Annotated in this window: 108 protein-coding genes and 1 other annotated feature (2 of these 109 running past the window's edge); of the genes, 59 read left to right on the top strand and 49 right to left on the bottom strand. The window is 57.3% G+C overall.

Annotated features, from left to right (window positions below; translation table 11 throughout):
- A protein-coding gene (locus tag ACEQFP_RS05195) for an MATE family efflux transporter (RefSeq protein WP_370546787.1) crosses the window boundary here: on the bottom strand, positions 1-511 show its 5' portion. It extends 863 nt beyond the left edge of the window; only the first 511 of its 1,374 coding nucleotides appear in the window; the start codon lies at positions 509-511; its stop codon lies off the left edge, out of view.
- A gap of 259 nt (positions 512-770) precedes the next feature.
- On the opposite strand from ACEQFP_RS05195, the gene ACEQFP_RS05190 reads away from it, so the two are divergent.
- On the top strand, positions 771-1,406 hold the full coding sequence (locus tag ACEQFP_RS05190; protein WP_098143251.1) for a riboflavin synthase subunit alpha: 636 nt from the start codon (positions 771-773) through the stop codon (positions 1,404-1,406).
- Positions 1,407-1,414: 8 nt separating this feature from the next.
- Here ACEQFP_RS05190 and ACEQFP_RS05185 read toward each other — a convergent pair whose 3' ends face one another.
- Entirely contained in the window at positions 1,415-2,803 is a 1,389-nt protein-coding gene (locus ACEQFP_RS05185; RefSeq protein ID WP_370546786.1) for an MFS transporter, read from the bottom strand.
- A 203-nt stretch (positions 2,804-3,006) separates the two neighbouring features.
- Between ACEQFP_RS05185 and kdgR the strand changes: the two genes are divergently transcribed.
- Positions 3,007-3,795, top strand: coding sequence for a DNA-binding transcriptional regulator KdgR (gene kdgR, locus ACEQFP_RS05180; protein WP_005285393.1), 789 nt, complete (start codon positions 3,007-3,009; stop codon positions 3,793-3,795).
- A 70-nt stretch (positions 3,796-3,865) separates the two neighbouring features.
- On the opposite strand, the gene ACEQFP_RS05175 is transcribed toward kdgR, so the two are convergent.
- The 3 genes from ACEQFP_RS05175 to hxpB all read right to left on the bottom strand — a co-directional run bounded on the left by ACEQFP_RS05175 (position 3,866) and on the right by hxpB (position 7,042).
- Positions 3,866-5,254 carry an L-cystine transporter gene (locus ACEQFP_RS05175; protein WP_005285395.1) on the bottom strand — a complete coding sequence of 463 codons (1,389 nt, stop codon included), beginning with the start codon at positions 5,252-5,254 and terminating at the stop codon, positions 3,866-3,868.
- Between the two features lie 419 nt (positions 5,255-5,673).
- Complete coding sequence (locus ACEQFP_RS05170) at positions 5,674-6,222, bottom strand: metal-dependent hydrolase (protein ID WP_005285403.1); 549 nt, start codon at positions 6,220-6,222, stop codon at positions 5,674-5,676.
- Between the two features lie 160 nt (positions 6,223-6,382).
- A complete protein-coding gene (gene hxpB, locus ACEQFP_RS05165) occupies positions 6,383-7,042 on the bottom strand; it encodes a hexitol phosphatase HxpB (protein WP_005285404.1) in 660 nt (219 codons plus the stop codon).
- Between the two features lie 185 nt (positions 7,043-7,227).
- On the opposite strand from hxpB, the gene ACEQFP_RS05160 reads away from it, so the two are divergent.
- On the top strand, positions 7,228-7,773 hold the full coding sequence (locus ACEQFP_RS05160; protein WP_005285406.1) for a YniB family protein: 546 nt from the start codon (positions 7,228-7,230) through the stop codon (positions 7,771-7,773).
- A gap of 45 nt (positions 7,774-7,818) precedes the next feature.
- Here the strand turns inward: ACEQFP_RS05160 and ACEQFP_RS05155 are convergent, their stop codons facing one another.
- Positions 7,819-8,691, bottom strand: coding sequence for a fructosamine kinase family protein (locus ACEQFP_RS05155; RefSeq protein WP_005285408.1), 873 nt, complete (start codon positions 8,689-8,691; stop codon positions 7,819-7,821).
- An 87-nt stretch (positions 8,692-8,778) separates the two neighbouring features.
- Entirely contained in the window at positions 8,779-9,108 is a 330-nt protein-coding gene (gene ghoS / locus ACEQFP_RS05150; RefSeq protein WP_005285410.1) for a type V toxin-antitoxin system endoribonuclease antitoxin GhoS, read from the bottom strand.
- A 164-nt stretch (positions 9,109-9,272) separates the two neighbouring features.
- Here ghoS and ACEQFP_RS05145 point away from each other — a divergent pair, with 164 nt between their 5' ends.
- Together ACEQFP_RS05145 and ACEQFP_RS05140 are read left to right on the top strand one after the other, a co-directional pair.
- On the top strand, positions 9,273-9,929 hold the full coding sequence (locus ACEQFP_RS05145) for a transglycosylase SLT domain-containing protein (protein ID WP_005293401.1): 657 nt from the start codon (positions 9,273-9,275) through the stop codon (positions 9,927-9,929).
- A gap of 400 nt (positions 9,930-10,329) precedes the next feature.
- On the top strand, positions 10,330-11,613 hold the full coding sequence (locus tag ACEQFP_RS05140) for a hypothetical protein (protein WP_005285414.1): 1,284 nt from the start codon (positions 10,330-10,332) through the stop codon (positions 11,611-11,613).
- A gap of 98 nt (positions 11,614-11,711) precedes the next feature.
- On the opposite strand, the gene ACEQFP_RS05135 is transcribed toward ACEQFP_RS05140, so the two are convergent.
- Genes ACEQFP_RS05135 through ACEQFP_RS05115 form a run of 5 tightly spaced genes read right to left on the bottom strand, consistent with a single transcriptional unit; the run spans position 11,712 to position 16,476 of the window.
- The gene (locus tag ACEQFP_RS05135; RefSeq protein ID WP_279509487.1) at positions 11,712-12,332 is read right to left on the bottom strand and encodes an ATP-binding cassette domain-containing protein; all 621 of its coding nucleotides are present in this window, start codon (positions 12,330-12,332) and stop codon (positions 11,712-11,714) included.
- A complete protein-coding gene (locus ACEQFP_RS05130) occupies positions 12,326-13,120 on the bottom strand; it encodes an ATP-binding cassette domain-containing protein (protein ID WP_005285417.1) in 795 nt (264 codons plus the stop codon). The genes ACEQFP_RS05135 and ACEQFP_RS05130 overlap by 7 nt, the downstream gene beginning before the upstream one ends.
- Positions 13,114-13,926 (bottom strand): ABC transporter permease, encoded by an 813-nt coding sequence (locus tag ACEQFP_RS05125; RefSeq protein WP_005285419.1) that lies wholly within the window; start codon positions 13,924-13,926, stop codon positions 13,114-13,116. Before ACEQFP_RS05125 ends, ACEQFP_RS05130 begins: the two co-directional genes overlap by 7 nt.
- A complete protein-coding gene (locus ACEQFP_RS05120) occupies positions 13,916-14,890 on the bottom strand; it encodes an ABC transporter permease (RefSeq protein WP_005285421.1) in 975 nt (324 codons plus the stop codon). The genes ACEQFP_RS05125 and ACEQFP_RS05120 overlap by 11 nt, the downstream gene beginning before the upstream one ends.
- On the bottom strand, positions 14,890-16,476 hold the full coding sequence (locus ACEQFP_RS05115) for an ABC transporter substrate-binding protein (RefSeq protein WP_047059987.1): 1,587 nt from the start codon (positions 16,474-16,476) through the stop codon (positions 14,890-14,892). Before ACEQFP_RS05115 ends, ACEQFP_RS05120 begins: the two co-directional genes overlap by 1 nt.
- Positions 16,477-16,816: 340 nt before the next feature.
- Between ACEQFP_RS05115 and ACEQFP_RS05110 the strand changes: the two genes are divergently transcribed.
- Both ACEQFP_RS05110 and mrdA read left to right on the top strand, forming a co-directional pair.
- Positions 16,817-17,182 (top strand): DUF805 domain-containing protein, encoded by a 366-nt coding sequence (locus ACEQFP_RS05110; protein ID WP_370547553.1) that lies wholly within the window; start codon positions 16,817-16,819, stop codon positions 17,180-17,182.
- Between the two features lie 215 nt (positions 17,183-17,397).
- Complete coding sequence (gene mrdA, locus ACEQFP_RS05105; protein WP_035600611.1) at positions 17,398-19,431, top strand: penicillin-binding protein 2; 2,034 nt, start codon at positions 17,398-17,400, stop codon at positions 19,429-19,431.
- Here the strand turns inward: mrdA and ACEQFP_RS05100 are convergent.
- Positions 19,372-19,554 (bottom strand): GhoT/OrtT family toxin, encoded by a 183-nt coding sequence (locus ACEQFP_RS05100; protein ID WP_370546781.1) that lies wholly within the window; start codon positions 19,552-19,554, stop codon positions 19,372-19,374. The genes mrdA and ACEQFP_RS05100 overlap by 60 nt on opposite strands.
- Before the next feature lie 209 nt (positions 19,555-19,763).
- Complete coding sequence (locus ACEQFP_RS05095) at positions 19,764-20,198, bottom strand: universal stress protein (protein WP_005285437.1); 435 nt, start codon at positions 20,196-20,198, stop codon at positions 19,764-19,766.
- 260 nt (positions 20,199-20,458) lie between these two features.
- Here ACEQFP_RS05095 and ACEQFP_RS05090 point away from each other — a divergent pair, with 260 nt between their 5' ends.
- Entirely contained in the window at positions 20,459-20,659 is a 201-nt protein-coding gene (locus ACEQFP_RS05090; protein WP_005285439.1) for a DUF2767 family protein, read from the top strand.
- A gap of 59 nt (positions 20,660-20,718) precedes the next feature.
- Here ACEQFP_RS05090 and ACEQFP_RS05085 read toward each other — a convergent pair whose 3' ends face one another.
- On the bottom strand, positions 20,719-21,069 hold the full coding sequence (locus tag ACEQFP_RS05085) for a hypothetical protein (RefSeq protein ID WP_005285441.1): 351 nt from the start codon (positions 21,067-21,069) through the stop codon (positions 20,719-20,721).
- Between the two features lie 228 nt (positions 21,070-21,297).
- Here ACEQFP_RS05085 and ACEQFP_RS05080 point away from each other — a divergent pair, with 228 nt between their 5' ends.
- Positions 21,298-21,990 carry an aspartate/glutamate racemase family protein gene (locus tag ACEQFP_RS05080; protein WP_005293417.1) on the top strand — a complete coding sequence of 231 codons (693 nt, stop codon included), beginning with the start codon at positions 21,298-21,300 and terminating at the stop codon, positions 21,988-21,990.
- 40 nt (positions 21,991-22,030) lie between these two features.
- On the opposite strand, the gene ACEQFP_RS05075 is transcribed toward ACEQFP_RS05080, so the two are convergent.
- The 5 genes from ACEQFP_RS05075 to kduI all read right to left on the bottom strand — a co-directional run bounded on the left by ACEQFP_RS05075 (position 22,031) and on the right by kduI (position 27,326).
- Positions 22,031-22,549 (bottom strand): NUDIX hydrolase, encoded by a 519-nt coding sequence (locus tag ACEQFP_RS05075; protein WP_279509490.1) that lies wholly within the window; start codon positions 22,547-22,549, stop codon positions 22,031-22,033.
- A 751-nt stretch (positions 22,550-23,300) separates the two neighbouring features.
- Complete coding sequence (locus tag ACEQFP_RS05070) at positions 23,301-24,470, bottom strand: YadA C-terminal domain-containing protein (protein WP_005285449.1); 1,170 nt, start codon at positions 24,468-24,470, stop codon at positions 23,301-23,303.
- Positions 24,471-25,081: 611 nt separating this feature from the next.
- Positions 25,082-25,333 carry a hypothetical protein gene (locus tag ACEQFP_RS05065; protein ID WP_005285451.1) on the bottom strand — a complete coding sequence of 84 codons (252 nt, stop codon included), beginning with the start codon at positions 25,331-25,333 and terminating at the stop codon, positions 25,082-25,084.
- A 329-nt stretch (positions 25,334-25,662) separates the two neighbouring features.
- Positions 25,663-26,424, bottom strand: a complete 762-nt coding sequence (gene kduD, locus ACEQFP_RS05060) for a 2-dehydro-3-deoxy-D-gluconate 5-dehydrogenase KduD (RefSeq protein ID WP_005285454.1) — start codon at positions 26,422-26,424, stop codon at positions 25,663-25,665.
- Positions 26,425-26,489: 65 nt separating this feature from the next.
- Positions 26,490-27,326: a 5-dehydro-4-deoxy-D-glucuronate isomerase gene (gene kduI, locus ACEQFP_RS05055; protein WP_035600602.1), complete on the bottom strand. Its 837-nt coding sequence runs from the start codon at positions 27,324-27,326 to the stop codon at positions 26,490-26,492.
- A gap of 422 nt (positions 27,327-27,748) precedes the next feature.
- Between kduI and ACEQFP_RS05050 the strand changes: the two genes are divergently transcribed.
- From ACEQFP_RS05050 to ycfP, 8 genes are all read left to right on the top strand, one after another.
- On the top strand, positions 27,749-28,252 hold the full coding sequence (locus tag ACEQFP_RS05050) for a Spy/CpxP family protein refolding chaperone (protein ID WP_005285458.1): 504 nt from the start codon (positions 27,749-27,751) through the stop codon (positions 28,250-28,252).
- A 769-nt stretch (positions 28,253-29,021) separates the two neighbouring features.
- A complete protein-coding gene (locus tag ACEQFP_RS05045) occupies positions 29,022-29,561 on the top strand; it encodes a Spy/CpxP family protein refolding chaperone (protein WP_005285463.1) in 540 nt (179 codons plus the stop codon).
- Between the two features lie 425 nt (positions 29,562-29,986).
- Entirely contained in the window at positions 29,987-30,337 is a 351-nt protein-coding gene (gene hinT, locus ACEQFP_RS05040) for a purine nucleoside phosphoramidase (RefSeq protein ID WP_005285467.1), read from the top strand.
- Between the two features lie 51 nt (positions 30,338-30,388).
- Positions 30,389-30,760: a YcfL family protein gene (locus tag ACEQFP_RS05035; protein WP_005293429.1), complete on the top strand. Its 372-nt coding sequence runs from the start codon at positions 30,389-30,391 to the stop codon at positions 30,758-30,760.
- A 21-nt stretch (positions 30,761-30,781) separates the two neighbouring features.
- Positions 30,782-31,372: a penicillin-binding protein activator LpoB gene (gene lpoB / locus ACEQFP_RS05030; RefSeq protein WP_005285470.1), complete on the top strand. Its 591-nt coding sequence runs from the start codon at positions 30,782-30,784 to the stop codon at positions 31,370-31,372.
- Entirely contained in the window at positions 31,362-32,216 is an 855-nt protein-coding gene (locus ACEQFP_RS05025) for a phosphotransferase (protein WP_035598595.1), read from the top strand. Before lpoB ends, ACEQFP_RS05025 begins: the two co-directional genes overlap by 11 nt.
- A gap of 39 nt (positions 32,217-32,255) precedes the next feature.
- Positions 32,256-33,290, top strand: a complete 1,035-nt coding sequence (gene nagZ / locus ACEQFP_RS05020) for a beta-N-acetylhexosaminidase (protein WP_005293432.1) — start codon at positions 32,256-32,258, stop codon at positions 33,288-33,290.
- A 118-nt stretch (positions 33,291-33,408) separates the two neighbouring features.
- Positions 33,409-33,951, top strand: coding sequence for an alpha/beta hydrolase YcfP (gene ycfP, locus ACEQFP_RS05015; protein WP_370546780.1), 543 nt, complete (start codon positions 33,409-33,411; stop codon positions 33,949-33,951).
- 45 nt (positions 33,952-33,996) lie between these two features.
- On the opposite strand, the gene potD is transcribed toward ycfP, so the two are convergent.
- The 5 genes from potD to potA form a co-directional block, all read right to left on the bottom strand.
- A complete protein-coding gene (gene potD / locus ACEQFP_RS05010; protein WP_005285480.1) occupies positions 33,997-35,055 on the bottom strand; it encodes a spermidine/putrescine ABC transporter substrate-binding protein PotD in 1,059 nt (352 codons plus the stop codon).
- A 188-nt stretch (positions 35,056-35,243) separates the two neighbouring features.
- Positions 35,244-36,575 carry a cadaverine/lysine antiporter gene (cadB, locus tag ACEQFP_RS05005; RefSeq protein WP_005293439.1) on the bottom strand — a complete coding sequence of 444 codons (1,332 nt, stop codon included), beginning with the start codon at positions 36,573-36,575 and terminating at the stop codon, positions 35,244-35,246.
- A 430-nt stretch (positions 36,576-37,005) separates the two neighbouring features.
- Positions 37,006-37,782: a spermidine/putrescine ABC transporter permease PotC gene (potC, locus tag ACEQFP_RS05000; RefSeq protein WP_005285484.1), complete on the bottom strand. Its 777-nt coding sequence runs from the start codon at positions 37,780-37,782 to the stop codon at positions 37,006-37,008.
- A 168-nt stretch (positions 37,783-37,950) separates the two neighbouring features.
- Positions 37,951-38,817 carry a spermidine/putrescine ABC transporter permease PotB gene (gene potB, locus ACEQFP_RS04995; RefSeq protein ID WP_005285485.1) on the bottom strand — a complete coding sequence of 289 codons (867 nt, stop codon included), beginning with the start codon at positions 38,815-38,817 and terminating at the stop codon, positions 37,951-37,953.
- Positions 38,801-39,934, bottom strand: a complete 1,134-nt coding sequence (gene potA, locus ACEQFP_RS04990; RefSeq protein WP_005285486.1) for a spermidine/putrescine ABC transporter ATP-binding protein PotA — start codon at positions 39,932-39,934, stop codon at positions 38,801-38,803. The genes potB and potA overlap by 17 nt, the downstream gene beginning before the upstream one ends.
- Positions 39,935-40,624: 690 nt before the next feature.
- Between potA and pepT the strand changes: the two genes are divergently transcribed.
- Entirely contained in the window at positions 40,625-41,860 is a 1,236-nt protein-coding gene (gene pepT, locus ACEQFP_RS04985) for a peptidase T (protein ID WP_005285491.1), read from the top strand.
- A 71-nt stretch (positions 41,861-41,931) separates the two neighbouring features.
- On the opposite strand, the gene ACEQFP_RS04980 is transcribed toward pepT, so the two are convergent.
- Entirely contained in the window at positions 41,932-42,522 is a 591-nt protein-coding gene (locus ACEQFP_RS04980; RefSeq protein ID WP_035606754.1) for an NAD(P)H-dependent oxidoreductase, read from the bottom strand.
- A gap of 633 nt (positions 42,523-43,155) precedes the next feature.
- Between ACEQFP_RS04980 and ACEQFP_RS04975 the strand changes: the two genes are divergently transcribed.
- Entirely contained in the window at positions 43,156-44,460 is a 1,305-nt protein-coding gene (locus ACEQFP_RS04975) for an amino acid permease (protein WP_005293448.1), read from the top strand.
- A gap of 79 nt (positions 44,461-44,539) precedes the next feature.
- Here the strand turns inward: ACEQFP_RS04975 and ACEQFP_RS04970 are convergent, their stop codons facing one another.
- Positions 44,540-46,483 (bottom strand): exoribonuclease II, encoded by a 1,944-nt coding sequence (locus ACEQFP_RS04970; RefSeq protein WP_005293451.1) that lies wholly within the window; start codon positions 46,481-46,483, stop codon positions 44,540-44,542.
- Positions 46,484-46,618: 135 nt separating this feature from the next.
- The gene (locus tag ACEQFP_RS04965; RefSeq protein ID WP_035598584.1) at positions 46,619-48,079 is read right to left on the bottom strand and encodes an AMP nucleosidase; all 1,461 of its coding nucleotides are present in this window, start codon (positions 48,077-48,079) and stop codon (positions 46,619-46,621) included.
- A 197-nt stretch (positions 48,080-48,276) separates the two neighbouring features.
- On the opposite strand from ACEQFP_RS04965, the gene fabV reads away from it, so the two are divergent.
- The 3 genes from fabV (at position 48,277) to ACEQFP_RS04950 (ending at position 50,610) form a co-directional block, all read left to right on the top strand.
- Positions 48,277-49,470, top strand: a complete 1,194-nt coding sequence (gene fabV / locus ACEQFP_RS04960; RefSeq protein ID WP_005285502.1) for an enoyl-ACP reductase FabV — start codon at positions 48,277-48,279, stop codon at positions 49,468-49,470.
- 272 nt (positions 49,471-49,742) lie between these two features.
- Positions 49,743-50,108: a hypothetical protein gene (locus ACEQFP_RS04955; RefSeq protein ID WP_370546779.1), complete on the top strand. Its 366-nt coding sequence runs from the start codon at positions 49,743-49,745 to the stop codon at positions 50,106-50,108.
- A gap of 163 nt (positions 50,109-50,271) precedes the next feature.
- Entirely contained in the window at positions 50,272-50,610 is a 339-nt protein-coding gene (locus ACEQFP_RS04950; protein ID WP_005285504.1) for an outer membrane protein assembly factor BamE, read from the top strand.
- Between the two features lie 31 nt (positions 50,611-50,641).
- On the opposite strand, the gene ACEQFP_RS04945 is transcribed toward ACEQFP_RS04950, so the two are convergent.
- The 7 genes from ACEQFP_RS04945 to pspF all read right to left on the bottom strand — a co-directional run bounded on the left by ACEQFP_RS04945 (position 50,642) and on the right by pspF (position 58,449).
- On the bottom strand, positions 50,642-51,613 hold the full coding sequence (locus ACEQFP_RS04945; protein WP_005293456.1) for a mechanosensitive ion channel family protein: 972 nt from the start codon (positions 51,611-51,613) through the stop codon (positions 50,642-50,644).
- Positions 51,614-51,692: 79 nt separating this feature from the next.
- On the bottom strand, positions 51,693-52,508 hold the full coding sequence (sapF, locus tag ACEQFP_RS04940; protein ID WP_005285511.1) for a putrescine export ABC transporter ATP-binding protein SapF: 816 nt from the start codon (positions 52,506-52,508) through the stop codon (positions 51,693-51,695).
- Complete coding sequence (gene sapD, locus ACEQFP_RS04935; RefSeq protein ID WP_005285514.1) at positions 52,508-53,500, bottom strand: putrescine export ABC transporter ATP-binding protein SapD; 993 nt, start codon at positions 53,498-53,500, stop codon at positions 52,508-52,510. The genes sapF and sapD overlap by 1 nt, the downstream gene beginning before the upstream one ends.
- Positions 53,500-54,390 carry a putrescine export ABC transporter permease SapC gene (gene sapC, locus ACEQFP_RS04930; protein ID WP_005293460.1) on the bottom strand — a complete coding sequence of 297 codons (891 nt, stop codon included), beginning with the start codon at positions 54,388-54,390 and terminating at the stop codon, positions 53,500-53,502. Before sapC ends, sapD begins: the two co-directional genes overlap by 1 nt.
- Positions 54,377-55,342 carry a putrescine export ABC transporter permease SapB gene (sapB, locus tag ACEQFP_RS04925; protein WP_005285520.1) on the bottom strand — a complete coding sequence of 322 codons (966 nt, stop codon included), beginning with the start codon at positions 55,340-55,342 and terminating at the stop codon, positions 54,377-54,379. Before sapB ends, sapC begins: the two co-directional genes overlap by 14 nt.
- Entirely contained in the window at positions 55,339-57,033 is a 1,695-nt protein-coding gene (gene sapA / locus ACEQFP_RS04920; RefSeq protein WP_370546778.1) for an ABC transporter substrate-binding protein SapA, read from the bottom strand. The genes sapB and sapA overlap by 4 nt, the downstream gene beginning before the upstream one ends.
- Before the next feature lie 375 nt (positions 57,034-57,408).
- Positions 57,409-58,449 (bottom strand): phage shock protein operon transcriptional activator, encoded by a 1,041-nt coding sequence (pspF, locus tag ACEQFP_RS04915; protein ID WP_035598580.1) that lies wholly within the window; start codon positions 58,447-58,449, stop codon positions 57,409-57,411.
- A gap of 208 nt (positions 58,450-58,657) precedes the next feature.
- Here pspF and pspA point away from each other — a divergent pair, with 208 nt between their 5' ends.
- Genes pspA through ACEQFP_RS04885 form a run of 6 tightly spaced genes read left to right on the top strand, consistent with a single transcriptional unit; the run spans position 58,658 to position 62,705 of the window.
- Complete coding sequence (gene pspA, locus ACEQFP_RS04910) at positions 58,658-59,323, top strand: phage shock protein PspA (protein ID WP_370546777.1); 666 nt, start codon at positions 58,658-58,660, stop codon at positions 59,321-59,323.
- Positions 59,324-59,370: 47 nt separating this feature from the next.
- Positions 59,371-59,598, top strand: coding sequence for an envelope stress response membrane protein PspB (gene pspB, locus ACEQFP_RS04905; protein WP_005293469.1), 228 nt, complete (start codon positions 59,371-59,373; stop codon positions 59,596-59,598).
- Positions 59,598-59,951, top strand: a complete 354-nt coding sequence (gene pspC / locus ACEQFP_RS04900; RefSeq protein WP_005293472.1) for an envelope stress response membrane protein PspC — start codon at positions 59,598-59,600, stop codon at positions 59,949-59,951. Before pspB ends, pspC begins: the two co-directional genes overlap by 1 nt.
- Positions 59,952-59,978: 27 nt before the next feature.
- Positions 59,979-60,263, top strand: coding sequence for a beta-glucosidase (locus ACEQFP_RS04895; RefSeq protein WP_370554397.1), 285 nt, complete (start codon positions 59,979-59,981; stop codon positions 60,261-60,263).
- Positions 60,244-61,641: a YcjX family protein gene (locus ACEQFP_RS04890; protein ID WP_035598577.1), complete on the top strand. Its 1,398-nt coding sequence runs from the start codon at positions 60,244-60,246 to the stop codon at positions 61,639-61,641. Before ACEQFP_RS04895 ends, ACEQFP_RS04890 begins: the two co-directional genes overlap by 20 nt.
- The gene (locus ACEQFP_RS04885) at positions 61,638-62,705 is read left to right on the top strand and encodes a TIGR01620 family protein (protein ID WP_047059960.1); all 1,068 of its coding nucleotides are present in this window, start codon (positions 61,638-61,640) and stop codon (positions 62,703-62,705) included. Before ACEQFP_RS04890 ends, ACEQFP_RS04885 begins: the two co-directional genes overlap by 4 nt.
- A gap of 61 nt (positions 62,706-62,766) precedes the next feature.
- Here ACEQFP_RS04885 and sseA read toward each other — a convergent pair whose 3' ends face one another.
- Positions 62,767-63,612, bottom strand: a complete 846-nt coding sequence (gene sseA / locus ACEQFP_RS04880; RefSeq protein WP_035606788.1) for a 3-mercaptopyruvate sulfurtransferase — start codon at positions 63,610-63,612, stop codon at positions 62,767-62,769.
- A gap of 393 nt (positions 63,613-64,005) precedes the next feature.
- Here sseA and tyrR point away from each other — a divergent pair, with 393 nt between their 5' ends.
- The gene (gene tyrR / locus ACEQFP_RS04875; RefSeq protein ID WP_005285535.1) at positions 64,006-65,598 is read left to right on the top strand and encodes a transcriptional regulator TyrR; all 1,593 of its coding nucleotides are present in this window, start codon (positions 64,006-64,008) and stop codon (positions 65,596-65,598) included.
- A gap of 57 nt (positions 65,599-65,655) precedes the next feature.
- Here the strand turns inward: tyrR and tpx are convergent, their stop codons facing one another.
- On the bottom strand, positions 65,656-66,159 hold the full coding sequence (tpx, locus tag ACEQFP_RS04870) for a thiol peroxidase (RefSeq protein ID WP_005285536.1): 504 nt from the start codon (positions 66,157-66,159) through the stop codon (positions 65,656-65,658).
- 235 nt (positions 66,160-66,394) lie between these two features.
- Here tpx and ACEQFP_RS04865 point away from each other — a divergent pair, with 235 nt between their 5' ends.
- Positions 66,395-68,017 carry an ABC transporter substrate-binding protein gene (locus ACEQFP_RS04865; RefSeq protein ID WP_098143245.1) on the top strand — a complete coding sequence of 541 codons (1,623 nt, stop codon included), beginning with the start codon at positions 66,395-66,397 and terminating at the stop codon, positions 68,015-68,017.
- Between the two features lie 577 nt (positions 68,018-68,594).
- A complete protein-coding gene (locus ACEQFP_RS04860; protein ID WP_005285545.1) occupies positions 68,595-69,608 on the top strand; it encodes a L,D-transpeptidase family protein in 1,014 nt (337 codons plus the stop codon).
- A 155-nt stretch (positions 69,609-69,763) separates the two neighbouring features.
- Here the strand turns inward: ACEQFP_RS04860 and ACEQFP_RS04855 are convergent, their stop codons facing one another.
- From ACEQFP_RS04855 to cobD, 3 genes are all read right to left on the bottom strand, one after another.
- Complete coding sequence (locus ACEQFP_RS04855) at positions 69,764-70,000, bottom strand: major outer membrane lipoprotein (protein WP_005285548.1); 237 nt, start codon at positions 69,998-70,000, stop codon at positions 69,764-69,766.
- A gap of 300 nt (positions 70,001-70,300) precedes the next feature.
- The gene (gene pykF / locus ACEQFP_RS04850; RefSeq protein ID WP_005293485.1) at positions 70,301-71,713 is read right to left on the bottom strand and encodes a pyruvate kinase PykF; all 1,413 of its coding nucleotides are present in this window, start codon (positions 71,711-71,713) and stop codon (positions 70,301-70,303) included.
- A 424-nt stretch (positions 71,714-72,137) separates the two neighbouring features.
- A complete protein-coding gene (gene cobD / locus ACEQFP_RS04845; RefSeq protein WP_370546774.1) occupies positions 72,138-73,211 on the bottom strand; it encodes a threonine-phosphate decarboxylase CobD in 1,074 nt (357 codons plus the stop codon).
- Positions 73,212-73,634: 423 nt separating this feature from the next.
- Here cobD and ACEQFP_RS04840 point away from each other — a divergent pair, with 423 nt between their 5' ends.
- Genes ACEQFP_RS04840 through cobT form a run of 3 tightly spaced genes read left to right on the top strand, consistent with a single transcriptional unit; the run spans position 73,635 to position 76,795 of the window.
- Positions 73,635-75,179, top strand: coding sequence for a cobyric acid synthase (locus ACEQFP_RS04840; RefSeq protein WP_370546773.1), 1,545 nt, complete (start codon positions 73,635-73,637; stop codon positions 75,177-75,179).
- On the top strand, positions 75,167-75,718 hold the full coding sequence (gene cobU / locus ACEQFP_RS04835) for a bifunctional adenosylcobinamide kinase/adenosylcobinamide-phosphate guanylyltransferase (protein ID WP_370546772.1): 552 nt from the start codon (positions 75,167-75,169) through the stop codon (positions 75,716-75,718). The genes ACEQFP_RS04840 and cobU overlap by 13 nt, the downstream gene beginning before the upstream one ends.
- Positions 75,719-75,730: 12 nt before the next feature.
- Positions 75,731-76,795 carry a nicotinate-nucleotide--dimethylbenzimidazole phosphoribosyltransferase gene (gene cobT, locus ACEQFP_RS04830; RefSeq protein WP_047059950.1) on the top strand — a complete coding sequence of 355 codons (1,065 nt, stop codon included), beginning with the start codon at positions 75,731-75,733 and terminating at the stop codon, positions 76,793-76,795.
- Positions 76,796-76,844: 49 nt separating this feature from the next.
- Here the strand turns inward: cobT and ACEQFP_RS04825 are convergent, their stop codons facing one another.
- Complete coding sequence (locus ACEQFP_RS04825; RefSeq protein ID WP_109579096.1) at positions 76,845-78,233, bottom strand: sodium:alanine symporter family protein; 1,389 nt, start codon at positions 78,231-78,233, stop codon at positions 76,845-76,847.
- A 1,612-nt stretch (positions 78,234-79,845) separates the two neighbouring features.
- Here ACEQFP_RS04825 and phsA point away from each other — a divergent pair.
- From phsA to phsC, 3 genes are read left to right on the top strand one after another with little or no spacing between them, the layout of a single operon-like run.
- Positions 79,846-82,125, top strand: coding sequence for a thiosulfate reductase PhsA (gene phsA, locus ACEQFP_RS04820; RefSeq protein ID WP_396463948.1), 2,280 nt, complete (start codon positions 79,846-79,848; stop codon positions 82,123-82,125).
- 13 nt (positions 82,126-82,138) lie between these two features.
- Positions 82,139-82,711, top strand: coding sequence for a 4Fe-4S dicluster domain-containing protein (locus ACEQFP_RS04815; RefSeq protein ID WP_005285739.1), 573 nt, complete (start codon positions 82,139-82,141; stop codon positions 82,709-82,711).
- On the top strand, positions 82,708-83,481 hold the full coding sequence (phsC, locus tag ACEQFP_RS04810) for a thiosulfate reductase cytochrome B subunit (RefSeq protein WP_035600326.1): 774 nt from the start codon (positions 82,708-82,710) through the stop codon (positions 83,479-83,481). The genes ACEQFP_RS04815 and phsC overlap by 4 nt, the downstream gene beginning before the upstream one ends.
- Before the next feature lie 74 nt (positions 83,482-83,555).
- Here phsC and ACEQFP_RS04805 read toward each other — a convergent pair whose 3' ends face one another.
- The 3 genes from ACEQFP_RS04805 to pabB form a co-directional block, all read right to left on the bottom strand.
- Positions 83,556-84,923: an L-serine ammonia-lyase gene (locus ACEQFP_RS04805; protein WP_005293598.1), complete on the bottom strand. Its 1,368-nt coding sequence runs from the start codon at positions 84,921-84,923 to the stop codon at positions 83,556-83,558.
- A gap of 511 nt (positions 84,924-85,434) precedes the next feature.
- Positions 85,435-86,007, bottom strand: a complete 573-nt coding sequence (locus tag ACEQFP_RS04800; protein ID WP_035596664.1) for a CoA pyrophosphatase — start codon at positions 86,005-86,007, stop codon at positions 85,435-85,437.
- Positions 85,998-87,383 (bottom strand): aminodeoxychorismate synthase component 1, encoded by a 1,386-nt coding sequence (gene pabB, locus ACEQFP_RS04795; protein ID WP_396463945.1) that lies wholly within the window; start codon positions 87,381-87,383, stop codon positions 85,998-86,000. The genes ACEQFP_RS04800 and pabB overlap by 10 nt, the downstream gene beginning before the upstream one ends.
- Before the next feature lie 139 nt (positions 87,384-87,522).
- Here pabB and ACEQFP_RS04790 point away from each other — a divergent pair, with 139 nt between their 5' ends.
- The gene (locus ACEQFP_RS04790) at positions 87,523-87,726 is read left to right on the top strand and encodes a YoaH family protein (protein ID WP_005293602.1); all 204 of its coding nucleotides are present in this window, start codon (positions 87,523-87,525) and stop codon (positions 87,724-87,726) included.
- A gap of 30 nt (positions 87,727-87,756) precedes the next feature.
- On the opposite strand, the gene purT is transcribed toward ACEQFP_RS04790, so the two are convergent.
- The gene (gene purT / locus ACEQFP_RS04785; RefSeq protein WP_005285755.1) at positions 87,757-88,935 is read right to left on the bottom strand and encodes a formate-dependent phosphoribosylglycinamide formyltransferase; all 1,179 of its coding nucleotides are present in this window, start codon (positions 88,933-88,935) and stop codon (positions 87,757-87,759) included.
- Between the two features lie 424 nt (positions 88,936-89,359).
- On the opposite strand from purT, the gene cfa reads away from it, so the two are divergent.
- From cfa to ACEQFP_RS04750, 7 genes are all read left to right on the top strand, one after another.
- A complete protein-coding gene (gene cfa, locus ACEQFP_RS04780) occupies positions 89,360-90,514 on the top strand; it encodes a cyclopropane fatty acyl phospholipid synthase (RefSeq protein WP_005293605.1) in 1,155 nt (384 codons plus the stop codon).
- A 494-nt stretch (positions 90,515-91,008) separates the two neighbouring features.
- Complete coding sequence (gene cspE / locus ACEQFP_RS04775; RefSeq protein WP_005293608.1) at positions 91,009-91,218, top strand: transcription antiterminator/RNA stability regulator CspE; 210 nt, start codon at positions 91,009-91,011, stop codon at positions 91,216-91,218.
- Between the two features lie 298 nt (positions 91,219-91,516).
- Positions 91,517-91,825 carry a YebG family protein gene (locus ACEQFP_RS04770; RefSeq protein ID WP_005285761.1) on the top strand — a complete coding sequence of 103 codons (309 nt, stop codon included), beginning with the start codon at positions 91,517-91,519 and terminating at the stop codon, positions 91,823-91,825.
- Between the two features lie 143 nt (positions 91,826-91,968).
- A complete protein-coding gene (gene yqfB / locus ACEQFP_RS04765; RefSeq protein ID WP_035596677.1) occupies positions 91,969-92,289 on the top strand; it encodes a N(4)-acetylcytidine aminohydrolase in 321 nt (106 codons plus the stop codon).
- A 544-nt stretch (positions 92,290-92,833) separates the two neighbouring features.
- The gene (locus ACEQFP_RS04760) at positions 92,834-93,688 is read left to right on the top strand and encodes an EAL domain-containing protein (RefSeq protein ID WP_047059941.1); all 855 of its coding nucleotides are present in this window, start codon (positions 92,834-92,836) and stop codon (positions 93,686-93,688) included.
- 110 nt (positions 93,689-93,798) lie between these two features.
- Positions 93,799-95,856 carry a S9 family peptidase gene (locus tag ACEQFP_RS04755; RefSeq protein WP_035596669.1) on the top strand — a complete coding sequence of 686 codons (2,058 nt, stop codon included), beginning with the start codon at positions 93,799-93,801 and terminating at the stop codon, positions 95,854-95,856.
- Between the two features lie 23 nt (positions 95,857-95,879).
- Positions 95,880-96,689, top strand: a complete 810-nt coding sequence (locus ACEQFP_RS04750) for an alpha/beta fold hydrolase (protein WP_047059938.1) — start codon at positions 95,880-95,882, stop codon at positions 96,687-96,689.
- A 97-nt stretch (positions 96,690-96,786) separates the two neighbouring features.
- Here ACEQFP_RS04750 and ompC read toward each other — a convergent pair whose 3' ends face one another.
- Positions 96,787-97,932, bottom strand: a complete 1,146-nt coding sequence (gene ompC, locus ACEQFP_RS04745; RefSeq protein ID WP_005285780.1) for a porin OmpC — start codon at positions 97,930-97,932, stop codon at positions 96,787-96,789.
- Between the two features lie 1,297 nt (positions 97,933-99,229).
- Positions 99,230-99,472 carry a DUF4060 family protein gene (locus ACEQFP_RS04740; RefSeq protein WP_005293625.1) on the bottom strand — a complete coding sequence of 81 codons (243 nt, stop codon included), beginning with the start codon at positions 99,470-99,472 and terminating at the stop codon, positions 99,230-99,232.
- Positions 99,473-99,701: 229 nt separating this feature from the next.
- Between ACEQFP_RS04740 and pfkB the strand changes: the two genes are divergently transcribed.
- Positions 99,702-100,655: a 6-phosphofructokinase II gene (gene pfkB, locus ACEQFP_RS04735; protein WP_005285788.1), complete on the top strand. Its 954-nt coding sequence runs from the start codon at positions 99,702-99,704 to the stop codon at positions 100,653-100,655.
- A gap of 70 nt (positions 100,656-100,725) precedes the next feature.
- Here pfkB and dps read toward each other — a convergent pair whose 3' ends face one another.
- Both dps and ACEQFP_RS04725 read right to left on the bottom strand, forming a co-directional pair.
- Positions 100,726-101,235, bottom strand: coding sequence for a DNA starvation/stationary phase protection protein Dps (gene dps / locus ACEQFP_RS04730; RefSeq protein ID WP_035606853.1), 510 nt, complete (start codon positions 101,233-101,235; stop codon positions 100,726-100,728).
- Between the two features lie 182 nt (positions 101,236-101,417).
- Positions 101,418-101,657 carry a YobH family protein gene (locus ACEQFP_RS04725; RefSeq protein WP_005293629.1) on the bottom strand — a complete coding sequence of 80 codons (240 nt, stop codon included), beginning with the start codon at positions 101,655-101,657 and terminating at the stop codon, positions 101,418-101,420.
- Positions 101,658-102,686: 1,029 nt separating this feature from the next.
- On the opposite strand from ACEQFP_RS04725, the gene ACEQFP_RS04720 reads away from it, so the two are divergent.
- From ACEQFP_RS04720 to btuD, 13 genes are all read left to right on the top strand, one after another.
- Positions 102,687-103,181 carry a hypothetical protein gene (locus tag ACEQFP_RS04720; protein ID WP_005293631.1) on the top strand — a complete coding sequence of 165 codons (495 nt, stop codon included), beginning with the start codon at positions 102,687-102,689 and terminating at the stop codon, positions 103,179-103,181.
- Positions 103,182-103,875: 694 nt separating this feature from the next.
- Positions 103,876-105,870: a choline BCCT transporter BetT gene (locus ACEQFP_RS04715; protein WP_005293634.1), complete on the top strand. Its 1,995-nt coding sequence runs from the start codon at positions 103,876-103,878 to the stop codon at positions 105,868-105,870.
- A 246-nt stretch (positions 105,871-106,116) separates the two neighbouring features.
- Positions 106,117-108,045, top strand: coding sequence for a threonine--tRNA ligase (gene thrS, locus ACEQFP_RS04710; RefSeq protein ID WP_005293637.1), 1,929 nt, complete (start codon positions 106,117-106,119; stop codon positions 108,043-108,045).
- A gap of 3 nt (positions 108,046-108,048) precedes the next feature.
- The gene (gene infC / locus ACEQFP_RS04705; RefSeq protein ID WP_071523971.1) at positions 108,049-108,591 is read left to right on the top strand and encodes a translation initiation factor IF-3; all 543 of its coding nucleotides are present in this window, start codon (positions 108,049-108,051) and stop codon (positions 108,589-108,591) included.
- A 96-nt stretch (positions 108,592-108,687) separates the two neighbouring features.
- On the top strand, positions 108,688-108,885 hold the full coding sequence (rpmI, locus tag ACEQFP_RS04700) for a 50S ribosomal protein L35 (RefSeq protein ID WP_005293643.1): 198 nt from the start codon (positions 108,688-108,690) through the stop codon (positions 108,883-108,885).
- Between the two features lie 43 nt (positions 108,886-108,928).
- The gene (rplT, locus tag ACEQFP_RS04695) at positions 108,929-109,285 is read left to right on the top strand and encodes a 50S ribosomal protein L20 (RefSeq protein WP_005285808.1); all 357 of its coding nucleotides are present in this window, start codon (positions 108,929-108,931) and stop codon (positions 109,283-109,285) included.
- A gap of 163 nt (positions 109,286-109,448) precedes the next feature.
- Positions 109,449-109,574 (top strand) — a sequence feature (Phe leader region).
- A complete protein-coding gene (gene pheM, locus ACEQFP_RS04690; RefSeq protein ID WP_106120997.1) occupies positions 109,454-109,498 on the top strand; it encodes a pheST operon leader peptide PheM in 45 nt (14 codons plus the stop codon). It overlaps the preceding feature by 45 nt.
- A gap of 111 nt (positions 109,575-109,685) precedes the next feature.
- Entirely contained in the window at positions 109,686-110,669 is a 984-nt protein-coding gene (pheS, locus tag ACEQFP_RS04685; protein WP_005293646.1) for a phenylalanine--tRNA ligase subunit alpha, read from the top strand.
- A gap of 14 nt (positions 110,670-110,683) precedes the next feature.
- On the top strand, positions 110,684-113,071 hold the full coding sequence (gene pheT / locus ACEQFP_RS04680) for a phenylalanine--tRNA ligase subunit beta (RefSeq protein WP_370547533.1): 2,388 nt from the start codon (positions 110,684-110,686) through the stop codon (positions 113,069-113,071).
- Between the two features lie 4 nt (positions 113,072-113,075).
- Positions 113,076-113,372 (top strand): integration host factor subunit alpha, encoded by a 297-nt coding sequence (ihfA, locus tag ACEQFP_RS04675; RefSeq protein ID WP_005285818.1) that lies wholly within the window; start codon positions 113,076-113,078, stop codon positions 113,370-113,372.
- An 89-nt stretch (positions 113,373-113,461) separates the two neighbouring features.
- Complete coding sequence (gene dsrB / locus ACEQFP_RS04670) at positions 113,462-113,665, top strand: protein DsrB (protein WP_035597723.1); 204 nt, start codon at positions 113,462-113,464, stop codon at positions 113,663-113,665.
- The gene (gene btuC, locus ACEQFP_RS04665) at positions 113,652-114,677 is read left to right on the top strand and encodes a vitamin B12 ABC transporter permease BtuC (RefSeq protein WP_097364732.1); all 1,026 of its coding nucleotides are present in this window, start codon (positions 113,652-113,654) and stop codon (positions 114,675-114,677) included. The genes dsrB and btuC overlap by 14 nt, the downstream gene beginning before the upstream one ends.
- Positions 114,670-114,953, top strand: the beginning of a protein-coding gene (gene btuD, locus ACEQFP_RS04660) for a vitamin B12 ABC transporter ATP-binding protein BtuD (RefSeq protein ID WP_005293654.1). 484 nt of this gene lie beyond the right edge of the window; only the first 284 of its 768 coding nucleotides appear in the window; the start codon lies at positions 114,670-114,672; the stop codon falls past the right edge of the window. The genes btuC and btuD overlap by 8 nt, the downstream gene beginning before the upstream one ends.

The raw sequence follows: 114,953 nt of genomic DNA, 5'->3' as shown, positions 1-114,953 counted from the left end.
TGACTAACAAGCCGATAAAGCCGATGACCATCCCCGGCTTGGTCTTCGACAACCCCTCACACAATCCGCGCAATACCTGAAAGCAGAGATAACCCGGCGCCCCCCACATAATGGCATGCAGATAGCCGATGGCTTTCTCGGCCAGCAGCGGATCGATATTATCCATCATGTCGATGATATACCCGGCGTTATACAGCACGACGATGATCAGCACGGAGAGGCCGGCGACGAGCCAGAATCCCTGCGTCACCTGATGCGGAATGTTGGCACGCTTGCCGGCTCCGTTCAGTTGTGCGATGACGGGGGTCAGCGCCAGCAATAAGCCGTGACCGAACAGAATGGTGGGCAGCCAAATCGAGGTCCCTACCGCCACCGCCGCCATATCGGTGGCACTGACGCTACCGGCCATGACGGTATCGACAACCCCCATCGCCGTTTGGGCAATCTGAGCGATGATGACGGGGATAGCCAGGGCCAATAAACTACGCGCTTCGCGCCAATACTTCTGCACGGATACACCTTTGTGATTGTTGTCAGACGAAAGAGGGATGCACCTATCCCCACGGCACACCGTGAATGAAGCCACATAGAGGGGGGACGAACGCACTATTCTACCGACTTGCCCGCTAGATGGAAACTGATTGCGATGGAATGTTACTGCTGAGCCGCATATGGCGGGCTTTTACGGCGTAATGCTTTGGTTTGCGAATAATTTAGGGCACACTCATCAGCATTAATCCTAGACGGAATAGCGAATAGAGGAAGGCATTATGTTTACCGGAATTGTTCAGGGCACCGGCTCGGTGTTGGCGATCGATGAAAAACCCAATTTTCGTACCCATGTGGTACAGCTGCCGCCGGAGATGTTGGCCGGATTAGCGTTGGGCGCATCGGTGGCGAATAACGGCGTCTGCCTGACCGTCACCGGGATCGAGGGCGACCGTATCAGTTTCGACCTGATGAAGGAGACGCTACGCGTCACCAACCTGGGCGGATTGCAGGTGGGCGATCGCGTCAACCTGGAGCGGGCGGCCAAGTTTAACGATGAAATCGGTGGCCATCTGATGTCTGGCCATGTGATGGGCATGGCGGAGATCGTCAAGATCCTCAGTTCTGAGCACAACCGCCAGATCTGGTTCCGCGTCAACGACAGCGAGATGATGAAGTATGTGCTGCATAAGGGCTTCATCGGTATCGATGGCATCAGCCTGACGCTCGGCGAGGTGAGCAAGAATCGCTTCTGCGTTCATCTGATCCCAGAGACGTTGCAACGTACCACGTTGGGCGCCAAGCGCCTGGGTGACTGGGTGAATATCGAGATCGATCCGCAGACTCAGGCGGTGGTTGATACCGTCGAGCGTGTGTTAGCCAGTCGCGCCATCGCGGAGGGTGGACCGGCGGCGTAACCCTCTCCTCAGCGCGCCTGGGCGATGCCTGGGGTGCGCAGCAGGCTGACGGCGGCGGCGGCGAGGGCACAGGCCGCGCCCAGGAGTAGGGCGCCGTGTGTGCCGTGATCGTCACCTAACCAGTTAAACATCAGGGCGACCAAGGCGGCCCCCAACGTTTGGCCGAATAGCCGCGCGGTGCCCAGCATGCCGCTGGCACCGCCGCTACGTTGACGCGGCGCCGAGGCGATCATGGTGTGGTTATTGGGCGATTGGAATAGGCCGAAGCCGGCACCGCAGAGCGCCATGCGCCAGATGAGCGCGACATCATCCGGCTGCGTCGGCAGCCAGGCCAGGGACAAGAGGCCGACACCGGTCAGCGCCATACCCAGGCTGCCGAGTACGCCGGCGTTGACGCGCTCGACCAGGCGGCCAGCGATTGGCGCAACGATCATGGTCGCCAGCGGCCAAGGGGTGAGGAGCAGTCCGGTCGCAACCTCACCGTAGCCGAGGGTGCGTTGCAGGAAGAAGGGCAGCGAAACCAGGGCCAGCATCTGGGCGCAGAACGAACAGATGGAGGTGGCGATGGACAGGGCGAACACCGGGATGCGCATCAGATCGATCGGCAGCAATGGCTGTGGCTGTTGGCGCTCACGTCGGATCAGTAGCGTCGCGCAGATCAGCAATGCGACGCCCTCCAGCCAGAGTACGCTAGGTGATTGGCGTTGCGCTACGCCGCTGATCAGCGACAGCAGTAAACCGAACGTCAACGCGTTGAGCAATGCACTCAGACGATCGAAAGGCGCATGAGTGGGGGTCGCGGGATTGGCCGGTAGGCTGCCTCGCCCGATCAGATAGGCCAGTAGGCCAAAGGGGATGTTGATGGCGAATAGCCACGGCCAGTCACCCAATGACAGCACGGCGGCGGCGATGGTCGGGCCGGCGGCGGAGGAGACTGCGACCACGAGGGCGTTGAGCCCCATGCCCCGTCCCAGTTGGCTTGCCGGGTAGATCAGGCGGATCAGCGCGGTGTTGACGCTCATCAAGGCCGCGGCGGCGAAGCCTTGTAACACCCGCGATAGGGTCAGGGTCAGCAACGAGTCGGAGAGGGCGCAGGTCAGCGAGGTGAGACTGAACAGCAGACAGCCCGCGAGGAAGATACGTCGGTAACCGATGCGTTCCCCGATCGCCGCCAGCGACAGCAGCGAGATGGTCACCGCCAGTTGATAGGCATTGACGATCCAGATGGCATCGGCCGGGCTGGCGCGTAGATCATGGGCGATACTCGGCAAGGCCACGTTAGCGATGGCGCCGTCGAGTACGGCGATGGCGATGCCTAAGGCGATGGCCAGCATGGCGCCATAGCGCTGGCGTAAGGGCGGACCATCGAGGCTGTGGGGGGGACTGATCGCCACCATGACTCCTTATCAACACGCGTAACGTATTAGCATGCGTGATTAGTTGTGACCGTTATCACTTTGCACGTAAATCAGCGTGCTGGCAATCATCTTATCTTGCCGTAGCGCCTGCATTGTCGGTGGGTTGATGGCTGTCATTCCCCTCCTGTTCCGACTATAATGAAACACAGGTTCGTTTTTTTTGATAAGGTTGAGCTGACCCTATGACACTAGAAATCGATAAACAGCCCGATGCCGTTTCCTCTGTCCTGAAAGTCTTTGGCATTCTGCAAGCGTTGAGTGAAGAGCGGGAGATCGGTATCACCGAGCTCTCGCAGCGGGTGTTGATGTCCAAGAGTACCGTCTACCGCTTCTTGCAGACCATGAAGTCGCTGGGTTATGTGGCCCAGGATAGCGAGACGGAGAAGTATACCCTGACCTTGAAGCTGTTCGAGCTCGGCGCCCATGCGCTGCAAAATGTTGACCTGATCCGTCTGGCGGATGTGGAAATGCGTGAGCTATCGCGTTTGACGCGCGAGACCATTCATCTGGGGGCGCTGGATGAGGATGGTATCGTTTATATCCATAAGATCGACTCGATGTACAACCTGCGCATGTACTCCCGTATCGGGCGCCGCAATCCGCTGCACAGTACCGCCATCGGCAAGGTCTTACTGGCCTGGCGCGACGCGGCGGAAGTCGATGAGATTTGCCAGCAGATCGTCTTTACGCGCAGTACCACACACACTATCGGCAGTGTGGCCGAGCTGAAGCAGGCGCTGGCACAGGTGCATGCCCAGGGCTACGGTGAGGATAATGAAGAGCAGGAAGAGGGATTGCGTTGCATCGCCGTGCCGGTCTTTGATCGTTTTGGCGTCGTGGTGGCCGGACTGAGCATCTCTTTCCCGACCTTACGTTTTTCCGAGGAGGCCAAGCAGGAGTATGTGGCCATGTTGCACCGGGCGGCGCGCCGCATTTCCGAGCAGATGGGCTGCCACAGTTATCCGTTCTGATCCGCAGTGAGTCTTGATGCAGACGGGGGCCGAGTGGCCCCCGTTGTCGTTGCGTGTAGCGCTAAGCGGGTTAGTGTTGCAGTTCGGCGTCTTGGTCGGCGTCGAATACCTGGCGATCGGTCTGGCGCAGCAGCTGGCTGGTGACCGCACCGGCAGTCATTGCGCCGTTCACATTGAGGGCGGTCCGCCCCATGTCGATCAACGGTTCCACAGAGATCAGGAGCGCGACCAGGGTAACCGGGAGTCCCATTGCCGGTAGCACGATCAGCGCGGCGAAGGTGGCGCCGCCGCCGACGCCGGCAACCCCGGCCGAGCTGACGGTCACCACGCCGACCAGGGTCGCGATCCAGATCGGATCGAAGGGGTTGATGCCGACGGTCGGCGCGACCATGACCGCCAGCATCGCCGGGTAGAGGCCGGCACAACCGTTCTGACCGATGGTGGCGCCGAAGGAGGCGGAGAAGCTGGCGATCGACTCGGGGATGCCGATGCGGCGCGTCTGCGCCTCGACATTCAGCGGAATGCTGGCGGCGCTGGAGCGACTGGTGAAGGCGAAGGTCAGCACCGGCCACACCTTGCGGAAGAAGCGCAGCGGATTGATGCCGACCAGCGACAGGATCAGGGCATGCACCACGAACATGATCGCCAGGCCGAGGTAGGAGGCGACGACGAACCCGCCCAACTTAATAATGTCGTGAATATTCGAGCTGGCGACCACCTTGGTCATCAGCGCGAACACCCCGTAAGGCGTTAACTTCATCACCTGGCGTACTAACTTCATCACCAACGCCTGCAGAGTATCGATACCCTGCAGCACACGAGGTCCACGTTCGCCATCATCTTTCAGTAACTGCAACGCCGCGCTGCCGAGGATGGCGGCGAAGATCACCACGCTGATGATCGACGTCGGGCTGGCGCCGGTTAATTCGGCGAACGGATTCTTCGGAATGAAGGAGAGGATGAGCTGCGGCACGCTGAGATCGGCGACCTTACCGGCGTAACTGCCTTCGATCATCTGCAGGCGCGCGCTCTCCTGACTGCCCTGCACTAAGCCGTCGGCAGTGAGGCCGAACAGATCGGTGACGGCGACACCGACCAGTGCGGCGATCAGGGTGGTGAACAGCAGGGTGCCGATCGCTAACAGGCTGATCTTGCCCAGGGAAGCGGCATTATGCAGTTTGACCACGGCGCTGAGGATCGAGACGAAGACCAGCGGCATGACGATCATTTGCAGCAGTTGGACGTAACCGTTGCCGACGATATTGAACCAGGCGATGGAGTGCTTGAGCACCGGATGGTCGGCACCGTAGATCAGTTGCAGCACCAGACCAAACAGGACGCCGAGTAGCAGACCGGCCAAGACTTTCTTCGCCAGGCTCCAATGAGTATGGCGCGCGCGCGCCAGTAGCAGTAGTAGCGCGACAAACGCCACGATATTACCGATAAGCGGTAGGTTCATCCCAAAGTCCTCTCAACCAAGATGCCGTTGTCATTGTTATGGCCGATCATTCGATCGGCATTGTGGGCGACAGATTATCAGTACTCCCGCTGCCCGTTTTAGAACGAAATGGAATTAAATATAACGATAAGAGCGAGATTGTCGCAAATTCAGCCAGCAGAGTGTGAGTCAGCGCGCGTTACCCGTAGTGTGCTCGCTTGGCCGCCGGGGGATCGCGCCGCGAGTCGGCGCTAGGACGTGCCGTACTGGATCGGGCTCCCGGGTGGGGCGATGGCAGCATGCAGGGTGCACGCAACGGACAGTCCGCAGCAGTCAGCAGATTGCCGACGACGGCCGCTATCATCGGCTTGGCAGGCCGCCCCGTTCGTCTCGGAGAGGCAAGGCGGCTTAAAACGTGTGGTGAGGATAGGGCGTGAGGGTTACCAGTAGTGGCCAGTATAGTGCTGGATCAAGGTCATCAGCGGCATCAGATTGCCTTGCCAGTAGAGGGAGAAGCCGACCAAGGCCAGGCAGAGTACACGCTCTAGCTGATTGCCCTGGCGAGTGACCAGTAGCGGCAGACGAAAGCGCCAACGGATTGGCCAGAGCAAGGGGACCCCGGCGGGCGTCAACATGTCGGCCAGCAGGTGGCTGAGGTAACCGATGATCATCGCCTGGAGGGCATCGGCGGGGATCCCCCAGGTGGTACTGGGCCATTCGTGGTTGAGCAGATAGAGCGCCCCCCCGATGGCCAGCAGACTATGGGTAAAACCACGATGGCCAAAGGCACGGGCGATAGGCACCGAGATCCAGCGTAGCCGTTGACCGAGTAAGGAGCGCGGGTGATCGATGTCCGGTAACAGGCTGGTCAGCAACGCGCCGGGGATCATATGCCACCAGTCACCGTGCGCCAGTACCGGCGTCACCTCGGCCTTCTTCGCCAGGATGATGCAGGCTACCGAGAAGAGGAGATGGCCTTCCGCCGTCATGAGAGTGCCTAATCTAAATACTGTGAATTTATCCAGAGTATCGTAGTCAGACGATTCTGCAATAGGTGACAGCGTCACTGATGGCTGTTTGCTGTATAAATATACAGAAAAGGGGCCTTTTTGTGCGACCCCGGGTGCGTGGCTCCCCGCTGAGGGGGCGTCAGGGCTGGAGATCGCGCGCGCGCAACTGCTCTAGCGATGCCAGCTTGACCTCGGCCAAGGCCCAGCGCGGGTCGTCGAAGGCGCTGGCGGCGGGCACCACGATCGAACGCATGCGCGCCGCTTTGGTGGCGATCATGCCGTTGAAGGAGTCCTCCAGCGTGACGCAGGACAGGGGATCGCTGCCGAGCGCCTCGGCGGCCCCCAGATAGACCTCCGGATGTGGCTTGCTATGGGGCAGATGCTCGGCGGAGGCCACGTGATCGAAGTACTCTTCCAGGGCGAACATTTTCAGCACTTCCTGCAGCATGGGTAACGGCGAGGCCGAGGCTAAACCGATGCGCAGATCCTGCTGGCGGCATAGGCGTAGCGCCGCCTCCACGCCGGGCAATAGCGGGCGTGTCTCTCGCACCTGCTCCAGTACCCGATCCAGGATGCGTTGACACACCGCCTGTTGGCTCAGGCCGCGCCAGGGTTGGCGTTGATACCACAGGCGAACCACTTGATCGATGCGCAGGCCCAGCGTCTCTGGCACATCATCGTGTATGTTGAGCCCTAACTCAGCGAAGATCTCCAGCTCGCTGCTTTGCCATAATGGTTCTGAGTCTATCAATAACCCATCCATATCGAAGAGGGCGGTGGTGATGCGTCCAGTACTCATGATGCTCCTTGCGTGGGCAGAAAGTCAGTGCGCTTACTGTATCATTCACTATGCTTTTGTTTAAGCAGATGATGTGCAAGTCCCCCCGCAGCGTGTGGCGGGCGCCTCCTGCCGATTGCGTCGCCGCGCATAGCCACGTAGACTGCGCGGCATCAATTTAAGGATTAAGTAACTGAGGGGTGAGTATGACCTATCAACAGGCCGGTTGGATGGCGATCGCCAAGCGTATCTTGGGCTGGATAGTGTTCATTCCTGCGCTATTGTCGACGTTGATTTCGTTGTTGGGTTTCCTCTACCAACACAGTGAAAAGCAGCAGGGTATCAACGCGGTGATGCTGGATTTCGTTCATGTGATGATCGACATGGTGCGTTTCAATACACCGTTTCTGGATCTGTTTTGGCAACATTCGCCGCTTCCGGTGTGGGGTGAGGGGATCACCGCCGCTAATGTGCTGTTTTTCGTGATCTATTGGTTCATCTTTGTCGGCATGGCACTCTGCACCTCCGGGGCGCGTATGACGCGCCAGGTACGCCACATTCGTGAGGGACTGGAGGATTATCTGATCCTCGAGCAAGCCAAAGGTGAGACCGGGCAGACGCGCGCGCAGCTGGAGCAGCGTGTCGTCATCCCTCATCACACCATCCTGCTGCAAATCTTCCCACTTTATCTGTTGCCGCTGATCCTGTTGGCGCTGGGCTACCTGGTGCTCCGCCTGCTGGGGATGATATAAGCGCGGCCAGGCATGAGCGCCTGACCGTCGCGGGGGATGCGCGGATTAGCTCGCGTCGCTGTGCATAAGCGTATCGATGGCTTTGCCCGCCAGCGCCAGGTGAGGACCGGCGAACAGATTGCAGTGGTTGAGGCGGTGATAGAGCTGGTAGAGCGGCTGGCGCGCAATAAAGTCTTTCGGGAGTGGCCAGACGCTCTGATAACCGTCGTAGATCTGTGCGGGGAGTTGCGGATAGAGGGGTAACAGCGCCAGATCGCATTCGCGATCGCCCCAATAACAGGCGGGATCGAAGATCACCGGGCCCGCCGGGCTGAGCCCCATGTTGTCTGGCCACAGGTCGCCGTGCAGCAACGCCGGTTGTGGCTGATGCTCTTGCAGGCCGCTTCGTACGCGCTCGACGATCTGGTCGATGTCACCAAAGGTGATGCCCTTTTCCGCCGCCAACTGTAGCTGCCAGCCGATGCGCTGTTCGGCGAAGAAGGTCGACCAGCGCCGTTGCCAGGTATTGGGTTGCGGGGAGGTGGCCAGCAAGTTGTCGGTGTCGAAACCAAACTGTGGCTGTTCACCCCAACGGTGTAGCCGTGCCAGCTGTTGGCCGAGCAGGTAAGCATGATGCGCATCCAACGGACGCACCGGCAAGTATTCCAACAGTAAGAAGCTGGCGTCTCGGGTGCTGCCGACGCCATATACCTGGGGGGTACGCACCGTCGCGCTCCGCGCCAGCAGCGCCAACTGATCGGCCTCTGCCTGGAAGCTGTGTAAGAAGTCGGGGGTGTCGCATTTGATGAAGACGTTGCGCTGCCCATCGCTGATCCGCCAGGCACGGTGTACCGTCCCGCCGGGGAGCTCAAGACGCTCTTGCAGGGTGAAGGTCTCGTTGAAATGGCTGCTTAATAGACGGCTTACGGCTTGCCACATGGTTTACCCCCTCGACGTTGGCGGAGAGACGAAACGACCGCGCCGCCTGTCGGCACGGCCTTGGAAACCGGATGCTGTGTCGCGTACTTAGTCGTGTTGGGGAGCGTTGCGTGCCTCGGCGCGCGCTAAGCGCCGAGCGGTGAAATACTCATCACGCGGTAATGCCTCGACGGTGAGGCATTGCCCCAGCGCCTGTTGCCCCAGGGCCTGGGCCAGGCGTTCGACATCGGACTGCGCCTGCACGCTGGTCAAGGCGTAAGTATCGGCCGCCAGGCGATGGGGGATGCCATCGGCATCGGCGACGGTCGTGGCGAAACCGGCCTGCTGCAATGCCTGCCGTAAGCCGGCGCGGGCCGCCTCGTCGTCGGGCAAACCCATTAATCTGACGATATAGCAGGCAAAATTGGATTGGCTCATGGTATACCTCAGCAGATCGGCGAATCTTCACAAGAATAGACTAAAAATGTGTGTAAAAAGGTGAAAGGCGCAACAAAGCGTAAAAATCAGCTAGCCATGCCCCTTTTTTTTCTGGCACCATTCACCAACCTAATTATTAACCCTGTATAAGAGGTGCCGTAACGGTGAAGATTCGACTCGGTTGTCTGTTGGCGGTATTGCTGCTGGCGGGATGCGCCAAGCAGCACACGTCAACACCAGCCAAGGTAACGCTTAATCAGCATAGCGGTGGATTTTTACGGGATTCGGCCGATATGGATCTGGCAGACGACAGCGAGTTTGCCAGCTATATTCGCAGCGCGGCCAATACCTATAACGTGGATGAAACCTTGATCAAGGCGATTATCCAGGTAGAGTCGGGCGGGAATCCCCGCGCGGTGAGTCGCTCCAATGCCATCGGCCTGATGCAGTTGAAGGCCTCGACCGCCGGTCGCGACGCTTACCGTAAGAAAGGGCGCTATGGACAGCCGACCACCCGTGAACTGAAAGATCCGGCGGTGAATATCGATCTGGGTACCGCCTATTTGAATATCCTGAAGAACCAGCAATTGGCCGGGATCACCAATCCCGAAACCATGCGTTATGCGATGATTGTCGCGTATGCCAACGGGGCGGGCGCCATGTTGCGTACCTTCGCCCGTGACCGGGATGTGGCGATCGCCAAGATCAACCGCATGACGCCGGAGCAGTTCTGCCAGTATATTCGTAAGAAGCATCCGGCCGCCCAGGCGCCGCGTTACCTCTGGAAGGTCAACAACGCCTATCTGGCGATGGCGCGTTGATTCAGGCTTGGTCCTGACTGTGGTTAGCCCCGGTTTGGTTGTAGGCTAACCACAGTCATCTCTCCTCCCTCGCTGCTCGCAGGCGATGCGCTGCTCACGCCCCCTCTGAGACTGTCCTGGCGATCCCCAGAGGAACCTCGTTTATAGCGATGATTGTCGGTTTTTTATGCTATAAAAAAGGCTTTTTGTGACTTTTAGCGCAAAATTTTATATCATTGCCACCGTAGTTATTCTGCCACCCTTTGCTCACCGCTGTATGACCTCCGCATTTGCCACGTCAGTGCCGCTAGGATGACACCGCATCCACCGGATGGTCGCGCGTGGGCGGGAGGCAGTGTTTCGGGCAGAACTGGATGTCTGCATGAGCCTATCGTCCGTATAACCAAGGTATGAAGAATTAATGACCGTACTTGCTACTGATGCCGGGCAGAACGCCACTCCGCGGCTGTCCCGCTGGAATAAAACCGATACCGTCTGGATGTTCGGACTGTATGCCACCGCCGTTGGCGCGGGGACGCTGTTCCTGCCGATCAATGCCGGTCTGAACGGACCGCTGGTATTGATCCTGATGGCGCTGCTGGCCTACCCCTTGACCTACTTACCGCACCGGGCGCTGTGCCGCCTAGTCCTCTCCGGCAGCCGACGCGACGGTGATATCACCGATGTGGCGGAAGAGCACTTTGGTACCCTGGCAGGCAAGGGGATCATGGTGTTGTATCTGTTGGCCTTCTTTCCCATCGTGTTGGTCTATAGCATCTCCATCGCGAACGCCTTGGAAAGCTTCCTGATCCACCAGTTTCATGTGACACCGCCGCCGCGCCTGTGGCTCAGCTTCGGCGTCGTGGCGTTGTTGGCGCTGATCCTGAGTACCGGACGGGAGGCCATCGTGGCTGCCATGGGGGTGTTGGTGTTTCCCCTGATCATTTTCCTGTTGGGGATCTCGCTGTATCTGATCCCTTACTGGCAGCCGGGGCGTTTCTTTGCCGGTCTCGGGCAGACCGATCTGGCCGACCCCACGCTATGGCGTTCGCTGTGGCTGGCGGTACCGGTGATGGTGTTCTCCTTTAGCCATGCGCCGATCATCTCCTCCTTCGCCTCCAGTCAGCGTCAGCTGTATGGTGAGCAGGCGGAGCGCCGTTGCGCGCGCATCATGCGTTACAGCTACATCATGATCTGTGTCAGCATTCTGTTCTTCGTGTTCAGCTGTGTGATGAGCCTGTCCCATGCGGATATGTTGGCGGCCCGCCAGCAGAATATTACGGTGCTCTCCAGCCTGGCGAACCGTTTCTCCAACCCACTGATCGCCTATCTGGGACCGGTGATCGCCATCCTGGCGATGTCCAAATCTTATCTGGGCACGTCGCTGGGCGTGACGGAGGGGGCGACCAGTTTGATCGATGGCCTGTTCCGGGGAGTCGGGCGTCCGGTCTCCGCGCGTGTGACTAACCGTCTCGCGGCGCTGGTCTTGTTCCTGGTCACCTGGTTGGTGACCTTCTTGAACCCGAGCGCGTTACATATCATCGAGACCATTAGCGGGCCGTTGATCGCGGTGATCCTGTTTATCCTGCCGATGTATGCCATTCACCGTATTCCGGCGATGCGCAAGTACCGTTCGGCGAGTAATCCCTTCATCCTGTTGATGGGGCTGATCGCCCTGTCCGCGTTGGTGTACAGTCTGCTGTAATCGCCTGACGTCTCGCTTAAACGCCCCCATACGCTGTGCGTGTGGGGGCGTTTTTTCAAGCGCGAGGGGCGGTTCGGAGGAATCCGAGGCGCAGGCCGTCACCGCGAGCATGGCGGCGCTACGGTCGCGTCCGCCGGGGTGAGGATGCGTGGTGCGATCTGCTGCAACAGCGCCTGCTGGTGGCTGAAGATGATCATCCCGAGCGGCCGGCGTTGACTCTCCTGTAGCAGGTAATGCCAGATATCGCGTTGGATCGCGGGATCTAACTGGGCGGTGATCTCGTCGGCGATCAGATAGCGCGTGCGCGGATCTAGCGCCCGTAGCAGGGCGATACGCGCCAGTTCGCCGCCGGAGAGTTGGCCCGGCTTGCGCAGGAGCCACTGCGGCTGAATATGCAGCCGCGCCAAGATCTGCGCATCGGGTCGCCAGGCATCATGCAGGGCGGCACCGGTGGTACGCCAGGGGTTAAAGGTCAGCTCGGGGTGCTGGGGGACCAGTTGCACCGGGCAATAGCCGCGGGAGGGGAGCGGAGCGCCGTCGAGCTGCACCTGGCCCGCCGCGGCTTTCTGCCAACCGGCGAGTACCCGCCCGAGTGTCGTCTTACCGAAGCCGCTCGGCGCGCTGATGCCCAGGCGCTCGCCGGGTTGGAGGGTGAGATTGAGCCCTTGCCATAGCCATTTTCCACCTTGCCGAATGGCCAAATCGTGACAACTCAGCATGGCATCGTCTCCGCCGTCGGGAACAGCGTGACGCGCTCGGGTAGCGCCTGCCATTGTCGCATCAGGCGTGCGCTGATCTCCCCGCGTTGTAATTGCGCCCGGCTGACGCTGTCGCAAACCTCGCCCTGATGCAGGGCGACGATGCGATCGGCATAGCGGGCGGCCAGCATCAGATCATGCGTGACCCACAGGATACCGCAGCCCTGATCGCAGAGTCGCCGCAACTGTTGCAACAGCTGGCAGGCCAGCGACTCATCCAGCCAGGCGGTGATCTCGTCGGCCAATATATAACGGGCGTGGCTGAGAGAGGCATGGCAGGCCAGTACCCGCTTCGCCATGCCGCCGGAGAGTTGGCGTGGGTAACGCTGCATTACCGCCGGATCGAGCTGACTCTGGCGTAGCACGGCGCTGGCCTGTTCGACGTCCCAATGTTGCCCGGCCAGATGACGGGTGCGTTGCAGGTGGCGCTCGATGTTGAGCAGCGGGTTGAGCGCCGAGACGCCTTGCGGCACGTAGCACAGGGTATGGCCGCGTAGGCGGCGGCGACACTCGGCGGAGAGTGGCTTGCCATCCAGGCTCAGGGTGCCGTGGCTGCGCAGGTTATTGGGCAGCAGATCGAGGGCGCACTGTAACAGCAGGCTCTTCCCTTCGCCGCTGCCACCGACTAGTGCCACCAACTCGCCGGGGGCGACATCCAGCGAGATGCCACGCAGTAGCGGCGACCAGCGCCGCGCGCCGTACCAGCGGTAGTGGGCCGCCTCCAGGGTGATCGCTTGAAAACTTAACATGTCTCACTCCTTAGCCACAGCCGCTGTAGTGCATGGGCGAACTGATCGAACAGTAACACCAACGTCAGCAGCATCAGGCCGGGGAACAGTACCAGCCACCAGTTACCGTGGCTGATGAAACGCAGGGCATCGGCCAACAACAGGCCGAGCGACGGTTCGTGCGGCGCCAGGCCGAAACCGAGAAAACTGAGCGCGGCGCTGTGTAACACGGCGTGCGGGAACATCAGCAGGGTGCCGGTCAGCCACTGCGGCAGCAGGGCTGGCAGATAGTGATGGCGCCAGCAGTAGAGGGGGCCGTTGCCGATACGTCGCGCCAGGGTCAGATAGTCGCTATGCGCCACCCGTTGCGCCTCGGCGCGCAGGATCAGCGCCAGGCGCGGCCAGTGAGTCAGCGCGACCGCCATGATCACCCCGCTCTTGCCTCCCCCCAGCGTGAAGCAGATCAGGATCAGCAACAACAGATGCGGTAGGGAGAGGAGGGTATCCGTCAGCAAGCGCATCAGCGTGTCCAGACGGGGATGCCACTGGGAGAGGGCCGCCATCAGCAAGGCGATCACCCCGCTGCATAGCGCCGCACCGGTACCGATTTGTAGGCTGGTCAGCGCGCCTTGGAAGCTGCGTAGCCAGAGATCGCGCCCCATGTTGTCGGTACCGAACCAGTGGCTGGCGCTGGGGGGCTGATGACGCGCCAGTAGATCGATCGCCAAGCTCTGATCCAGCGAGTTGTAGGCGTACCACGCGATCAACAGTAAGAGTGACGACGAGAGAAACAGGCGCGCCAGGGTTGGGGCAGGGTTATACAGCATCGGGTCGCTCCAGTGCGCGGTTCATGCGGCGGATTAGCCAGGCCGACAGGGTATTTCCGCTGAAGACCAGCAGCGTACTGAATAGGACGATCCCCATCAAGAGGGGAACGTCGCCGCGTAATCCGGCGTCGATGGTCGCCTGTCCCAAACCGGGATAGGCGAAGACCTTCTCCGCCAGCAGTGCGCCGCCGAGCAGTTCACCGAGGGAGGCGAATTGCAGGCACAATGCCGGGGTGAGGGCATGGCGCAAGACTTGGCTGCGCAACAGCGACCAGCCATGATCGCCCTGGGCACGCGCGAAGCGTACGAAGTCGCTGGCCATCACGCTGGCGATCTTCTCCCGCGTATGCAGGGTGATCTGTCCCATCCCCAACAAGCTGAGGGCGCATACCGGTAAGACGAGGTGGCGCAGCCGCTCCGCCCAACTGGCGCTGGCGGCATCGCCGCCCGGCTCCCAGGCGCAACAGACCGGCAGCAATGGCCACTGGACGGCGAACAGAGCCAGCAGTAGCAGCGCGATCCAGAAGGTGGGCAGCGAGGAGAGCAGGTAACTCAGGCGGCAGATCAGACGATCCGGCCAGCGATTCAGGTAGCGCCCCGCCAGGCAGCCCAGGCCGAGACCGGCCAGGCCGGAGAGTAACCAGGCACCGGCGAGCAGGGCGAAGGAGGTGGCGAAGCGTTCGCCGATGACGCTGGCGACGGGCGCGTTAAACAGCATCGAGTAGCCGAGATCCCCCTGTAACAGGCGCAGGAACCAGTGGCCGAACCGCTGCCACAGGGGTTGGTCTAACCCCCAGCGCGCGGCGATCTTGGCGTACTGCTCGGGCGGCACGTGCAGCAGATCGTTGCCGATGTAGGCGCGGATAGGGTCGACCGGTGAGAAGCTGAGCAAGACGAAGGTGCCGGCTGCCACCAGCACCAACAGTAAAGCCAGCCGTAACAACGGGGCAAGCAGACGCATCATTAACGGCAGGTCCAGGTCCAGTCATCCAGGTTATTCAGCAGTGACCAGCTACCGTGGATCTCCGGTGCGCCTTTGCCGAGATTGACGCACGGATTGGCCAGGTAGGTGTGCTGGATGTTGAGCAGCCATGCCCAGGCGGCATCACCCTGCACCCCGGCACCCTGTTTCCCGTCCCACTCGACCTGCTGCCAGAAAGGCAACGCCTGACGCCAATCGGGGGCATCCACCGCCTGTTGCAGATGGCGCTCTACCACCGGATTACTGTAGTAGCCGGGGTTGTAATACTCTACGCCAGCCGCCTTGCCACTATAGTGGTGATATAACTCCATCGGATCCAGGCTCCCCCAGCCGAACAGGGTCGGATTGGCGTGCATGTGGCGTTCGACGGTCTCCCAGCTGCCGGATTTCAGGGTAATGGCGATACCCAGCGGTTGTAACATCGCGCGCACCGCCTCGGCGATATCGCGTCGGGTGCTATCCCCGCTGGCATACCACAGGGTCAGGCGTGCCTGCTGGCCCGCTTTTTCACGGATGCCATCTTTCCCGACTTTCCAACCGGCCTGATCCAGGATGGCCTTAGCCTTGGCCAGATCGCCGTCTTTAAAGGCGATGTCTGGGTTCTGCCACGGTAAGCCCTGTACCGCACTATAGGCAGGGATGGCGTGTCCTTCCATCAGTTGATCGGCCAGTTGCTGGCGATTAATGGCGTAGTTGATGGCGCGGCGGATGGCGACGTCGGCGGTGACATCATTGCCGATGGGATTACCCTCGGCATCTTTTTTCCCGGCCGGTACCATCGGGAAGACGATGCCACGGTTCTCCACGCTATCGCGTACCCAGAGCTTCAGATTCTTCTGCTGTGGGGCTACGGCCATGGAGGGAGCGATGCGGACCAGATCCAGCTGGCCGCTCTGCGCCGCGGCGTAGGCGTTATCTTCGTCGAGGAAGACGAACACCAGACGGTTAAAGTCGTTTTTCTTGCCGGCGTAGTAGGGGTTAGCCTCGACGATTAACTGTTGGCCAGGCTGGAAGCTGACCAGACGATACGGGCCCGCCCCGATCGGTTGTTTGGCGAAGGTCTTCGCGTTGTAATGGTCGCTGGGGACGATCCCCAGGGAGCCGAGTACGTTAACGAAGGTGCTCTGCGGCGCGCTCAGGGTGATTTCGATGCGGCGATCATCCAACGCACGGGCCTGCTGAAAGTTACCCATGTCGATCTTGCCACCGCTTTTCGCCGCCTGATTATAGGTAAAGACGACGTCTTCGGCCGTCAGCGCGGAGCCATCAGAGAATTTCAGATCGGGCTTCAAGGTTAATACCCAGGTCTTACCGTCCGCGCTGGTGGTCACTTGTTCCGTGAGCAGATCGCCCCAGCTCATGTCGGCATTCTGACGCAATAGCGGTGCGTGCAGGAGGAAATAGCTGCCGTGGCTCCAACCGAGCATCGGGTCGAAACCCTCAGTCGGTTCGGCGCCGATGGCCATCTTCAGGGTATGGTTGGTGGCCGGCTGTTCGGCGAACACCGGTGCGGCCAGCGCCAGGGTGAGGGCAGTGGAAAGGAGGGTAAATCGACCGATTGTCATCATTATTCTATCCCAGGGTTATTTTTTATCATCTGGGCGACGTCATTGTCGCCACATGGCAATGCCTGCGTTAGGGAGCGCACGCAACGGCGCTTGTTATAACAAACCCGCTGCCGGCTAAACATGATTTAGAACAGGTAAAGTATGCAGTTTATCAGCCTTCTGCATACGCGTGTATAGAAAACAGACGTCAAGCCGGGTGGCGGAGAATTTTTTGGCTAATGAATGTACGACGGCGGCGAAAAAGCGTTTTGCGCTGGCTGGATTAATAGTGCAGTCAATCCCATACTAGAAAGGAGAAGACGATGTTGCCGTATGTTCGCAGGCCAAGAAGGAAACGATGATGGATTGGTATCTGAAGGTTCTGAAAAACTATTTTGTATTTTCCGGCCGGGCGCGCCGCAAAGAGTATTGGTGGTTCGTGCTGATCAACTGCATTATCACGGTGGTCTTGGCGATGGTGCAAAACGCCTTGGGCTGGACGTTTGAGAATGGTGAGGGCGTATTGACCATTGTCTATAGTCTGGCGGTCTTGATTCCCTCCATCGCCGTCCTGGTGCGCCGCCTGCATGATATCGGTCGTACCGGTTGGTGGGTGTTGATCGGTCTCATCCCGTTGATCGGTTGGTTGGTGTTGCTGGTCTTCACGTTCTCCGACAGCCAGAGCGGGAGTAACGCGTATGGCCCGAACCCGAAAGGGATCGCGTAATCTGTCGTGAGCGGCGTCGCGTGCGCCGCTCACGGTAACCTTTGTTCATCGCCCGTCACACTTTGCGCCAGATGTTATATCTTGAAACAATGCCGCCAGAAGATTAGCAAGCGCCGGGTTGGCCGTGCTGGACTTTCTGCGTACCCTTAGACTCCGAGTTCAATCCGTTACGCCGTATCGCAGTCGCCTGTGTATGCCGCTCGTGTCACCTTTGCATGAATCTGTTAAAAGACGCCATCCGTGATCATGGTGCCGAGTCGGCGCTGTTTCTGCGCCGCACGCTGATAGCGTTGGTCGTGGTGATCCTCTGTTTTGCCTTGCTGATCGCCAACCTATATCACCTTCAGGTGCAGGATCATGCCGAATATCAGACCCGTTCCGATGAGAATGATATCAAGACGCTGCCGGTCGCGCCGGTGCGGGGCTTGATCTACGATCGCTACGGTACACCGTTGGTCGAGAATCAAACCCTGTATCAGATCTCCCTGATCCCGGGTAAAACACCACATCTGGCGCAAACGCTCAAGGCGCTGACGCCGCTGGTGGATCTGACGCCACAGGAGATCGACGACTTTCATCAGGCGATGAAGCATGCCCGGCGTTTCGCCGAGGTGCCCTTGAAGGAGGGGCTAAGCGAGCGGGAGGTATCGCGTTTTGCGGTCAACGAGTTCGCCTTTCCCGGCGTACAACTCTCGACCTACCAGCAACGTTATTACCCCTATGGCGCCGAGTTGGCTCACGTGGTCGGCTACGTCTCGAAGATCAACGATCACGATCTGCAACGACTCGATGCCGAGGGGCAGCTAGAGAACTACTCCGCCGATCATGACATCGGTAAACAGGGTATCGAGCGTTACTACGAGTCATTGCTGCATGGCAAGACCGGTAGCCAGGAGGTGGAGGTCGACAGTCATGGGCGCATCGTCCGTTATCTGAAGGAGCAACCACCACACGCCGGATCCAGCGTCTATCTCACGCTCGATTTACCATTACAACACTTTATCGAGCAACAGTTGAAGGGGCAGCGTGCGGCGGTGGTGGTGATGGATCCGCGCGATGGCGGTATCCTGGCCATGGTTTCCAGCCCGAGCTATGATCCGAACCCCTTTGTCAATGGCATCTCTTATAAGGCGTATAATGCCTTATTGCATAATCCGGCGCTGCCGCTGATTAACCGTGTCACCCAGGGTATCTATCCCCCAGCCTCGACGGTCAAGCCCTACATGGCCAGCGCGGCCTTGCTGGCGGGCGTGATCACCCCGCAGACCACCTTCTTTGGCGCGCCGACCTGGACGTTGCCCGGGACACATCGGCGCTACCGTGATTGGCTGAAAAGCGGCCACGGCATCCTGAATGTGGTGAAGGCCATCGAGGAGTCGGCGGATACCTTTTTCTACCAAGTCGCCTACGAAATGGGCATCGACCGCATCCATCAATGGATGAGCCAGTTTGGCTATGGTCAGCTTTCGGGTATCGATCTAGATGAGGAGGCGCGCGGCGTGTTGCCCGATCGCGATTGGAAGCTGCGGGTTCACCATAAACCGTGGTACCAGGGCGATACGGTCTCGGTCGGCATTGGTCAGGGGTACTGGACGGCTACGCCGATCCAGATGGTGAAGGCGCTCGGGATCTTGATTAATAACGGCAAGGTGGTGACGCCGCATCTGCTGTATGCCGTGAAGCATGGTCAGCAGATCGTGCCGTATCGCCAGAGTCACTTCCGCCAGATCGCCACGCCAACGTCGCCGGTGTGGGATATCGTCAAACGGGGCATGTATGGTATGGCGAATGACCCGAATGGTACCGGCTACAAATATTTCCACACGGCCCCCTACCAGATCGCCGGTAAGTCGGGGACTTCGCAAGTCTTCGGCCTGAAGCAGAATCAGGTCTATAACGCGAAGATGATCCCGGTTCGCTTGCGCGACCATATCTTCTATACCGTCTTTGCGCCTTATCCCCATCCACGCATTGCCATGGCGGTGATCCTGGAGAATGGCGGCGGCGATGGTGTGGTGGCGGCTCCCGTGACGCGTGCCATTCTCGACTATATCTTTCGTTCGACGACGACGACAGCAACGACCAATGCCCCGGCGTCTACCGTCGGGCCGAGGGACAAGAGTGCGTTTTCTCCCGTGCGTGCCAACGCGTCGGCTACGCTTACCCCGGCGTCTCAAGCGGGTCGCCAGTTAGAACAGCCAGGTGATCAGGACCAGCGGAAAGCTCATCGGCCAGGTCAGGCTGACTAAGAGGGCTGAGAGTAGACGTATCTTGATCGAGGGGTCGCGCGAGGCGAAAAACGTCACCAGCGCACAAAAGAGTACGCCGATACAGTAGGCCGTTTTAATCAACGCCCATATTTCGGGATGCATGTGTAACCTAATAATAATAAATGGCGCCGCCAATCGATCGGCGCAATGCGGCGCACTCAGGCGCCGCTAAGCGAACATTAGCTGTGTGTCGGGCTATGATGGCAAATTTTCCCCGCGACGCCAAGGGGAAGGCGTAGACCAGAGGGATGGGTTACGCTGAGGGCAGGCGGCAAGCAGGCCTGACAGCAAGGAGTGCCAGGCCCGAGGGATTAACGGATCACCAGGACGGCGCTGGTGGCGTGTCGTACCACCGAGGCCGCCGTCGAACCCAGCAGATAGGTGGTAATATCGGGGCGATGTGAGGCGACGATGATCAGATCGGCGGCGATTGACTGCGCCTGTTCCAGAATGCGATCGCGAGGCGCACCGATAGCGACGCTACAGTGCACGCGATCTTCCGGCAGGTTGAAGCTGGCTGCGACCTGCCGCAATCCCTCCTCGGCATGACGTAGGCGATCTTTCTCCGAGGGATAGTGGCCGACCGGTAACGATCCCATGCCATAGAAGCTGCTGAGTGGCGGCAGCACGGCGAGGAAGTGGATATGGGCGTCCTCTTGCTTGGCGAAATGCTCTACGTGCGGGATCACCAGTCTGGACATGTTATCTTCACTGAGGTCGATGGGAACCAGAATGGTCTTGTACATACAATCTCCTGTTTTTTAGGCAAAAGTAAAGTAATGACTCCGTTCTTTAAGTGTAGTCTGTTTTCCTTATTGCTAGCGGTATCGGGAAAAATAAAGTCATGGCTTGCTATACCCGCGGAGCCGATGTGGCTGTGCGGCTGTCGAGTGAGGTGTGGCTGTGGTAGCGTATAAGGTGTTCTCACCCAGTGAGGTGGCGAGATAAGCGTGGTAGCAAACGTAACGGAAGTCGCGGTATTCTTATCGTATTATGAGGCTGTAAAATGAAAGACACACTCTTGTTCAACCAGGCTTGTGAGTTGATCGGCCTGGCGGTGATCCGCCTACATCAACATGGTTTAGAGGTGAATAGCAGCAATATCTTAGCGCACCTACAGGCCCATCAGGCGACGGCGAAAGAGCAGGCGGATACGCGCCAACAGCAGATCGCCGAAATGGCGATCGATATCCTCGGTGATCTCTAACCTCCCTCTGCATCCTGCGCTGGCTGACGTCGTCCGCCGCCGTGGCCGCGTCGCGAACGTCATACTCCGTCTTGGCGCGCCATCTTCAGCCAGAAGGCCTGTTGACAGAGGTTGTGGAAGGTCTTCTCGCGCGGTTGGATGATGAGACCGGCGTCGTCCAGCACCCGCCAGCGGATCAGGCAGGCGGGGCAATGATCGGCCTCATCGATGGGCAGCAACTCCGCCTCCTGCTCTTGTTGCAGTAGTACGCCATTAGTAAAACGCCATTGGCTTAGGGTCAATCGCACCTCGGCGGATTCGTCGATCTGGGTAGTGCGGCGCTGTAGTTGGCAGGGGGCCGTGACAGACTCAGACTCGGCGGCCAGCGCTCGGCATAGATAATCGGCCAGCTTCTCCACGTTATTCTCCATGATGCAGTGTTACTCACGATGTTACCACCTCACCTCGTCCTCGTCGGCGCCGTAAAGAGCGGTGTTATGCTCTGTCTGCCGGGAGAGCGTACTGAGGGCGTGTGACGTGCTATTGAGCTCAGGCAAAAAAACGGTAACGTAGAGAGGTTGAGTACGGCATGGGACAGCGAGATGGCAGCAGCCATCATCAATGATAATGATCACCATCAATCGAGTAGGGAACGCTGAATGAAAACGATAGGATTGCTTGGCGGGATGAGTTGGGAAAGCTCGGCAGAGTATTACCGTATTATCAATCAAGGTGTACGCGAGCATCTCGGCCCGACCGCCTCGGCGAGCGTGGTCTTGTGGTCCTTTAATTTTGCCGAGATCGAGGCTTTACAGCATCAAGGGGATTGGTCGACGCTGAGCGAGCGGATGGTCGATGCGGCTCAACGTCTTCAAGGTGCCGGTGCCGACGTGTTACTGATCTGTACCAATACGATGCATCGTATGGCCCCCGCACTGGAGAGCGCACTATCCATCCCATTGATCCATATTGCCGACCCGACGGCCGCGGCGATCAAGGCGGCAGGCTTGCGTAAGGTGGGGCTGCTAGGTACCGCGTTTACCATGGAGCAGGATTTTTATAAGGGGCGGTTACGCGAGCGACATGGATTGGAGGTGATCGTGCCCGAGGCGGACGATCGTGCCACGGTCCATCATATTATTTATGATGAATTGGTCGCTGGGCAGATCACCCCGTCGTCACGAGCGGCCTATCGCCAGGTGATCGCGCGTCTGGTCCAGGCCGGCGCCGAGGCGGTGATCCTCGGTTGTACGGAGATCATGTTGTTGGTGCAGCCGGAGGATAGTGCCGTGCCACTCTTTGATACGACGGCGCTGCATGCCGCCGCCGCTGTCGAGGCAGCGCTCAGCTAAGCGATGACTCCACTGCCGAGCGCCAGCGGGACGCATATCACTACGGCCAGATTTCAATCGCCTCGTCGACAGATTGGCCGCTTAACAGCGCGGCGATATGTTTACCGAGTGATTTAGGATATAGCGTGGCGTGCGTCGTCTCGAGTTCAGCCACGCGCCACCAGCGGTAGGCGAGATGATCCTCGACCTCAAAGGGCTCCCGGCCTGCGGGCGCGATCGGCGGTGCAGACTGGGTGATCGTTGCCAGGCAGATCTGTTCGAATTGGCGTCGATACTCACCGCGATAGCGGTAAAGGACCTCGCGTCGCCATAGCGGCCTGCTTAATGTGGCGGGATCGAGATGGATCCCGGTCTCTTCCCAGATCTCTCGGCACGCCGTTTGCGTTAGACTCTCTTCACCTTGGACGCCGCCGCCAGGCAACTCCCATGAGGGAATAAAGTCGGGATTACTCGCATCACGTGTACTGAGTAAGAGGATTGCGCCTTGGTTATCGACGAGGATGACGCGTACGGCATGGCGCAGGGTGTAGGCGGGTGCTGTCGGGGTGTGGATTGGCATTGATCAGAGTAACCATGATTCATTTCTGTGGTCATGATTATTCCTCAATAAGCCCGACAAACCTAGCGCTGAGTGTTAACAGACGGTGTCATCCGCCTTCCCGTGACTTGATGAGTGTTTACTCCCAGCACTTATTCGTTTACCGCTTAGCGATCGGCGGAATAGCGCGCTATTTATTTAGGAATAGAGCCGTTTTGATAAATTTATTGAGGAGGTGTTGTCGCTTTACTTGTTGCCTGAGGTGTTGTGACACCGTTGGGATATGCTGCCACTGTTCCTCATAATATAAAGTTGGCGCTGCTGCAATATTTAGTCAAAAGTCATGACCGGCTGAGCCGGTATCACTCGAATCCGATAAAAACCAGGGGGGCACGTCATATTCGCCTCACTCTTAGAGGGATTGACACAACACACAGCACTGCCTCGTAATGGCGCCTCTGCGCTAAAAGATGGGCGGGTTAATGAACCTATTATAGTCGTCCGCGATCCCCAATATTGGATAGGGTAAAACCCGTTGTCGGCGGTTATAGCGGTCAAGATCCGTTTAACTATCTCTATGATAAAAACGCGATATCCGTACGCATGCGTGGCTTGGTTCGCTGAGTTGTCGTTGCGCCGCCATGATGCCCCCGAGATGGCTTATCGGGGGCGATGCGTCGGCGATGTCATGCTGTTGGCCGTACTCCTCGCGTTCGCTTCTCTTGCATGAGCGGTAGTGCGATTGTTCGTACGGCGGGTGAGAGACGCGCGTTTAGTTAAACTCGTAGTTCACGCCAACATTATATTCGACGCTGTTGTCATTAAAGGCCGCTCCGGCTTTGGCCGCAAACTGTTCGTTGAAGCGGTAACCGACCCCAACGGCTAGCGCCTGTTGGTCTTTGTATCCGCCTAAGGCCGCGCTGGCGTTAAACTTACCGACGTGATAGGGCTGAAATAGTCCGGCTAAGGCGGCGTTTTTGGCGGCGATCTGTCGAATTTCGTGCCGATTATTATCGATTTGATTCTGCATGCCGCCGAGGCGATGGCTGACGCTGTTTTGCCAGTGAGTGACCGCCTGCTGCTCGCGATGGATATCCTGGCGGTTGTCAGCGATCTGCTGATCATGCTGCATCAGGTGTGAATTATGTTGCACGATGGCGCTATGGTCGCTCTTTTCGGCCTGCTGCACCTTTTGCAATTGACTGACGTTGACCGCATCGGTCTGCTCACTCCCGGCGGCAACATGCGTGAGTTGTCGGTTCTGCTGTGCATTACCGAAGGAGACGCTTTGGCTACGTTGATTTGTACTGTGATCGCCGATGCTGACGGCATGGCTGACACTGGTAGAGGCGTGATCGCCGAGGGCGATGCTGCTGACGGCATCGGCAGCAACACTGGCATGATTGCCGATGGCGCTGCTGTGGTACGCGTTATCCGCCACGCTGGCATCGCTACCTAACGCGATAGCGGCACTGGCGTTGTTGCCGACCTGGCTAAAAGTACCGATGGCATTGGCACCCGCTGAATGGCTACCGACGCTGGCCGTATCGCCGAGTGCATTGCTGCCGCCTGAATTGTCCTTGATCTGACTGTCGATGCCGATAGCGTTGCTGCCGGTGTTATGGCTACTGATCTGGCTCTTCCAACCGATGGCGTTGGCACCATCGGAATCACTTTGGATTGTGTTATAGGAGCCAATGCTCGTCGCGCTCACACTGCCGTCGATGGTGTTCGCGATACCGATGGCGATTGCGGTATGCGATTGTGCGCTGGCATGAGAGCCTTTGCCGATGACAATGGAGTTTTGGCCATCGGCTTGGCCACCACCCACCTGGTAATTTCCTGAGCTGGCTGAGGTACTGCCGGTATCGCTGGCGGCATAGCTGAGTGGTGAGGTGAGGGGAAGTAGGGACAGTAATAAAATAACGTGACGGTTTTTCATTATCGGCAGCCAATTATTTATTCAGGGTGAAAGAGATCGGCCCATTGCGCAATGGCAAGAGGCTTATCGCACCACGTTATGAGGTGGTGAGTTTCTTGAATGTATTTAGGCAAGCGCTGACGAGCGTAATTTACGCTAAGGATAAAGCAGTGGGGATGCCTGAGTTGCTAGGCAATATACGTCACACCCGTCGCAGGTGGCCATATCGGAAATTTCTCGCATTATCTGCGATTAAATTCACTTAACATCGATTAAGATATTTCTATAAGTGCTATTTTTAGCATAAAATTCTAATGCGTGTATTTTTTTAAGATTATCTAAAAATAATTAACCTGAGAGCACGCCGAAGAGCGATAAAAAAGTGCCAGATGTGTTATTTATTCATTTGTCTCTTTTATCTCATCAATAATAATTGGTAACATCTGGAATTATTTGTAAATTTATTTTATTGGCAGCGCATAGCATATTTTATCCGTCGCCTATGAGGACGTGCGGCTGTTTTTAGCGTGATGAGAGATATGGACAGAGGGCGAGTATCCTGCGCGCCATGGTATGGCTGGCGGTAGGTAACTCGCTCTCTTTTAGCGTCGTGGGGAAGCGTAACGTTGCCGCTATGCAGGCAGATAGTGAATGGAGTGCTCGACACTGTCGCCCTGTGCATCAATGACTAAACTCCATAGCCCGCTAAAGGGAATACTGAGATAGATCTCACCTGTCGTCTGGCGCTGAGTTGGTGCCGCCGGCGCGAGACGCTGCAGATGGAGGTTGTCATCGCTGGCGAGGTGTACCGAGAAGGTATGCGCACAACGAACGATGAGTGTATCGCCGCCGAATAGATTGAGGCGGGTATGAATAACCGACATAGCGTTTCTCCTACAGCAAAAAATTAAACAAGCGCCGAGTGGCAATTTATTGTGATAACCCTCACATAAGTGAGTTTTCATAGAAGCAAAACTTCACTGAATAAATAATGACCAATATCAATCTTTGTGTGGGTAGTTGATGTCGGCGATAAAGGGATACACTTGATAAGAAATGCTTATGATTTCGCTAATTAGCGGAGATGTGGCGCAATATGCTGCGTGGTGTTATCAGCCTAGTGGTCGCTATGGTTTTTATGGCGTTAATTGGTGTAAGTGCGAATGGTATGCGGGGAGAGCGGAACCCGCTGAGGGCGGGCTCCGCTGAGAAATTAGCGGGCTAACCAACCGCCATCAACCGCCAGGGTATAGCCGTTGATGTAATCGGAGGCGGGCGATGACAGGAATACGACCGGCCCCATCAGATCTTGCGGCAGGCCCCAACGGTTGGCCGGGATACGCTCTAGGATCTCTTTGTTGCGAGACTCATCGCTGCGCAGCTGTTGGGTATTGTTGGTCGCCATGTAGCCGGGGGCGATGGCGTTCACATTAATCCCGTGTTTAGCCCACTCGTTGGCCAGGAGACGCGTTACCCCCATGACGGCACTCTTCGAGGCGGTGTAGGAGGGGACGCGGATACCGCCCTGGAAGGAGAGCATGGAGGCGATGTTGATGATCTTACCGCCCTGGCCCTGAGCAATAAACTGGCGAGCGACGGCCTGAGAGAGGAAGAAGACGCTCTTGATGTTCAGGTTCATCACATCATCCCAATCCCGCTCGCTGAAGTCGATTGCATCTTGGCGGCGGATAATGCCGGCATTGTTGACCAAAATGTCGATATGGCCACAGCTAGCGACGGCCTGGGCGACCAAATCCGGGATGACGGCCTGGTCACGCAGATCGGCGGTTAAGCTGACGAAAGTCCGTCCTAAGGCGCGCACCTTTTCGGCGGTTTCGGTCGGTTCAACCACATTGACGCCTACGATGTCACAGCCAGCCTGCGCCAAGCCCAGTGCCATACCTTGCCCCAGCCCGGTATCACATCCGGTTACCATGGCCACTTTACCCTGCAGAGAGAATGCATCCAGAATCATGAGTCTTGTCCTTTATCGTATAGCCAGCCCGTACGGCTGACGTGCGGGTGAATAAATGTACCGGGTTAGCGCAGATCGGCGATGGCGAGGTGGTCCATGTCGTCAAAGACCTGATTCTCGCCGACCATGCCCCAAATGAAGGTATAGGCCTGGGTGCCGACGCCGGAATGGATCGACCAGCTCGGCGAAATCACCGCTTGCTCGTTATGCATGATGATGTGACGGGTTTCCTGTGGCTGCCCCATCATGTGGAAGACGCAGCTATCCGGCGCCATGTTGAAATAGAAGTAGACCTCCATGCGGCGCTCATGGGTATGGCATGGCATGGTATTCCACAGATTGCCCTCGGCCAGCTCTGTCAAGCCCATTGAGAGCTGACAGGTCGGTAAGACTTCCGGGACCATATATTTATTGATGGTGCGGCGATTACTGGTCTTGGCATCACCGAGTGTCTGCGTGGCAACCTCGGCTTGGGTAATTTTACGCGTCGGATAGTGGGTGTGTGCCGGGGCACAGTTGTAGTAGAACTTAGCCGGATGGGCGCTATCGAGGCTACTGAATGTCAACGTACGGGCACCTTTGCCAACATACAAGGCTTCGCGCGTGCCAACTTCATACGTCTGCTCATCGACCAGGATACGCCCGGGACCGCCGATGTTGATCACCCCCAGCTCCCGACGCGCTAAGAAGTAGTCGACGCCGAGCTGTTTTCCTACCTCGTCACCGATGGTGACCGACTGCGTCAGCGGCATGATCCCGCCGACGATAATGCGATCGATATGGCTGTACACCATGGTGTAACGATCGGCTTCGAAGATCGTCTCGATGAGGAACTCCCGGCGTAGGCCGGCGGTATCTAACTGTTTGGCGTGATCGCTGTGGATGCTTTGACGGACTTCCATGCTTGTTACCTCGTTATGCTCAGTCATGCCTGGCGTCACACGGCTAGACGTGAGCCGGTGGCGTCATCAGATGGCAGGATCCTAACGCAATCCCTCGGCCGCTTCAATTAAAAATGAAATACCGTTTTGATTTTTTAGAATCATCATTGCATTTCTTGTGAGCGATCACATTTTATTGGCGAGGCGTCACAGGCGTCGCCAGTAAGAAGCGGCAGATAGTGGCGATAATTGAAACATTTGGAAAAGAGTAAGAGTCATTGAACACAATTGATTTGCATTAATTTACATATGTTTACCTTGTATGATGTATTGAGTTATAAGCTAAATTTATGAGACGCGAGTCGTACGGAGAGCAGCACCACGCGGTGGTGCTCGTCCGGTGGCGAAGGCGCCAGTCGATGGGTGAGAGTTAAGGAGTCACAATGAATAAGCTAACCGTTATTGCGCTGGCCGCATCGTTGGCCTTGGGCGCGGGATCGGCTTGGGCACAACAGTCAGATGACGATACGCCACCCTGCTGGCAGGATGGTGGCATGATGATGGGGTATGGCTACCATCACCATAATATGATGTGGCGTGATGGGCACGGGCCGCGTCATTGGGGGATGTTTAGCGGGCTTAATCTCAGTGATGCGCAACGCCAACAGATGCGTGATATTGTCCGTCAATATGCGGGCGAGAATGATCGCGCAGCATGGGGTGAGGATTTTAAACAGCAACAACAGATTATTACTGGCGATAAGTTTGATGACAATGCCGTACGCAGTCAATTGGATGCGGCCAATGTGCGCCACAATAAACAGATTCTGCAACGGTTAAAGATGGAGCATCAAATGTATAATGTGTTGACGCCGGAGCAGAAGAAAGCGTTTAACGCGAATGCCGAGCAAGGCTGGCAACAGATGCAGCGTTGGATGCAAGACTAAGCGCCTATCCCATTAGGCTATTTTATTTGCCAGGTTGGCCTGGGCAGTGCGCACGAAAAACTTAACCAAGTTTTGCACACCCTTCAGGGTGGCCCGCAGGGTGTGCGAGGTGAATAACCCTCACGTACGGCGTGTACGCTCCGCTGGTTGCGCGCTGTCCCTGTCCAAACTGGCTGCAGCTACACGCCTACTGGGATAAACTTTAAGCGCAGCCTAGCACTCGGCATATTGCTCATCACGGGGGTACCCAAGGTCATGGTGCGTTGACGCCGTCCAGGGTGGCACGACCGAGGGGCTTAATGGCGCGCATCCGAGCTCAGTGTATAATAATTCTCATTATTATATTTTTGTCGACTATCAAGGAGATCGGTTGTGCGGGGAGGGCTGGGGCGAACAGGCCGTTTGCTGCTGGATTAATTAATACTTTTCCTATTTAATTCTTTCGGGTATATTTTCTGCATATATTCTCCATAATTTATACATAATTAATCTATTCGCCATCCTCTCTCCATAATTTATCCATAATCAAGTCATTAGGCATATTTCTGCTTTCAGTTATTTACACAGCATGTAATTAATTGAATTCTTTTCGGCTACATTTATTACCAGACACACGATGAAGTCATCGCCCACGCGGGTTCGTGAATGTCGCTGGCGCTCACATGCGCCTCAAGTCGAGGGCGCAAGATTAATGTTGGCGAGACGCCATTGCGCCATACGGAACGCCAGCCTAAACCACAACAGATAAATTGATATCGAGGAACTCCTAATGCGTAAACTGACCGCTATGATTTTTGCTTCTACTTTGGCTCTGGGCGTCGGCGCAGCGAATGCCGCAGATACGGCCGCCGCGCCTGTAGCAAACGGCGCTGGTAATGGCAACGGGATGGGGATGATGCATCACCAGGATATGAATCATCAGAATGGGGTTATGCAGAAGAAAGGCAATCGTCATGCTGGCGGCATGGGGATGCTGGCCGGTATCCAGTTGACGCCGGAACAGCGTCAGCAGATCCGCGACATTCGTCAGCAGTTCCATAAGGCACATCCGATGCCGCAGATGATGGATAACTTCAAGCAGATGCAGCAACTGATCACCAGCGAGAAGTTTGACGAGGCGGCGGCGCGTGCCCACATCGAGGCCAACAATAAGGCGCGTAACGATGTCGCCGTCGAGCGAATGAAGATGGAGCATCAGATTTATAGCCTGTTGACGCCGGCACAGAAGCAACAGGTAAACCAGAACTTTGAGAAGCGGGTTCAGGTGATGATGGAGCGTCAAGGTAAGATGGGGCAGTCACAGCAGTAATCCGTTAGGCTTTTTCTTCGCCCAGACGTTTTGCCTCGCTGTGGGTGGGCGTCTGAAGTGGACGCGGTGTGTGATGCGCCGCGTCTGCGTTTCTGTTTCCCCTTGCCCCGACTGCCTGGGCGCGTCACACTTCACTGATTGTCTCTCTGCGGCGTACGCTGTCGCTTGCCAAGCCAAGCCAAGCCAAGCCAAGCCAAGCCAAGCCAAGCCAAGCCAAGCCAAGCCAAGCCAAGCCAATACCTATCGTCGGAAAATCCGCCAGTTACGTCGTTCCGCTCCTCTCAGGCTTGAAAGCCGAGCGCGCTCTACTCATACTGCATGCTGAGTCGCTTAATTATCCACGCCAGCGGCGCCTAGGGGAATTAAGCGACTCGCTTCGGGGTGCAAAACTACCTTTATCACTATCTCAATCAAGGACATCCGCCATGGCTGAAGAGACCATTTTTAGCAAGATTATTCGCGGGGAAATTCCCGCCGATGTGGTGTATCAGGACGATCTGGTGACGGCCTTCCGTGACATCTCTCCACAGGCGCCGAGCCACGTGCTGATCGTGCCCAATAAGCTGATCCCGACCGTGAACGATGTGCAGCCGGAGGATGAGGCCGCACTGGGGCGTATGATCAGCGTCGCGGCTAAAATTGCACAGCAGGAAGGGATCGCCGACGATGGCTATCGTCTGGTGATCAACTGTAATCGCCATGCCGGGCAAGAGGTGTTCCACATTCACATGCACCTGCTTGGCGGCCGTCCGTTGGGGCCATTGCTGGCACATTAATCCGCGATACGCGCGCTGGCAGGGGGCGGTATGACAGGAAAGGCAAAATGGATGGCGCTCATATTACTGTCGCCGCTGGTGCTGGCGGGATGTCGCTCGTCTGCGCGTATTCCGATCAACGCCGAGCAGCGTCTGGTGATGGAACCGGCGTTACTGACGGCGGGCGTTACCGCCAGTGCACCCACGGTGGTGGCGTATGGGGTGGGGCGCCAAGCCGAGGCGCAAGTCAGTTATGGTGATGGTGAGGGGGGCGCTGCGTTGGCGCTGCACTATCGCTTCTATTGGTATGATAGCCGAGGGCTAGAGTTGAGTTCCGCTCAGCCTCCTCGGCAGATGACGCTGCGTGCCGGTGAGCGGGTCACTGTGACCTCATTCAGCCGAGATCCCCAAGCACGCCAGGTGCGGTTGTACCTCTATCGTTGAGGATAAACAGGATTGAACACGATGAAAAAAATAATGGGTGTCACGCTGGCTGCATTGATGTTGAGTGGCTGTCAGGGGTTATTGCCGCGTGGTGAAGCCCCGGTTACGCCGCCTCCGCCGGCACCGACGACCCCGGCAAAGCCGAGCGTAGTGCCGCAGCCACCTGCGGTCACGCCGGTGCCGCAGCCGCCTAAAATGAGCAGTGTCGACTGGCAGGGCAGCTTTGCGCCCCTGGTTGCTCAAATGCTGAATGCGCAGGGTATCGAATCTGGCGCGGTGCTGCTGGTCGATGGCGTACAGAACAAGACCAATGGCCAGCTGAGTATGGCGAATGCTAGCGAGGTGTTGCGCAGCGCGCTGTCTGGCGCGAGCCGTTTTCAGTTAGTCTCTGCCGCGCAATTGGCGCAGGCGCAACAGAGTTTGGGATTGTCGCCGAACGATCGTCTGGGATCGCGTAGCAAGGCGATTAGCCTGGCGCGACTGGTGAACGCGCAGTATGTGCTGTACACCACCGTCAGTGGCAATATTCAGTCTCCTCACTTAGCGATGCAGCTGATGCTGGTACAGAGTGGCGAGATCATCTGGTCTGGGAAGGCTCCTGTTGCACTCTGAGTCTCCGCTTCCAGAAGCCGAGTTACGCGCGCTGTTGGCCCGCCGTTTCGCGGATACGCTTGCCGATGATTGGCAATTTGACCGGATCAGCGGCCTGAGTGGCGTTAACTGGCGGGCAAAGAATAGTGACGGTGTCACTTTTTTATTGCGTCCCAGTACGATGCAGCGGCGTCAGTTAGGCATCGATCGGCGTTATGAGTGCCAGGCGTTACGCCTGGCCACGGCGGCGGCGTTAGGTCCCGGCTGTCAGGGTGTGTTGGACGGCTGGTTACTGGCCGACTGGTTGGCAGGTCAACCGCTGGCGGCGGGATCGCCGCCCAGTGCGCGCCTGGTGTCCTTGCTGGTCGATTTACACCGTTTACCTCCGCGTCTGCCGTTGCGTACGTTGCGCCGTTATTGCGCCGGTTATTGGGATAGTCTCGCGCCGGCGCGGCGTACCTTTCAGGCTCAGCGGATCCATCGGCGCTGGCAGCGTCGTCGAGAGCCGCGCCCACTGAAGTTGACCATGCTGCATATGGATATCCATGACGGTAATCTGATCGAGACGGCGCAGGGGCTACGGCTGATCGATTGGGAATATGCCGCCAGCGGCGATATCGCGTTGGATCTGGCCGCCTTGAGCCGTAACTATGGCTTAGATCGCGCCGCCCGGCGTGCGCTGGTCGCCGATTATTGTCGCCACGGCGGTTATGCCGCCCCCGAGCGCTTGACGCGCCAGGTCGAACGCTGGTTGGGCTGGGTCGATTATATGGCCTGGCTCTGGTTCGAACTGCGTTGGCAACAGAGCCAACAACCGAGTTATCGTCAGCAGGCCGATGCCCTGCTGAACCATCTAAGCCAATGAGTGATGCGGCGCGGCGCGCCGCCAGAAAGGAGAAGTGGTGTGGGTCCTGTAATGCTGGATGTTGTCGGCTATGAGTTGGATGCCGAAGAGCGTGAAATCCTCAATCATCCGTTGGTCGGCGGCCTGATCCTGTTCAGCCGTAACTTTCATGATACTGAGCAGTTGCGTGAGTTGGTGCGCCAGATCCGTCAAGTTTCGCGTCAGCGCATCTTGGTGAGCGTCGATCAAGAGGGGGGACGGGTGCAGCGTTTCCATCAGGGATTTACACGCTTACCCGCGGCGCAGGCCTATGGCGCGTTGAATTCGCCCGCAGAGGCGCGACGCCTCGCGTTAGAGGGCGGCTGGTTGATGGCGTGTGAGATGATCGCCATGGATATCGATCTCAGCTTTGCTCCGGTTCTGGATCTGGGGCATGGTAGCGCCGCTATCGGCGAACGCGCCTTCCACCGTCAGCCAGAGCAGGCGATTCCATTGGCCGAGGCCTTCATCGATGGCATGCATCAGGCGGGAATGAAGGCGACCGGTAAGCATTTCCCGGGGCACGGTAAGGTGAGCGCGGATTCACATAAAGAGACGCCGATCGACGATCGCCCTCTGGCGCAAATCCTTGAGCATGATATGGTTATTTTCAGTGAGCTGAATGCCCGCGCGAAACTGGACGCGGTGATGCCGGCACACGTGATCTTCCCTCAGGTCGATCCGCGCCCGGCCAGCGGCTCACCTTACTGGTTACGGCAGGTATTGCGTCAGGAATTAGGCTTCGAGGGGGTGATCTTCTCGGACGATCTGTCGATGAATGGCGCGGCGGTATTGGGCGACTATGCTCAGCGGGCGCAAGCCTCTCTGGATGCCGGTTGTGACATGATTCTGGTGTGTAACAATCGCCAGGGCGCGGTCAGCGTGTTGGACAATCTGCGAGCCGAGGGAACGGCGCGTATCGCGAGCCTGTATCATCGTGGCGTGGTCGATGGTCAAGCGTTGCGTGCCAGCGCGCGTTGGCAGCAGGCGCATCAAGAGCTACAGCGATTACAGCAGCGTTGGGAAGAGGCCAAGGCGGCCGGTGTGCAGGCATAGCGACCGCTGTATCATTGCCGTGCGAGCTGCGGCGTAACGGCCCGGCGGCATCCTCGCCTCGTGACGATGCCGCCTGTGGGACGTAAGAATCAGCGCGGGAAACCGCCTAGGGAGAGAGATGATTATTTATCTGCATGGTTTCGATTCCACCAGTCCGGGGAATCATCAAAAGGTGTTGCAGTTGCAGTTTATCGATCAGGACGTGCGCTTAGTCAGCTATAGCACGCGTCATCCGCGCCATGATATGCAGCATCTGCTGAACGAGGTGCATCGCGTGGTACAGCAGGGCGGTGATGAGCGTGCGCTGATCTGTGGCGTCGGCTTGGGGGGCTACTGGGCTGAGCGCATCGGTTTCCTCTGCGGTATCCGTCAGGTCTTGGTCAACCCGAATCTCTTTCCGCAGGAGACCATGCTCGAGTTGATCGATCGCCCCGAGGAGTATGCCGACATCGCAACCAAGTGCGTGGATAACTTTCGGAGTAAAAATCGGGGACGCGCGTTGGTGTTGTTGTCGCGTCATGATGAGGCGTTGGATAGTGCGCGTAGCGCCGCCTTGTTGGACCCCTACTATGAGGTGGTGTGGGATGAGCAGCAGGGGCATAAGTTCCCGAGCTTATCACCGCATCTCCAACGTATTCGCGCCTTTAAGAGCGTGGCGTGATGATGGGCGGGGGAGTCGACTCCCCCGCGCGGGGTAGGGCGTGGCTTAGCGTCCCGCCTTCAGTTTCTGGAAGTCAGTCTCGTAGATCTCGCTGGCGCTGCCAACATCGTTCTGCCATTCGCCCTTGGCGATGGTTTCCGCATCCGGGTAGAGTGACTTATCGCCGACCACCTCTTTCGGCAACAGTTTTTGTGCCGCCAGGTTTGGCGTCGGGTAGCCGATGGTTTCGGCTACTTGTGCCGCGATCTCAGGGCGTAGCAGGAAGTTGATCAGCTTCAGCGCCCCCTCCGGGTTCTTGGCGTTGGCCGGAATGGCCAGGCTATCCATCCAGAAAATGGCGCCCTCTTTCGGCCAGACGATCTGTACCGGTGTGCCGGCTTGGCGCGCCACGTAGGCCGAGCCGTTCCAGATCATCCCCAGATTGACCTCTCCCTCCATGAACGGATTGGCCGGGTTGTCGGAGTTAAAGGCCAGGACATTGGGCATCAGCTTCACTAACTCCGCATAGGCGGCCTGGATCTGTTTGGGATCGGTGGTGTTACCCGAGTAGCCCAGTTTACGCAGGGCGATCTGGAAGACTTCACGGGCGTCATCCGTCAACAGCAGGCTACCTTTATACTCGGGTTTCCACAGGTCGGCCCAACTGGTGATGGTGGCGGGATCGATCGCATCGCTGTTGACGCCGATCGCCGTCGCTCCCCAGATATACGGGATAGAGTAGTCGTTCTTCGGGTCGAAGGACTTGTGCAACAGATTCGGGTCCAGGTTATGGAAGTTACTCAGTTTGCTGTGGTCGATCTTTTGCAGCATCCCTTCGTTACGCATCTTGGCCACATAGTAGGTGGAAGGCACCACCAGATCATAGGCCCCGTCCTTGTACGTCTTCAGTTTGGCGTACATGGTCTCGTTAGATTCGTAGGTCGAATAAATGACCTTGATGCCCGTCTCCTTAGTGAACTGCTCCAGCAGTCCCGGCGGTACATATTCGGTCCAGTTGTAGAAATAGACAGTGTTATTGTCAGTTTTCGGCGCATCGGCAGCGTATGCAGCATGGCTCCCGCATGCCAGCAAACCTGCGGCTACCAGAGGTGACCACTTTTTCATTCAGCGTATCCCTATAGTGAAGGTCGAAACAGAAGATGGAGCTGTCCGCCGCCGGAACGCCTGGGCGAACCACAACAAACAGGGCGGCTATTATAGGAGCGCGTCGGACGGGGGTAAAGCGTCAATGGTCGAGGTGGGGCGCTGAACAGGCCGCCCGGCAAGGAAAGCGGACGGCCTGCGTGGTACGTTTAGCGCGGGGTGTCTCGATTGAGACGGGCGTAGGCTTGCTCGTGCGCCCCCTGGCGGCGCGCGTAGAACATCAGGATGCTCAGGCTGATGATGAAGGTGAGCGCCAGCTTGACCGACTCTGCGCCACTCAGTGCGATAAAACAGAACAAGCAGCCCAGGGTGGCGGCCGTCAGGCTCAAGAGGTGATGCAGTGAGGCCCCCTCCAGGCGGATCAGCGCCACGCAGGAGTAAAAGTAGGGCAGCATGGTTAACAATACGGCGATGCCGATCAGATTACCGAAGATATCGGAGGTCTTGGCACCACTACTGGCCAAGAAGGTCATCAGCGCCATCAGCGCGGTCATTTTCAGCGCCGACAGGATGATCCCCTTGCGCGGCACCCCGTTGGCATCGACCTCACCATAGATCTTGGGGAAGTTACCGTCGCGCGCGGCGCGCACCCCGGCTTGGCCGACTAACATCATCCACGAGCCTAATGCCGCCAGGCAGGCGAAGGCGGTGAAGGCGGACACCACCGGCGCGGCCCAGCCGCCGAGGATCATGGCGGCACTGGCGGCGAAGGGGGCACCGGTCGCCGCCATGGTCGCGGCGGGGAACATGCCACTCATCACCTGGGTTGCCAGGATGTAGACTAGCCCCGCCAATGCCGTCCCCAGCATGGTGGCCAGCGGCACGGTACGTTGCGCATTCTTCACCAGTCCTGAGCTTACTGCGGCGCTCTCGACGCCGACAAACGCCCACAGGCAGATCAAGATACTGTGCAGTACGGCATCACCGCTACTGCTGTGGGTGGTGTTCCAGTTGGCGTGATACAGCGCAGGATCGAACCAGTGCCAACCGGCGATGGCGGTACCGACGACCGGGAGCAGCACCAGGATCAATCCCAAGGTGGTCAGGCGGCTGACCCAGCTCCCGCCCATCAGGTTGATGAAGGCCATGATCCAGATGATGACGATGCTGGCGATGCCGGCGGGGATCGGGTGATTGAGCATGGGAAAGAAGACCGACAGGTAGGCTACCCCCGCCAGGCAGTCGGCCAGGTTGCCGATCCAGTTGGCGTGATAGTAGAGCACCGCCGTTTGGAAGCCGAAGGCTGGGCCGAGGCGGCCGGCATAGGCGATGGGACCGCCAACCTGCGGATCGCGTGTTGTCAAACGTGCAAAAACAAAGGCCAACGACATGGCGCCGACCAAGGCAATTAACCAACCAAAGAGTGCAATGGAACCAATTTTGGCGAGGTTTGCCGGTAACAGCGCGATGCCGCTGCCCATCATGTTACCGGCGACGATACCCGTGCAGGCGAAAAGCCCAATTTTTTTTGAAGACGCCATGTTAGCCCCGTAAATACTGACGTGGTGACCGTGCTCCTTCACGGTGCGCGCCGCTGCTATTAATCAAGTCCTGGACGTAATTATAGGTTAATTTGTGACTCGAATCACAGCCACTGGTATGGTTAATGTATTACTTAATTGTCTTTTTTCTCGCCTTTTTGCGTCTTTCCTGACGTGGTAAGCGGTTTTGAGCGGGGTCATTGCACGGGAGGGGCGCGCAGTGGGTGCTGGTGTTTGGCCGAGCCAAAACCGAGGAGAATGCGTCAATGGGGGGAGAAATGCCCCACTCTGAGAGGGGAATGGGAAAAATATTTTTATGCTCAGCGTGCAGCGGGCACTATCGGGCTATTCGGCCGACGTTAGTCAACTTAACGCTGTCTATTGATGTTGACGTGTGTTGGCGAATCATACGGTCGCCAACACGCAGGGATCAGTGTTTGGTACGGTCGCGCAGGATCAGTTGGCTGGCGAGGACCAGCAGCAGCGACAGCGCCAACAGGATCGTGGCTAAGGCGTTGACCTCTGGCGAGACACCGACCTTAACCATCGAGTAGATCTTCAACGGCAGGATCTCATAGCTCGGCCCGGTGACGAAGGAGGAGACGACCACATCGTCCATCGACAGGGTAAAGCTGAGTAACCAGCCGGCAGCCACCGCCGGCATGGCCAGCGGTAACAGGATCTTGCGCAGGATAACCAACTCGCTGGCACCGAGGTCGCGCGCCGCTTCCAACATCCGCACGTCGAATCCTTTCAGGCGCGAGAAAACGGTGACCACCACGAAGGGCAGGCAGAAAGTGATATGGGAGAACAGCAGTGACCAGAAGCCGAGCGAGACCCCCAACAGCATAAATAGGACCAGTAGAGAGATCGCCATCACAATATCCGGCGACATCATTACTACGAACAGCATGCCGCCAACGAAAGGCTTGCCCCGAAAGTGGTAGCGGAATAGCGCCACCGCCGTCAGTGAACCGATCAGGGTGGCAAAGGTGGCGGAGAGCACGGCCATGGTGATCGAGTGGCCCGCCGCCTGGAGCAGGCTGTCGTTATTCATCAGCGTGCTGTACCAGTCGAAGGTAAAGTGCTTCCAGTTGATGCCAAAACGCGAGCTGTTAAAGGAGTTGGCGATCAAAATAATGATAGGGATATATAAGTAAGCGTAGACGAGGGTCATGAACCCTCCGCGCATCAGGCGACCGAACATGGCTGTGCCTCCTGGGCGTGGCGGCATACGCCTCCGTGGTACTTATGCAGCATGGACAATTTGATTATCTTCTCCCAACCATTTGACATATCGTCAAATAAAACAAATGGATATCATCGTCTATTCCGTCGCTTCCCTGCGGCAGTGATGGCGCCGCGTGCGACGCCATCAGTCACCCAAATCACTGGCCTTGCGATTGAGTAGTTTACCGACGCGGTAGTAGATCAGCAGCATCACGCCCATCACCAGCGTCAGACAGATGCTGGTGGCCGCGCCAAACGGCCAGTCACGGATATTGAGGAACTGGCTCTTAATGACGTTACCGATCAATAGGTTCTTGGCACCGCCCAAGAGGTCGGCGATATAGAACAGCCCCAGCGATGGCAACATCACCAGCAGACAACCGGCGACAATCCCCGGCATGGTCAACGGTACGATGATACGCAGGAAGGTGTGCAGCTTGTTGGCGCCGAGATCGCGGGCCGCCTCTAACACCGAGCGATCCAGCTTTTCGATGCTCGAATAGAGCGGCATCACCATGAAGGGGAGCAGGATGTACACCAGGCCGAGCACCACGGCCGTCGAGGTATACATCAGGCGTAACGGTTGATCGATGAGGCCGATCCATAACAGAAACTCGTTGAGGTAACCGCGTGTACTGAGGAACAGCTTCAGCCCGTAGATGCGGATCAGCGAGTTGGTCCAGAAGGGGACGATCAGCAGAAACAGCAGCAACGGACGTACTCGATGCGGTAGACGCGCCAAGATAAAGGCGAACGGGTAGCCGATCACCAGGCAACTCAGGGTCGCCATCAACGCCATGTTAAGCGAATGCAGTAACACCTCGGCATACAGCGGATCGAATAATCGCTGGTAGTTATCCCAGGTGAATACCATGCGCACCAGATTGGCATCGTCACGGGTCAGGAAGCTGGTGGCGATGATCATCAGGTTAGGCAGGAAGACGAACAGCGACAGCCAGCCCACTACCATGGTGATCACCACATTCTGGAAAAGCTTACGCGATCTCTTCATCGGGCAGCACCACCTCCCAGCTCTCGACCCAGGTCACCGCCATCTTCTGATTGAGCGAGTGGTCCACATCCGGATCGTCTTCGTTGAAAAACTCGCTGACCATCACCATCTTGCCATTTTCTAGCTCGACGCTGGACTCCAGGGTCATCCCCTTGTAGTTACGTTCGCGCACGTAGCCGACGATGCCATCGACCTGCTCGCTGTCGCTGATCTCCTCGACGCGCAGATCTTCCGGGCGCAGCAGCACCTTCAGGCGATCCCCCGCGACGACATGCATCTCGGGATTGACATAGATGTCGCACTCGCGCCCTTCGACGTTGGCGCGGACGCGCTGCTCGTCGATACGATGCAATACGCTGGCATCAAAGATGTTGATTTCACCGATAAAGCTGGCGACAAACAGATTTTTCGGCTCCTCATAAATCTCACGCGGGGTGCCGTCTTGCTCGATACGACCATCGCGCATCACCACGATGCGGTCCGACATCGTGAGCGCCTCTTCCTGATCGTGGGTGACGAAGATAAAGGTGATGCCCAGTTTGCGTTGTAGCGCCTTCAGCTCATTCTGCATCTGTTTACGCAGTTTGTAGTCCAGCGCCGACAGCGACTCATCCAGCAACAGAACGCGTGGTTTGTTGACGACCGCACGGGCGATGGCGACGCGCTGTTGCTGACCACCGGAGAGTTGGTGGGGACGGCGCTGCGCCATCTCATCCAACTGCACCATGCGCAGGGCATCCATGACACGCGGCGTGATCTCATCGCGCGGTGTCTTCTGCATGCGCAGACCGAACGCCACGTTTTCGAATACCGTCATGTGCGGGAAGAGCGCATAACTCTGGAAGACGGTATTGACGTGGCGCTGCTCGGCGGGCAGATGGGTGATCTCTTCACCATCCAGCACCACCTGGCCGCTGTCGACCTCCTCGAGACCCGCGATCAGACGCAGTACCGTGGTCTTGCCACAGCCTGAGGGGCCAAGGATAGTCAGAAATTCACCATGATTGATGGTGAGATCGAGATCGTTGATGATCGCTTTGCCATCAAACGATTTACGGATTTGGGTCAGGCATACGACCGGAAGCGTTTGCGAGTCTACAGAGGAAGTCTCAGTCATTTATTTAGTTACTCTATCCCGAGAGATGTTGCAGATAGAACCGCCGCTGAAAAAGACTGCGTGAGCCGCGGAGTTATCCCGCGCTCGAAACCAGCGGCGTCAATCAAATTTTTAGAGCGCGCATGATAGACCCTGCGGAGAATAATTGAAAGCTAGCGCGGGCAGAATTCGCCAATTTCCTCTCGAAATCCCAGCAGTTGGCTGAGGCTCACCGACAAATTCGGCGCCAAGAGGCAAGGTGCGCATGCGGCGCACATCGGCTGGCGGTGAGAGAATGGCGCGCGGGATCTCCAGCAACGGGCACTCAACGGAGAGGGAGAGCCATCCTACGTTCACCGATCTGACCGAGGCGTTGGCGGGAAGGGCCGTGGCGACGAAGATCCGGCGGAGAGTGGGGCTCCTTAACTGACGGACTCATCGTGGGATGAGGGCGTTTAGCGTGCTCGCCGTTTGTGGTGTGTCTCCCGAGCGGCCTGAGCGAATGGCCGCACATCCCGTCAAAACGGCTAAAGAGTGAGTGATGCGGCAGCAGGTAGGCGAGGTCGCGAGGAGTCATTTCGTGTCAATCCCCTGTCCGATCAGGTTTTTTCGCTGGTAGACAAAAGCAAATATCATTCAAAATGACCTGACGCAATATTCGGCCGAGAGCGGCTCCGCATAATGGGGCGACAAGAATGGGGAAAATAGCAAATGAATAACTTACTTGATCGTTTTCTTAACTATGTCTCTTTTGACACACAGTCCAAGCCGGGTGTACGCCAGGTGCCGAGCACCGAGGGCCAACTGAAACTGGCTCGCGTCCTACAGAGCGAGTTGACGGCGTTGGGGTTGGAGCAGGTGACACTGAGCGAACATGGTTGCGTGATGGCGACGCTGCCGGCTAACGTCGATTGGCCGGTACCGACCATCGGTTTCATCTCCCATATGGATACCGCGCCCGATGCCAGCGGGAAGAATGTGAATCCGCAGATTGTGGAGAATTATCGTGGTGGCGACATCGCCCTCGGTGTCGGTGATGAGATCCTGTCGCCGGTGATGTTCCCGGTGTTGCACCAACTGCTGGGGCAGACGCTGATCACCACCGATGGGAAGACGCTGCTGGGCGCCGATGATAAGTCGGGGATCGCCGAGATCATGACCGCGTTGGCTCGCCTCAAGCAAAGCGATGTGCCGCATGGGGAGATCCGTGTCGCCTTCACGCCAGACGAAGAGGTGGGCAAGGGGGCGCAACACTTCGATGTCGCGGCCTTCGACGCCGAGTGGGCCTATACCGTCGATGGCGGCGGCGTCGGGGAGTTGGAGTGTGAAAACTTCAACGCCGCCTCGGTGTCGATCAAGATCAATGGCAACAATGTGCATCCCGGCAGCGCCAAGGGGGTGATGGTCAACGCCTTGGGGCTGGCCAACCGGATTCATGCGTTGCTGCCGGCGGCGGAAGTCCCCGAGTTGACCGAGGGCTACGAAGGGTTCTACCACCTGGTTTCGATGAAGGGCAGCGTTGAGAAGGCCGAGATGCACTACATCGTGCGTGACTTCAGCCGCGAAGGGTTCGAGGCGCGTAAGAAGCGCATCATGGACATCGCCAAGCAGGTTGGCCAGGGGCTACATCCGGAGTGCTATATCGAGGTGACGCTGGACGATACCTACTACAACATGCGCGATGAGGTCGCGAAGCACCCGCATATCGTCGCGCTGGCGCGCCAGGCGATGCGCGATCTGGATATCGAGCCGATCGAGCGCCCGATCCGTGGCGGCACCGATGGGGCCCAGCTCTCCTTCCGCGGGCTGCCTTGTCCGAACCTGTTTACCGGCGGCTATAACTTCCACGGTAAGCATGAGTTCATTACCCTAGAGGGAATGGAGAAGGCGGTGGCGGTGATCATGCGTATCGCCGAGCTGACCGCCGAGCGTGCACGTAACGCGTAAAGATAAATGGCCGCGCGGCGTGGCGAGGGAGTGATACGCCGCGCGGGACAGTCAAGCTAAGGCCCGTATCGTTAACGTGCGGGGCGGAAGAGCTCGGCCAGGTGCGCATGATAGCGCGCCAGGTTATGCTCGACGTCCGGGCGTTTGATCACATCGGTGCACAGGAAGGTCGGCAGTGGGCGCATGCCAAGGAACTGGTTGGCCTTATGGAAATGGAGATAGACACCATCGATGCCTTGTCCTTGGAAGAACTGTGCCGGATCGTCGAAGGCCTCTTGGGGCGCATTCCAGGTCAGTGACAGCATATACTGTTTGTCCTGTAGTAGGCCGCCGGAGCCATACTTCTTGCTGGCATCGGAGCGCGTGCGGCCATCGTTGGTGTACAGGCGGCCATGACCGGCGGTAAACACGTCATCCAGGTATTTCTTAACGATCCACGGCTCACCCATCCACCATCCCGGCATTTGATAAATAATGCAGTCTGCCCATAGGATATTCTCGACCTCTTGTTCGATTTGGTAGCCCTGATCGATGGTGGTGGCGCGCAACTCATGCCCCCATTCGCTCAACAGATCGTGGGCGCAATCGTGCAGGGTGGTGTTCAGCAGGCCGTTGGAGTGGCCAAATTTTTTCATGCCGTTAAGCAGTAGAATGCGACTCATAAGAGACTCCGATATTCCCGATATGCGGTTAAATTTACCTGCCGATGAAATTATCACTATGATTATTACATTGGAACCATTGCGCTGGAGGTAAGGCACTAAAAGGGTCGTGGCGGTGACGTGTCCCCGGGTTTTTCCATGCGCTAACGAGCGCGTAGATGCGTTAGATTTCACTAGGAAGGCACCGTAAAAAAGCATAGCACCGTGCCGTGTTTCCATTCTGTGGCGCAGATCCGCCGTCAGTGCAAAATCGTGCTCTGTAATCGCCTTGATCGACATAGGTAGCCTGTGATCGGGAACAAGTTATATCGCCCGCGAACTCGTGACATCTTTTTGTTAAAATAGTAATTATATCAATGTATTGATTAATGTAATGACCAGGGTAACACCATGCGCTACCAGAGATTATGGTCATAAACGGGCGAGGCATGGCGCAATATCGTGCCGAGAGAAAATTTTCTCTGCCAAGGCATTCAGGGGGAGGAGGAAAGAGGCACCCTTTTCTCATCTGTCGTGCTAGGTTGGTGCGGATAGAAAAATAAAACGAGGGGTCGCGATGGGCCTCCATCGCCGTGCCGTTACAGCAGAATGAAAAGCTAGTATATGGCCAATTAGCCGACAGGGAGTCAGTCAATGAAGGAGAATACCATGGCGAGTGCTCGGGCGCTCGCCGCCGGGATGGATAACGCGCAATGGCGCGCCGCCACCCGTTTCGATAGTACGGATATTGCTTGGATCACCATGAGCATCGGGATGGCCATCGGCGCGGGCATTGTGTTTCTGCCCGTGCAGGTTGGCTTGATGGGGTTGTGGGTCTTTCTGCTTTCGGCGGTGATTGGATATCCGGCGATGTATTTGTTCCAACGCCTGTTTATCAATACGCTGGCCGAGTCGGCGGAGTGTAACGACTATCCCGGGGTGATCAGTGGTTATTTGGGGAAGAACTGGGGAATAACGTTAGGTATCCTCTATTTTATCATGTTGATCATCTGGGTATTCGTCTATACCTTGGCGATCACCAACGATAGCGCCTCCTACTTACACACCTTTGAGGTGACGACCTCGCTACTGTCGCAGAACCCACTGTATGGCCTGGGGTTGATCTGCCTCTTGGTGTTCATCGCCGCGGTAAGCGAGCGTCTGTTGTTCAGCCTTTCCGGGGGAATGGCGATCACCGTGCTGCTGGCGGTGACGATGCTGGGTATCCTGATGGTGCCGCACTGGGATGTCGCCAACATTGGCCCACTGCCGCCGACGGGCGAGCTGATCAAGAATGCCATCATCACGCTACCCTTTACCCTGACCTCGATTCTGTTTATTCAATCGCTCAGCCCGATGGTGATCGCCTACCGAGCCAAGAATGTCAGTATCGCCGTTGCCCGCTATAAGTCGCAGCGGGCGATGACCGTGGCCTTCGTGATCCTGTTCGTCATCGTCTTCTTTTACGCGCTGTCGTTTTCGCTGGGCATGTCGCATGAGAGCGCCGTCCAGGCGAGCCAACAGAATATCTCATCGCTGGCCATTACCGCGCAGTATATTCCCGGCGCCTGGGTGACGGTGGTCGGGATCGTGATTAACTTGTTCGCCGTGGTGACCTCGTTTTTCGGGGTGTTTCTTGGTTTTCGTGAGGCGTGTATGGGGTTGGTGATCAATGCGTTACAACGTTTTCGGCCGGGAGAGACCTTGGATCAACGACTGATCCGTCGTTGCGTGACCATCGCCATCATCTTCATGGCGTGGGGGGCGCAGGTCACCAATCTGCCGATCCTCAGCTTCACCTCGGTCTGTAGTCCGATCTTCGGCCTGGTCGGTTGCCTGATCCCCGCGTGGTTGGTGTACCGCGTGCCGGCGTTGCATCGCCTGAAGACGCCGACCCTGTGGCTGGTGATCATTACCGGGATCTTGCTGTGTATCTCGCCGTTGTTGGCCTTTTCCTAAGCGATTTCATGGGGAGACATACCCGCGGGCGGCCGGAAGACGGCCCGCGGGTTGGGGTGACAGGCGAACGCGTCGTGCGTTAGGCGCTGAACGGGCGAGCGATCAGGCTGCGCGTGTCGAGGCGCACCTCGCTGAGGGTCACCGGCACGGTGTCACCCTGGCGGAAGACGACTTCGCCTTTCACCTGGATGGTGCCGCTCTCTTGGCTACATACCAGCTCGTCGCGTACCGCATGGATGAAGGAGGCGGGGACGAAGGCGACCGCACCGTTATCCAGCAGACGTACTCGCATGCCGCCGCGTGAGATGTCGATGATCTCCGCGTTGAACGGCGTCGGGGCGTTCACCTTGTCCTTCAGGAAGCGGGCGTACAACCAATCGCCGACGTCGCGTTCCGCCATGCGGTTTTGGCGACGGCGCTCGGCCAGTTGCAGGGTCATGGCCGCATCCGGACGTGAGGTCGGCTGGTCGGCGATCAGCGCCTTCAACAGACGATGGTTGACCATATCGCCATACTTACGGATCGGCGAGGTCCAGGTGGCATAGGCCTCCAGGCCCAGGCCGAAGTGCGGTCCCGGCTCGGTGCTGATCTCGGCGAAGGTCTGGAAGCGACGAATACGGCTGTCGAGGAAGGTACTCGGCAGCGAATCCAGGTGGCGACGCAGGGTGCAGAAGCCCTCCAGCGTCAGCAGCGCCTCGGCGTTGGCGGCGACGTCGTTGGCGGCCAGCAGCGAGACGGCCTGCTCGACCAGCGCTGGATCGAAACCGGTATGGGTGTTGTAGATCCCGAAGCCGAGACGCTCACGCAGCACCAGCGCCGCGCAGACGTTGGCGGTGATCATGCACTCTTCGACGATGCGGTTAGCGACGCGGCGTGGTTCGGCGACGATGTCGCGCACGTCGCCGTTATCATCGAGAATGAAACGGTAGTCGGGGCGATCGCGGAACACCAGTGCATGCTGCTGGCGCCAGGCGGTACGGGCGTTGGCGACGCGGTGCAGCAGGCGGATCTGCTCGGCGATGGCCGCATCGTTCGGCTGCCAGTCGCCGCAGCCTTCCAGCCAGTCGGAGACCTGGTCATAAACCAACTTGGCCTTGGATTCGATCCAGCCGCTAAAGAAGCGGATATCGTCGCGCAGGCTACCATCGGCGTCGATGGTGACTTCGCAGGCCAGCACCGGACGGCGTTGACCGGCACGCAGCGAACACAAGTCATCCGAGAGGTCACGCGGCAGCATCGGAATGTTGAAGCCCGGCAGGTAGGTGGTGAAGGCACGCTGGCGCGCCTCGGCATCCAACGGGCAATCGGCGCTGACATAGGCGGTCGGATCGGCGATGGCGATGGTGAGTTTCAGGCTACCGTCGGCATTGTCCGCGACATACAGCGCATCGTCCATATCTTCGGTGCTGGCGCTGTCGATGGTGACGAAGGGCAGGGCAGAGAGATCCTCCCGCACCAGTCCCTCATCCAACATCTCGCCAGCCTGCCATTGTGGCGCCTGACGTGCCAGATCGTGACGCGCCAGGGTCACCCACCAGGGGGCAAAATGGTCGTCGCCATCGGTGATGAAGGTGGTGATCTCGGCGAAGAAGCCGCGATCGCCCTTCAGCGGGTGGCGGCGCATCTCGGCCAAGACCCAGTCACCCTGTTGGAAGGCGCGATCCAGTCCACGTGCCGGACGGCAGCCGATGCTGTCCTTCAGCAGCGGATGATCGGGGATGATGGACAGGCGATCATCGTTGGCCTTCTTCTGAATACGGCCGACGAAGCGGGTCAGGAACGGCTCGATCAGCTCCTCCGGCTCGGCGATTTCACGTTCCTTATCAATCTGGACGGCGGCGCGAACGCGGTCACCGTGCATTACCTTCTTCATCTGCGGCGGCGGAATGAAATAGCTTTTCTGCGCGTCAACCTCGAGAAAGCCAAAGCCTTTGTCGGTCCCCTTGACCACGCCTTCTACGCGGGGGGTTTGCGAGTGAAGTTGCTGTTTTAGCTGGGCAAGCAGCGGATTGTCCTGAAACATAATGTGAAATAGTGATTCCGGCTGATAAATGATCGTGGCGACCAAAAAAGTGGTTGCCATTGTTACGCAAAGTGCCCCGCCGGGGCAAGCGTGGCAGGCGGGGGGCGGCATAATTCCCCCCCGCCGCGCTCGGGGTTAGCGGAAGGGCGGCTCGTTAAAGGTGCGTAGCTTACGTGAGTGCATGCGATCACCCTCGGCCCGCAGCAGATCCAGGGCATAGATGCCGATCTGGAGATGTTCGGAGATGGCCCCTTGGTAGAAGCGGTTGGCCTGTGCGGGCAGCTTGATCTCACCGTGTAGCGGCTTGTCCGAGACGCACAACAGGGTGCCGTACGGGACGCGGAATCGGTAGCCCTGAGCGGCGATGGTGGCGCTCTCCATGTCGACCGCCACCGCTCGGCTGAGATTGAAGCGGCGAGCAGAGGCGCTGTAACGCAACTCCCAGTTACGATCGTCGGTGGTGACGACCGTACCCGTGCGTAGCCGCTGTTTGACCTGTTCACCGGGCATGCCGCTGATCTGCTTGGTGGCGTCATACAGCGCCCGTTGCACCTCGGCGATGCTGGGAATGGGAATATCCGGTGGCAGCACGGCATCCAACACATGGTCGTCGCGCAGGTAGGCGTGAGCCAGGACGTAGTCGCCGATGATCTGGCTCTGACGCAGCCCGCCGCAGTGGCCGATCATCAGCCAGGCATGGGGACGCAACACCGCCAGATGATCGCAGATGGTCTTGGCGTTGGCCGGCCCGACGCCGATGTTGACCAGCGTGATGCCGCTTCCATCTTCACGCATCAGATGGTAAGCCGGCATCTGGTGATTTTTCCATGCCAGATCGGAGACCAACGGGTCGCTGTCGACATTGTCGGCATCGATGTAGATCCCCCCGGCGCCAGAGAGCGCGCAATAGCCGCTGTTGGGGGAGGCGATCTGCCGGCAGGCCCAACGCACGAACTCATCGACATAGCGACTGTAGTTGGTAAAGAGGATATAGGGTTGCACATGCTCCGGCGGCGTGCCGGTATAGTGACGCAGACGCGCCAGGGAGAAGTCGGTGCGCAGGGCGTCAAAGTGGGACAGCGGCGCATCCTGCTGTCCGAGGAGGGCGCCGTCGGCGGTTTCGTCTCCGATGTGAGCGAGATTGGGGATGGGGAAGTGGCGCGCCAGGGCCGCACTCATCATCCGGTCAAGGGCCAGTTCGGCGCCATCGATCACATAGGGATAGGGGATCTCCTGCTGCGAGGGATGGACCTCGATACGGGCGCCATATTCGCGCACCAGCAGGGTCAGTTGTTCCAGCAGATAACCCCGGAATAACTCCGGCCGGGTGACGGTGGTGACATAGTGGCCGGGATGGTTAAAGCGGCCGTAGGCGCGGGTGCGTTCGGCCGGTTGCCCCTCACCGTCCCAACTGACGTGCAGTGCCGGGTAGACGAAGCCGCCGGCGGCCCGCGCCGCGTCATCGGGGATCTCGCCGCGCTCGATAAAGGCGGCGATGGCTTCGCGTAGGGCGCGGACGGCGCCATCGTAGTATGCGCTCAGGCGATTGATCGCCTGCTCGGGGGTTAGGGATGTCGTGTGATGGACGGAACTCATGGCCTCTCCCGCTAAGCTGACGTGGTACGTTGGGATAAAATAGCTGCAACTCTTGCAAGCCTAGCCGAGAGCGGCGGCGGGGAAAAGGGGGACGCCCCGGACTTTTTCGCTGCCAGCAACACATCAGAGCACCCAATTGGGGTAGAATGCGCTATCTTATGCCCTGATTTCATCCATAAAACGGATAACAGACACCTATGATTATCAAACCTAAGGTTCGCGGTTTTATCTGCACCACTACCCATCCGGTTGGCTGCGAGGCCAACGTTCGTCGTCAGATCGCCTATACCCAAGCGAAGGGTCCGATCGAGAACGGTCCGAAGAAAGTGCTGGTGATCGGCGCCTCTACCGGTTATGGCTTGGCATCACGCATCTCCGCAGCCTTCGGCGCTGGCGCCGCCACCATCGGTGTGTTCTTCGAGAAGCCGGGTACGGAAACTAAGCCGGGCAGCGCGGGGTGGTATAATGCCGCCGCCTTCGACAAGGCCGCCAAAGAAGCGGGCCTGTATGCCAAGAGCATCAACGGCGATGCGTTCTCCAATGCGTGTCGCCAGCAGGTGATCGATCTGATCAAACAGGATCTGGGTCAGGTGGATCTGGTGGTCTATTCACTGGCATCGCCGGTGCGTAAGATGCCGGAGAGTGGGGAAGTGGTACGCTCCGCGCTGAAGCCGATCGGTGAGGTGTATACCACCACCGCCATCGACACCAACAAAGATCAGATCATCACCGCCAGCGTCGAGCCGGCCACAGAGGAAGAGATCCAGAACACCATCACCGTGATGGGCGGGCAGGATTGGGAGCTGTGGATGGCCGCGTTGCGTGATGCGGGTGTGTTGGCGGAGGGGGCTAAATCCGTCGCCTACTCTTACATCGGTACCGACCTGACCTGGCCGATCTACTGGCACGGCACCCTGGGTCGCGCTAAAGAGGATCTGGATCGCGCTGCCGCTGGCATTCGTGGCGACCTCGCCGCACACGGCGGTACGGCACACGTCGCGGTGCTCAAATCGGTGGTCACGCAGGCTTCCAGCGCCATTCCGGTGATGCCGCTGTACATCTCCATGTCCTTCAAGATCATGAAGGAGAAAGGCATCCACGAAGGGTGTATGGAGCAGGTCGATCGTATGATGCGTACTCGCCTGTACGGCAGTGACTTGGCGTTGGATGATCAGGCGCGTATCCGTATGGATGACTGGGAACTGCGTGATGACGTGCAGCAGGCCTGCCGCGATCTGTGGCCATCCATCACCAGCGAGAATCTCTATCAATTGACCGACTATGCCGGTTATAAAGAAGAGTTCCTGCGTCTGTTCGGGTTCGGCCTGGATGGCGTGGATTATGATGCGGACGTGAATCCCGACGTGCAGTTCGATGTCATCTCGCTGTAACGCCTTCATTAGGCATTAATTACCATAGGGGGAATAATATATTCCCCCTTTTAAATACCCTCGATAAATACCTGTCTGATTTTTTCCCGCCACATCATCGAATGATTGTGTTTCGCCGCCGCTTATTTATAGTGATTTCGCGCTTCAGGTAACGTCACTTTGCGCGAGTGGCTCTTGTTTCTGTTTAGCCTGTCATCTTATTTCCTTTCATCGTCAGCGCGCAGAGCCCTATCGTGTGCTGGGGGGATGTGCCGTTTTCTCAGGGGAGGGTTATGCCATTACGCGCCACGTTGCCCTATTTCGCCATCTTCATCTTGGCCGGTTGCGGCACCTACTGGGGCCGCGTGCCCTATACACCACCGCCACCCTCGGCCAAAAATGTGGCCTATGTGCGTCTGATCGGTAATCCGCCCGGTTTTACCATCAGTCAATATGGGAATAAGCCCGGCGCAGTCGACGATACCAGTCTGCTTATTCTACGGCCGACTCATGATCTGGGATTTAATAAGGTCAGTGGGGTGAGTGAGCGATATCGAGAGACCTATTACGAGACGCTGATCTATGCCGATACGCCGACGCGGGTCGGTTTTCGATATGTCTATGGTTGCAGCGACTTCGGTTACACCTTCGTTCCGTAGCGGGGGGAGACCTATGAGTTTCGTCTGTCGCTCAGCGACAAGAGTGGTTACTGCGTATTGTATGCCAATCAGGTGGTCTATGACGCGCAGAACGATCTCTATATTGAGCGCGCGTTATCACCCTATCAGGGCTATCACTATGCCAAGTAGCGGCAGACATGGCATGCGTAGCGTCATGTTGGCGAGCGCGCTATTGTTACTGAGTGGGTGCCTGGGACATATTGACCGCACGCAACAACAGCGCGTGCAGCAATTCTCCGCCCAACAGCTCGGCGAGCGCCTGGTGCCGGGTAAGACGCATAAGCGCGAGGTGCTGCTGTTGCTCGGCCCGCCATCGTTTCCACACGACTATAACGCCGGCGACCTGTGGTACTACCATTCGAAGAGCGTCGGTAAGGCGCTCTATCTGATCGTGCCGCGTGACTATAACCGCGAGGTGACGCTGACCCTAACCTTTAATCCCGATAAGACACTGCGCAGCTGGCATTACGATGCGCAATGAGGCGCGTCCCTCGGCTCATCCTGCTATGGGCTTAGCAGCTCACCTCTAATGTCTGTGCGGCGGCGGCCTCGACGGTGTAGACGATCAGGCTCTGTTTCAGATCCAGATAGACCGCGTAGTCACGCGTGGTGGTGTAGAGGCTGATCAGGATCTGGATCCCATCCTTGGTGATGTTATGCATATGGACGAAGGTCTCCAGCTGCGTGTTGACTCGCGTATCCTGGCTGATCTTGTCGCGCAATGCCGCCAGTAGCGTCGTCACCTGATCGGCATCGAAGGTTTTGATGATCGCCGCCAACTCAACCCGGCGATAGTCGCTGCGTCCGGGGTTCTCGATCATGATAGAGGAGAACACCGAGTTAGGGATATACAGCGGCTTCTGATCGAAGGTGACGATCTTGGTGGTCCGTAAGCCGATTTCGGCGACCACCCCCTCGGTGTTTTTCTCGGGAAGGCGGATCCAGTCGCCGACGTTAAACGGTCGGTCGAAGTAGAGCATCACGCCGGAGAGCAGGTTGCCCAGGATATTGCGGCTGGCGATACCGATGGCCACGCCACCGACCCCCCCGAAGGTCAGCAGCCCGGACATATTCAGGCCGAGCTGCTCGCCGAAGAGGGTGGCGAGCAGGAAGAGGGTGATGATGTTGATCGCCCGGATCACCACCAGCGTCTTCGAGCGATTGATACCATTCTTGATCTGGCGATCGGCGACGATGTTGATCGCCGAGGAGATGGCCTTAAACAGCACGAAGATGATCAGTACCGTCTGGCAGAAGGAGATGTACTTGATCCATTGCCAGAAGCCGACGATCAGCAGGTATTTCTTGACGCCTTCACACAGCAGCAGCACCAACAGCAACCAGAGTAGGGTCTGCGCCACTTGGAGCAGGGCGGTGCCGCGATTCCCTCGGCACTTGCGTAGGCCATACACCAAGCCACTAAGGAGTAACAAGACGGCGGCCAGGATGATATGAGCATGCAACTTTTCGACTAACAACGTCACGACAGGATACCTCTAATGGAACAATCGGCGCCTTAGGCGGCGCTCGCGCTTTAGCTTTACTTCCGCTTGCGGGGGCGAGTTAAAAGCCCCCGCCATCGCGCCGCCAGGCATCGGCGGTCAATGCCTCGCCGAAGTGGCTGGTGATCAGACGCTTCGTCAGATCGTGCAGCGGGGCGGCGAGGACTTCGGCGGTGCTGCCGCGCTCGACCACCTCACCGGCTTGCATCACCAAGACCTGATCGCTGATATGTTTCATCATGCCCAGGTGCTGGGTGACGTAGATATAGGCGATGCCATGTTTCTGTTGTAACTCCAGCATCAGGTTGATGATCTGCGAACGCATCGACATGTCGAGCGAGGCTAGCGCCTCATCGGCGACGATGACCTTGGGTTGCAGGATCAGCGCACGCGCCAAGGCGATGCGTTGCAACTGACCGGCCGCCAGCATATGCGGATAGTAGTAGGCGTGATCGTTACGCAGCCCCACTTGACGTAGGGTCTGGTTGATCCGTGCCTCGCGTGCCGGCGCATCCAGATCGGTATTGAGGCGGAGCGGCACATCCAGGATTTGGCCGATACGCTGACGCGGGTTCAGCGAGGTGGCGGGGTCTTGAAAGATCATGCGAATACATTGACTACGGTAGCGGTAATCGCCGTAGTTTAACGGATGATCATCGATCAGCATGGTGCCACCACTCGGCTCGATCATCCCGGCGATCATCTTGGCCAGGGTGGACTTGCCGGAGCCGTTCTCCCCGATGATGGCCAGCGTTTGCCCTTCGCGCAGGGTGAAGCTGAGCGGTTTGACCGCCTCGACCAGCTGACGCCGGAACCAACCGGTACGATAACGGAAAGTCTTTTCCAGGTTATGCACCTCTAATAGCGTCTTCATCATTACGCCTCCTCCGTGTTGAGCGGGAAGTGACAGGCGAATTGATGCCCCTTCACCGTGCGCAGGGTGGGGGTTTCGATGCACTTCTTCTGGGCGTAGGGACAGCGTGGCCCCAGACGACAGCCGATCGGCAAGTGTTCCAGCGAGGGGATGGCACCGGGCAGCGTATTCAGGCGGCTCTTGGGCGGCAGCGCACGGCCAAAGTCGGGCATCGCCCGGATCAGCGCCTGGGTGTAGGGATGGTGCGGCGCGCTGAGGATCTCCTCGCAGCTCGCGCTCTCTACCGTCTGACCGCAATACATCACGTTGATGCGATCGGCCCACTTGCTCATCATCTGTAGATCGTGGCTGATCAGCAGAATGGTGGTGTTGTTATTCTGATTCATGCGCGCCAACAGGCGGAAGATCTGCGCCTGAGTGGTCGGCTCCATGGCATTGGTCGGCTCATCGGCGATCAGCAGGCGTGGCTGGTTGGCCAGGGCGATGGCGATCATCACCTTCTGGCACTCTCCCTCGGTCAGTTCATAGGGCAGGCTGCGCATGGCGTCCCGGTGATCCTTAATCCCGACGCGGTGCAACAGTTCGATGGCGCGTCGGCGGCGCCAGCGTAAGCGTTGCCACCAACGCCCTTTAAAGGTCCAGCCGGGAATCGCCTGGATCAGTTGGCGGCCGATGCGCGCCGAGGGGTCGAGACAGGATTGTGGCTCCTGGAAGATCATCGACACGTTATGGCCGACCAGCTTACGCCGTTGACGTGGCGTCAGGCGCAGTAGATCGATATCGTCGAAGCGCATACGATCGGCGGTGACTTTCCAGTTATCCTTGGTAATCCCGCAGATCGCCTTGGCGATCAGGCTTTTGCCAGAGCCGGACTCACCGACCAGTCCGCGGATTTCCCCTTCGCTCAGGGTCAGACTGACCCGATCGACGGCCTTGACCGCCCCCTCGGGTGTCATGAACTCAATCGTCAGGTTGCGGATATCGAGTAACGGCATTATTTCACCCCGGCATTGATGGCGCGACGCAAGCCGTCGCCCAGCAGGTTAACTAACAGCACGCTGAGCATGATGGCGCCCCCCGGCAACATCACGGTCCAGGGCGCCACATACAACAACTCCAGCGCATCGCCCAGCATGGCGCCCCATTCCGGCGAGGGCAACTGGGCGCCGAGGTCGAGAAAGCCGAGGGCGGCGATATCGATGATCGCCATGGAGAGGGCGCGCGTAAACTCCGACACCAGCACCCCGGCGATGTTCGGCATCACGGCGTCCCAGAGGATGAACCAGGTCGAGGCGCCGTCGAGTCGCGCCGCCACAACATACTCTTTCTCTAGCTCCTCATGCACCGCGCTATAGACGGCGCGCACGATACGCGGCAGCAGCGCCAGCCATACCGCCAACATGGCGTGCTCCAGGCGTGGGCCGAGGAAGGCCACCACGATGATCGCCAACAGCAATGACGGAATCGCCAACAGGGTGTCGAGGATATGGTTGAGGATCGCCGAGCGTAGGCCGTGTGTAATACCGGCCAGTACCCCGATAGCCACCCCGCATAGGCTGGCGGCGATGGTCACCACCAGCGCCGAACCGAAGGTTGGCGCCGCACCGCACAGCAGACGGCTGAGCAGATCGCGCCCGAGGTCGTCCGTACCGAGGAAGAACGAGACGTTGCCATAACGCGACCAGGAGGGAGGCAACAACTGATAACCGAGAAATTGTTGATCCAGGCCGTAGGGAGCCAACAGGCGACCGAAGGCACACAGCAGCAATAGGGCGATAACGCCATACAGGCCAACCATGGCCAGCGAGTCGGCGTGAAAGTGGTACCAGGTCTGGCGCAGCGGGCTGGGGACCTTCTTTTCGCGATAGACGTTATCGAACTGCATACCATTCCTTATGTTTCAGCGGGCTGGTCATGGCGCCAATGATATCGCACAGCACGTTGACCACCAGGACCAACGAGCCGATCACCATCACCCCGGCCGAGATGGCGGCGAAATCTTGCTGGCGAATGGCGGCGATCAGCCAGCGCCCCAATCCCGGCCAGTTAAACACCACCTCGGTGATCATCGCCAGGGTCAACATGGTGGAGAATTGCAGCCCCAATTGCGGGATGATCGGCGGCAGGGCGTTATGCAGCACGTGGCGGCGGATAATGGTCAGGCGTGACAGGCCCCGGGTAGCCGCCGCCTTGATATAGTTTTGCCCCACGACGTTGTCGGTGCTGATGCGAATCAGGCGGATCACCTCGGTCATCGGCACTAATGCCAATACGCTGACCGGCAGCACCAGATGACGCAGGACGCTTAACAGCATCTGCTGACGATAAGGTGAGTCTGAGAGCCAGGCATCCAGTAGGGCGAAGCCGGTGATATTGGGGACGGGGTATAGCAAGTCGTAGCGCCCGGAGACCGGTAGCCAGCCGAGATGCAGGGCGAAGAACAGCATCATCAGTAACGCCAGCCAGAACACCGGCATGGAGTAGCCGAGCAGGGCCAGGGTGGTAATGGCGCCGTCGGGCCAGCGTCCGCGCATCATGCCGGCGGCGATGCCCATGGGGATACCGCAGAACAGCGCCAGCAGGAAACCGAGGATACACAGCTCCAGGGTGGCGGGAACCACTTCGCGCAACTGACTGACGATGGCCTGGCCGTTGATGCTGGAGACGCCGAAGTCGCCCTCCAATAGGCTATGGAGATAGAAGCGGTAGGCGTCGCTGAGCGAGGCGCCAGAGAGCGGCGCATGCGGCGTGAAGTAAAGCAGGCTGAAACCGACCAGGGTCAGGAAAAACAGAGTGACCAGCAGCAGCAACAGGCGCCGTAACGTAAAGATAATCATGGCGTCTCCTTGGCCGAGACCGCCAGCGCCGGTCGCGTCAGCGGCGGGGTCGGAGCCGGTGCCGCCTCACGGTATACCCCGGCGAAGGAGGCATTACCGAACGGGCTGAGCACCAGTCCCTTGATATCGTAGCGATAGGCTTGCAGACGGAGCGAAGAGGCCAAGGGCAGGATCGGGAGTTGCTGCTCCAGGATCTTCTGTGCCGCCTGATAGTCATCGATGCGTTGGGCGAGCTGCTGCGCCTGCAACGCGCGGTGCAACAAGGCATCAAACGCCGGATCGCACCAGTGCGCCAGGTTAGTCTGTGACTGAATGGCCGCGCAGCTTAACAGGGGGCGGAAGAAACTGTCGGGATCATTACTGTCCGTCGCCCAACCGGTGAGGGTCATGTCGTGACTCATGTCGCTCAGGCGTGCTTCTTGAAAGCGCCCCTCCACCGGGATGATGCTCACCTTGATCCCAACCTGGGCCAGATCGGCCTGGATCAGTTCAGCGGTCTTCAGCGGGCTGGGGTTATAGGCCTGCGAGGCGGTCGGTACCCATAGCTGTAGGCGGAGGTTGCTGATCCCGGCGGCCTTGAGCATCGCTCGCGCCTTCTCGGGATCATAATCGGTGACGCGAGCATCGTTATCATAGGCCCAGGAGGCGCGCGGCAGCAGGGAGGCGGCGGTCTCCGCCGTCCCGTAATAGATGGATTGCATCAAGCGCTGATTATTGATCGAGTAGGCGATGGCGCGCCGCACGTTTTCGTTATTCAGCGGCGGTTTACGGGTGTTGAAGGCCAGGTAGGCCACGTTCATGCCTGGACGCAGCGTCAAGCGCAGACGCGGGTCGTTGCGTAAGATCCCCAACTGGCTGGCGGCGGGGTAGGCGAGGACATCACATTCGCCGGTCAATAGCTTGGAGATCCGCCCGGTACCGCCGGCACCCAGATCGATCACCACCTGTTTCATGCGGGGCGTGCCTTTCCAGTAGGTGGGATTACGCAGTAGGCGAATGAATTGCCCGGCGCGATACTCGCCGCGTATGAAAGGGCCGGTACCGACGGGCAGGCGATCGATCTGCGCCTGCTGGCCGCGTTGCGTCAACTGGTCGGCGTATTGTGCCGACAGGATCGGCGCGTAGTGGGTCGCCAGATGCCAAAGGAAGGAGGCGTCGGGCTGCTTCAGGCGGATTTCGACCGTGTAGTTGTCCAGCTTGCGCATGCTCTGTACCGCATTACTGAACTGGAGACTGTCGAAATAGGGATAGTGGCCGCCATTGACGTCGTGGTAAGGATGTTGGGCATCGAACATGCGTTCGAAGCTAAACAGTACGTCATCGGCATTCATGTTGCGTGTCGGCGTGAACCAGGGTGTTTTCTGGAACGGGACATCACGCCGCAGATGCAGAATATAGGTGGCACCGCCGTCGAGCACTTCCCAACTCTGCGCCAGCTCCGGGATCAGGCGATAAGTATAGGGATCGACGTCCAACAGCCGGTCATACAGCTGGGCGGCGAGGGTATCGACCGTCACGCCACTACTCACTAACTGTGGGTTAAACGTACTCACGATACCGTTAACGCAATAGATGAACCCGCTCTGGCGGATATCCGACACAGCGGGTTGCGGGGCGGCCGTCTTCTCGGTCGCCATGGCCGCTGCCGACAGACACAGCAGCGGGATCAGCAAGTTTTTCCAAGCACGCATAATGGCTTCAACAGGTTATGGGCTGTGTTCTAGGCCGGCGACGCGCGAACCGTCGACGCAGAGCGCCGCGTCGCCGTTGACCGTCACGCCGGATAGTGGCGCTCCCTTGAACGAATAGCCTAGTGTAACGTACATTGCCAGCCGGCCCAATCGCTGTGGCGATTCAGCGAGATTATTTGCTGTACGATTAGGCAATTACCGCGTCGATCTCCGGCTAATAGATGAGGTAGAAAAATGCTTTACAAACGGTAGTGATACGCATTATCATTTATAGGCTGCCTCACCCTCTCGCGACTCGGAGAGGGTGAGGGGCACGACATTGCTCACATTGCTTACAGTTTCATTTTAATGCCAGCGCGGGTGCTGGCTTTTTTTTTAGCGACTCTCCCCAGCTATTCCCCTTTCGTCATCGTCCATGATCGCGGGCTCCTCCCGCTCCGTTGTCGCGCTGATAGCATGTTTTTTCATGATGGCGCGTAGCTGATGGTAGGTGATGCCGAGTAGATCGGCGGCGCGTCGTTGCTGGAAGCATGCCTGCTGCAACGCCGCCTGGGTCAAGGCTTGCTCCTGCTGATTTTGCCAAGCGCGCAGATCGAGGGGCAACGGAGGTAGCCTGTTCGCCATCGCGGGCGGATCGAGAGGGGGGCGATGAGGGAAGGGGTTTAACACGATCTGGTGTAACGGTGCACCAGCGTCGCCGTGGCGAAAGACCGAGCGCTCCACCACATTTTTCAACTCACGGATGTTGCCCGGCCAGGCGTAGTCGAGCAAGGTGCGTTGCGCCTGCGCGCTAAAGCCGGCGAACAAGGGACGCCCCAGTTCGCGGCACATCTGCATGGCGAAGTGCTCGGCCAGCGGCAGGATATCCGCCTGGCGTTGACGTAGCGGCGGTAGCGCGATGACCTCGAAGGCCAGACGGTCGAGCAGATCGGCCCGGAAACGCCCCGCGGCGGCCAACGCAGGCAGATCGGCATTGGTCGCGCAGACCAGGCGCACATCGACCTGCAGCGACTGGCTGCCACCGACGCGTTCTAGTTGGCCATATTCGATGACGCGTAACAACTTCTCTTGGATCAGCATCGGCGCCGTGGCCAGTTCGTCGAGAAACAGGGTACCGCCGTCAGCCCGCTCGAAGCGCCCTAGATGGCGGCGTTGCGCCCCGGTAAAGGCCCCGGCCTCATGGCCGAATAACTCCGAATCCAGCAGGCTCTCGTTGAGCGCGGCGCAGTTGAGGGAGATAAATGGCCCTTGCCAACGCGGAGAGAGGTAATGCAGGCGTTGGGCGATCAACTCCTTGCCGGTACCGCGCTCGCCCAGGATTAACAGCGGCTTGTTCAATTGGGCGAGACGAGAGGTCTGCTCCAGCACCTCAAGAAAGGCATTATCCCCGCCCAATAGGGTGTCGTGTAGCGCCATGATCCACCTAACATTGGTTATTTTCACTATCTATTAGTTAAACTCATCATCTCTTCTGGTGCAACGCTGAGTAAAGTGATTGTTTTATCTTTTTGATTTTCAATATTATTTATTTGTTTTTCACAGTTGGCACGCCATTTGAATAGATTAGGCTACGACGGCACCCGCCGTGTGCGCGAGACGCGTCATACTGACAGAGGACAACATCATGGGTATTTTTTCTCGTTTTGCCGATATCGTAAACGCCAACATCAATACGCTGTTGGATAAAGCGGAAGATCCGCAGAAGCTAGTACGGCTGATGATCCAAGAGATGGAGGATACGCTGGTAGAGGTGCGTTCTACCTCCGCCCGGGCGCTCGCGGAGAAGAAGCAGCTGCTACGCCGCATCGAGCAAGCGACGCAACAGTGCCAAGAGTGGCAGGAGAAGGCCGAGCTGGCCCTGCGCAAGGAGAAAGACGATCTGGCGCGCGCGGCCTTGATCGAGAAGCAACGGGTCGCCGATCTGCTGGTCAGCCTGCAGCATGAGGTGGAGAGCGTGGATGAGACGCTGGAGCGAATGAAGCGTGAAATCAGCGAGCTAGAGAGTAAACTAACGGAGACGCGCGCACGCCAGCAGGCGTTAACGTTACGCCAACAGGCGGCGGCCTCCTCGCGCGAGGTGCGTCGCCAGCTGGATAGCGGCAAGCTGGATGAGGCGATGGCGCGCTTCGAACAGTTTGAACGCCGCATCGACCACATGGAGGCCGATGCGGAGAGCGTCGCGCTGGGTAAAAAGAAGAGCCTGGAGCAGGAGTTTGCCGAGCTGAAGGCCGACGACGAGATCAGTCGCCAGTTAGCCGAGATGAAGGCACGCCTGCAACGCGGCGAATAAGTGCGCCAGCCAACGTGCGCGTTCACTAATCCACCCAAGGAGCGTATATGGGCTATCTGTTTCTGGCCATTCCTCTGACGCTGTTTGTGCTGTTTGTCCTGCCGATCTGGCTGTGGCTGCACTACGGCAATCGTCAGCGTAGCGATAGCGTCCTGCAGGCGCAGGAACAACAGCGTCTGGCACAATTGAGTGATGAGGCGCAACGGATGCGTCAGCGCATCAGCGCCCTGGAGGCGATCCTGGATGCCGAGCATCCCAACTGGAGGGACGCCTGATGAGTCCATCGTTGCCTGAGCATCGTCTGTACCGTCTGCCGCAACGCGGCATGATCAAGGGGGTATGCGCCGGGATCGCCGACTACTTCTCCGTGCCGGTGACGCTGGTGCGTGCGATGGCGGTGTTATCGGTATTTTGCGGTCTGTTTATCTTCACCCTACTGGCCTATGGGATCCTGGCGGTGACCTTGCCGGTGGCCGAGGGGGAGCGGCCGCCCGCGGCTCCACGGGCGCGTGATCAATTGGCGCGCACCGCGGGGGAGCTGGAGCAATGCGAGCAACGCTTGCGTCGTCTGGAGCGTTACGTGACATCGCCGGCCTTTAGTTTGAATCGTCGCTTTCGCCAGCTATAAGGCGGCGAAAGCGCGGGAGTAAAATGGATGAAGCCGATCAACTGTCCCGCCCAGACCTTCTGGCGTCGCCGTGTTAGCGGCGCATTGCGTCTGGGAGGCCTGTTGCTGTTGTGTGCCGCCCCGGCGGGGCTGGCCGCCGGACTGGCACGTTATATTGCCTGGCGACCTCTGCGTCTGATCCTATTGTGGTTGTTGGAGCCGGGGGTGCGCCGTGGTGTACGCTATGCGACAGCGCGTTATTTTCAGCCCGCCGCTGCGGTGAATCCGCCCGTAAGTCGTGGCAAGGAGAAGCATGAAAAGGCTACAACATGATCTAAACGCGTTGGTTAATCGCGGCCTGGATCGCCACCTTTGCTTAGCGGTGACCGGGCTGAGTCGCAGCGGTAAGACGGCGTTCATCACCTCGTTGGTGAACCAGTTGCTACATGTGCATAGCGGTGCTCGCCTGCCGCTATTTTCCGCCCAGCGCGAGGAGCGTATCTTGGGCGTGAAGCGAGTTCCTCAGCGTGAGTTGGGGGTGGCCCGCTTTACCTATGATGAGGGGATGGCGCAGCTTTACGGCGATCCGCCCGACTGGCCGACGCCGACGCGTGGGGTCAGCGAGATCCGTCTGGCACTGCGTTACCGTAGTCGCGACTCGCTGCTGCGCCACTTCAAGGAGACCTCGACGCTCTATCTGGAGATCGTGGATTATCCAGGGGAGTGGTTGCTCGACCTGCCGATGCTCGATCAGGACTATCTGCATTGGTCGCGCCAAATGAACGGCCTATTGCAGGGGGATCGTCGTACGCTGGCCGAGCCGTTCCTGCGCCTGTGCGCTGCCTGTGATCCCCATGCGCCCGCCGACGAACGCCAATTGGCGGCCATCGCCCAGGCCTATACCGATTACCTGGTGCAGTGTAAGCAACAGGGGCTGCACTTTATTCAGCCGGGACGCTTCGTGCTGCCGGGCGATATGGCGGGGGCGCCTGCGCTGCAATTCTTTCCTTGGCCAGCGCTGGATGAGGCCAATGAGTCGCGTCTGGCACGCGCCGATCGTCACAGTAACCTCGGCATGCTGCGTCAGCGCTACGATTACTATTGCCGCGAGGTGGTCAAGGGATTCTACCGCCAGCACTTTGCGCGCTTCGATCGTCAGATCGTGCTGGTGGATTGCCTGCAACCGCTGAATAGTGGGCCGCAGGCGTTCAACGATATGCGCCTGGCGCTGAACCAGCTGATGCAGAGTTTCCATTACGGTAAGCGTACCCTCTATCGCCGTCTGTTCTCACCCTGTATCGATCGGTTGATGTTCGCCGCCAGCAAGGCCGACCACATCACCGCCGATCAGCACGCCAATCTGGTGTCGCTGTTGCAACAGTTGGTGCAGGATGCCTGGCAGAACGCCGCCTTTGAGGGCATTGCGATGGATTGTGCCGGTATCGCGGCGATCCAGGCGACCCAGAGCGGAATGGTACAGCATCAGGGGCAGAGCATCCCGGCGCTACGCGGCGAGCGTCTGAGTGATGGCGCGCCATTGACGGTCTATCCGGGCGAGGTGCCAGCACGCTTACCACAGGCGGCATTCTGGCAGCAGCAGGGCTTCTGTTTCGAACAGTTCCGTCCGCAACGAATGAGCATCGATACGCCGTTGCCGCATATCCGTATGGACAGTGTGATGGAATTCTTATTGGGAGATAAATTACGGTGAGCGATCCGATTAAAGGGCGCATCGATTTCGATGTCGATCTTAGCGCGGAGCCGGGCCCGACGGTGCGCCCCGGCGTCGCCTTCGACGGCCAACAGGCAGAGGCGTTTACCCCGGCCGCGATGGCAGAAGTGGAGAGCGAGCAGGAGGATGGCCGTCTGGAGGGGATGGTCAGTGTGGCATTGCGCCCGCGCCGTAGTCTGTGGCGGCGCATCGCCGGCGGAGGGCTGGCCTTGTTCGGCCTCAGCGTGTTGGCTCAGGGTGGCCAGTGGCTCTATCAGGCCTGGTTCAACCAGGACTGGATCGCCTTGGGGGGTTGCGTGGCGGGCGGTTTGATCGTGTTGGCGGGTGTCGGCGCGACACTGAGCGAGTGGCGTCATCTCTATCGCTTACGCCAGCGCGCCGAGGAGCGTGAACTGGCCAGCGATCTGCTACACAGCCACGCCGTCGGTCAGGGGCGGGCATTCTGCGAACGTCTGTTGCGTCAGGCGGGGCTGGACGCGAGCCATCCGGCAGTACAGCGTTGGCGGGCTGCGCTGCACGAGACCCACAGCGATCGCGAGGTGGTGTCGCTGTACGCCACCTTGGTGCAGCCGGTGCTCGACAGCCAGGCGCGTCGAGAGATCAGCCGTTATGCCGCCGAATCGACCCTGATGATCGCCGTTAGCCCACTGGCGCTGGTGGACATGGCCTTCATCGCCTGGCGTAACCTTCGCCTGATTAACCGCATCGCCGCGTTGTACGGTATCGAGCTGGGCTACTATAGCCGCCTGCGTCTGTTCCGCCTGGTATTGCTGAATATCGCCTTTGCCGGCGCGTCCGAGCTGGTACGTGAGGTGGGGATGGACTGGGTCTCGCAAGATCTGGCGGCGCGCCTCTCGGCGCGGGCGGCGCAGGGGATCGGCGCCGGGCTCTTGACGGCTCGTCTGGGAATCAAGGCGATGGAGTTATGCCGGCCATTGCCGTGGCTCGACGACGATCGCCCGCGTTTAGGCGATTTTCGCCGCGAGTTGTTGGCGCAGCTACGTCGCACCCTGCCGAATAGCCAGGAGAAGGGCAAGGCGTAGCGTGACGCTTATCGCCACGGCGCCCCAACGCCATGGGTTGGGATGCCGTGGCGGATCTTGGTTACACTGTCACTTCTAACGGTAGGGAGGCATCGGCTCCCCATTCGCTCCAGGCGCCGTCATACAGCGCCGTCTCCTCGACGCCCAACGTGGCCAGCGCCAACAGTAGTACCGCCGCCGTTACGCCAGAGCCACAGCTGGCGATGATCGGCCGCGTCAGATCGACGCCCGCCTGGTGAAATAACGCCCGCAGCGCCTCAGGGGGCTGCAGCGCGCCGTCGCGCACCAGGGTCTCCCACGGCAGGTTATGGCTAGTGGGAATATGGCCGCTGCGTAATCCGGGGCGAGGCTCCGGCACGTGGCCGTGAAAGCGGGCGGCGGCGCGCGCATCGACGATCTGGCTCTGGCCGCTACGCACTGCCTGCAAGACTTGGGCGGCGCTGCGTAGGCGGCGTTTATCCAGTTGGGCGGGGAACACCCCGGCCACCGTGGGCGCCATCTCGCCGTGGCTCACGGGTAGACCCAGACGCTGCCAGGCGGCCAGTCCTCCGGCGAGCACGGAGACGCGCGTGGCGCCGAAGACGCGTAGCATCCACCAGGCGCGCGGGGCGCTGAAGAGGCTACCGTCGTCGTAGATCACCAGATGATGGTCACGCCAAATCCCCAGTGCCTGCATGGCGGCGGAAAAGTCGGCGGCATCGGGCAGCATATGTGGTAGCGCGCTCTGCGCATCGGAGAGCGCCTCGATATCGAAACGGCGAGCATGAGGTAGGTGTTGCGCGCGGAACTGGGCGGCGAGATCCCCCTCTTGTCCTGGCGGCAGTAGGCGGGCATCGAGCAGCTGTAGATCGGCGTCCGCCAGGTGGGCGGCCAGCCATTCGGGAGTGACAAACAGAGAAGAGGACATAACGGCTCCTGAAGAGGGAGAGAGGGATAATGGTATACCGCAAAGTCGCTCTGCGGGGTAGTCGTGCGAGAATAGATAGATGCAGGACATATGCCATGCTTACACTATGTTCCGCTAAAATGTATGATAAATATGTGCTAAGATACTGTACGCGTTGGCTTACGCTCATAGTGGCCCGCCGTGGCAAACGGCGCCGTTATTGATGAGGCGGTCGGCGTATGCCAAGCGGATGATCTTGCCAGTGAAAAGCGATCAGATGGCTGGCGTATAACAGAAATATCTGTAAACTTTATGTGACAGATTGTTACTTCAGCCGCTGTGCTGGTGGTTTGGGCAAGCAATGGCTGTTTTTTCGCGTATACACGCAGCATAAGCAGAGTAGGGTCAAAACTAATGCGTCTGGAAGTTTTTTGTGAAGATCGTATCGGTCTAACGCGTGAACTGCTGGATCTTCTCGCCGCGCGTAGCATCGACTTGCGTGGTATTGAGATCGATACCATCGGGCGGATCTATCTCAACTTTACCGAGCTGGATTTCGAGATCTTTCGTCAGCTGATGGCGGAGATCCGTCGCATCAACGGGGTGACCGATGTACGCACCGTGCCCTTCATGCCCTCCGAGCGCGAGCATCGCGCCATGTGGGCGCTGCTGGAGTCCTTGCCGGAGCCGGTCTTTTCCATCGATATGAAGGGTAAGGTCGAACTGGCCAATAAGGCGGCGTTGTCGCTGTTTGCCACCAGTGAGGAGAAGATTTGCCATCAGACGGCGGCGACGCTGATCGGCGGCTATAACTTCTTACGCTGGCTAGAGGATGATGACGTCGCACCGCACAGCGAAAAAGTGGTGATCCGTGGCCAGGATTATCTGATGGATATCATGCCGATCTACCTGGATGACAGCAAACAGACGCATCGCACCCCAGTCGGCGCGGTGGTGGTGTTGAAGTCGGCGGTACGCATGGGGCGTCAGTTGCAGAACCTGGCGGTCAACGACAACAGCGAGTTCGACCATATCATCGGCGTCAGTCCGAAGATGCGTCTGCTGTTGGAGCAGGCGCGTAAGCTGGCGATGTTGGATGCGCCGTTGCTGCTGGTCGGTGAGACCGGCACCGGTAAAGATGTCTTAGCCCGCGCCTGTCATCTGCGAAGCCCGCGTGGCAAGAAGCCTTTCCTGGCGTTGAACTGCGCCGCGTTGCCCGATGAGGTGGCGGAGAGCGAACTGTTCGGCCATGCCGCAGGTGCCTATCCGAATGCGCTGGAAGGCAAGAAGGGATTCTTCGAACAGGCTAACGGCGGCACCGTGCTGCTGGATGAGATCGGCGAGATGTCGTCACGCATGCAGACCAAGCTGTTGCGCTTCCTTAACGACGGTACCTTCCGTCGCGTCGGTGAAGAGCATGAGGTGCGGGTCGATGTGCGGGTGATCTGCGCCACCCAGAAGAACTTGATCGATCTGGTGCAACGAGGCCAGTTCCGCGAAGATCTCTATTATCGCTTGAATGTGCTGACGCTGAACCTGCCGCCGCTACGCGAGCGGGTGCAGGACATCATGCCGCTGACCGAGCTGTTCGTGTCACGCTTTGCCGATGAGCAGGGGATGCCGCGTCCGAAGCTGGCTCCTGAGTTAAGCGCCTTCCTCAGCCAATATGGCTGGCCGGGTAACGTGCGCCAGTTGAAGAATGCCATCTACCGTGCCCTGACACAGTTGCAGGGGTATGAGCTGCGCCCGCAGGACATCGTGCTGCCGGAGTTTGAGGCGGAGATGGCGTTGGGGGATGAGGTGTTGGATGGTTCGTTGGATGAGATCTGTAAGCGTTTCGAGCGCTCCGTCTTGACGCGCCTGTATCGCAACTATCCGAGTACCCGTAAGCTGGCCAAGCGACTGGGCGTCTCACATACCGCGATCGCGAATAAGCTGCGTGAATATGGGCTGAGTAGCCGCCGTCACGCCGAGAGTGAGACCCGCGCCGAGAGCGAGTCTCGTTAACACCCTGCTGACGATAAAAGGGCGGCAGACGCCGCCCTCTCTTCGCATGCCGTGCGTTTAGCGCAATACGGCTAATGCCGCCTCATAATCCGGCTCGTCGGCGATTTCGCTGACCAGCTGGCTATGGATCACTCGGTTATCCCCATCCAACACCACGACCGCACGCGCTGTCAGCCCTGTCAGGGGGCCTTCGGCGATCGCTACCCCATACGCCTGCTTGAATTCCGCGCCGCGTAGGGTGGAGAGGGTGATCACGTTGTTCAGCCCTTCGGCGCCACAGAAGCGGGCCTGTGCGAAAGGCAGGTCGGCGGAAATACACAGCACTACACTGTTGTCGGCCTCGGAAGCCAGCTGATTAAAACGACGGACTGAGGTGGCGCAGACCCCGGTATCGATGCTGGGGAAGATGTTCAGGATCTTACGCTGCTGGCCGAAGCTGGCTAAGGTAATATCCTGTAACTCTTTGTTGACCAGGGAAAACGCGTGAGCCTGCTCGCCAGGCTGCGGGAAATGACCATCGAGCGTGATCGGTGTGCCACGGAATAAAACAGTTTGAGCCATGCTCTCTCCCCTTTTGTTTGTATTTTGTTAAAAACAAGTTTCAGTGTACGTCAATTAGCGCCTTAGGGGTAGCGCCTCAGGCGGAATTCTCTGTCCGCGTGAGGCGTGCGCCTGACGCCGTGTGAATAAAGAGTGGTGACGGACATCTCATTCAGGCAGAGTATAGATTGCCATGCAGGGGCGCGATGCCGCCGGTCATCGCGTGCCATAGTGACAATACGCACAAGGATAGGGAATGAGAGACTCGCTGCGACTGGCCGCCTTAGCGGTATGGGGAATGCTCGTTTGGAGCGGAGTGGGGCAGGCATCGCCGTTGCCGCCGGGTACCACCTTGGCACCGACGCAGCACGTGGTACGCCATCTGAAAGATGAGCCGGTCTCGCTCGATCCGGTGGCGGCCGTCGGGTTGACGGAGGCGCAGGTGTTGCGCGATCTGTTTGAAGGGCTGGTCAACCAAGGGGCGGATGGACGTGTGCAACCCGGCGTCGCCTATGCCTGGCACAGCAAGGATAATCAGCGTTATGTGTTCCAGCTCCGTGATACGGCACGCTGGTCGAACGGCGAGGCGCTCACCGCCTACGACTTCGTCTATGCTTGGCGGCGCCTGGTCGATCCGCAAACGCATTCACCGTTCGCCTGGTTCGCCGAAATGGCGGGGATCGCCAACGCGGCGGAGATTATTAGCGGCCAGTTACCACCCGATCGGTTAGGCGTTGCGGCGCCGGATGCCCGTACGCTGGTGGTACAACTGAATCGCCCGCTGGCCTACTTCCCTCAATTATGTACCCATTTCAGCCTGTTCCCCCAGCCTCAGTCGATCATCGCTCGCCTCGGTCAGGCATGGACGCAACCGGGTCATCTGGTAGGGAATGGCGCGTTTCAATTGACGCAGCGGGTGGTCAATGAACGCATCGTCCTGAGCGCCAACCCCTACTATTGGGATCGCGCCAATACCCATCTGACACAGGTGACCTTCATCCCGATCAATCAGGAGAGTGCGGCGACCCATCGTTACCTGGCGGGCGATATCGATATCACCGAATCCTTTCCCAAGAACCGCTATGCACAGTTAAAGGCGCGTCTACCCGGTCAAGTATTTACCCCCGATCAATTGGGCACGTACTACTACGCCTTTAATACCCGGCGCCCCCCCTTAAACGATGTCCGGGTACGGCGAGCACTCTCTTACGCCATCGATCGTGAGATCATCGCCGGTAAAGTGGTCGGCAGCGGCGAGAAACCGGCCTATCGTCTGACGCCGGACGCTACCGCTGACTTCCCGCCGACGCCGTTGGCGTGGCAACAGATGAGCCAGGCGGAGCGCCATCGCCAAGCCCGAGCCTGGCTACGCGAGGCGGGTTACGGCCCCGGGAAGCCGTTGAAGCTGACCCTGTTGTACAACACGGCGGAGAACCATCAGAAGATCGCCATCGCCGTCGCCTCAATGTGGAAGAAAACGCTGGGGGTACAGGTGAAGCTGACCAATCAGGAGTGGAAGAGCTACGTTGACAGTCGCAACAGTGGGCAATTCGATGTGGTGCGTGCCTCCTGGATGGCCGACTATAACGAGGCATCGAGTTTCCTCACCTTACTCAGCCATCGTCATAGCGGCAACTTGAGTGGCTTTAATCGTCCTGAATATGATGCGTTGTTGCAACAAGCCGCCGGCGAGCGCGACGCACAGCGACGTCGTGAGGTCTATCTCCAGGCGGAGCGGATGATTGCCGAGGCGGCGCCGATCGCACCGATTTACCAATATACTAACGCCCGCCTGATTAAGCCGTGGGTGAAAGGCTACCCGATCACCAATCCTGAGGATGTGGCTTACAGCCGCCAGTTGTACATCCTCGCACATTGAGCCGGAGTGCGTCCCCATAGGTCGCAGGGGGCGCGATCCATCATTTTCTCTGTAGGCTTAGCGTTTATTTCTTGCGAACGCGCCGGATGACCATCTGAATAATTGAACGATTGTCGCGCTAATTATAATAATTCATTTAAAAAAGTATATTTATTGTCTTTTCTATTATTTTTTCCCACGTATCGGCTATGCCCCCCTGGGGAAAACTACATATTAATTTCTTCGATTGTGTCACATATAGATAAAAAAATGTTATTACGCCGGGATAATAGGCGATTAGCGGGCAAGTGAGTAAAAGGGCCACTTTTGCCACCTCGCGCATAACCGGGTATCCGCCGGAGGATCAGGGCTAATTCACCCAGGTTCTTGGTCTATTCTCGCCACGCGCCCGGCAATGGATCGACGAGTCATCTTTTGCCAATCATTTGAAAACAAATGTAAATTTAAGGTTTACCAAGAGAAAACAAGGCAGAATATATTGCCATTAGGTAAACAAGTATTAATACTTATGTCACACGGCGTGGCGCCGGTTACCGTCACGGCGCCGTTGACTTATTGAATTGTTCAGGAACCCAGCATGAAGAGACGCGCATTAACCGCAATCAGCCTGATGTTGTCGCTATGGATGGCGGCGGGGAGCACCGCACAAGCGGCCGATTACCCCCTGCCTCCAGCGGAGAGTCGGCTGATCGGCGAGAACTTTACCTATACCGTTCCCCACGATGGCAAACCACTGGAGTCGACCGCCGCGCGTTTTCAGATCGGATTGCTGGGGATGATGGAGGCCAATCCCGGCGTCGATCCTTTCCTGCCTAAGGCGGGCAGCGAGTTGATCATTCCGGCGCAGATGCTGCTGCCGGATGCGCCGCGTGAAGGCATCGTCATCAACTTGGCTGAACTACGTCTGTTCTACTACCCACCGGGAGGGGAGCGGGTTGAAGTCTATCCGATCGGTATCGGTCAGTTGGGGCGCAACACACCGGAGATGGTGACGCGGGTGTCGCAGCATATCAAGGATCCGACCTGGACACCGACCGCCAACATTCGCCGTCACTATCGCGAACAGGGCATTACCCTGCCAGCGGTAATGCCGGCCGGGCCGGATAACCCGATGGGGCGCTACGCGCTGCGTCTGGCGGCTCAAGGCGGGGTCTATCTGATCCACGGTACCAATGCCGACTTCGGCATCGGTATGCGCGTCAGCTCTGGCTGTATTCGCTTACGCCCTGACGATATCGAAGCGTTATTCCGCAGCGTGCCGGGTAATACCCGGGTGCAGATTGTCAATCAGCCGGTGAAGGTGGCGGTCGAGCCGGATGGCAAGCGTTACGTCGAGGTACATCAACCGTTATCACGCACCGAACGTGATGACCCGCAAACGATGCCGATCGCGCTGAGTCGTACTCAGGCGAGCTTCGCCGCCAGCCCATTAACGGATCGCGCCGCTTTCGATCAGGCGATGCAGCGTCGTTCAGGTATGCCGGTACTGGTCAGCCATGCGGCGACGCCGGTATCAACGGCGGCCGCGCCGGCTCAGTCAACGGCCCCGATCAGTGCGGCACAGCAAGAAGTGGTGACTGAGGCGCGTTAAGCGGGCCTGAAGGCGTCGATGAGACATTAGGGGAGGGGAACCTCGGCTATGTTGTTCTCCCCCGTAGCGTGGCGCTGAGCGCGTTACGGATGGGGGGCGAGAGGCAATAAAAAAGGCGCACCGAAGTGCGCCTTTTTCGCTCAGTTCAAGAAATCTTATTTCTTGTAAGCGTGAGCCATGTTGTCCAGACGCTGGTTAGCGCGAGCTGCGTCGTCTTTAGCAGCCTGAACGTCAGCGCGCATTGCGTTCACGTCAGAAGACAGCTGGTCAACTTTGGTGTTCAGGGTCTGAACGTCAGAAGACAGCTGATCGATTTTCGCGTTAGAAGAGCAGCCAGCCAGCAGAGTAGAACCCAGGATAACAGCGCCCAGTACCAGTTTAGTACGATTCATTATAAAACCCTCTAGATTGAGTTAATCTCCATGTAGCGTTACAAGTATTACACAAACCATTTTCTAAAGAGAATAAATTTTTCATGTCAGAGCGGTTTATTTTGATCGTTCGCTCAAAGAACCACCTTGTTTTGCCGGAAGGTTAAAAAAGGGAGACAAAACAGGTTGCTTCTATTGGATTCTTCTTATTTTCCTATTCAGTTAATTCTATTAATAATATCAATTCAAGAGATAAAAATGTTGTACCAGGATAAAAAAAGCGCCGCAGAGCGGCGCTTGAAATTAATTATTTTTGTGCTATTAGAGCACGTGGACAGAAGCGGTGTTGGTGGTGCCGCTCGGTACTAGGGCACCGGAGACCATGACCACGACGTCGCCTTTCTGAGCCAGGCCGCTTTCCAGCGCAGCCTCTTTACCGATACGGTAGAAATCGTCGGTAGAGGCGATCTCTTTCACCATCATCGGGATGACGCCTTTGCTCAGGATCAGCTGGCGCGCGGTTACCGGGTTGGTGGTCAACGCCAGGATCATCGCGTCTGGGAAGTACTTACGTACGGCCTTGGCGGATTTACCACCAGCCGTCGCGACGACGATCAGCGGGGCATCCAGCTTCTCGGCGGTTTCGACCGCGCCGCGGCAGACGGCTTCGGTGATGCGCAGCTTGCGTGAGTCGTGCAGGGTATCGATGCGGCTCTGCATGACGCGGTCGGTACGCTCACAGATGGTAGCCATGATGCCGACGGCTTCCAGCGGGTATTTACCCTTGGCGCTCTCACCAGACAGCATGACCGCGTCGGTACCGTCCAGGATGGCGTTGGCGACGTCACCGGCTTCCGCACGGGTCGGACGCGGGTTCTTGATCATAGAGTCGAGCATCTGGGTGGCGGTGATGACCACTTTACGTGCGCGGTTGCACTTCTCGATCATCATCTTCTGCGCGAAGATAACCTCTTCTACCGGGATCTCGACGCCCAGGTCACCACGGGCAACCATGATGCCGTCAGAGGCTTCCAGGATTTCGTCGAAGTTATTCAGACCTTCCTGGTTTTCGATCTTGGAGATGATCTGGATCTGCTCGCCACCGTGGGCTTTCAGATGTTCACGGATCTCCAGTACGTCGGCGCGCTTACGGATGAAGGAGGCCGCGACGAAGTCGACGCCTTGTTCGCAACCGAACACCAGGTCACGCTTGTCTTTCTCGGCCAGCGCCGGCAGCTGGATGGAGACGCCCGGCAGGTTGACACCTTTGTTCTCGCCCAGGTCGCCGTTGTTCAGGACCTTACAGACGACGGTGCTTTCGCTGACATCGATCACTTCCATCCCGATCAGGCCATCGTCGACCAGTACGGTGTTACCGATGCGCAGGTCGGCGGCGAAGCCTGGGTAGGTGACGGCGACGCGTTCGTTGTTACCGATGACGCTCTGGTCGGTGGTGAAGGTGAAGGTCTGGCCGGCGGTCAGGGAGACGTCGTTGCCGCCTTCCAGTTTCATGGTACGGATTTCCGGGCCCTTGGTGTCCAGCAGGATAGCGGCTTTCTGACCCGTCTTCTCCATGACAGCGCGCAGGTTTTTGATGCGCTGGCCGTGTTCTTCATAGTCACCGTGGGAGAAGTTCAGACGCATAACGTTCATGCCTGCGTTCAGCAGCTTACCCAGCATCTCTTCGGATTCGGTCTTCGGACCGATGGTGCATACGATCTTGGTCTTTTTCATGACATTCATTTCTGCAAGTTGTGATGGATTGGAAAACGCTTATGCTCACAGCCAGTGGCCGGGAGGACAGGGGGTAAAACAGATGGTGCGAAAATAGGACTACTAAGAAGAATAGGTGACAGCCGGGAAGCCGGGGTAAAAAATGCATGCCCGAGGAGGGATGATAAGCGCGGAGGCCGCGTTGTAGTGTAATAGGCGCTGCGACGAATCAAGGGCTGAAACCATTCAACAAGATTAACGCCGTCCATTATACGTATATAACCGCAAGAAAGACAACGAATTCGGACAGTGAGTGCGCAATAGCGAAAAATAGCCGGCCGGATTCGCTTTTTGTTGCGCAACAAAGCGTGTTTGGCCGAATTATCCGTCGAATCAGGGTGGCGTGAATGCATGCTTAGCCACGCTCAGGGCGGCGGGCTACCCCCTAACAGGCCAAAATAGTGTGTAGGGCGGCAATGAGGCGCGCATTATCGTGGCGCAGGCGCACGCAGACGCGATAGTAGCGGGCATCAAGCCCCGGATAGTTGGCGCAGCTACGGATCAGCAGGCCGTGCGCCAATAACGCCTGCTGCAGATCGAGCGCCGGACGTTCGCAGCGTAGCAACAGGTAGTTGGCGCGCCCGGGCCACACCGTCAGATCGGGGAGTGCCTGGATGGCCGTCTGCAGCCAGGGGCGCTCTTGTGCCAACCAGGCCAGCGTGCGTCGGCGGTAGTCATCATCGCTGAGCACCTGTTCGCCCGCCAAGGCGGCGAAGGCGTTGATGCTCCAGGGGTGCCGTAAGACACGTAGCCGCGCCGTCAGCTGCGGGTCGGCGCTCAAGAGGTAACCGAGGCGCAACCCGGCGATGGCGTAGAATTTGGTTAGCGAGCGTAGCACGCAGAGGGTGGGGAAGCGCGCTAACAGCGGGATCGCGCCGGGCTCGTCGGCGATAAAGTCCCAGAAGGCCTCGTCGATGATCAGGCGTACGCCGAGTTGTTGGCAGCGCTCGGCCACTGCCAACAGCAGATCGGGCGACACGGTTAACCCGGTGGGGTTGTTCGGGGTACAGAGAAAGACACAATCGAGATCGGCGCTAATGGCCGCCAGTAGACGCGCATCGACCGCAAATCCCGTCTCGGCTTGTAAGGTATAATCGCGCAGGGTGCAACCAAACCGCAGCAACGCCCGGCGATACTCGGCGAAACTTGGGGTGAGCAAGAGAGCCTGACGCGGCTGTAACGCCTCCACCAGATTAAAGATCAGTTCTGTCTCGCCGTTACCGGCCACAACCCAGTCCGGCGCCAACCGATGGTGGGCGGCTAAGGCGCGATGCAGCGCGCGATAGTCGATGTCTGGATAGGGTTGAGCCAGATCCAACTGGCCGTGCAGGGCCTGACGTAGTGTATCGGGCATGCCTAATGGATTGATATTGGCGCTAAAGTCGGTGAGGCTATCGGGGGAGACGCCGAGGCGCTCGGCGACAGCGACGACGTCACCGCCGTGTAGGCTGGATAACATAACGTGAGCTCCTGGTCGGCTGTGGTGGTATAGCGAAGATGGGCATCCCATGCATCTATGTTTGTCTCCCATAGGGGGAATGATAGCGCACAGCCTATTATTTTGATTATTTTGCTGTAATTTATCCGTTTCGCGCGCCACCCTGCAAGCGCTTCCCCGGTATGAGCGCGCCGTGGCTCATTCGGTGTACGCGCTGTCGCCGCCGTTTAGCCGTGGAGGCATGTCGTGTGGGCGGAGCCAGGCAGGGAAGGTGGCAACCCCTCGTCCCCATGACCCCCTGCGCTTTAGCAATGCGCATAGGCGGCGCGTGTAACGAGCTCTGGTCGCCGCGCAGGGGAGGGGCCGAGGGTCTCGCGCCAGCGTAGGCTTCCCAAACGCGCCTGGATGCTAGCGCGGTGAGTCAATGATAACAATGGAGGGGCTATGACCCTATCAATTATGGTGCAAGGCACCGCCTCCGATGCGGGCAAGAGCGTACTCTGCGCCGGGCTGTGTCGGGTATTTTCCCAGGATGGCTATCGTGTCGCCCCCTTCAAGTCACAGAATATGGCGCTGAATTCCGGTATTACCGCCGATGGTGGTGAGATGGGGCGGGCGCAGATGATGCAGGCCGAGGCGGCTGGCATCGCGCCGGATGTGCGCATGAATCCGATCCTACTCAAGCCGAGTAGTGACTGCCAGGCACAGGTAGTGCTGATGGGCCAGGTGTTGCAGGATATGGATGCCGTACATTACCACCAGTATAAGCCGCAACTGCTGGAGCAGGTCGCGGAGGTTTATCACCAGTTGGCGGCCCAGGTCGATATCATGGTGCTTGAGGGGGCGGGCAGCCCGGCGGAGATCAATCTGCGTGATCGCGACATCGTCAATATGGGCATGGCGGAGAAGGTCGATGCGCCGGTGTTGCTGGTGGCCGATATCGATCGCGGTGGGGTCTTCGCCGCTATCTATGGCACCCTGGCGTTGCTTGAGCCGCAGGAGCGTGCGCGGGTTAAGGGTGTCATCATCAATAAGTTTCGTGGCGATGTTAGCCTGTTGACGCCAGGCTTGCGCCAGATCGAGGCGCTGACCGGCGTTCCGGTGCTGGGGGTAGTGCCGTGGCTGGATCTCGATCTGGACGATGAGGATGGTGTCGCCTTGCAGCGTGGCAAGTATCGTGATGAGACGGCGCGCGCGTTGGACATCGCGGTGCTGCAGCTGCCTTATATGTCTAACTTCACCGACTTCTCCCCGCTCCATGCCCAACCGGATGTCACACTGCGTTACGTGACCCGTCCCGAAGCCATCGGGCGTCCGGATCTGCTGATCTTGCCGGGCAGCAAGAGTACGTTGGCCGACCTACGCTACCTACACGACAGCGGCTTGACGCATGCGCTGCTTTGCGCCCATCAGGATGGGGTGCCGATCTTGGGGATCTGTGGCGGTTACCAGATGTTGGGGAATCAGATCATCGATGGGGTGGAGTCGACGCAGGCGGCGATGCCGGGACTCGGCCTGCTGGATTGCGAGACCCGCTTCGCTCAGCAGAAGACTACGACGCAGGTACTGGCACACGTCGCCGCCGGGTTGCCCGGTCCGTGGGGTAACTGTGCCGGTCTCGCGCTGACGGGCTATGAGATCCATATGGGGACGACGCAGCGTGGGGCTGGCTGCGCGCCATTCTGCCAGCTATGGCAGCGCAACGGTGAGCCTTGCGCGCAGGAGGATGGGGCGATCAGTCATGATGGCTTGGTGATGGGCACCTACCTGCATGGCCTGTTCGATGAGCCGCGCCTGACACGTCATCTGCTCGATGCGTTGCGGTTAGCGAAGGGAATGGCCCCGGCCGAGGGGGCAGAGCTGGATTATCACGCCTGGCGCCAGCGCCAGTTTGACGCCTTGGCGGCGGCACTGCGTAGCCATCTGGATCTGCCGCAGATCTATCGTCTGATGCGCGAACATGCCGAGGAGGCCGCATGTTCACGCTGATCACCGGAGGGGCGCGCAGTGGCAAGAGTGCGTTGGCCGAACGCCTGGCCGGATCGCATGGCGCACGGGTGTTGTATATCGCCACCTCGTTGGCGACGGATGATGAGATGGCGGCGCGTATCGCGCATCATCGCGCGGCACGCCCGGCCAGTTGGCTTACATATGAAGGGTTTACGCAACTGGATCGGGTGATCGCCCGTGAGGCGCCACAGTGTGACGCCATCATGCTGGAGTGTGTGACCACGCTGATCACCAACCTCTTGTTTGCCGAGGCGGGAACCGCTGCCCCAGAGGCGATGGATTTCACCGCATTAGAAGCCTCGATCCAGCGCCAGCTCACGGCGTTGGCGGAGGCTTGCCGTCACAGCGCCTGCCCGGTCTATGTGGTGACCAATGAGGTGGGGATGGGGATCGTGCCAGAACATCTGCTGGCGCGTCGTTTTCGCGATATCGCCGGGCGGGTTAACCAGCGTTTGGCGGCCGACGCTCGGCAGGTGTACCTGGTGGTGAGCGGTATCGAAATGAAGATTAAAGGTTAACGAGGAAAACGCATGACGCAGTATGCCGAGACGCTGGCGCAGATCATCGCCACGATCCGTCCCTTAGATACGGAGGCCCAACGACGGGCTCGCCAGCACCAAGATAGCCTATTGAAGCCGCCCGGTAGCCTGGGACGCTTGGAGCAGCTCTCGATCCAACTGGCGGGCATCTTCGCCGAGCGACCGTTGGCGATCGGTAAGAAGCAGATCGTGGTGGTTGCCGCCGATCATGGGGTGTATCACGAAGGCGTGGCCATCACACCACAGGCGGTGACCGCCATTCAAGCGGGGAACATGGCGCAAGGGATCACCGGGGTTTGTGTGCTGGCGCAACAGGCTGGCGCGGCGGTGACATTAGTGGATGCGGGCATCGATGCCGATCCATTGCCTCATGCCGTCGACATGCGTATGGGGCGTGGTTGTGGCAATATCGCCCAGGGACCGGCGATGACACGGGCGCAGGCCGAGGAGCTATTGGTACGCTGCGCGCGTCTGGCGCAGAGTCTGGCCGCCGATGGGGTGAACCTATTGGGGATCGGGGAGTTGGGGATCGCCAACACCACCCCGGCGGCGGCGTTGGTCAGCGTGTTGACCGACAATGCCCCGCAAGCGGTAGTCGGCCTGGGCGCTAACCTGCCACCGGCGCGGCTCCAGCATAAGGTGGCCGTGGTAGAGCAGGCGATCCGGCGTAATGCGCCCGATGCTCAGGATGGCGTGGCGGTGTTGGCCGCCTTGGGGGGCTATGATCTGGTCGGCATGGCAGGAGTGATGATCGGCGCGGCGGCCGCGCGTATTCCGCTGATCCTCGATGGCTATCTCTCTTATGCCGCCGCCTTGGCTGCCTGCCGCATCGCACCAGGGGTACATCCCTACCTGATCCCCTCGCATTACTCGGCGGAGAAGGGCGCGACGTTGGCGTTGGCCGGCCTCGGTTTGACGCCCTATCTGCAGATGGAGATGCGCCTGGGGGAAGGGAGCGGGGCGGCGTTGATGATGCCGCTGGTCGAGGCCGCCTGCGCCATCTATCAGCGCATGGGGTTACTCAGCCAGAGCCAGATCGTGTTGCCGTCACATTGAGTGCATAACCGCCGGCGCCCTCCTCGCCAGAGGCACACCGGCGAACGCGTCAGCCTGTCAGATGCCGTCGGCGATAGCCGATGACAATGGGGGCGAGGATCGCCAAGGCGATCACGTTGGGGAGTACCATTAGCCCATTGAAGGCATCGGCCATATTCCAGACCAGCTCCACCTGAAACTGCGAGGCGGCGAACAACGCCAGGATCACCAAGACCTGAAATAGGCGTAATGCCAGCGATGAGCCAAACAGATAGCGCACGTTGGTTTCGGCGTAGTAGTACCAGCCGATGATGGTGGAGAACGCGAAAAACATCAGTGAAATGGAGACAAATGCGCCGCCGAAATGACCCAATGCCAGCTGGTAGGCATACTGGGTCACGGCGATACCGGTGCCATTTTTCCCCATCAACGCGAGCAGTTCCGCCAGGGGTAACCCCTGCTGGGCTAATAGCTTCATTCCTGCGGTGATGATAACCAGGGCGGTAAGGGTGATGATCAGGCAGTCGATAAAGACGCCCATCATGGCGATCAACGCCTGATCCTCCGCTTGCTTAACCTTGGCCACCGCGTGGGCATGCGGCGTCGAACCCATCCCGGCCTCGTTGGAAAATAACCCTCGGGCGATGCCAAAGCGAGCCGCCTGTTGGATCGAGATGCCGATGGCGCCCCCCATCGCCGCCTGGGGGTTGAAGGCGGCGACGAAGATCAGCTTAAAGGCGGCCAGAATGAAGGCGTAGTTGAGCAGGAGTACCAGGAGCGCGCCACAGAGGTAGAGCAATACCATGAGCGGAACCATCTTTTCGGTGAAGGCCGCAATGCGGTGCAGACCGCCGACCACCACCAGGCCTGCCGCCCCGGCGACGAGCAATCCGACGAGCCAGGGCGCCGCGCCGAAGGAGAGGGAAAAGGCATTGGCGATGGAGTTGGCTTGCACCATGTTGCCGACCACGCCTAGCGCCAGGATGAGCAGAATGGCAAAGAGGATCGCCAACCATTTTTGCTGTAGGCCCAGTTCGATGTAGTAGGCTGGACCGCCTACGGCTTGCCCATGGCGGTCGGTCGAGCGGTATTTCTGCGCGAGGATCGCCTCACCATAGATGGTCGCCATGCCGAGGAATGAGGAGATCCACATCCAGAGTACCGCGCCAGGCCCACCGGCGATGAGTGCCGTGGCCAGACCGGCCAGATTCCCGGTGCCCACCTGGCCGGCGACGGCGGTGGCAACGGCCTGGAACGAACTCATTCCCTCTTTTCCCGCCCGCTCGCCCGAGAGCGTAGCCCCCCGCAGCAGCATGGTAAGTCCCGCCCTGAAACGTACGACTTGAATGAAACGTAGGCGGATGGTGTAATAAATACCGATGCCACAGAGTAGGACGATTAATAAATAGTCCCAGAGGATGCGGTTGAGTGTGTTAATGATAATCTCCAGCGTATGCATATCAGGCTCCCTGAACGTGCTAGTGATATATTCTTTGAGATAATGTTATTTGATATGACAGCTGCTCTTATGAATAACTAGCCAACGATATGGATGAATAGATAAACAGGATCGCGTGGGAATTCGTTCACCCTAATTCACCCTCGCCGGGGGCGATGTGATCGCTTTCATATTCTCAAGGATTGTCGAGATGTCAGTGGTGCGGATACGCGTAAAGCGGCGCTTGTCCAGCGAGATAAATATAAACTTATTTAATCTTGGTATGCGATTCACGCCGTCACGTGATACGCGGGTGCCGGCGTGCTCATCTCCGCAGGCCTTGGGGCGTGATGCCGGCTTAGAGTGATAAATTCACCACCGCCTGTCATTATTATCAATATCTGTACGGATCGGTATCGCCACCTGGCGCTGTTTGACGATGATGGCCATTGTCATCCCCCTTATTTATCGCATGCATCGTTAGCCACATTTTTTATGATGCGTGTTCTCCTGTTATCTCTTTCGCGTCGAACGCCTCCTATAACGAGTACGCTGATGGCAACGCCGGATGATATGACTGACGCGCGGGCAGGTTATTTTATGCGTTAATCGAGAGATCTATTTTATTCCTTGATGACGGACGGTCGAATAAGGGGATAATGTGGACGCGGAGTGTGCCGGATGCGAGGGCCATTTTAACGTTGTTAGCGTCGACGATGTCATCGGATATCCCGTGCTAAACGTGAGTAGGCCAGCGACAGGTTGGCGGCCACAGGAGGACTCTGCAGAGATCCTCACCCTCACGAGGTCGTACCATGGCGGCCTCTCCCCGACGCCAAGGGCCCGCATAGCCCCGTTAAGAGTATGCTCCTCGCGGGTGACGAAAAAGGAGGGCGCGGTGGGTTGTCTTATCCCGTCGTGAGGATAGGCTGTCTTCGCACCAGAAGGAAATAGGCGGGGCGGCGTGAGTCGGTGAATAGTTTTGTGAATATGCCATAAATATGTTTGGCGAATGGGCGGCGTGATCACCCCGAGCCTTTATCCGTAGGGCGAAGCGAATAGGTGATCGTGGATTTTGGGTATATGCCATAAATAATGGGAGTCAATGCGATGCCTATTATTAGCGTATGGGCGAGAGATAATGTGAATATGCCAAAAATAAATCTTGGCTGTTCTCTAGTTAGGATGGATAAGGATCGCTTGTCAGTTGGTGTGATAACGCGTTTTTAGTCCGCTTATTGGTTTTTTATTTCGCATTAGGTTTGGATGTTCGCTGGGTTGCCATTGGGCACGCTGGGTGATCAGGGGGATGAGGCTTGCTGGTATCACGTGATCATGCACCGGTCTGCCGCTCAGGTGAATACCGGGTTTTTTATGCGGGGAGTGAAATGAGCAAATAAAATAGAGTAATGCTTTCTTTATTATTTCTCTAATGAATCGCCCGCTCTTGTTAGCCGTTTTTGATTATCTCAATGGCTGCAACACAAATCAATACACCATAATTACATTTAATGAACATCTCGGCGATCATTCTTGGCTTGTTATTTGTTGTTGTGTCTTTATTTGTTGGTAGCTTCAAAAAATAGCCTGCTAATCTCTCTATAATCAATATATATAATAAAAAGGAGATTATATGAGCATCAGTCGTCGTGCTTTTTTAAAAACTATTGGTGTAGGCTGTAGCGGATATGCCTTAACGAGTTTTCCTCCCGGTGCCTTGGCATTAAATCCTGCCGATGGCTTGACGGGTAAGACCACGTTAACCCCCAGTCTCTGTGAGATGTGTTCATTCCGGTGTCCAATCCAGGCGCAAGTGATCGATCAACGTACGGTCTTCATCCAGGGGAATCCTGCGGCAGCGCATCAGGGCAGTCGTATCTGTGCCCGTGGGGGGAGTGGGGTGAGCCTAGTTAATGATCCGCAACGTATCGTCAAGCCGATGAAGCGTAGCGGTCCGCGTGGCAGTGGGCATTGGCAGGTGATCAGTTGGCAACAGGCCTACACCGAGATCGCCGCGAAGATGAACGCCATTAAGGCGCAGCATGGCGCGCAGAGTCTGGCGTTTTCATCGAAGTCTGGCTCACTATCGGGACATCTGTTCCATCTGGCCGCCGCCTTCGGTTCGCCGAATACCTTTACGCACGCCTCAACCTGCCCGGCGGGCAAGTCCATCGCCGCGAAGGTGATGATGGGAGGCGATCTGATGATGGATATCGCTCATACCCGTTATATGGTGGCCTTTGGCCATAACCTTTATGAGGGGATCGAAGTCGCCGATACGCATGAGATGATGACGGCGCAGGAGCAGGGGGCGAAGGTGGTCAGCTTTGATCCCCGCATGTCGGTGTTCTCCAGCAAGGCCGACGAGTGGCACGCCATTCGTCCCGGCGGCGATCTGCCGGTACTCCTGGCGATGTGCCACGTGATGATCGCCGAACGTCTTTACGATGTGGCCTTCGTCGAGCGTTATACCGAGGGATTCGATCAATTGGCGCAGGCAGTGAGCGAGACCACGCCGGCGTGGGCACAACAACATGCCGATGTGCCGGCCGAGGTCATCGTGCGGGTTACCCGGGAACTGGCGGCGTGTGCGCCGCACGCCATCGTCAACCCTGGGCACCGTGCCACCTATTCCCAGCAGGAAATCGACATGCGCCGGATGATCTTCGCCCTGAATGCCCTGCTGGGCAACATCGAACGTCGGGGGGGGCTATTCCAGAAGAAGGGGGCGGCGGCCTATAACAAATTTGCCGGTGAGACGGTGGTGGCGCCGTTGGCCAAGCCGGGCGTCAAGGGGATGCCGGCGATCTCGGCGGCGCGTATCGATGCGACGGCCGCGCAGTTTAGCTATATCGCCGCCAGCGGTGGCGTGGTGCAGAGCATCATCGACGCGACCTTGAGGCAGACGCCTTACCCGATCAAGGGGTGGATCATGTCGCGCCATAACCCGTTCCAGACGGTGACCTGCCGTGCCGAATTGGAGCAGACGGCGCAGCAGTTGGATCTGATCGTCAGCTGCGACGTCTATTTGAGCGAGAGCGCCGCCTATGCCGACTACTTGCTACCGGAATGCACCTACTTGGAGCGGGATGAGGAGATCAGTGATGTCTCTGGCGCCAACCCGGCCTATGCCTTGCGTCAGCAGGTGGTAGCACCGATCGGGGAGGCGCGCCCCAGTTGGCAGATTTGGAAGGAGTTGGCGGCGGAGCTGGGTCTGGCTCAATACTATCCTTGGGAGGATATGCAGACTCGGCAACTGTTCCAATTGGGGGGCGATCAGGCGTTGTATCGCGATTTACGTAGTCGGGGCTATCTCAGTTGGGGAGTGCCGTTACTGCTGCGTGAACCGGAGTCGGTACGTCAGTTTGTGGCGCGTTACCCCAAGGCCGCGGCGCAGGTTGAAAGCGATGGTACGCTGAGCGGCGCCGTGCGCTTCAAGTCGCCCAGCGGGCGCATCGAACTCTATTCGGCGGCATTAGAGGAGAAGTTACCCGGCTATGGCGTGCCCCGCTTCCGCGATATGCCCTTAAAGCGCCCCGAACAGCTCTACTTCATCCAAGGCAAAGTGGCGGTACATACCAATGGCGCCACGCAGTATGTGCCACAGCTGAGCGCGCTGATGTGGGATAACGCGGTATGGATCCATCCGCAGACCGCGCAGGCGCGTGGCATTCGCAATGGCGATATGGTCTGGCTGGAGAACGAGACAGGCAAGGAGCGGGGACGTGCGTTAGTGACTCCCGCCATTCGTCCCGACACGCTGTTCGTCTATATGGGGTTTGGCGCCAAGGCTGGCGCGCGGACGGCGGCGACGAGTCATGGTATTCACTGTGGCAACTTGCTGCCGCATGTGATCAGCCCGGTGTCGGGCACCGTGGTCCATACCTCTGGCGTAAACCTGAGCCGAGCCTGAAAGGAGTTGATCGATGAATCAGAATGCCAACCATTACGTCATGCTGCATGACGAGAAGCGTTGTATCGGCTGTCAGGCCTGCACCGTCGCCTGTCGAGTGTTAAACGATGTGCCCGAAGGGTTTAGCCGCCTTCAGGTGCAGATCCAAGGGCCGGATCAGGCGGAGGGGGGACGTTTCCGCTTTATCCGCGTCTCCTGTCAACACTGTGAGGCCGCGCCCTGTGTCGCTGTCTGCCCAACCGGCGCCTCTTTCCGCGATGAGGATGGCATCGTGCAGGTGGATCAATCCCGTTGCATCGGGTGTGACTACTGCGTCGCCGCCTGTCCTTTCCACGTGCGCTATCTGGATCCACGCAGCGGGGTGGCCGACAAGTGCGACTTCTGCGCCGAGCGTCGGCTCAGTGAGGGGCTGCCACCCGGTTGTGTGGCGGTCTGCCCAACCGATGCCCTGCATTTTGGTCGGCTGGATACGGCCGAAGTGCAGAGTTGGATCGGCCAAGAGGAGGTGTATCGGCGGCAGGGTAAGCGTAGCGGTGCGGTAAGCCTGTATCGCCGTAAAGAGATCCATCGGGAGGAGCAAGCATGAATAGCATCTGGGGAGCGGAACTGAATTATGCGCCAGACTATTGGCCGCAGTGGCTGGTGTTGGCGGCATTACTGCTGGCGGCGTTGTTGGTGGGGGTCGCGTTACACGCCGCATTGCGTTATGCCCTGGCGCCGCGCGTGGCTGGCGGCGAGTCGAGCCGCCTGTATCTCTATTCGGCGGCGGTACGCGGTTGGCACTGGAGCAATGCGTTGCTGTTTGTCCTGTTGCTGCTGAGTGGGATCGGCGGCCACTTTAGCGTCGGGCCGGTAGGGCTATGGGTCGCGTTACATACCCTGTGTGGCTATGTGCTGATTGTCGCCTGGCTGGGCTATCTGCTGATTAATCTGCTGACGGGGAATGGCCGTCACTATCGGGTGCGTTGGCGCGGCTTGCTGGCGCGCTGTGTGCGTCAGGCTCGTTATTACCTGTTCGGTATCATGAAGGGGGAGGCGCATCCTTTCGTCGCCGATGCGCAGAGCAAATTCAACCCGTTACAGCAGTTGGCCTATCTGGCCATCATGTATGCGTTGCTGCCGCTGTTGATCGTCAGCGGTCTGTTGTGCCTCTATCCGCAGGTGATCGCCGGTTATGGCCCGTTGATGTTGACCTTGCACCTGGCGTTGGCGCTGGTGGGGTTACTCTTCCTGTGCGCCCATATCTACCTGTGTACCCTCGGGGATACCCCGGGGCAGATCTTCCGCAGTATGCTGGATGGCTATCACCGTCATCGGCAGCATGATGTCGCGAGCGAGACGCCACCACGCGGCTAATGTGCCTCATCCCTTGTCCGATAAAAACGGGGGCCTCGGCCCCCGTTTCCGCGATTACACCGTCGGCGGTGATATCAGCTGCACTGAACCTTGATCGCCAAGCCACCCTGCGAGGTCTCGCGGTATTTGGCGTTGATGTCCTTGCCCGTCTCATACATGGTCTCGATCACCTTATCCAGTGAGACGCGTGGTTCGGAGGTGCGTTGCAGCGCCATACGTGCGGCGTTGATCGCCTTCACCGAGGCGATAGCGTTACGCTCGATGCAGGGCACTTGCACCTGGCCCGCCACCGGATCGCAGGTCAGCCCCAGGTTATGCTCCATCCCGATCTCGGCGGCGATGCAGACCTGTACCGGGCTGCCGCCCAGTAGCTCGGCGAGTCCGGCGGCCGCCATCGAGCAGGCGACGCCGACTTCGCCCTGGCAACCAACTTCGGCGCCGGAGATGGACGCATTCATCTTATACAGGGTGCCGATGGCACCGCTGGCGAGGAAATAGCGCACGAAGATGTCCGGTGAGACCGGCTCGATGAAGTGGTTGTAGTACGCCAGCACCGCCGGGACGATACCGCAGGCACCGTTGGTTGGCGCGGTGACCACGCGGCCACCGGCGGCGTTCTCCTCGTTGACCGCCAGGGCAAACATATTGACCCAATCGATGACGTTCATCGGATCGCGGTTGTACTTGTCGCTGGTAACCAGCATGCGGCGCAAGGCGGCGGCGCGGCGCGGTACACGCAGCGGCCCCGGCAGGACACCCTCGGTGTTCAAGCCACGCTCGATACAGGCTTGCATGGTATCCCAGATAGCGGTGAAGTAGGCGTAGATCTCTTCTTTACTGTGTAACGCCAACTCGTTCTTCATCACCAGTCCGCTGAGGGAGAGGCCAGTCTCACGGCAGTGATCCAGTAAGGCTTGGGCGGAGTGGAACGGATAGGGGACGCAAAGGGATTCACCGCTCTCTTGACCAAAATGTTCGGCATCGACGATGAAACCGCCGCCGATGGAGTAGTAGGTCTTGCTATACAGCAGGCTATCATCCGCGCCGTAGGCGTTGATGGTCATGCCGTTCTCGTGTAACGGCAGATTGTCGCTGCGGAACACCATGCCGCTATCGTGCGGGAAGGCGACCTCATGCCCCTGCGGGCCGAGCGGTAAGCGTTCGCGTTGCTCCACCTGACGGATGAAGGCCGGGATGGCATCGATGTCGACGCTGTCGGGCAGGTTGCCGGCCAACCCCATTATGATGGCGATATCGGTATGGTGGCCTTTACCGGTCAGGGACAACGAACCGTAGACGTCGACGGCCACACGCGTGACCGACGGTAGCAACCCTTGCGCCGTCAAGTCATCGACGAACTGTTTTCCGGCCTTCATCGGTCCAACCGTATGGGAACTCGACGGGCCAATACCGATCTTGAACATGTCGAAAACGCTAATCACGCTAAGCTCCTTAAAGAGGCAATGTCTCATGCTGCTGGTGTCAATTCGGCGCGCGCGAGAGTCACACTCTCGGCACGGGACGCGCCTTGCCATTGACGAGGTTCGGCGCGTCTGGTTATCGTCATTCGCATTATTTTATTTCATGCTAAATGCCCCCTGTTCAGCGGGGGCGCCAACAATACCCGAACTTCTCTGCCGACGCACGCGCAATTGTGCCAGCGGCGTGCGGTTGGCGGGAAAAGCCGATTAATCCGCCCTCATTAGCTCACACCTCCGACGATGATCGTCGTTGCTAGCCGCATACGCCGTCGATAATGCTAGATGATCATATGGCCCTGTGATGGGATAAAAGCAAGGGATATTGTTATCTTTACTTGGTAATTACCAAGCCGCTTCACAGATTGACACTCCCCCGATGCGCTGAGGGGGAGCGAGGTCAATTTGCGCGGCCAGTAACCCGCCTTTCTCTAGGGGTATCGCATAACGTGAAGTAAGGAAAATCACTGGGAGACTAGCGTGAGGCGACCTGGATCGCGAGGCGACGTAGCATAGCCGCCGTGAGGCCCCAGATGAGGAAATTCCGATAAGAGGAGAGATAGAGGCGATGGTTTTGACCAGCCCGAGAGATGTCGAGTGCATGGTAGCGCCGGATATCCAGGGCGTGGGCCAACGGGATCTCGAAGATCTCGGCGACCTCTTGCGGATTGGGACGCAGGGTCAGCGCGGGGGAGAGGAGTGCGACGACTGGCGTGACGCAGAAACCGCTACTGCTATCCTCCGCGGGTAGTTGACCGAGGATCGTCGCATGACGGGGCGAGAGTGCGATCTCTTCCGCCGCCTCGCGTAGCGCCGTGGCGGCCGCACAGGCGTCATGAGCGTCGTGGGCGCCGCCGGGGAAGGCGACCTGGCCGGGATGCTGGCGCATCCCGAGCGCGCGCCGGGTCAGCAGCAGGGTCGGCTGCGGGCGATTGATGATAGGGATTAATACCGCTGCCTGGCGGGTATGGGTCGCCGCCCGTCCTGGCTGCGGGGACTGTAGCTGAAAACGGGTGACGAAATGGGTCAGGTTTGGGCTTAGTCGCATGAGAGAGGTCCGCTTTTCGCCAGTAACGGTAAGATTTTACTGACCTTATCTAACGTCTCCTGGTATTCCGCGCCGACTTCGCTGTCGGCGACGATCCCACCCCCGGCCCAGCAATAGAGTCGCCCGTGCTCCGCCAACAGCGTACGGATGGTGATGCTGGTATCCATGTCGCCGCAGGCGCTGAGGTAGCCGATGGAGCCACAATAGACGTTGCGCCGTTGCGGTTCGAGGGCATCGATGATCGCCATGGCGCGGATCTTGGGCGCGCCGGTGATCGAACCGCCGGGGAAGCAGGCGCGTAGTAGATCGCACGCATCGAGTCCGGGGGCCAGGCGGGCACGGATGGTGCTGACCAGATGATGAACGGCGGGGAAACTCTCTACGGCGAACAACTCCGGTACGCTGACGCTACCCGCGGCGGCGACGCGGCCAACGTCGTTGCGCATCAGATCGACAATCATCAGATTCTCCGCCCGATCCTTGGCCGAGGCCGCGAGGCGCAGGCGCTGCTGCTCATCCGCCGTCACCTCCGGTTTACGCGGTAAGGTGCCCTTAATCGGCCGCGTCGTGATCTCGCCGCGCTCGAGCCGTAAGAAGCGTTCCGGGGAGACGCTGAGCACCGCGCTTTGTGGTAAGCGCAGGAACGCGGAGAAGGGCGCACGGTTGGCTTGCGTCAGACGGAGGAAGGCTTGCCACTCGTCGCCTCGGTAGTCGGCGGCGAAGCGTTGTGTCAGATTGATCTGGTAACAGTCGCCGGAGGCGAGGTGTGCCTGCACGCGTTGGAAGGCGTGTTGATAGGCCGCTTTGCTCAGGTTGGCCTGCCAGTCAGAGGTGAGTGCGAAGGGCGTACTGACGGGTGCGCGGAGGGATTGCAACCAGCTGAGGCGTCGTGCGGCATCATGCCAGCTAAGCAGGGTGATGCGGCGCAGGCGGTGATCGACGATCAGCGCCCAGTCGTAGATCCCCAGCGCCATGTCCGGCGTCTGCAGATCGGCGGCGGCCAGCGTAGGGAGCGTCTCGAAGCGGCGGCCTAAATCGTAGCCCCACAACCCGAGCGCCCCGCCGCAGAAGGGCAGGTCAGGCTGTGGCGGACAGGCGGGCAGACGGCGAGCCAACACGCTGCGCAGCAAGGTTAACGGATCGTCGCGGTAGTGCTGGCAGCCTGCGCTATCGACGAGGGTGGTCACTGCCCCGCGCGTCTCGAGCGTCGCACAGGGATCGGCCACGATGATATCGTAGCGGTTATGAGAATGGTCGGCCTGGCCGGAGCTGAGCAACATCGCCCAGGGCTGATGCGCCAGCGGGGTGAAGTAATGTAGCGCCGCATCGGGTCGATAGGGCAGATCGCACTGGGTCAGTTTAGGGGTCGCAGTCATGGTGCGGCACAGCTCTCTGGGTCGATAAAGAATAGCGTTCGATTATCTACGGATGCGGGGCATACGGCAATTAGCGCGCGCTGCTCTCGTCGCGAGCTTGGTATATACTGCGGCAAGGCTAAATAAGAGGAGAGGTTATATGGTTGGTGGTATGCCGGCATTGAGCCATGCAGAACAGCAGCAGGCGGCGGAGCGTATTCAGGCGCTGATGGCGCAGGGGATGAGTAGCGGCGAGGCTATCGCGCAAGTGGCGGCCGAGATCCGTGCCGCCCATCGCGGGGCTCAGGTGCGGGTAGCCTTCGACGATGAGGCGGAGGATGACGATGACGCGGGGCAGCCGTAATCAGGGTGCCTGGTTGGGCACCCTAGGCGCTTAAGGCTGAATGATGACCGCGTTGCTGCAGGCGCGTGCGCGTTGACGGGCCTGGTCGATACTCTCACCCCAGGCTAAGGCGACACCGAGGCGCCGCGCCCCGTCGATCTGGGGTTTAGCGAACAGACGTAGCTGGCTGGCCGGGCCTAGGGCCTGTACCAGGTTGGTAAATTTTACGTCGTCGCTGTGTAACTGCGGGAGTAGCACGGCAGAGGCGCTGGGGCCGAATTGACGAATGGGACCGATCGGTAGGCCCAGAAAGGCGCGGACGTGCAGGGCAAACTCGGAGAGATCTTGGGACACCAGGGTCACCAGCCCGGTATCGTGGGGGCGAGGCGAGACTTCGCTGAAGATCACCTCGTCGCCACAGACAAAGAGTTCGACACCAAACAGACCATAGCCGCCGAGGGCGCGTACCACCTGGGCGGCGATCGTCTGCGCCCGTTCCAGCGCCACGGCGCTCATCGCCTGGGGCTGCCAGGATTCACGATAATCCCCCGCCTGTTGGTAATGGCCGATCGGCGCGCAGAAATGGATCCCATCACTGGCTTGAATGGTCAGCAGGGTGATTTCAAAATCGAAACAAACCTCGCCTTCGACGATGACGCTGGTGGCGTCGCCACGGGCACCTTCCCGAGCATAGTGCCAGGCGGCGTCGATCTCGCTGGCGTTGCGTAGGATGCTTTGCCCTTTCCCCGATGAACTCATCACCGGCTTGACGAAGCAGGGATAACCGATCTCGCTCACGGCCTGGCGAAATGCCGCGATATCACGAGCAAAACGGTAAGGGGAGGTGGGTAGCCCCAGCGTTTCGGCGGCCAGGCGGCGAATACCTTCTCGGTTCATGGTCAATTGCACTGCGCGGGCGCTGGGCACGATGCGGACGCCATCACTCTCCAACTGATCTAGCGTCTGGGTGGCGATGGCCTCGATCTCCGGCACGATGTAGTCAGGACGCTCACGTTCGATCAGGGCGCATAGCTGCTCGCCATCCCGCATATCGATGACATGGCTGCGATGCGCGACTTGCATCGCCGGTGCATCGGCGTAGCGATCGACGGCGATGACCTCCAACCCGAGGCGTTGGCCCTCAATGGCGACCTCTTTGCCGAGTTCTCCGGCACCTAACAACATGATCCGAGTGGCATGAGGACGAAGGGCGGTTCCGATGAGCTGCATGATCTGTTCCTGTATTCCATGTGAGCGTGGTCGCCGGCAGTATATACGAAAACGTTTGCGTGGCAACGTGAAAGATTTTTTTACAATGCGCAACAAAAAGGAAAAAATAATAAAAGCAATTTAATTTCATATTGTTATATCGGTGACCCTGACCAGGGTTTGCCACTTTGTGCGCTATAACGTGGGAGGTGATTTTCGTGACGGGAAGCAGATATATACTGAAAAAACGCCGGTGATGGGGGTAGAAAGGCACGTTTTGTTCAGATCCCTGTCCGTGCGGCATCAGCCATCGAGGCTTGAAGCTTTGTAATATAAATAATATTGTATGATAAATGCTTTTGGCCGGAAGGGATCCGACCGTTTAAGACTTCAACAGCGCGGTATGAACGCGGGAATGCATGAGTACGGCGGGAAGGTATGTGTAATGAGTAGTGCGACCTGTATTGAAGAAAGCGCATTAAAACAGGATAACTGGTATCGCATCGCGGAAGAGATGCTGAACCGGGCCGGAATTGCGATAAATGGTAGCCAACCCTATGATATCCAGGTGAAAAACCCAGAGTTCTTTCACCGAGTCCTACAAGAGGGTTCCCTCGGTTTGGGGGAGAGTTATATGGATGGCTGGTGGGAGTGCGAACGCTTGGATATCTTCTTCCAGCGGATTCTCACCGCGGGCCTCGACAGCCAACTACCGAAGCATTTCGCCGATATCGTGCGCATCGCCTCTGCGCGTCTGTTTAATCTCCAGAGCCGTAAGCGCGCTTGGATCGTGGGTAAGGAGCACTACGATCTGGGTAATGATCTGTTTAGTCGGATGCTCGACCCTTACATGCAATACTCCTGTGCATACTGGAAACAGGCCGAGACGTTGGAGCAGGCGCAGCAAGATAAATTGAAGTTAATCTGTGACAAGCTACAGCTCGAGCCTGGCATGAAGTTGCTGGATATCGGTTGTGGTTGGGGAGGATTGGCACACTATGCTGCGGAACATTATGGGGTCTCCGTCGAAGGGGTCACCATTTCCGCCGAGCAGCAGAAGATGGCGCAGGCCCGCTGCCAAGGATTGGATGTGAAGATCCTGCTACAGGATTATCGCGATCTGAACAACAATTATGATCGCATCGTTTCCGTTGGGATGTTTGAGCACGTTGGGCCGAAGAATTATCGTACTTACTTTGAAGTCGCGGCGCGTAATCTCAAACCCGATGGATTGTTCCTGCTGCACAGCATCGGGTCGAATCAGACCGATCTCAATGTTGATGCCTGGATCAATAAGTATATCTTCCCTAATGGCTGCCTACCTTCTGTGGCGCACATCGCGACGCACAGCGAAGGGCTGTTTGTCATGGAGGATTGGCACAGCTTCGGACCGGATTATGATCGTACCTTGATGGCATGGTATCAGCGTTTTCAGGCGTGTTGGCCAGAGATCAGTGCCAACTACAGCGAGCGCTTCTATCGTATGTTCTGCTACTACTTGACGGCGTGCGCTGGTGCCTTCCGCGCGCGCAATATTCAGCTATGGCAGGTCTTGCTCAGTCCAAAAGGCGTCGAGGGTGGGTTGCGTGTACCGCGCTAGGATTGATTGGCAATAGTGATAATTTCCTAATTATTATTGGCGTCGGGCATTGGCTCGGCGCTTTTTTATGTCACAGCTCTCATCGACAGCGGTTATTCAATGTCGAAAAATCTCATAAATTATATTTTAAGAGAATAATTTAATCATTGTGATTTTGATCATAATAATGAAATATCAAGCGTTTTCCGATGGGATTTATTGGGGGTAAATAGCTAACATCATGTATTAAAAGGATATTTATATTTAATTGCATTTGTTTTCCCCATGAAAATAAAGATGGTGCTAGCCGTTGTGATGCTCTGTTCGAGGGGCGAAAATATGGTGAATGATTTGCACCATCAGATAATTTATGCCTTAATAATGCCGTCCTTAGACGGAGCACGTTCTCTGGTGGAGAAATATCTGGAGTGATGTTTCTACTACCCGATGAGTGTGTCGCCACGCTTAGGGTGAGTCGCCCCTACGGGCAATATTTTAAAGTGAAGGAAAGTGTAATGAGCAAGAAAACCGGCCAGGTCAAATGGTTCAACGAAAGCAAGGGATTTGGGTTTATCACGCCAGCTGATGGCTCAAAAGATGTCTTCGTCCATTTCTCTGCTATCCAGAGCGACGGTTTCAAGACCTTGGCAGAAGGTCAGCAGGTTGAGTTCTCTATTCAGGACTCCCCGCGCGGCCCGGCTGCGGCCGACGTGGTTGCCCTGTAAATACAGCGTATTCACCACGCTGCATGCACGCTGACACCGTGGTGTTAATACGGGTGCCAGCGGTATGAACGGCCCTTGATGGGGCCGTTTTCTGTTGTTTTATCATCGTCATCCCACCCTGTTATTCCGCATTGTGTTGTCACACTATCCTAGTCGATGCGCTGCTTTACTCTGCTTTATGCTTGTTCCTCTCGTTGCTCGCGTAGTTATCCCTGGTCGCCTGATGGCGTAAGACTTGCAGCGAGCGCCGCCATCCTTTACTGTATATAAAAACAGTGACGCAGTGAGCGAGAGTAAGATGGCAGTAACGATTCAATATGTTGTGGTACGCGATGGGGTGGAAAAAATGACCTTTGCCAGTAAGAAAGAGGCAGATAATTACGACAAGATGCTCGATCTCGCCGATAACTTAAGCGAGTGGTTGGCCTCATCGCCTGTGACACTGGCGGAGGAGACGCGTGAGGCGTTAGGTTTCTACCTGGCTGAGCAGAAAGAGTCACTTTCTCGTCTATTGCGAGGGGCTAGTCTTGCCTCGTTACAAAATAGTGATGCCGATGAGGGGCGAGTAAGCGAGACGGAAGAGGGAGCAGAACGCCAGGTGGCGTAGCATAGCGCTAGCGGGCGTGTCGAGGCGTAGACATAGCGCATGCGCCTGGCGTCAAATAATATTGATTGGCGTATAGATTATGGCGAGATATTATGCTCGCCATAATTTCTCATCTCGATTACCGCCTTACATCTATGACACTCATCAAACCCGATATTACTTTTTATCAGCGTTTTGCCGCAGATATTCTCGCCGGTCGTAAGACCATCACCTTGCGAGATCGCAGTGAATCACATTTTCATCCCGGCCAACAATTAACGGTTGGTTATTACGAGGAGACGCGGCTGTTTTGTGTGATTGAGGTGATCAGCGTAACACCGTTGGATTTTTCTCAGTTGAATGAACAGCATGCCGCTCAAGAAAACATGAGTTTGGCGGAATTACGTCGCGTGATCCAAGAAATCTACCCACATCAGGATGCGCTTTATATGATCGCCTTTCGTCTGGTGCGGCGGTTAGGCTAATCGAGCCCGCTCCCCTGATCAGCGGAGCGTTGGAGAGATGGCGATAACCCTCTCGGGTGAGCTCCAGTGTGCGTAAATGGAGTCTGAATGTATCTATTGGCTAATAGATAAGCGTAAGCGATAATTTATTTTTTATCTCGTATAGGCTTACGCGTTATTACTTTTCCTATTTAAATAGAGATTAACGCTCAAAGATGAGCATAAATTGGTTTTTTATTTTGTATTGATGTGCGCGTCAGGCAATAAATCTGGTTTTTTTGGATATTCATCTTGTTCCAATGTTGATTATATCTACTCATTCGGTTGTTCTGCGCTAGAATAGTACCGTATAAGGATACTATTTGATTAATCATACTAATATACAAGGAACGTTGATGTTGTGTATCAAAATGATAATTGGTCGTCTCATAGACAACGGGTACAATACGTAGGATAAAAATGATGAGTGACTGCTGCAATCATGACAGGATGTCAACTTCGGCGCGCTATACCGTAAAGTCCCATGACTTCTCCAACGAGAAGTGAAATAACGTCAGATAACAGAATGAATACTGAACATTACCATCTATTAAGTGATGTGATGGCGCCGGAAGCGCAGCAGGAGTCACGAGAAATATTGTGGGAAAGATTACAATCTGCCCTCTCGGCGTCTGAGTTTTCCCTGCAGTATTATCCGCTATGGGGGAAAACGGGCCATCTTCAGGGGGCGGAGATCCAGGTGCGTTGGCACCATCCGCATTACGGGTTATTACAACCCGCTCAGTTTCTCTCGGCGGTGATCCAGTGCGATTTGGCCGGTGCCTTATTTGGCTGGATTGCGGCGCAATCATTGCCCTTGCTGCGGCGATTGCGGCAAGAGGTTTATCCTGACTTTTACTTGTCACTGACCCTTCCGTTGTCCTTGGCGGAGCAGGTGGATGCCTTCACCGTTTGGCGTCAAGCTCTCGTGGCGCATGACTTGCCTTGCTCGGCGTTGGCGCTGATTTGGCAAGGTGCGCTGGGGCAAAACGTGGAGGCAGCGCAGCTCGCCGGATTACGTCGCGTGCAGCAACAGGGATATGCTGTCGCATTGGCAGAGTATGGGGCTGACTATCATCTATTAACCGCCTTACCCGATCTTCCGCTCGACCATCTCTATATTCCCGCCGCTTTAGTCGCCTTACTGCCGCATCCCGAGGCGATGTTATTAGTTAAATTATTATTAGATCTCGCCGAAAAAATGGGGATTCGCTGTATCGCTCAGGGTGTCGATGATATTCAACGCTTCGAGTGTCTGAGTACAGCAGGGTGCCGCCATTTCCAAGGCGCCTATCTTTTCCGTCCGATGAGTGCACATCAGCTGTTGGTCATGGGGCGCCTGTTGGCGGAGTCGGAGGATGAGGCGGCGTCGCGTAGTTAGTGTGCGGACGGCTACGCGGCTTAAGCAGAATATTTTGCGTTATTGACACCGACAGATTGGCTCACCTTGTTATAAGATAGCTTGTGTGATGAATCTGTTAGGCATTGATAATGACAAAGGCACCGAAAGCAGCAAAACATCCCTATGAGATGGTCATCCATGGGGAGCGGCGGGTCGATGACTATTACTGGCTGCGCGACGATACGCGTCGTGATCCGCAGGTTTTAGCCTACCTTAATGCAGAGAATGCATACAGTGAGCACTGCCTTGCGCCGCAGGCCGCATTACGCGAGCAGTTATTGACTGAGATGGTGGCGCGCATCCCTCAACAGGATGCTTCTGTGCCTTATGTCCGTAATGGTTATCGCTACCAACATCGTTATCGAGCGGGGGCCGAATATGCGGAGTATTGGCGTCAGCCGGCGTCGTGCTGTAGCGAAGAGGGGTGGCAATGTTTGCTCGATTGCAACCAGCAGGCGCAGGGGCATGAGTTTTATGCGCTGGGCGCGCTGGAGGTCAGCCCGGATAATCGCTTATTGGCGATTAGTGAAGATACCGTATCTCGCCGGCAATATACGGTACGCATTCGCACGATAGAGGATGGCAACTGGCTGGAGGATAGCATCAGCGGTTGTGATGGGCATATCGAGTGGTGCAACGATAGCCGTGCATTTTACTATATTCGTCTGCATCCCCAGACGCTGTTACCCTATCAGGTCTTCCGCCATCGTCTTGGCACCGCATGCAGTCAAGATCAGCTAGTCTATCAAGAACACGATGATAGCTTCTATCTCGGGCTGGAGAAGTCGCTCTCGCAGCGCTATGTCATGATCCATAGCAGCAGTACTACCACCTCGGAAGTTTTATTGCTGGACGCCGATGATCCGGCCGCTCTGGCGCACTGTTTCCTGCCGCGCCGGCGTGATCATGAATATACCTTAGAGCATTATGACGGGCGTTTTTATATTCGCTCTAACCGAGAAGGGAAGAATTTTGCTCTGTATTGCGGCCCGGATGGCGACATGCTCAGTTGGCAGACGTTGGTTGCGCCACGCGACGCCGTGATGCTGGAGGGGTTTTGTCTGTTTCGTGACTGGCTGGTGGTCGAGGAGCGCGCCAATGGCCTGACGACATTGCGCCAGATCCAGCGCCATACTGGGGAGGAGCGGCGCATCCGGTTTGATGACCCGACTTATGTCACCTGGTTGGGATATAACCCACAGCCGGAAAGCGGCACGGTACGCTATGGCTACTCCTCAATGACGACGCCGGGCAGCGTTTATGAACAGGATTTGGACAGTGGTGAGCGTCGCCTGCTGAAACAGCAAACTGTCCCCGACTTCACATCGAGCGATTATGTGAGCGAGCGTATCTGGCTGCGTGTGCGAGATGGTATCGATGTCCCGGTATCATTAGTTTATCGCCGCGATCGCTTTGTTCGTGGGCAGAACCCTATTTTGATCTATGGCTATGGTGCCTACGGCAGTAGTGTCGATCCCGGATTTAGTACCAGTCGTCTCAGTTTACTCGATCGCGGCTTTGTCTTTGCATTGGCGCATGTGCGAGGTGGTGCGGATTTGGGGCAGGAGTGGTATGAGCAGGGTAAGCTGCTGCATAAGATGAATACCTTCCACGATTTTATCGATGTTACCGAGGGGTTGGTGCGTCAAGGATATGGTGCGAAGGAGCAGGTCTACGCGATGGGAGGCAGTGCTGGCGGGCTGCTGGTGGCGGCGGTGATTAACCAGGCGCCACAACTCTACCATGCGGCGGTGGCACAGGTCCCGTTCGTGGATGTACTGACCACCATGTTGGATCCTTCTATTCCGTTGACCACTGGCGAGTATGACGAGTGGGGGAATCCTGAACAGGCCGAATACTATCATTATATGCGGCGTTATAGCCCTTACGATAACGTGAAAGAGCAAGACTATCCTCATCTCTTGGTCACAACCGGCTTACATGACTCGCAGGTCCAGTATTGGGAGCCGGCGAAGTGGGTTGCTCGACTACGTGAGGTGAAGCAGGACGATAATCTGTTGTTACTGTCCACCGATATGGGGGCAGGGCACGGAGGAAAATCGGGCCGTTTTAAAGCTTATGAAGATATTGCGTTGGAGTATGCCTTTATTTTGACGCTGTCGGCTAAGCACGATGACGCCTGTTGACGGGCTTTTTATCAAGGAGTTTTATGCCAATACTGCATTTACATCAGCGTGATATGTACTATGAGGATCATGGTAGCGGCTTTCCACTACTACTGGGGCACAGCTATCTGTTTGACGCCGAGATGTGGCGTCCGCAGATCGCGGCGCTGAGTAAGCATTACCGGGTGATCGTGCCGGATCTCTGGGGGCATGGTCGATCCGCTGCATTGCCGGAGTCGCATCACGCATTGACCTGCCTGGCACAGGATTATCTGGCGTTGCTCGATAGCTTGAACATTGACCGCTTTGCCGTCATTGGCCTTTCGGTCGGTGGCATGTGGGGGACGGAGTTAGCCGCCCTGGCCAGTGAACGTTGTGCGGCGTTGGTACTGATGGATACCTTTGTCGGGCGGGAGCCGGAGGTGACTCACCAGCGTTATTTCGCCATGTTAGACGCCATCGAGCAGGCGGGTACCATCCCCGCCGCGTTAGCGGCACAAATCGCTCCACTGTTTTTCCGTAAGACGCCTGAACCGGCGTTGCTGATGGCCTTGAACCAGCGTCTGGCGTCGTTGCCGGCGGAGACGCTACGCCATAGCATCGTGCCGCTGGGCCGGATGATTTTCGGCCGCCCGGATCGCTGCGAGCTGTTGACACAGTTAACGATGCCGGCGTTGGTTGTGACCGGTGCCGAGGATCAGCCGCGCCCTCCCTTGGAAGGTTACTTGATGGCTGAGATGTTGCGGTGCCGTCAGGAGGTGGTGAGTGCCGCCGGACACATTTGTACCTTGGAGCAGCCGCAGGCGGTGAACCAGCTATTGCTGGACTTCTTGCGCAATGTACTCCCGAGCTGATGCACGGTAAGGTATTAAGTGAGCCGGGAAGTATGACGGATGATTGCTGACAAAAAGGGGCCAAAAGGCCCCTTTTTTACATTCCATGCGTGTGGAATTAGAACTGGTATACCAAGCCCAGCGCAACGATGTCATCGGTATTGATGCCGTTGGCACGGGTGAAGCTGTTGTCGTCCAGCAGGTTAATCTGGTAGTCGACGTAGGTAGACATGTTCTTGTTGAAGTAGTAGGTCGCGCCCACATCAACATATTTAACCAGGTCAGCCTTGCCGCCGTTGAAGGAGGCACCGTTACCATTGTACGCACCCAGCTCGGAGCCCTTAGACTGCAGGTAGGCGATGGACGGACGCAGGCCGAAGTCGAACTGATACTGAGCCACGGCTTCGAAGTTTTTCGTCTTGTTGGCGATACCGCTAGAACCGAACGGGGTCATGTTCTGGGTTTCGCTGTACATGGTGGCCAGATAGATGTTGTTCGCATCATATTTCAGGCCGGCAGCCCAAGCCTGTGCTTTGTTACCACCGGCGATGTTGGATAGAGCGCGAGTACCCAGCAGTTTCTGTTGAGCCGTACGGTTAGAGGTGGTGTAGGCGGCGCTAGCGCTGACGCCCCAGCCCAGATCGTAGCTGGTAGACAGACCGAAGCCGTCACCGTTATCTTCTTGGGCCTGATCATGATCGTCGATGCTGGTGGAGGTGTCGTGGCTCAACCCTTCGTTTTTACCCTGATATTGCAGGGCAAAGTTCAGGCCATCAACTAAGCCGAAGAAACCGTTGTTACGATAGGTAGCCAGGTTGTTCGCGCGCTGTGCCATAAAGTTGTCGGTCTGCGCAGAGGTATTGCCACCGAACTCTGGCAGCACGTCGGTCCAGCCTTCAACATCGTACAGAACACCGTAGTTACGGCCGTAGTCGATGGAGCCGTAGTTACCGAATTTCAGACCGGCAAAACCTAAACGAGTGAAGAAGTTAGAGCTATTATCTTCTGACTGATTGGCGTTGGCCTGGGCTTCCCATTGACCATAGCCAGTCAGTTGATCGTTGATCTGCGTTTCACCTTTGAAGCCGAAACGGACATAGGATTGATCACCGTCATCGGAGTGATTGCTGGAGAAGTAGTGCAGGCCATCTACCTTACCGTACAGATCCAGCTTGTTGCCGTCTTTGTTGTAGATTTCCGCAGCGTTAGCTGCGCCTGCAACCAACAGAGCAGGAATAACGACTGCCAGCAGATTACGTTTCACAATAATATTCCTTCTTAGTTGCTGACCTTTATGCGGTCAGATATGAGATGCCACTGCTTATTTTGTTTTTTTGTGCGCAATACACGAACTAAATTGCGTTCCATCTGTCAAAGTTAGCGTAATGGGCACGCCATAATCATAGGTGTTTTTCATCATAAATAAAAAGAAGAGTTCCCATTTAATTATTAGATGGAGTAATTAACTGTGTATAATTGTAAATATCGCTATATTTGATGTCGCTTTATGTTGAATTTGTTCATTATTTGTTTTGTTTGTTTTTTAGGCGCGCAGTGAGTTGCTATAGTGCTGATTATGATTTTATGGTGATCACACGAATTGCTAATGTCGCGCTGTCTCTTGCTGTATACTTAAGTCTCATCATTGTTACTGCGTTTTATTTTTCTGTGTCTTAAAATTTTTTAAGCCAACCTTATGGTTGGCTTTTTTTATTTTCCGCTATTTATATATCCTTTTATTATCAACTACTTATGTTTTTGTGAGTCATTGTCTTGATGTTGTTAGATAACGCTTTCAATGTTCGTTTACATGGCTATGACTATAGGTGAAAAGGATTTTTTAGGTTGTGTTATAACCTTAGCGCACGACGTCATTATCAATTCGCATGCTCTCCTTGAGTTTGAAACAATAAACGCTGCTTAACTGTTATATTGGATTTTGAGACGGATGAGTTGTTTTTTTAACAAAATGTGCGGAATTTCTGTTGCTGATAAAATATCCGAATCAACCTCCTAGCTAGAGACTTTGTTAGATTAATCTTAGCCAGTATCGACCCCAGGTATCTTGGCTGAGGATCCTCTGTAGCACTGGATTGAGAGGGCAGAGGGATATACCACGTTGGAGATAAAAAAACCCGCCGAGGCGGGTTTATATGCAAAGAATCACCGTATTCTATTATTCTACCACATCCTCCATGTGGGCGCGTTTAGCACGTTTCGCTGCACGTTTTTCCACCAGCGTTTTCTGCGGTTTTTTCTTCACATTTTTTTTGCTATCCATTCCCTTACTCATAGTAGCCTCTCTTTAACTATCGTTGGGTTGGTTGCCTAATTACTTAAGCTCTATTGCGAATGAGTTGCAAGTAAAGAATGGTGTTTTTTGTATATCATATTGAAAATATTTAATTTATTCATTGGTTATACATTGGCAACTGGGGCTGCCAGCCTCTATTAGAATGAGGGCGGCATCGGGGGGCGGCTTTTCTATGGCGGATGAATAGAGATAGCGAGTGAGCGCGGTCGATGGGGTTCGGGCACACATGCCAGTGTGCCCAGGTTCGTCAGGCTGCGGTTGGCATACCGCACAGTTTGCTGAGATTACGGGCACCGATCATGACCGTGGCGACGTAAGATTGACGCCGGGTCACGACTTCGACAGCGATGAGTTTGTCACGGTATTTGAGGTGGTAGATGCAGGGCCATCCCTGCCGGGTATGCCCGAAGGCCGAGGCATGCCGATCGATGGCGGCATGAGCAACAACAAGGTGAGAGAAGTTTGTATCGCCTTTAATGATTCGTTTCATACAGGCTCCCTACATAAATCAATCAGTTTGCTTATGTCAGCATGGCTGACTCCACTGTTATAACACCATTGTCTCTTGCGTAATACACTTCAGCTAGCCATCTGCTCATTCGCTCGACGATGTCGTATTCGCGCGTCTTGTCCGCTGGGAGGCGCATGATGCGATCGCCAGGGGTATTTTTACCCAACAATGCTACGCTGAGATGAAAGCCATCGATTAAGGAGCATCTATGGATCCTATCTACACACTGACGCTGTCCCCATCGCTGGACTGCGCGACCAGTACGGCCAAACTCTATCCAGAAGGTAAGTTACGTTGTACTCCTGTCATCTATCAGCCTGGCGGGGGCGGGATTAATGTGGCGCGTGCCATTCAGCGCCTCGGAGGATGCGCACAAGCTATCTATCCGGCCGGTGGATCGACCGGAGAACAGTTGAGTACGTTATTACAGGCAGAAGGCGTTGCGGTGGATGTGGTACCGTCTCACGCCTGGACGCGGCAGAATATGCACATCGATGCGACGGCGACCGATGAACAGTATCGCTTTGTCATGCCAGGGGCAGAGTTAACCGCCGAGGAGTTTGCGGCATTAAGGCAGAAGATCGCCGCACTCCCGGCCACGGCTTTACTGGTCGTCAGTGGGAGTCTACCCGATAGCGTCGCGCCGACGGCGTTTGCGGATTTGCTGCGGGAGGCGATACAGCGTGGTATGCGTTGCATCGTCGATAGCTCGGGCGAGGCGCTGCAAGCGGCGGTCGAGGTGGGGGGATTGACGCTGATTAAACCGAACCAGAAGGAGTTGGCGGCATTGAGTGGCCAAGAGATGACGCTGCCTTCCTCGGTGTTGCAAGCGGCCCACGGCTTGGTGCTACGGGGAGCGGCACAGTATGTGGTGGTGTCGTTGGGGGCGCAAGGGGCAATCGTGGTCGATCGGCAGGCTTGGGTACAGATCATTCCGCCCCCGATCAAGGCACTGACTACCGTGGGCGCGGGCGATAGCATGGTCGCCGCGATGACACTACAGCTAGCCACAAACGGCTCGTTGCTGGATCTGGCGATCCATGGGGTCGCGGCGGGGACAGCGGCGACGCTGCGTCATGGCACGGAGCTGTGTCAACGTGAGGAGGTTGACGAAATCATCGCTTATCTCCGGGCTCGTCACCCCCAGGTGTCTGCGTTTTAAAGGCTAAGCGCAGAAAAACGGGGTCTGATATCAGACCCCGTTATAGCCGCTACTTTAGGCATGCACAGCCTTATTCTGCCAGGTGTGCCTCGATGAACCACAGGAACTTATCCAGGTCGCGTGAGGCCGCCGTCAACATATCGGCACTGTCTTCATCTTGGGCGATGCCGATCGCTGCCCGGGTATGGTTAGCGACGACGGCATAGCGCTCCGCCAGCGCCAGCAGGTGGGCTCTGACATTGGTGATATCTAATGGATAGGGCGCCAGAGAGGATGAGCTGGCGGCTGTTTGTAGTGTCCCTTGGGCAGTACCACCGAGTTGGACGATACGCTCAGCGAAGATATCCTGATGATTGAGCAACGCAGCCCGAAAACCATCCAACATCTCATGTACGGCAATAAAGTTTTTACCTTTCATGTTCCAGTGCGCCTGCTTGGTCAACAACGCGAGATCGATAAACTCGACCAGTAGCGGTTGTAGCAGCGTAATGGCTTGCTGTTTGATCTCCGGATCCAAATCGTTGCGGGTGGCGAAGAGGGATGAGCCCGGATAAGCATTGTTCAAAGGTGTCACGTTCATGGTGAAGTCTCCCACTGTTAGCCTGTGTCATGGCTACGCCGTCTCGCTGGCGTAGGCCGGAATACGTACTGTTTGTGTCAGTATAGGAAGGCGAAGAGGGGGATGGCTAAGGGGTTATCGGTATTGCTTAAATAGGTTATGCCGATGATCCCCCCGGGTAAGGTATGGTGAGGGGCTGATGTTTAACGTTGCCAGAATGGGGTAGCCACGGCGCGTAATAACGGACACTCGCTACTGCCAATCACACCATGGGTATCGCGCAATTGGTGGTTGCCCACCAGACCGTAAGCACTCAGGTATTGACACTCTAGAGTCAGTCCACCCAGCTGTTTTTGGCTGTTGACCAGAAAACCATAACCACTGAATAGCATGGCCAGATAGGCGACGATCAGCAGGATCAAGGTTGTTTTAAGTAGGCGCATGATAATTCCTTGGGCACAAAGTGAGCGAGCCATTAGGTCCAGAAGAAGGCGTAAAATAGTCTATCATAATCAGTGGAGTAGGCGAATCTTTCCCGGCGGACTTTACTCGCAGGGATGGGGATGCCGAGGTTGGTCGGGCACAGCGCAAAGACGCTCCGCGGCGTATGCGGGAGGCGATGATGAGCAATAGACATCACATATCTGAATGTAATAACGTATTCTTTGGACAAAGTATTTTGCTGGCTTGTTTTTATTGTTCCCCTTTGTTATTAATTAGGTTCCGTTGATACGGGATTTGGCTTACCGATACTGAGTACTATCAAAAATAAGCGAGGCGTTTATGAGTAGAGGAAAGGATAAGGACACCAAGAAAAAATCTGGCAAGACACTGAAAGAACGGCGCGCGGAGAAAAGAAATAAACGCGATACGCAAGAGTAGTTGCGTCGCCAAGGCAGTGTGACGACCCGGCAATCGCCGGGTTTTTGTTTTTTTATCCTCGGGTACTGGAGCGCTAAATCGTCGAGGAGAGGAGGGGCTGGCGCAGATTTTACGCCGTCGAGATCGCGTCGTAAGCGGCAAACGCGATAGCACATTTCGAGATCAATCGGGAATAAATAAAAAGAGGCCTCAATGGTGAGGCCTCGGGTAATAGCGAATTAATTGGGAATGACCACCGCGAGGCAGAAATCCCGTGCCATTGATTATATGGCGTACTCCGGGCGGGCCAGGACGAGGGTCTGTCGTGTGCTACAATTCACTGCCGTCACGAATGTAATTAAATGTGTCATTTAACTCCTTTCGTTGCCTCGGATGAATTAAAGATAGCCTAATCGATAACGTGCTAGTGTGATATGGCTCACCGATCCTTATTTTTTTGCGCATCGCTTCAGGTTGATTTGCGCAACGGTGCGAGATGAGGCCTCATCGATGCGTGGGAGGCGGCGGGGCAGAGAGGGAAATTTTACCGCAATGATTGAGTTGTGGCCCGCGCTTGCTATCATCGCAGCACACCGAACGAGGAAGTTGATATGAAACCACTTTTTTCTTTGTTGGCGGCAGCATTGTTACTCAGCGGATGCAGTGCTGCACCCGAGGGTAGCAACCCTTCGCCGCAACCTTTTCGCAATAGTTTTCAATGCGATGTCCCATTAGAGCAGGATTTTCCGCCAGTACAGAGTGCTAGCGATCTGCTGGCGAATATGCAACATATGTCACAGCGTTTGCAAGCGCGTAATTTTGTAGCGGGTCAATGGTTAGCCCAGAATGATTCGTTGAGTGAGCGCGATCATATCAATGCCTGTCATACCGCACTGCTGCAAGGGGCGCGACGTTTGATCGATGCACAATACCAAGCCGTCTATCCCACTTTAGCGAGTGCGGAACAACGTGATGCGCTGAAGGCGGTGATGGCGGCCTGGCGTACGGCGATGCAAGGCATCACCCCGCAAGGGGTGAACGATCAGCAATTGACCGCCTATACACAGGCTGCGCAGACGCTACGCATGCTATTGCCAGCGCACTAACGCACAAGGTACTGAAAACGGTTGGCGGGTAGCTTGTGGGCTCGCCGCCGAAAGTCAGTGGTTTTTTCAGCGTGCGAGTATGTTGATCCCTCATAGCCTCATAGCCTCATAGCCTCATAGCCTCATAGCCTCATAGCCTCATAGCCTCATAGCCTCATAGCCTATCGATATAATACAGGTTGGCGGTTAGTCGATTTACGCTATCCCTATTGACGCCGCCCACCGTGTTTAGTCGCATTTTCCCTTTTCGTCATGCGTTACCATCGTGATGGAAACGAGCGAGTCGCGTAGTAAAAAGAATACTCGGCCGGATGGGCTATTAACTTTTCTCGCTACACTGACGTGGCGTTTTAGCCTGTTCTATCCATGCTCGGAATAACCGTAATGGTCGAGTGGTAAACATGTCGGACGCCGGGAGAGAATCGCCGCAAAAAATAGGAAAATAACGGAGGAGGCTGGAATCCTTCGGGAAGGGGGGCACTACCGCACGCGTATGTATATTAGGCGGATTTATCGATGCATTTCGATAAAAATTGCTTGTTTTATTGAAAATGAGCTTATTTTTCCTTATGATCGCTCCGTTTTATAGGGTGTCGAGCGTGCTGTAAACGTATCGATGGCAATTTTTTCGGGTAATTTTCACATTAAGGATGAGTAAATTGCGCGCATTATAAACTCACAGTGAGGGTATAACATGAGTCATAATGGCACGAGTGAACAAAGTAAAAAATATACGATTAATCCACCGGTTTTTATTATTTCTGCAGTATTAATCATCGCGTTGGTATTATCTGTTGGTATGATGCCGCAACAGGCCGAACAGGGATTTCAATCCCTACAGCAGAGGATATTCGCTAACGCCAGTTGGTTCTATATCTTAGCCGTCGCTTTAATCTTATTGAGTGTGACCTATCTGGGTTTTTCACGTTACGGCACGATTAAACTCGGTCCGGATCATGCTGAGCCAGAATTCAGTTATTTTTCATGGTTTGCCATGCTGTTTTCTGCGGGGATGGGGATCGGCCTGATGTTTTTTGGCGTCGCTGAACCGGTGATGCACTACCTGTCGCCGCCGGAGGGGAGTGCGCAGACCATCGCCGCCGCGAAGCAGGCGATGACATTAACCTTCTTCCATTGGGGGCTACACGCCTGGGCGATCTATGCCATCGTCGGGTTGATTTTAGCCTTCTTCAGTTACCGTCATGGGTTACCGTTAACGCTGCGTTCGGCGCTTTATCCGCTTATCGGTGAGCGCATCTATGGTGCGGCCGGGCACGCGGTCGATATTTTTGCCGTCTTAGGTACCGTGTTCGGTGTTGCCACATCGCTAGGTTACGGCGTCTTGCAGGTCAATGCCGGCCTGAATCATCTGTTCGATTTACCGATTTCGACCACGGTGCAGGTGGGGCTGATCGTGGGGATCACCAGCCTGGCGACGCTCTCGGTAGTCTCTGGGCTGGATCGCGGCATCCGTCTGCTTTCTGAGCTTAATCTGGGGCTGGCGGTGTTATTGATGTTGTTAGTCGCGGCGTTGGGGCCGACGGTATTATTACTCAAGTCATTTGTAGAAAATAGCGGCGCCTACCTGTCACAGATTGTCAGCAAAACCTTTAACTTGTATGCCTATGAGCCGAAGTCCAGCAGTTGGCTGGGGGGCTGGACGCTGCTGTATTGGGGGTGGTGGCTGTCATGGTCACCCTTCGTCGGTATGTTTATCGCCCGTGTCTCGCGCGGTAGGACCATTCGTGAGTTTGTCACCGGCGTCTTGCTGGTGCCCGCCGGTTTTACCCTGATGTGGATGACGGTGTTCGGTAATAGCGCCATTGAATTAATCGCCCATCAGGGGGCGACCGATCTGGCGACCAGCGTCCAGCACGATGTCTCTTTGGCGCTGTTCAATTTTCTCGAACATTTCCCGCAGCCGACGCTGCTGTCGTTTATCGCCATGGTGATGGTGGTGGTGTTCTTCGTGACATCGGCCGACTCCGGCGCCATGGTGATGGATACATTGGCCTCCGGTGGGGCTAAGCATACCCCGCTGTGGCAACGTATTTTCTGGGCCGCGTTGACCGGAGTGGTGGCGATTGTGTTGCTGGTCGCCGGCGGGTTACAGGCGTTGCAGACGGTCACCATCGCCAGCGCGTTGCCTTTTGCCGTGATCCTATTACTGGCCATTTATGGTTTGTTCAAGGCGCTGCGTGTCGACATCTACAAGAAGAAGAGCCAATTGGTCACCACCATCGCGCCACCGGCCAGCCGAAACCCCATTTCGTGGCAACGCCGTCTACGTAACATTGTCTATAACCCGAAACGTTCACAGGTACGGCGTTTTATCGCCGAGGTGATTCAACCGGCGATGGTGATGGTGCGTGAGGAGTTGGCACGCCAGGGTAAGGAGGCGACGCTGGAGGGCGAGGATGAGCGTATCAGTCTGCGAGTTGAGTTCGGCGATGATATGGCGTTTTGCTATGGCGTACGCTTGCGCGCCTACCGTAAACCGGCTTTTGCCATGGCAGGCCTGGAGGAGGAGAACCCGCGCGAAGAGGAGGTTTACTACCGTGCCGAGGTCTATCTGAAGGAGGGGGGACAAGATTACGATCTGATGGGGTGGACGCAGGAACAGGTATTGCACGATATCCTCGATCAGTATGAAAAACATATCCACTTCTTGCACTTGATCCGCAGTTGATGCCCGGCGCCCCGGCAAACGGTCACTTATTCCCGGCGGGGATTGCGGTTGGCAATTCACGCTCTCGGGGGTAATATTGCCCGACACCGATGTTAGTGCGCTCTGTTATCGCTTTGTGTGGCGAGGCATGGCGTACGCATCTTGCTAAGTAGAGCAGGGGCGCATCGGCAACATATCGAAACTCAACAAAACTTTTTTCTATATGTGACCTGTCGTGTGGGTCACCACTGTAGATAAGGAATTCAAATGCCTGTTATTACACTTCCTGACGGCAGTCAGCGTCACTTCGATCACCCTGTTTCCGTAATGGACATCGCCCGCGATATCGGCCCCGGCCTGGCAAAAGCCTGCATCGCTGGTCGCGTCAACGGTGAGTTGGTCGATGCCTGCGATCTGATCGAGAGCGACGCCACCGTCGCCATCATTACCGCCAAGGATCAGGAAGGGGTGGAGATCCTGCGTCACTCCTGCGCCCACCTACTGGGTCACGCCATCAAACAGCTGTGGCCGCAAACCAAGATGGCCATCGGCCCGGTGATCGACAACGGTTTCTATTACGACGTCGATTTGGATCATACGCTGACCCAGGACGATCTCGATCGCCTGGAAAAACGCATGCACGAGCTGGCGGAAAAAGATTACGACGTCATCAAGAAGAAAGTCAGCTGGCAGGAAGCGCGTGACGCCTTTGTCGCGCGGGATGAGTCATACAAAGTGGCCATCCTGGATGAAAACATCAGTCATGACGATAAGCCGGGTCTGTACCATCACGAAGAGTATGTTGACATGTGCCGTGGTCCGCACGTGCCGAACATGCGCTTCTGCCACCACTTTAAGTTGCAGAAGTCTTCCGGCGCCTATTGGCGTGGCGACAGCAACAACAAGATGTTGCAACGTATCTATGGTACCGCCTGGGCGGACAAGAAGCAGCTGAACGCCTATCTGCAACGTCTGGAAGAAGCCGCCAAGCGCGACCATCGTAAGATCGGTAAGCAGCTCGACCTGTATCACATGCAGGAAGAGGCGCCGGGCATGGTGTTCTGGCACAACGACGGTTGGACCATCTTCCGCGAGCTGGAAGCCTTTGTCCGAATGAAGCTGAAGGCATATCAGTATCAAGAGGTTAAGGGTCCGTTCATGATGGACCGCGTGCTGTGGGAGAAAACCGGTCACTGGGAAAACTACAAGGATGCGATGTTCACCACCTCGTCAGAGAACCGTGAATACTGCATCAAACCGATGAACTGCCCGGGACACGTGCAGATCTTCAACCAGGGGCTGAAGTCCTATCGTGACCTGCCGCTGCGTATGGCCGAGTTCGGCAGCTGCCACCGTAACGAGCCGTCTGGTTCCCTACATGGCCTGATGCGTGTGCGTGGCTTTACCCAGGACGATGCGCATATCTTCTGTACCGAAGAGCAGATCCGTGACGAAGTGAACAGCTGTATCAAGATGGTGTACGACATGTACAGCACCTTCGGCTTCGAGAAGATCGTGGTGAAACTCTCTACGCGTCCAGAGAAGCGCATCGGTAGCGACGAGATCTGGGACCGTGCCGAAGAGGACTTGGCCGCTGCGCTGGAAGAGAACGGTATCCCGTTCGAATACCAGCCAGGGGAGGGGGCGTTTTACGGGCCGAAGATCGAGTTTACGTTACATGACTGCTTGGATCGCGCCTGGCAGTGTGGTACCGTGCAGCTCGACTTCTCCCTGCCGGGCCGCCTGAACGCGTCCTATGTCGGTGAAAACAATGAGCGTGTGGTACCGGTGATGATTCACCGCGCCATCCTGGGCTCCATGGAGCGCTTCATCGGCATCTTGACCGAAGAGTTCGCCGGTTTCTTCCCGACTTGGTTAGCGCCGGTGCAGGCCGTGGTGATGAATATCACCGATTCTCAGGCTGAATATGTTGAAGAATTGAACAAAAAACTGCAGGCTGCAGGAATTCGCGCAAAATCAGACTTGAGAAACGAGAAGATTGGCTTTAAAATTCGCGAACATACTTTACGTCGTGTTCCTTATATGCTGGTTTGCGGCGACAAAGAAGTCGAAGCCGGTAAAGTGGCCGTGCGTACACGCCGTGGTAAAGACCTGGGCGTGATGAGCATCGACGACGTAATCGAGAAGCTGCTGCAAGAGATTCGCAGCCGTAGTCTTCATCAGTTGGAGGAATAAGGTATTAAAGGCGGAAAACGAGTTCAAACGGCGCGTCCTAATCGTATTAACGGGGAAATTCGCGCCCAAGAGGTTCGCTTGACAGGTGTGGATGGCGAGCAGATTGGTATTGTCAGTCTGAGAGAAGCTCTTGAGAAGGCCGAGGAAGCTGGCGTCGACCTGGTCGAAATCAGCCCTAACGCTGAACCGCCGGTTTGTCGTATCATGGATTACGGCAAATTCCTCTATGAGAAGAGTAAGGCTAGCAAAGAGCAGAAGAAGAAACAGAAAGTTGTCCAGGTGAAGGAAATCAAATTCCGTCCTGGCACCGATGATGGCGACTACCAGGTAAAACTCCGCAGCCTGGTTCGCTTTCTGGAAGATGGCGATAAAGCCAAGATCACCCTGCGTTTTCGCGGTCGTGAGATGGCGCACCAACAGATCGGTATTGAAGTGCTTAACCGCGTCAAGAACGATCTGAGTGAACTGGCCGTGGTCGAATCCTTCCCAACGAAGATCGAAGGCCGCCAGATGATCATGGTGCTCGCCCCCAAGAAGAAACAGTAAGGCTAGCAAGTAAGGGTTCCGCGGTATGCTTCGGCATCCGTGGAACCGTTCGCCTCACTGATTCGTTGTAATTAACAATGCGAAGTGGAAATCGAAATGCCTAAGATTAAAACTGTGCGTGGCGCGGCCAAGCGCTTTAAGAAAACCGCCGGTGGTGGTTTCAAGCGTAAACATGCTAACCTGCGTCATATTCTGACCAAAAAATCTACCAAGCGTAAGCGTCATCTGCGTCCGAAGTCTCAGGTCTCTAAAGGCGATCTGGGTCTGGTAGTCGCGTGCCTGCCGTACGCATAAGTAATTTTTTTTGAATCAAGAATAAGACTTTAGGAGAGAGCATATGGCTCGCGTAAAACGTGGTGTGATTGCCCGTGCACGTCACAAGAAAGTATTGAAGCAGGCGAAAGGCTACTACGGTGCCCGTTCGCGCGTATATCGTGTTGCCTTCCAGGCAGTGATCAAAGCAGGTCAGTACGCTTACCGTGACCGTCGTCAGCGTAAGCGTCAGTTCCGTCAGCTGTGGATCGCACGTATCAACGCAGCTGCTCGTCAGAATGGCATCTCTTACAGCCGTTTCATCAATGGTCTGAAGAAGGCCTCTGTTGAGATCGACCGTAAGATCCTGGCCGACATCGCTGTATTCGACAAAGTGGCGTTCAGCGCCCTGGTTGAAAAAGCGAAAGCGGCTCTGGCGTAAGTCAGATGAAAGAGGGAGCTTGCTCCCTCTTTTGCTGTCTGGTCATAGCGTGATTCACGCTGTCGCTAGGTTTAGCGGTTATACGAAATTTATTGACATTCTCTGGCGAGAGCTTTTCAATAGATGCAGAGTTTTCAATAAGTTCTGAATGTTCAAGGTAACGCAAGCATGAACGCTGCTATTTTCCGCTTCTTTTTTTACTTTAGCGCCTGAGCGTCAGGAGGCTTTGCGCGTAAGAAAAGAAACGGAAAACAGCGCCAAAAGCCTCCCTCGTGGAGGCTTTTTTTTTAGCGCGGCGCCACGGCTCCGCAGACGAAGAGGGCGCGTGCCGTCATACGATGAGCTACTCATCGCTCAACATCGACCATCGGGCCATACTGGCCGGAAGAAGAGGAAATTCATGTCACATCTCGCCGAGTTGGTTGCCCAGGCGAAGGCAGCCGTAGAGAGTGCCCAGGATGTCGCCACGCTGGATAACGTGCGTGTCGAGTTCCTGGGTAAGAAGGGTCATTTAACCTTACAAATGACGTCGCTACGCGAGCTGCCGGCAGAAGAACGCCCGGCGGCCGGGGCGGTGATCAACCAGGCTAAGCAGGAGGTGCAGGAGGCGCTGAACGCCCGTAAGGCGGCGTTAGAAGCGGCGGCACTGAACGCACGTCTGGCCGAGGAGACCATCGATGTCTCCCTGCCGGGACGACGCATGGAGAATGGTGGCCTGCATCCGGTTACGCGGACTATCGAACGCATCGAATCCTTCTTCGCCGAATTGGGCTTCGCCGTGGCGACCGGTCCGGAGATCGAGGACGACTACCATAACTTCGATGCGCTGAACATTCCGGCGCATCACCCGGCCCGCGCCGATCACGATACCTTCTGGTTTGACGCCACGCGTCTACTGCGTACCCAGACTTCTGGTGTGCAGATCCGTACCATGCGTGATCAGCAGCCGCCGATCCGTATCATCGCGCCGGGTCGTGTCTATCGTAACGACTACGATCAGACGCATACTCCGATGTTCCATCAGATGGAAGGGCTGATCGTCGATAAAGACATTAGCTTCACCAACCTGAAAGGGACGTTGCATGACTTCCTGCGTAACTTCTTTGAGCAGGATCTCCAGATCCGTTTCCGTCCCTCTTATTTCCCCTTTACCGAACCCTCCGCCGAAGTGGATGTCATGGGTAAAAATGGTAAGTGGTTGGAGGTGCTGGGTTGCGGCATGGTGCACCCTAATGTCCTGCGCAACGTCGGCATCGATCCGCAGGTTTACTCCGGCTTCGCCTTCGGGATGGGCATGGAGCGTCTGACGATGTTACGTTACGGTGTCACCGATTTGCGCGCATTCTTCGAAAACGATCTGCGTTTCCTCAAACAGTTCAAATAAGGCGGGATTAACACATGAAATTCAGTGAACTTTGGTTGCGCGAGTGGGTGAATCCTGCCATTAACAGCGCGGCGCTGTCCGAACAAATCACCATGGCCGGTCTGGAAGTGGACGGCGTGGAGCCGGTAGCCGGGGCCTTCCACGGCGTCGTGGTCGGCGAAGTGGTCGAATGCCACCAACACCCGAACGCCGACAAGCTGCGAGTCACCAAGGTCAATGTCGGCGGCGAACGTCTGCTGGACATCGTCTGTGGCGCACCGAACTGTCGCCAGGGACTGCGTGTCGCGGTCGCCACCATCGGCGCGGTACTACCGGGCGACTTCAAGATCAAGGCGGCCAAACTGCGTGGTGAGCCTTCGGAAGGGATGCTGTGCTCCTTCTCTGAACTGGGGATTAGCGACGATCACAATGGCATCATCGAGCTGCCGGTGGATGCGCCGCTGGGTTGCGATCTGCGTGACTACCTGAAGCTGGACGATAACACCATCGAGATCAGCGTGACGCCGAACCGTGCCGACTGCCTCGGCATCCTCGGTATCGCCCGCGATGTAGCGGTGCTGAACGATCTGCCGCTGGCGGTCCCGGCACAGGCGCCTGTCGAGGTCAGCATCGATGATCGCTTCCCGATCGAGGTGCAGGCGGCGGAAGCCTGCCCGCGTTATCTGGGCCGTGTGGTGCGCGGCATCGATGTGACGGCAAAGACGCCGTTGTGGATGAGCGAGAAGCTGCGCCGCTGTGGCATCCGCTCCATCGATGCGGTGGTCGACGTCACCAACTATGTCCTGTTAGAACTGGGACAGCCGATGCACGCCTTCGATCTCAACCGCCTGCAAGGTGGCATCGTGGTGCGTATGGCGCGTGAGGGGGAGACCCTGACCCTGCTGGATGGTAACCAAGCCACCTTGGCCAGCGATACCCTGGTGATTGCCGACCATCAGCAGCCGTTGGCGCTGGCTGGCATCTTCGGCGGAGAGCACTCCGGCGTCAACGGTGAAACCCGTGACGTGCTGTTAGAGTGCGCCTACTTTAATCCGCTGACCATCACCGGGCGTGCTCGCCGTTACGGCCTGCACACCGATGCCTCACACCGCTATGAGCGTGGTGTCGATCCGCAGTTGCAACAGCGCGCGATGGAGCGAGCCACCGAACTGCTACTGGCGCTGTGTGGCGGCCAGGCCGGTCCGGTGATCGACGTGAGCAGCGACGCCTATCTGCCGCAGCCGGCGACCATCACCCTGCAACGCAGCAAGCTGGATCGTCTGATCGGTCATCCTATCAGCGATGAGCAGGTGTTGGCGATCCTGCAACGCCTGGGTTGCCAGGTGAACGTGGTCGAGGGTGGCTGGCAGGCGCTGGCGCCGAGCTGGCGCTTCGACATGACCATCGAAGAAGATTTGATCGAAGAGGTGGCGCGTGTTTACGGTTACAACAACATCCCGGACGTGCCGCTGCGCGCCGATCTGGTGATGACGGCACACCGCGAGGCGGATCTGCCGCTTAAGCGCGTGAAGACGCTGTTGGTGGACCGTGGCTATCAAGAGGCGATCACCTACAGCTTCGTCGACCCGAAAGTTCAGGCCTTGTTGCATCCGCAACAGCCGGCGCTGATCCTGCCGAGCCCGATCTCCGTCGACATGTCCGCGATGCGTCTATCGCTATGGAGTGGTTTGCTGGGCGCGGTGGTGTATAACCAGAATCGCCAGCAGACCCGCGTGCGTCTGTTCGAAACTGGCCTGCGTTTTGTCCCGGACGAGCGTGCCAACCTGGGTATTCGCCAGGATATGATGCTGGCCGGGGTGATTGCCGGTCCGCGTAACGAAGAACATTGGGGGATGGAGCGTCAGGCCGTCGACTTCTATGATCTGAAGGGAGATCTGGAGGCGGTACTGGAGCTGACCGGTAAGCTGGATGAGGTACAGTTCCGCGCCGAGGCGCATGACGCACTGCATCCGGGGCAGAGTGCCGCGCTGTATCTGCAAGGCGAACGTATTGGTTTCATTGGGGTTGTACATCCTGAATTGGAGCGTAAACTCGATCTCAATGGTCGTACGGTGGTGTTCGAAGTGCGTTGGGATGCCCTGGCCGATCGCCGAATTCCGCAGGCGCGCGAGATTTCTCGCTACCCGGCGAACCGCCGTGATATCGCGGTTGTCGTGGCCGAAAATGTGCCGGCAGAAGAAGTTTTAGCCGAATGTAAGAAAGTTGGCGCAAATCAGGTAGTTGGCGTAAACTTATTTGACGTGTATTGTGGTAAGGGTGTTGCGGAGGGTTATAAGAGCCTTGCGATCAGTCTGGTGCTGCAGGATACCACGCGTACACTGGAAGAAGAGGAAATTGCCGCTACCGTCGCCAAATGTGTAGAGGCGTTAAAACAGCGATTCCAAGCATCCTTGAGGGATTAAACCTATGGCGCTTACAAAAGCTGAAATGTCTGAACACCTGTTTGAAAAGCTTGGGCTGAGTAAACGGGATGCCAAAGACCTCGTCGAGCTGTTTTTCGAAGAGATTCGCCGCGCCCTGGAGAATGGCGAGCAGGTGAAGTTGTCCGGTTTCGGCAACTTCGATCTGCGCGACAAGAACCAGCGGCCGGGGCGCAACCCGAAAACCGGGGAAGATATCCCGATTACGGCGCGCCGTGTGGTGACATTCCGTCCAGGGCAGAAGTTAAAGAGCCGGGTCGAGAACGCTACACCCAAGGACTAAATCAGGCAAACAGGACAAAAGGCCGCCTTTAGGTGGCCTTTTTCTTGCGACATTCAGCCGTTTGCGCGGCGCACACAGAGGCATTAACCATGCAAGTTAACGACAAAGTTAGCGTAAAGACGGATGGGGGGCCGCGCCGCATTGGGCGTATTCTGGCGTTGGAACCCTTTAGTGAGGGAACCATGTATCTGATCGCGCTGGAGGACTACCCGAATGGGATTTGGTTCTTTAACGAGATCGGCGGCGACCAGGGGATCTTTGTCGAACCCTATGACGATGATGCTCCCGTCTGACGACCCCTCCCATCTCAGCACGCTGCTGCGCCGCCAACGGCGTCATGATCGGCGACGTTTGTTGTGGTTAGCGTTGCTGTTGCTCGGTGCGTTACTGCTGGGCTTGAGCGCCGGCGACGTCTGGCTATGGCCGACGCGTTGGTTCTCCGCCCAGGGGCAACTCTTCGTCGGCCAGCTGCGCCTGCCGCGTATCTTGGCGGTGATGGCGGTCGGCGCCTCGCTGGCCGTCAGCGGCGCGGTGATGCAGGCCTTATTCGATAATCACTTGGCGGAGCCGGGGTTGCTGGGCGTCTCTAATGGCGCTGGTGTCGCCTTGGTGATCGCGGTGTTGTTGGGGCCAAGCATGTTGCCGCTCTGGCAATTGAGCGCCTTGGCCATCGTCGGTGCCTTGGGGGCGACCCTGTTGTTACTGTTGTTCGCGCGGCGCGGGCGGATCGATAACGCGCGTCTGTTGCTGATCGGTGTGGCGCTGGGTATCGCCTGTAGCGCCGTCATGACCTGGGCGGTCTATTTCAGCAGCAGTCTGGATCTCCGTCAGTTGCTCTACTGGCTGATGGGGGGCTTTAGCGGTGTCGATTGGCGTCAGAGCTGGTTGGTGGCGGCGCTATTACCGGTATTGTTGTGGTTACTGCGTTGCGGTGCGACGCTGGATCTGCTGGCGCTCGGGGAGCTGCCGGCGCGCCAGCTCGGCCTGGGGATGGCCTATTGGCGTAGCCTGCTGGTGTTGGCCATCGGCTGGCTGGTCGGGGTGAGCGTGGCCTTGGCCGGAGTGATCGGTTTTGTCGGGCTGGTGGTGCCGCATATGTTACGCCTATGGGGGATCACCGCGCATCGCAGGCTATTGCCCGCCTGCGCCTTGGCCGGTGCGGCGGTACTGTTGTTGGCGGATGTAGTGGCGCGGGTGGCGTTATTCTCCGCCGAGCTACCCATCGGGGTGGTGACGGCCTCCATCGGCGCGCCGCTGTTTATCTGGATGCTGCTGCGTCGCACGGCGGGGAGACGCGATGGCTGAGCCGATGTTGCGTATCGAGCGTCTGGCGGTGAGTGGGCGTTTGGCGCCCTTCGATGCCGAACTGGCCGCTGGGCGGCTGGTACATCTGATCGGCCCGAATGGGGCGGGTAAGAGTACACTCTTGCTACGGCTAGCCGGTCTCTTGGAGGGGCATGGGGAGGCGTGGCTGGAGGGGCAAGCACTGTTAGCGATGTCGAGTGCTCAGCAGGCGCGGCGGCGCGCCTGTCTGGTACAGCAGCAGTTACCGACCGGGTTGATGCCGGTCTTCGCCTACCT

Origin of the sequence: Edwardsiella sp. A.80236 (assembly GCF_044540725.1) — a bacterium.
GTDB classification, from domain to species: Bacteria; Pseudomonadota; Gammaproteobacteria; order Enterobacterales; family Enterobacteriaceae; genus Edwardsiella; species Edwardsiella tarda.
This window is presented reverse-complemented; position numbering and strand designations above follow the sequence as displayed.

Coding starts and splice junctions, on each gene's coding strand:
- ACEQFP_RS04770 (WP_005285761.1), top strand. CDS start 91,517: ATGGCAGTAACGATTCAATATGTTGTGGTACGCGATGGGGTGGAAAAA.
- sseA (WP_035606788.1), bottom strand. CDS start 63,612: ATGTCCTCTTCTCTGTTTGTCACTCCCGAATGGCTGGCCGCCCACCTG.
- sapB (WP_005285520.1), bottom strand. CDS start 55,342: ATGATTATCTTTACGTTACGGCGCCTGTTGCTGCTGCTGGTCACTCTG.
- ACEQFP_RS05090 (WP_005285439.1), top strand. CDS start 20,459: ATGAAAGACACACTCTTGTTCAACCAGGCTTGTGAGTTGATCGGCCTG.
- sapD (WP_005285514.1), bottom strand. CDS start 53,500: ATGCCGTTACTCGATATCCGCAACCTGACGATTGAGTTCATGACACCC.
- ACEQFP_RS04840 (WP_370546773.1), top strand. CDS start 73,635: ATGACCCTATCAATTATGGTGCAAGGCACCGCCTCCGATGCGGGCAAG.
- cobT (WP_047059950.1), top strand. CDS start 75,731: ATGACGCAGTATGCCGAGACGCTGGCGCAGATCATCGCCACGATCCGT.
- potC (WP_005285484.1), bottom strand. CDS start 37,782: ATGTTCGGTCGCCTGATGCGCGGAGGGTTCATGACCCTCGTCTACGCT.
- ACEQFP_RS05115 (WP_047059987.1), bottom strand. CDS start 16,476: ATGATGACAATCGGTCGATTTACCCTCCTTTCCACTGCCCTCACCCTG.
- ACEQFP_RS05170 (WP_005285403.1), bottom strand. CDS start 6,222: ATGACGGCGGAAGGCCATCTCCTCTTCTCGGTAGCCTGCATCATCCTG.
- phsC (WP_035600326.1), top strand. CDS start 82,708: ATGAATAGCATCTGGGGAGCGGAACTGAATTATGCGCCAGACTATTGG.
- ACEQFP_RS04950 (WP_005285504.1), top strand. CDS start 50,272: ATGCGTAGCGTCATGTTGGCGAGCGCGCTATTGTTACTGAGTGGGTGC.
- pabB (WP_396463945.1), bottom strand. CDS start 87,383: ATGACTGCGACCCCTAAACTGACCCAGTGCGATCTGCCCTATCGACCC.
- lpoB (WP_005285470.1), top strand. CDS start 30,782: ATGAAAAAAATAATGGGTGTCACGCTGGCTGCATTGATGTTGAGTGGC.
- dsrB (WP_035597723.1), top strand. CDS start 113,462: ATGCAAGTTAACGACAAAGTTAGCGTAAAGACGGATGGGGGGCCGCGC.
- potA (WP_005285486.1), bottom strand. CDS start 39,934: ATGACTGAGACTTCCTCTGTAGACTCGCAAACGCTTCCGGTCGTATGC.
- ACEQFP_RS04860 (WP_005285545.1), top strand. CDS start 68,595: ATGAAGAGACGCGCATTAACCGCAATCAGCCTGATGTTGTCGCTATGG.
- ACEQFP_RS05100 (WP_370546781.1), bottom strand. CDS start 19,554: ATGCATCCCGAAATATGGGCGTTGATTAAAACGGCCTACTGTATCGGC.
- thrS (WP_005293637.1), top strand. CDS start 106,117: ATGCCTGTTATTACACTTCCTGACGGCAGTCAGCGTCACTTCGATCAC.
- ACEQFP_RS04790 (WP_005293602.1), top strand. CDS start 87,523: ATGGTTGGTGGTATGCCGGCATTGAGCCATGCAGAACAGCAGCAGGCG.
- pspA (WP_370546777.1), top strand. CDS start 58,658: ATGGGTATTTTTTCTCGTTTTGCCGATATCGTAAACGCCAACATCAAT.
- hxpB (WP_005285404.1), bottom strand. CDS start 7,042: ATGAGTACTGGACGCATCACCACCGCCCTCTTCGATATGGATGGGTTA.
- ACEQFP_RS05175 (WP_005285395.1), bottom strand. CDS start 5,254: ATGAACCTACCGCTTATCGGTAATATCGTGGCGTTTGTCGCGCTACTA.
- ACEQFP_RS04755 (WP_035596669.1), top strand. CDS start 93,799: ATGACAAAGGCACCGAAAGCAGCAAAACATCCCTATGAGATGGTCATC.
- ACEQFP_RS05045 (WP_005285463.1), top strand. CDS start 29,022: ATGCGTAAACTGACCGCTATGATTTTTGCTTCTACTTTGGCTCTGGGC.
- ACEQFP_RS04825 (WP_109579096.1), bottom strand. CDS start 78,233: ATGCATACGCTGGAGATTATCATTAACACACTCAACCGCATCCTCTGG.
- ACEQFP_RS04890 (WP_035598577.1), top strand. CDS start 60,244: ATGAAAAGGCTACAACATGATCTAAACGCGTTGGTTAATCGCGGCCTG.
- rpmI (WP_005293643.1), top strand. CDS start 108,688: ATGCCTAAGATTAAAACTGTGCGTGGCGCGGCCAAGCGCTTTAAGAAA.
- ACEQFP_RS05080 (WP_005293417.1), top strand. CDS start 21,298: ATGAAAACGATAGGATTGCTTGGCGGGATGAGTTGGGAAAGCTCGGCA.
- sapA (WP_370546778.1), bottom strand. CDS start 57,033: ATGCGTGCTTGGAAAAACTTGCTGATCCCGCTGCTGTGTCTGTCGGCA.
- ACEQFP_RS05125 (WP_005285419.1), bottom strand. CDS start 13,926: ATGCTGTATAACCCTGCCCCAACCCTGGCGCGCCTGTTTCTCTCGTCG.
- ACEQFP_RS05075 (WP_279509490.1), bottom strand. CDS start 22,549: ATGCCAATCCACACCCCGACAGCACCCGCCTACACCCTGCGCCATGCC.
- ACEQFP_RS04760 (WP_047059941.1), top strand. CDS start 92,834: ATGAATACTGAACATTACCATCTATTAAGTGATGTGATGGCGCCGGAA.
- ACEQFP_RS05140 (WP_005285414.1), top strand. CDS start 10,330: ATGACCGTACTTGCTACTGATGCCGGGCAGAACGCCACTCCGCGGCTG.
- cfa (WP_005293605.1), top strand. CDS start 89,360: ATGAGTAGTGCGACCTGTATTGAAGAAAGCGCATTAAAACAGGATAAC.
- kduI (WP_035600602.1), bottom strand. CDS start 27,326: ATGGAAGTCCGTCAAAGCATCCACAGCGATCACGCCAAACAGTTAGAT.
- ACEQFP_RS05035 (WP_005293429.1), top strand. CDS start 30,389: ATGGCGCTCATATTACTGTCGCCGCTGGTGCTGGCGGGATGTCGCTCG.
- ACEQFP_RS05135 (WP_279509487.1), bottom strand. CDS start 12,332: ATGCTGAGTTGTCACGATTTGGCCATTCGGCAAGGTGGAAAATGGCTA.
- ihfA (WP_005285818.1), top strand. CDS start 113,076: ATGGCGCTTACAAAAGCTGAAATGTCTGAACACCTGTTTGAAAAGCTT.
- ACEQFP_RS05050 (WP_005285458.1), top strand. CDS start 27,749: ATGAATAAGCTAACCGTTATTGCGCTGGCCGCATCGTTGGCCTTGGGC.
- kduD (WP_005285454.1), bottom strand. CDS start 26,424: ATGATTCTGGATGCATTCTCTCTGCAGGGTAAAGTGGCCATGGTAACC.
- rplT (WP_005285808.1), top strand. CDS start 108,929: ATGGCTCGCGTAAAACGTGGTGTGATTGCCCGTGCACGTCACAAGAAA.
- hinT (WP_005285467.1), top strand. CDS start 29,987: ATGGCTGAAGAGACCATTTTTAGCAAGATTATTCGCGGGGAAATTCCC.
- ACEQFP_RS05155 (WP_005285408.1), bottom strand. CDS start 8,691: ATGTGGCAAGCCGTAAGCCGTCTATTAAGCAGCCATTTCAACGAGACC.
- pheT (WP_370547533.1), top strand. CDS start 110,684: ATGAAATTCAGTGAACTTTGGTTGCGCGAGTGGGTGAATCCTGCCATT.
- ACEQFP_RS04750 (WP_047059938.1), top strand. CDS start 95,880: ATGCCAATACTGCATTTACATCAGCGTGATATGTACTATGAGGATCAT.
- dps (WP_035606853.1), bottom strand. CDS start 101,235: ATGAACGTGACACCTTTGAACAATGCTTATCCGGGCTCATCCCTCTTC.
- pfkB (WP_005285788.1), top strand. CDS start 99,702: ATGGATCCTATCTACACACTGACGCTGTCCCCATCGCTGGACTGCGCG.
- ACEQFP_RS04725 (WP_005293629.1), bottom strand. CDS start 101,657: ATGCGCCTACTTAAAACAACCTTGATCCTGCTGATCGTCGCCTATCTG.
- ACEQFP_RS04955 (WP_370546779.1), top strand. CDS start 49,743: ATGCCATTACGCGCCACGTTGCCCTATTTCGCCATCTTCATCTTGGCC.
- ACEQFP_RS04980 (WP_035606754.1), bottom strand. CDS start 42,522: ATGAGTCGCATTCTACTGCTTAACGGCATGAAAAAATTTGGCCACTCC.
- sapC (WP_005293460.1), bottom strand. CDS start 54,390: ATGCAGTTCGATAACGTCTATCGCGAAAAGAAGGTCCCCAGCCCGCTG.
- ACEQFP_RS05085 (WP_005285441.1), bottom strand. CDS start 21,069: ATGGAGAATAACGTGGAGAAGCTGGCCGATTATCTATGCCGAGCGCTG.
- ACEQFP_RS04970 (WP_005293451.1), bottom strand. CDS start 46,483: ATGTTTCAGGACAATCCGCTGCTTGCCCAGCTAAAACAGCAACTTCAC.
- ACEQFP_RS04815 (WP_005285739.1), top strand. CDS start 82,139: ATGAATCAGAATGCCAACCATTACGTCATGCTGCATGACGAGAAGCGT.
- ACEQFP_RS04800 (WP_035596664.1), bottom strand. CDS start 86,007: ATGCGACTAAGCCCAAACCTGACCCATTTCGTCACCCGTTTTCAGCTA.
- cobU (WP_370546772.1), top strand. CDS start 75,167: ATGTTCACGCTGATCACCGGAGGGGCGCGCAGTGGCAAGAGTGCGTTG.
- purT (WP_005285755.1), bottom strand. CDS start 88,935: ATGCAGCTCATCGGAACCGCCCTTCGTCCTCATGCCACTCGGATCATG.
- potB (WP_005285485.1), bottom strand. CDS start 38,817: ATGAAGAGATCGCGTAAGCTTTTCCAGAATGTGGTGATCACCATGGTA.
- pepT (WP_005285491.1), top strand. CDS start 40,625: ATGAATAACTTACTTGATCGTTTTCTTAACTATGTCTCTTTTGACACA.
- tpx (WP_005285536.1), bottom strand. CDS start 66,159: ATGGCTCAAACTGTTTTATTCCGTGGCACACCGATCACGCTCGATGGT.
- pheS (WP_005293646.1), top strand. CDS start 109,686: ATGTCACATCTCGCCGAGTTGGTTGCCCAGGCGAAGGCAGCCGTAGAG.
- ACEQFP_RS05065 (WP_005285451.1), bottom strand. CDS start 25,333: ATGTCGGTTATTCATACCCGCCTCAATCTATTCGGCGGCGATACACTC.
- ACEQFP_RS04740 (WP_005293625.1), bottom strand. CDS start 99,472: ATGAAACGAATCATTAAAGGCGATACAAACTTCTCTCACCTTGTTGTT.
- tyrR (WP_005285535.1), top strand. CDS start 64,006: ATGCGTCTGGAAGTTTTTTGTGAAGATCGTATCGGTCTAACGCGTGAA.
- ACEQFP_RS04865 (WP_098143245.1), top strand. CDS start 66,395: ATGAGAGACTCGCTGCGACTGGCCGCCTTAGCGGTATGGGGAATGCTC.
- ghoS (WP_005285410.1), bottom strand. CDS start 9,108: ATGAGCCAATCCAATTTTGCCTGCTATATCGTCAGATTAATGGGTTTG.
- cobD (WP_370546774.1), bottom strand. CDS start 73,211: ATGTTATCCAGCCTACACGGCGGTGACGTCGTCGCTGTCGCCGAGCGC.
- fabV (WP_005285502.1), top strand. CDS start 48,277: ATGATTATCAAACCTAAGGTTCGCGGTTTTATCTGCACCACTACCCAT.
- pykF (WP_005293485.1), bottom strand. CDS start 71,713: ATGAAAAAGACCAAGATCGTATGCACCATCGGTCCGAAGACCGAATCC.
- ACEQFP_RS05070 (WP_005285449.1), bottom strand. CDS start 24,470: ATGAAAAACCGTCACGTTATTTTATTACTGTCCCTACTTCCCCTCACC.
- sapF (WP_005285511.1), bottom strand. CDS start 52,508: ATGATGAAGACGCTATTAGAGGTGCATAACCTGGAAAAGACTTTCCGT.
- pspB (WP_005293469.1), top strand. CDS start 59,371: ATGGGCTATCTGTTTCTGGCCATTCCTCTGACGCTGTTTGTGCTGTTT.
- ACEQFP_RS04720 (WP_005293631.1), top strand. CDS start 102,687: ATGAAACCACTTTTTTCTTTGTTGGCGGCAGCATTGTTACTCAGCGGA.
- phsA (WP_396463948.1), top strand. CDS start 79,846: ATGAGCATCAGTCGTCGTGCTTTTTTAAAAACTATTGGTGTAGGCTGT.
- kdgR (WP_005285393.1), top strand. CDS start 3,007: ATGACACTAGAAATCGATAAACAGCCCGATGCCGTTTCCTCTGTCCTG.
- btuC (WP_097364732.1), top strand. CDS start 113,652: ATGCTCCCGTCTGACGACCCCTCCCATCTCAGCACGCTGCTGCGCCGC.
- ACEQFP_RS05110 (WP_370547553.1), top strand. CDS start 16,817: ATGGATTGGTATCTGAAGGTTCTGAAAAACTATTTTGTATTTTCCGGC.
- ACEQFP_RS05095 (WP_005285437.1), bottom strand. CDS start 20,198: ATGTACAAGACCATTCTGGTTCCCATCGACCTCAGTGAAGATAACATG.
- ycfP (WP_370546780.1), top strand. CDS start 33,409: ATGATTATTTATCTGCATGGTTTCGATTCCACCAGTCCGGGGAATCAT.
- ACEQFP_RS04895 (WP_370554397.1), top strand. CDS start 59,979: ATGAAGCCGATCAACTGTCCCGCCCAGACCTTCTGGCGTCGCCGTGTT.
- ACEQFP_RS05185 (WP_370546786.1), bottom strand. CDS start 2,803: ATGGTGGCGATCAGTCCCCCCCACAGCCTCGATGGTCCGCCCTTACGC.
- ACEQFP_RS04855 (WP_005285548.1), bottom strand. CDS start 70,000: ATGAATCGTACTAAACTGGTACTGGGCGCTGTTATCCTGGGTTCTACT.
- mrdA (WP_035600611.1), top strand. CDS start 17,398: ATGAATCTGTTAAAAGACGCCATCCGTGATCATGGTGCCGAGTCGGCG.
- ACEQFP_RS05190 (WP_098143251.1), top strand. CDS start 771: ATGTTTACCGGAATTGTTCAGGGCACCGGCTCGGTGTTGGCGATCGAT.
- ACEQFP_RS05130 (WP_005285417.1), bottom strand. CDS start 13,120: ATGTTAAGTTTTCAAGCGATCACCCTGGAGGCGGCCCACTACCGCTGG.
- ACEQFP_RS05120 (WP_005285421.1), bottom strand. CDS start 14,890: ATGATGCGTCTGCTTGCCCCGTTGTTACGGCTGGCTTTACTGTTGGTG.
- pspC (WP_005293472.1), top strand. CDS start 59,598: ATGAGTCCATCGTTGCCTGAGCATCGTCTGTACCGTCTGCCGCAACGC.
- ACEQFP_RS04975 (WP_005293448.1), top strand. CDS start 43,156: ATGAAGGAGAATACCATGGCGAGTGCTCGGGCGCTCGCCGCCGGGATG.
- potD (WP_005285480.1), bottom strand. CDS start 35,055: ATGAAAAAGTGGTCACCTCTGGTAGCCGCAGGTTTGCTGGCATGCGGG.
- ACEQFP_RS04965 (WP_035598584.1), bottom strand. CDS start 48,079: ATGAGTTCCGTCCATCACACGACATCCCTAACCCCCGAGCAGGCGATC.
- ACEQFP_RS04715 (WP_005293634.1), top strand. CDS start 103,876: ATGAGTCATAATGGCACGAGTGAACAAAGTAAAAAATATACGATTAAT.
- pspF (WP_035598580.1), bottom strand. CDS start 58,449: ATGGCGCTACACGACACCCTATTGGGCGGGGATAATGCCTTTCTTGAG.
- cadB (WP_005293439.1), bottom strand. CDS start 36,575: ATGGCGTCTTCAAAAAAAATTGGGCTTTTCGCCTGCACGGGTATCGTC.
- ACEQFP_RS05160 (WP_005285406.1), top strand. CDS start 7,228: ATGACCTATCAACAGGCCGGTTGGATGGCGATCGCCAAGCGTATCTTG.
- cspE (WP_005293608.1), top strand. CDS start 91,009: ATGAGCAAGAAAACCGGCCAGGTCAAATGGTTCAACGAAAGCAAGGGA.